Source organism: Chthonobacter rhizosphaerae (genome assembly GCF_013839525.1).
GTDB classification, from domain to species: domain Bacteria; phylum Pseudomonadota; class Alphaproteobacteria; order Rhizobiales; family Pleomorphomonadaceae; genus Chthonobacter; species Chthonobacter rhizosphaerae.
In genome coordinates, this window is the sequence record NZ_JACDIS010000006.1 from 228066 (window position 1) to 342798 (window position 114733).

At 69.2% G+C, this 114733-nt stretch carries 98 protein-coding genes, 1 riboswitch and 1 other annotated feature (2 of these 100 only partly in view); of the genes, 46 read left to right on the forward strand and 52 right to left on the reverse strand.

Features of this window, described 5'->3' with window-relative positions; genetic code table 11:
- Positions 1 to 736: the 3' portion of a GGDEF domain-containing protein gene (locus tag HND91_RS13055; protein ID WP_181707011.1), read on the forward strand. The gene continues 332 nt to the left of window position 1, outside the view; 736 of the gene's 1068 nt are visible here — the last part of the coding sequence; its start codon lies beyond the left edge, outside the window; its stop codon occupies positions 734 to 736.
- Here the strand turns inward: HND91_RS13055 and HND91_RS13060 are convergent.
- The 9 genes from HND91_RS13060 to HND91_RS13100 form a co-directional block, all read right to left on the reverse strand.
- Positions 702 to 1091, reverse strand: a complete 390-nt coding sequence (locus HND91_RS13060) for a TfoX/Sxy family protein (RefSeq protein WP_181707012.1) — start codon at positions 1089 to 1091, stop codon at positions 702 to 704. The two genes, HND91_RS13055 and HND91_RS13060, sit on opposite strands and share 35 nt — an antisense overlap.
- Before the next feature lie 41 nt (positions 1092 to 1132).
- Positions 1133 to 1801 (reverse strand): thiaminase II, encoded by a 669-nt coding sequence (tenA, locus tag HND91_RS13065; RefSeq protein ID WP_181707013.1) that lies wholly within the window; start codon positions 1799 to 1801, stop codon positions 1133 to 1135.
- 457 nt (positions 1802 to 2258) lie between these two features.
- Entirely contained in the window at positions 2259 to 2633 is a 375-nt protein-coding gene (gene sufA / locus HND91_RS13070) for a Fe-S cluster assembly scaffold SufA (protein WP_181707014.1), read from the reverse strand.
- A gap of 58 nt (positions 2634 to 2691) precedes the next feature.
- Complete coding sequence (locus tag HND91_RS13075; RefSeq protein ID WP_181707015.1) at positions 2692 to 3069, reverse strand: SUF system Fe-S cluster assembly protein; 378 nt, start codon at positions 3067 to 3069, stop codon at positions 2692 to 2694.
- A 10-nt stretch (positions 3070 to 3079) separates the two neighbouring features.
- Entirely contained in the window at positions 3080 to 4318 is a 1239-nt protein-coding gene (locus HND91_RS13080) for a cysteine desulfurase (protein WP_181707016.1), read from the reverse strand.
- Positions 4319 to 4663: 345 nt separating this feature from the next.
- Complete coding sequence (gene sufD, locus HND91_RS13085; RefSeq protein ID WP_343057338.1) at positions 4664 to 6013, reverse strand: Fe-S cluster assembly protein SufD; 1350 nt, start codon at positions 6011 to 6013, stop codon at positions 4664 to 4666.
- Positions 6010 to 6759, reverse strand: a complete 750-nt coding sequence (sufC, locus tag HND91_RS13090; protein ID WP_181707017.1) for a Fe-S cluster assembly ATPase SufC — start codon at positions 6757 to 6759, stop codon at positions 6010 to 6012. Before sufC ends, sufD begins: the two co-directional genes overlap by 4 nt.
- Positions 6760 to 6981: 222 nt before the next feature.
- A complete protein-coding gene (gene sufB / locus HND91_RS13095) occupies positions 6982 to 8460 on the reverse strand; it encodes a Fe-S cluster assembly protein SufB (RefSeq protein ID WP_181707018.1) in 1479 nt (492 codons plus the stop codon).
- Between the two features lie 59 nt (positions 8461 to 8519).
- Positions 8520 to 9692: a cysteine desulfurase family protein gene (locus HND91_RS13100; RefSeq protein WP_181707019.1), complete on the reverse strand. Its 1173-nt coding sequence runs from the start codon at positions 9690 to 9692 to the stop codon at positions 8520 to 8522.
- A gap of 376 nt (positions 9693 to 10068) precedes the next feature.
- On the opposite strand from HND91_RS13100, the gene HND91_RS13105 reads away from it, so the two are divergent.
- Positions 10069 to 10722 (forward strand): alpha/beta hydrolase, encoded by a 654-nt coding sequence (locus HND91_RS13105; protein WP_181707021.1) that lies wholly within the window; start codon positions 10069 to 10071, stop codon positions 10720 to 10722.
- Positions 10723 to 11019: 297 nt separating this feature from the next.
- Here the strand turns inward: HND91_RS13105 and HND91_RS13110 are convergent, their stop codons facing one another.
- Complete coding sequence (locus HND91_RS13110) at positions 11020 to 12138, reverse strand: anhydro-N-acetylmuramic acid kinase (RefSeq protein WP_181707022.1); 1119 nt, start codon at positions 12136 to 12138, stop codon at positions 11020 to 11022.
- Positions 12139 to 12235: 97 nt separating this feature from the next.
- On the opposite strand from HND91_RS13110, the gene tyrS reads away from it, so the two are divergent.
- Positions 12236 to 13489, forward strand: a complete 1254-nt coding sequence (tyrS, locus tag HND91_RS13115; RefSeq protein WP_181707023.1) for a tyrosine--tRNA ligase — start codon at positions 12236 to 12238, stop codon at positions 13487 to 13489.
- Positions 13490 to 13566: 77 nt separating this feature from the next.
- Here the strand turns inward: tyrS and HND91_RS13120 are convergent, their stop codons facing one another.
- Positions 13567 to 14034 (reverse strand): TIGR02588 family protein, encoded by a 468-nt coding sequence (locus HND91_RS13120; protein WP_181707024.1) that lies wholly within the window; start codon positions 14032 to 14034, stop codon positions 13567 to 13569.
- Positions 14031 to 14879, reverse strand: a complete 849-nt coding sequence (locus tag HND91_RS13125) for a TIGR02587 family membrane protein (protein ID WP_181707025.1) — start codon at positions 14877 to 14879, stop codon at positions 14031 to 14033. Before HND91_RS13125 ends, HND91_RS13120 begins: the two co-directional genes overlap by 4 nt.
- 230 nt (positions 14880 to 15109) lie before the next feature.
- On the opposite strand from HND91_RS13125, the gene HND91_RS13130 reads away from it, so the two are divergent.
- From HND91_RS13130 to HND91_RS13165, 8 genes are all read left to right on the forward strand, one after another.
- Positions 15110 to 16216, forward strand: coding sequence for an SDR family NAD(P)-dependent oxidoreductase (locus tag HND91_RS13130; RefSeq protein WP_181707026.1), 1107 nt, complete (start codon positions 15110 to 15112; stop codon positions 16214 to 16216).
- On the forward strand, positions 16213 to 17310 hold the full coding sequence (locus HND91_RS13135) for an NAD-dependent epimerase/dehydratase family protein (RefSeq protein ID WP_181707027.1): 1098 nt from the start codon (positions 16213 to 16215) through the stop codon (positions 17308 to 17310). Before HND91_RS13130 ends, HND91_RS13135 begins: the two co-directional genes overlap by 4 nt.
- Positions 17307 to 18602, forward strand: coding sequence for a TIGR04295 family B12-binding domain-containing radical SAM protein (locus tag HND91_RS13140; protein ID WP_181707028.1), 1296 nt, complete (start codon positions 17307 to 17309; stop codon positions 18600 to 18602). The genes HND91_RS13135 and HND91_RS13140 overlap by 4 nt, the downstream gene beginning before the upstream one ends.
- Positions 18584 to 19786: a glycosyltransferase family 4 protein gene (locus HND91_RS13145; protein WP_246329462.1), complete on the forward strand. Its 1203-nt coding sequence runs from the start codon at positions 18584 to 18586 to the stop codon at positions 19784 to 19786. Before HND91_RS13140 ends, HND91_RS13145 begins: the two co-directional genes overlap by 19 nt.
- A gap of 7 nt (positions 19787 to 19793) precedes the next feature.
- The gene (locus HND91_RS13150) at positions 19794 to 20921 is read left to right on the forward strand and encodes a CgeB family protein (RefSeq protein ID WP_181707029.1); all 1128 of its coding nucleotides are present in this window, start codon (positions 19794 to 19796) and stop codon (positions 20919 to 20921) included.
- Positions 20922 to 20933: 12 nt separating this feature from the next.
- Entirely contained in the window at positions 20934 to 22028 is a 1095-nt protein-coding gene (locus tag HND91_RS13155) for a glycosyltransferase family protein (protein WP_181707153.1), read from the forward strand.
- Entirely contained in the window at positions 22025 to 23146 is a 1122-nt protein-coding gene (locus tag HND91_RS13160) for a CgeB family protein (protein WP_181707030.1), read from the forward strand. The genes HND91_RS13155 and HND91_RS13160 overlap by 4 nt, the downstream gene beginning before the upstream one ends.
- A gap of 95 nt (positions 23147 to 23241) precedes the next feature.
- Entirely contained in the window at positions 23242 to 24309 is a 1068-nt protein-coding gene (locus HND91_RS13165) for a UDP-glucuronic acid decarboxylase family protein (RefSeq protein ID WP_181707031.1), read from the forward strand.
- Positions 24310 to 24443: 134 nt separating this feature from the next.
- On the opposite strand, the gene HND91_RS13170 is transcribed toward HND91_RS13165, so the two are convergent.
- Positions 24444 to 27662 carry a hypothetical protein gene (locus HND91_RS13170; protein ID WP_181707032.1) on the reverse strand — a complete coding sequence of 1073 codons (3219 nt, stop codon included), beginning with the start codon at positions 27660 to 27662 and terminating at the stop codon, positions 24444 to 24446.
- A 225-nt stretch (positions 27663 to 27887) separates the two neighbouring features.
- Between HND91_RS13170 and HND91_RS13175 the strand changes: the two genes are divergently transcribed.
- The 4 genes from HND91_RS13175 to HND91_RS13190 all read left to right on the forward strand — a co-directional run bounded on the left by HND91_RS13175 (position 27888) and on the right by HND91_RS13190 (position 32630).
- A complete protein-coding gene (locus HND91_RS13175) occupies positions 27888 to 28361 on the forward strand; it encodes a peroxiredoxin (protein WP_181707033.1) in 474 nt (157 codons plus the stop codon).
- Positions 28362 to 28401: 40 nt separating this feature from the next.
- Entirely contained in the window at positions 28402 to 29283 is an 882-nt protein-coding gene (locus tag HND91_RS13180) for a ferritin-like domain-containing protein (RefSeq protein ID WP_181707034.1), read from the forward strand.
- Between the two features lie 107 nt (positions 29284 to 29390).
- Complete coding sequence (locus HND91_RS13185) at positions 29391 to 30692, forward strand: M23 family metallopeptidase (RefSeq protein WP_181707035.1); 1302 nt, start codon at positions 29391 to 29393, stop codon at positions 30690 to 30692.
- A 120-nt stretch (positions 30693 to 30812) separates the two neighbouring features.
- On the forward strand, positions 30813 to 32630 hold the full coding sequence (locus tag HND91_RS13190) for an EAL domain-containing protein (RefSeq protein ID WP_181707036.1): 1818 nt from the start codon (positions 30813 to 30815) through the stop codon (positions 32628 to 32630).
- Between the two features lie 110 nt (positions 32631 to 32740).
- On the opposite strand, the gene prfB is transcribed toward HND91_RS13190, so the two are convergent.
- A protein-coding gene (prfB, locus tag HND91_RS13195; protein ID WP_181707037.1) for a peptide chain release factor 2 occupies positions 32741 to 33872 on the reverse strand; the annotation gives its coding sequence in 2 pieces (ribosomal slippage) (positions 32741 to 33802 and positions 33804 to 33872; 1131 coding nt in all).
- A gap of 552 nt (positions 33873 to 34424) precedes the next feature.
- Between prfB and HND91_RS13200 the strand changes: the two genes are divergently transcribed.
- Both HND91_RS13200 and HND91_RS13205 read left to right on the forward strand, forming a co-directional pair.
- Positions 34425 to 36848 carry a BON domain-containing protein gene (locus HND91_RS13200; RefSeq protein ID WP_181707038.1) on the forward strand — a complete coding sequence of 808 codons (2424 nt, stop codon included), beginning with the start codon at positions 34425 to 34427 and terminating at the stop codon, positions 36846 to 36848.
- 221 nt (positions 36849 to 37069) lie between these two features.
- Positions 37070 to 37747 carry a hypothetical protein gene (locus tag HND91_RS13205; protein WP_181707039.1) on the forward strand — a complete coding sequence of 226 codons (678 nt, stop codon included), beginning with the start codon at positions 37070 to 37072 and terminating at the stop codon, positions 37745 to 37747.
- Between the two features lie 327 nt (positions 37748 to 38074).
- Here HND91_RS13205 and HND91_RS13210 read toward each other — a convergent pair whose 3' ends face one another.
- Positions 38075 to 40546 (reverse strand): penicillin-binding protein 1A, encoded by a 2472-nt coding sequence (locus tag HND91_RS13210; protein ID WP_181707040.1) that lies wholly within the window; start codon positions 40544 to 40546, stop codon positions 38075 to 38077.
- 257 nt (positions 40547 to 40803) lie between these two features.
- A complete protein-coding gene (locus HND91_RS13215; protein WP_181707041.1) occupies positions 40804 to 42075 on the reverse strand; it encodes an N-acetylmuramoyl-L-alanine amidase in 1272 nt (423 codons plus the stop codon).
- Positions 42076 to 42788: 713 nt separating this feature from the next.
- Between HND91_RS13215 and HND91_RS13220 the strand changes: the two genes are divergently transcribed.
- Entirely contained in the window at positions 42789 to 45566 is a 2778-nt protein-coding gene (locus HND91_RS13220; RefSeq protein ID WP_181707042.1) for an Rne/Rng family ribonuclease, read from the forward strand.
- Between the two features lie 365 nt (positions 45567 to 45931).
- Here the strand turns inward: HND91_RS13220 and HND91_RS13225 are convergent, their stop codons facing one another.
- A complete protein-coding gene (locus HND91_RS13225) occupies positions 45932 to 47080 on the reverse strand; it encodes a pyridoxal phosphate-dependent aminotransferase (protein ID WP_181707043.1) in 1149 nt (382 codons plus the stop codon).
- A 253-nt stretch (positions 47081 to 47333) separates the two neighbouring features.
- On the opposite strand from HND91_RS13225, the gene HND91_RS13230 reads away from it, so the two are divergent.
- The 6 genes from HND91_RS13230 to aat all read left to right on the forward strand — a co-directional run bounded on the left by HND91_RS13230 (position 47334) and on the right by aat (position 52775).
- Positions 47334 to 48707, forward strand: coding sequence for a M48 family metalloprotease (locus tag HND91_RS13230; protein WP_181707044.1), 1374 nt, complete (start codon positions 47334 to 47336; stop codon positions 48705 to 48707).
- Positions 48708 to 48738: 31 nt separating this feature from the next.
- Complete coding sequence (locus HND91_RS13235; RefSeq protein ID WP_181707045.1) at positions 48739 to 49497, forward strand: DsbA family protein; 759 nt, start codon at positions 48739 to 48741, stop codon at positions 49495 to 49497.
- A gap of 149 nt (positions 49498 to 49646) precedes the next feature.
- Positions 49647 to 50087 (forward strand): type II 3-dehydroquinate dehydratase, encoded by a 441-nt coding sequence (aroQ, locus tag HND91_RS13240; protein ID WP_181707046.1) that lies wholly within the window; start codon positions 49647 to 49649, stop codon positions 50085 to 50087.
- 28 nt (positions 50088 to 50115) lie between these two features.
- The gene (gene accB, locus HND91_RS13245; protein WP_181707047.1) at positions 50116 to 50580 is read left to right on the forward strand and encodes an acetyl-CoA carboxylase biotin carboxyl carrier protein; all 465 of its coding nucleotides are present in this window, start codon (positions 50116 to 50118) and stop codon (positions 50578 to 50580) included.
- 14 nt (positions 50581 to 50594) lie between these two features.
- Positions 50595 to 51947: an acetyl-CoA carboxylase biotin carboxylase subunit gene (gene accC, locus HND91_RS13250; RefSeq protein WP_181707048.1), complete on the forward strand. Its 1353-nt coding sequence runs from the start codon at positions 50595 to 50597 to the stop codon at positions 51945 to 51947.
- A gap of 162 nt (positions 51948 to 52109) precedes the next feature.
- A complete protein-coding gene (gene aat / locus HND91_RS13255; protein WP_181707049.1) occupies positions 52110 to 52775 on the forward strand; it encodes a leucyl/phenylalanyl-tRNA--protein transferase in 666 nt (221 codons plus the stop codon).
- 31 nt (positions 52776 to 52806) lie between these two features.
- On the opposite strand, the gene HND91_RS13260 is transcribed toward aat, so the two are convergent.
- The 5 genes from HND91_RS13260 to HND91_RS13280 form a co-directional block, all read right to left on the reverse strand.
- Positions 52807 to 53535, reverse strand: coding sequence for a class I SAM-dependent methyltransferase (locus tag HND91_RS13260; RefSeq protein WP_181707050.1), 729 nt, complete (start codon positions 53533 to 53535; stop codon positions 52807 to 52809).
- Positions 53536 to 53743: 208 nt separating this feature from the next.
- Positions 53744 to 54571, reverse strand: coding sequence for a glycosyltransferase family 2 protein (locus HND91_RS13265; protein WP_181707051.1), 828 nt, complete (start codon positions 54569 to 54571; stop codon positions 53744 to 53746).
- A 362-nt stretch (positions 54572 to 54933) separates the two neighbouring features.
- Positions 54934 to 55518 (reverse strand): DUF2155 domain-containing protein, encoded by a 585-nt coding sequence (locus tag HND91_RS13270; RefSeq protein WP_181707052.1) that lies wholly within the window; start codon positions 55516 to 55518, stop codon positions 54934 to 54936.
- 152 nt (positions 55519 to 55670) lie between these two features.
- Positions 55671 to 56615 (reverse strand): nucleoside hydrolase, encoded by a 945-nt coding sequence (locus tag HND91_RS13275; RefSeq protein WP_181707053.1) that lies wholly within the window; start codon positions 56613 to 56615, stop codon positions 55671 to 55673.
- Between the two features lie 130 nt (positions 56616 to 56745).
- The gene (locus HND91_RS13280) at positions 56746 to 57138 is read right to left on the reverse strand and encodes an NADH:ubiquinone oxidoreductase subunit NDUFA12 (RefSeq protein ID WP_181707054.1); all 393 of its coding nucleotides are present in this window, start codon (positions 57136 to 57138) and stop codon (positions 56746 to 56748) included.
- 485 nt (positions 57139 to 57623) lie between these two features.
- On the opposite strand from HND91_RS13280, the gene HND91_RS13285 reads away from it, so the two are divergent.
- From HND91_RS13285 to HND91_RS13305, 5 genes are all read left to right on the forward strand, one after another.
- The gene (locus tag HND91_RS13285; protein WP_181707055.1) at positions 57624 to 58535 is read left to right on the forward strand and encodes a hypothetical protein; all 912 of its coding nucleotides are present in this window, start codon (positions 57624 to 57626) and stop codon (positions 58533 to 58535) included.
- 6 nt (positions 58536 to 58541) lie between these two features.
- Positions 58542 to 59996, forward strand: a complete 1455-nt coding sequence (locus HND91_RS13290; RefSeq protein ID WP_181707056.1) for an MBOAT family O-acyltransferase — start codon at positions 58542 to 58544, stop codon at positions 59994 to 59996.
- A 134-nt stretch (positions 59997 to 60130) separates the two neighbouring features.
- Entirely contained in the window at positions 60131 to 60307 is a 177-nt protein-coding gene (locus tag HND91_RS13295; RefSeq protein ID WP_181707057.1) for a hypothetical protein, read from the forward strand.
- A 241-nt stretch (positions 60308 to 60548) separates the two neighbouring features.
- Positions 60549 to 60604 (forward strand) — a sequence feature (sul1 is cis-regulatory element that is thought to sense ions involved in sulfur or methionine metabolism; They are found in Alphaproteobacteria).
- 243 nt (positions 60605 to 60847) lie between these two features.
- Positions 60848 to 61810, forward strand: a complete 963-nt coding sequence (locus tag HND91_RS13300) for a hypothetical protein (protein WP_181707058.1) — start codon at positions 60848 to 60850, stop codon at positions 61808 to 61810.
- Positions 61811 to 62082: 272 nt separating this feature from the next.
- Positions 62083 to 63030, forward strand: coding sequence for an aminotransferase class IV (locus tag HND91_RS13305; RefSeq protein WP_181707059.1), 948 nt, complete (start codon positions 62083 to 62085; stop codon positions 63028 to 63030).
- A 14-nt stretch (positions 63031 to 63044) separates the two neighbouring features.
- Here HND91_RS13305 and HND91_RS13310 read toward each other — a convergent pair whose 3' ends face one another.
- Positions 63045 to 63587 carry a hypothetical protein gene (locus tag HND91_RS13310; protein ID WP_181707060.1) on the reverse strand — a complete coding sequence of 181 codons (543 nt, stop codon included), beginning with the start codon at positions 63585 to 63587 and terminating at the stop codon, positions 63045 to 63047.
- A gap of 366 nt (positions 63588 to 63953) precedes the next feature.
- On the opposite strand from HND91_RS13310, the gene HND91_RS13315 reads away from it, so the two are divergent.
- The gene (locus tag HND91_RS13315; protein ID WP_181707061.1) at positions 63954 to 65249 is read left to right on the forward strand and encodes a class I SAM-dependent methyltransferase; all 1296 of its coding nucleotides are present in this window, start codon (positions 63954 to 63956) and stop codon (positions 65247 to 65249) included.
- 57 nt (positions 65250 to 65306) lie between these two features.
- Here the strand turns inward: HND91_RS13315 and HND91_RS13320 are convergent, their stop codons facing one another.
- Positions 65307 to 66011 carry a response regulator gene (locus HND91_RS13320; protein ID WP_181707062.1) on the reverse strand — a complete coding sequence of 235 codons (705 nt, stop codon included), beginning with the start codon at positions 66009 to 66011 and terminating at the stop codon, positions 65307 to 65309.
- A 729-nt stretch (positions 66012 to 66740) separates the two neighbouring features.
- Between HND91_RS13320 and HND91_RS13325 the strand changes: the two genes are divergently transcribed.
- The 3 genes from HND91_RS13325 to HND91_RS13335 all read left to right on the forward strand — a co-directional run bounded on the left by HND91_RS13325 (position 66741) and on the right by HND91_RS13335 (position 71889).
- Positions 66741 to 70481: a vitamin B12-dependent ribonucleotide reductase gene (locus HND91_RS13325; protein ID WP_181707063.1), complete on the forward strand. Its 3741-nt coding sequence runs from the start codon at positions 66741 to 66743 to the stop codon at positions 70479 to 70481.
- A gap of 224 nt (positions 70482 to 70705) precedes the next feature.
- The gene (locus HND91_RS13330; protein ID WP_181707064.1) at positions 70706 to 71221 is read left to right on the forward strand and encodes an MbcA/ParS/Xre antitoxin family protein; all 516 of its coding nucleotides are present in this window, start codon (positions 70706 to 70708) and stop codon (positions 71219 to 71221) included.
- Entirely contained in the window at positions 71218 to 71889 is a 672-nt protein-coding gene (locus HND91_RS13335; protein ID WP_181707065.1) for an RES domain-containing protein, read from the forward strand. The genes HND91_RS13330 and HND91_RS13335 overlap by 4 nt, the downstream gene beginning before the upstream one ends.
- A gap of 85 nt (positions 71890 to 71974) precedes the next feature.
- Here HND91_RS13335 and HND91_RS13340 read toward each other — a convergent pair whose 3' ends face one another.
- Positions 71975 to 72868 carry a dihydrodipicolinate synthase family protein gene (locus HND91_RS13340; protein ID WP_181707066.1) on the reverse strand — a complete coding sequence of 298 codons (894 nt, stop codon included), beginning with the start codon at positions 72866 to 72868 and terminating at the stop codon, positions 71975 to 71977.
- A gap of 481 nt (positions 72869 to 73349) precedes the next feature.
- Here HND91_RS13340 and HND91_RS13345 point away from each other — a divergent pair, with 481 nt between their 5' ends.
- From HND91_RS13345 to HND91_RS13360, 4 genes are all read left to right on the forward strand, one after another.
- Positions 73350 to 74600 carry a VWA domain-containing protein gene (locus tag HND91_RS13345; protein ID WP_181707067.1) on the forward strand — a complete coding sequence of 417 codons (1251 nt, stop codon included), beginning with the start codon at positions 73350 to 73352 and terminating at the stop codon, positions 74598 to 74600.
- A 138-nt stretch (positions 74601 to 74738) separates the two neighbouring features.
- Complete coding sequence (locus HND91_RS13350) at positions 74739 to 75215, forward strand: MarR family winged helix-turn-helix transcriptional regulator (RefSeq protein WP_246329463.1); 477 nt, start codon at positions 74739 to 74741, stop codon at positions 75213 to 75215.
- Between the two features lie 202 nt (positions 75216 to 75417).
- Positions 75418 to 76179 (forward strand): molybdate ABC transporter substrate-binding protein, encoded by a 762-nt coding sequence (modA, locus tag HND91_RS13355; protein WP_181707155.1) that lies wholly within the window; start codon positions 75418 to 75420, stop codon positions 76177 to 76179.
- A gap of 188 nt (positions 76180 to 76367) precedes the next feature.
- Positions 76368 to 77855: a lipopolysaccharide biosynthesis protein gene (locus HND91_RS13360; RefSeq protein WP_181707068.1), complete on the forward strand. Its 1488-nt coding sequence runs from the start codon at positions 76368 to 76370 to the stop codon at positions 77853 to 77855.
- 22 nt (positions 77856 to 77877) lie between these two features.
- On the opposite strand, the gene HND91_RS13365 is transcribed toward HND91_RS13360, so the two are convergent.
- Entirely contained in the window at positions 77878 to 79299 is a 1422-nt protein-coding gene (locus tag HND91_RS13365; protein WP_181707069.1) for an L-serine ammonia-lyase, read from the reverse strand.
- 126 nt (positions 79300 to 79425) lie between these two features.
- Positions 79426 to 79518, reverse strand: a riboswitch (glycine riboswitch).
- A 251-nt stretch (positions 79519 to 79769) separates the two neighbouring features.
- Here HND91_RS13365 and HND91_RS13370 point away from each other — a divergent pair.
- The 4 genes from HND91_RS13370 (at position 79770) to HND91_RS13385 (ending at position 84813) form a co-directional block, all read left to right on the forward strand.
- On the forward strand, positions 79770 to 81212 hold the full coding sequence (locus tag HND91_RS13370; RefSeq protein WP_181707070.1) for a cryptochrome/photolyase family protein: 1443 nt from the start codon (positions 79770 to 79772) through the stop codon (positions 81210 to 81212).
- Between the two features lie 56 nt (positions 81213 to 81268).
- Complete coding sequence (locus tag HND91_RS13375) at positions 81269 to 82570, forward strand: NAD(P)/FAD-dependent oxidoreductase (protein WP_181707071.1); 1302 nt, start codon at positions 81269 to 81271, stop codon at positions 82568 to 82570.
- Positions 82567 to 83430 (forward strand): DUF1365 domain-containing protein, encoded by an 864-nt coding sequence (locus HND91_RS13380; RefSeq protein WP_181707072.1) that lies wholly within the window; start codon positions 82567 to 82569, stop codon positions 83428 to 83430. The genes HND91_RS13375 and HND91_RS13380 overlap by 4 nt, the downstream gene beginning before the upstream one ends.
- A 138-nt stretch (positions 83431 to 83568) precedes the next feature.
- Complete coding sequence (locus HND91_RS13385) at positions 83569 to 84813, forward strand: SAM-dependent methyltransferase (RefSeq protein WP_181707073.1); 1245 nt, start codon at positions 83569 to 83571, stop codon at positions 84811 to 84813.
- Positions 84814 to 84867: 54 nt separating this feature from the next.
- On the opposite strand, the gene HND91_RS13390 is transcribed toward HND91_RS13385, so the two are convergent.
- The 23 genes from HND91_RS13390 to HND91_RS13500 form a co-directional block, all read right to left on the reverse strand.
- Entirely contained in the window at positions 84868 to 85161 is a 294-nt protein-coding gene (locus HND91_RS13390; RefSeq protein WP_246329464.1) for a DUF1467 family protein, read from the reverse strand.
- Entirely contained in the window at positions 85158 to 85985 is an 828-nt protein-coding gene (panB, locus tag HND91_RS13395) for a 3-methyl-2-oxobutanoate hydroxymethyltransferase (protein ID WP_181707074.1), read from the reverse strand. Before panB ends, HND91_RS13390 begins: the two co-directional genes overlap by 4 nt.
- 12 nt (positions 85986 to 85997) lie before the next feature.
- A complete protein-coding gene (panC, locus tag HND91_RS13400) occupies positions 85998 to 86855 on the reverse strand; it encodes a pantoate--beta-alanine ligase (RefSeq protein ID WP_181707075.1) in 858 nt (285 codons plus the stop codon).
- 164 nt (positions 86856 to 87019) lie between these two features.
- A complete protein-coding gene (mce, locus tag HND91_RS13405) occupies positions 87020 to 87424 on the reverse strand; it encodes a methylmalonyl-CoA epimerase (RefSeq protein WP_181707076.1) in 405 nt (134 codons plus the stop codon).
- Between the two features lie 52 nt (positions 87425 to 87476).
- Positions 87477 to 89090: a ribonuclease J gene (locus HND91_RS13410; RefSeq protein ID WP_181707157.1), complete on the reverse strand. Its 1614-nt coding sequence runs from the start codon at positions 89088 to 89090 to the stop codon at positions 87477 to 87479.
- Positions 89091 to 89381: 291 nt separating this feature from the next.
- A complete protein-coding gene (locus HND91_RS13415) occupies positions 89382 to 90008 on the reverse strand; it encodes a pyroglutamyl-peptidase I (protein WP_181707077.1) in 627 nt (208 codons plus the stop codon).
- Between the two features lie 13 nt (positions 90009 to 90021).
- Positions 90022 to 90792: a biotin--[acetyl-CoA-carboxylase] ligase gene (locus tag HND91_RS13420; protein WP_181707078.1), complete on the reverse strand. Its 771-nt coding sequence runs from the start codon at positions 90790 to 90792 to the stop codon at positions 90022 to 90024.
- 10 nt (positions 90793 to 90802) lie between these two features.
- On the reverse strand, positions 90803 to 92236 hold the full coding sequence (gene nuoN / locus HND91_RS13425) for an NADH-quinone oxidoreductase subunit NuoN (protein WP_181707079.1): 1434 nt from the start codon (positions 92234 to 92236) through the stop codon (positions 90803 to 90805).
- A gap of 12 nt (positions 92237 to 92248) precedes the next feature.
- Entirely contained in the window at positions 92249 to 93775 is a 1527-nt protein-coding gene (locus tag HND91_RS13430; RefSeq protein WP_181707080.1) for an NADH-quinone oxidoreductase subunit M, read from the reverse strand.
- On the reverse strand, positions 93775 to 95916 hold the full coding sequence (gene nuoL, locus HND91_RS13435) for an NADH-quinone oxidoreductase subunit L (protein WP_181707081.1): 2142 nt from the start codon (positions 95914 to 95916) through the stop codon (positions 93775 to 93777). Before nuoL ends, HND91_RS13430 begins: the two co-directional genes overlap by 1 nt.
- A gap of 14 nt (positions 95917 to 95930) precedes the next feature.
- The gene (gene nuoK / locus HND91_RS13440; protein ID WP_181707082.1) at positions 95931 to 96239 is read right to left on the reverse strand and encodes an NADH-quinone oxidoreductase subunit NuoK; all 309 of its coding nucleotides are present in this window, start codon (positions 96237 to 96239) and stop codon (positions 95931 to 95933) included.
- 40 nt (positions 96240 to 96279) lie between these two features.
- Positions 96280 to 96891 (reverse strand): NADH-quinone oxidoreductase subunit J, encoded by a 612-nt coding sequence (locus HND91_RS13445; protein ID WP_181707083.1) that lies wholly within the window; start codon positions 96889 to 96891, stop codon positions 96280 to 96282.
- A 295-nt stretch (positions 96892 to 97186) separates the two neighbouring features.
- A complete protein-coding gene (gene nuoI / locus HND91_RS13450) occupies positions 97187 to 97675 on the reverse strand; it encodes an NADH-quinone oxidoreductase subunit NuoI (RefSeq protein WP_181707084.1) in 489 nt (162 codons plus the stop codon).
- A gap of 89 nt (positions 97676 to 97764) precedes the next feature.
- Positions 97765 to 98004, reverse strand: a complete 240-nt coding sequence (locus HND91_RS13455) for a hypothetical protein (protein WP_181707085.1) — start codon at positions 98002 to 98004, stop codon at positions 97765 to 97767.
- A 1-nt stretch (position 98005) separates the two neighbouring features.
- On the reverse strand, positions 98006 to 99055 hold the full coding sequence (gene nuoH / locus HND91_RS13460) for an NADH-quinone oxidoreductase subunit NuoH (protein WP_181707086.1): 1050 nt from the start codon (positions 99053 to 99055) through the stop codon (positions 98006 to 98008).
- Positions 99056 to 99068: 13 nt separating this feature from the next.
- Entirely contained in the window at positions 99069 to 101168 is a 2100-nt protein-coding gene (gene nuoG, locus HND91_RS13465) for an NADH-quinone oxidoreductase subunit NuoG (RefSeq protein WP_181707087.1), read from the reverse strand.
- 65 nt (positions 101169 to 101233) lie between these two features.
- The gene (gene nuoF / locus HND91_RS13470; protein WP_181707088.1) at positions 101234 to 102523 is read right to left on the reverse strand and encodes an NADH-quinone oxidoreductase subunit NuoF; all 1290 of its coding nucleotides are present in this window, start codon (positions 102521 to 102523) and stop codon (positions 101234 to 101236) included.
- 58 nt (positions 102524 to 102581) lie between these two features.
- Positions 102582 to 103259, reverse strand: a complete 678-nt coding sequence (gene nuoE, locus HND91_RS13475) for an NADH-quinone oxidoreductase subunit NuoE (RefSeq protein WP_181707089.1) — start codon at positions 103257 to 103259, stop codon at positions 102582 to 102584.
- Positions 103259 to 104443: an NADH-quinone oxidoreductase subunit D gene (locus HND91_RS13480; RefSeq protein WP_181707090.1), complete on the reverse strand. Its 1185-nt coding sequence runs from the start codon at positions 104441 to 104443 to the stop codon at positions 103259 to 103261. Before HND91_RS13480 ends, nuoE begins: the two co-directional genes overlap by 1 nt.
- A gap of 45 nt (positions 104444 to 104488) precedes the next feature.
- Complete coding sequence (locus tag HND91_RS13485; RefSeq protein ID WP_075214661.1) at positions 104489 to 104881, reverse strand: four helix bundle protein; 393 nt, start codon at positions 104879 to 104881, stop codon at positions 104489 to 104491.
- A gap of 38 nt (positions 104882 to 104919) precedes the next feature.
- Positions 104920 to 105525 carry an NADH-quinone oxidoreductase subunit C gene (locus tag HND91_RS13490; protein WP_181707091.1) on the reverse strand — a complete coding sequence of 202 codons (606 nt, stop codon included), beginning with the start codon at positions 105523 to 105525 and terminating at the stop codon, positions 104920 to 104922.
- A gap of 94 nt (positions 105526 to 105619) precedes the next feature.
- Positions 105620 to 106198 carry a NuoB/complex I 20 kDa subunit family protein gene (locus HND91_RS13495; protein ID WP_425485456.1) on the reverse strand — a complete coding sequence of 193 codons (579 nt, stop codon included), beginning with the start codon at positions 106196 to 106198 and terminating at the stop codon, positions 105620 to 105622.
- Entirely contained in the window at positions 106189 to 106554 is a 366-nt protein-coding gene (locus HND91_RS13500) for an NADH-quinone oxidoreductase subunit A (RefSeq protein ID WP_181707158.1), read from the reverse strand. Before HND91_RS13500 ends, HND91_RS13495 begins: the two co-directional genes overlap by 10 nt.
- Before the next feature lie 439 nt (positions 106555 to 106993).
- Between HND91_RS13500 and HND91_RS13505 the strand changes: the two genes are divergently transcribed.
- The 4 genes from HND91_RS13505 to HND91_RS13520 all read left to right on the forward strand — a co-directional run bounded on the left by HND91_RS13505 (position 106994) and on the right by HND91_RS13520 (position 111139).
- Positions 106994 to 108208, forward strand: a complete 1215-nt coding sequence (locus tag HND91_RS13505; protein WP_181707093.1) for a threonine ammonia-lyase — start codon at positions 106994 to 106996, stop codon at positions 108206 to 108208.
- 92 nt (positions 108209 to 108300) lie between these two features.
- Complete coding sequence (locus HND91_RS13510; protein ID WP_181707094.1) at positions 108301 to 108780, forward strand: RDD family protein; 480 nt, start codon at positions 108301 to 108303, stop codon at positions 108778 to 108780.
- A gap of 97 nt (positions 108781 to 108877) precedes the next feature.
- Positions 108878 to 109624, forward strand: coding sequence for an arginyltransferase (locus tag HND91_RS13515; RefSeq protein WP_181707095.1), 747 nt, complete (start codon positions 108878 to 108880; stop codon positions 109622 to 109624).
- 165 nt (positions 109625 to 109789) lie between these two features.
- Positions 109790 to 111139 (forward strand): MFS transporter, encoded by a 1350-nt coding sequence (locus HND91_RS13520; RefSeq protein WP_181707096.1) that lies wholly within the window; start codon positions 109790 to 109792, stop codon positions 111137 to 111139.
- Here HND91_RS13520 and HND91_RS13525 read toward each other — a convergent pair.
- Together HND91_RS13525 and HND91_RS13530 are read right to left on the reverse strand one after the other, a co-directional pair.
- The gene (locus HND91_RS13525; protein ID WP_181707097.1) at positions 111123 to 111896 is read right to left on the reverse strand and encodes an SDR family NAD(P)-dependent oxidoreductase; all 774 of its coding nucleotides are present in this window, start codon (positions 111894 to 111896) and stop codon (positions 111123 to 111125) included. The genes HND91_RS13520 and HND91_RS13525 overlap by 17 nt on opposite strands.
- A gap of 375 nt (positions 111897 to 112271) precedes the next feature.
- On the reverse strand, positions 112272 to 112922 hold the full coding sequence (locus tag HND91_RS13530) for a ChrR family anti-sigma-E factor (protein WP_181707098.1): 651 nt from the start codon (positions 112920 to 112922) through the stop codon (positions 112272 to 112274).
- A 284-nt stretch (positions 112923 to 113206) separates the two neighbouring features.
- On the opposite strand from HND91_RS13530, the gene HND91_RS13535 reads away from it, so the two are divergent.
- A complete protein-coding gene (locus tag HND91_RS13535) occupies positions 113207 to 114238 on the forward strand; it encodes a cysteine synthase A (protein ID WP_181707099.1) in 1032 nt (343 codons plus the stop codon).
- A 213-nt stretch (positions 114239 to 114451) separates the two neighbouring features.
- On the opposite strand, the gene HND91_RS13540 is transcribed toward HND91_RS13535, so the two are convergent.
- Positions 114452 to 114733, reverse strand: the 3' end of a protein-coding gene (locus tag HND91_RS13540) for a coiled-coil domain-containing protein (RefSeq protein WP_181707100.1). It continues 783 nt past the right edge of the window; only the last 282 of its 1065 coding nucleotides appear in the window; the start codon falls outside the window, past its right edge — the gene reads right to left on this strand; it ends in the stop codon at positions 114452 to 114454.

Genomic DNA, 114733 nt, shown 5'->3' on the forward strand with positions numbered 1-114733 from the left:
TTGCGACAGCCTGAGCGCGTCGACGACCGAGCTCCTTGGCACCACTGACCAGAAGCGCGTCCTCTCCATCGTCCAGGGGCTGATCACCGCCACCCGGTCGTCGGAGGCCACGAACCGCCTCCTGGAAAGCCAGCTGGGGGAAAGCCGCAAGCAGATCGCCGACCTGCAGGAAAGCCTGGACGCGATCCGGTTCGAGAGCCTGACGGACGAGCTCACCACGCTCGCCAACCGCAAGCACTTCGACCAGTCGATCGAGCGCGCGGTGGCGAACGCCCGCGAGAGCAACGAGACCTTCTCGATGCTCATCACCGACATCGACCACTTCAAGACCTTCAACGACACCTACGGCCACCAGACCGGCGACCAGGTGCTGCGGCTCGTGGGCCTCGCCGTGAAGCAGAACGTGAAGGGCCAGGACATCGCCTGCCGCTACGGCGGCGAGGAGTTCGCCATCATCCTGCCGCGCACGGGTCTCGACCACGCGCGCACCGTGGCCGACCACATCCGCATCGCGGTCATGTCGAAGGAGCTGGTCAAGCGCTCCACCGGCGAGAATCTCGGCTACATCACCATCTCGATCGGCGTCTCCACCTGGAAGCCGACCGACTCGGTGGCCTCGGTCATCGAGCGCGCGGATGCCGCCCTCTATCTCGCCAAGCGCAACGGCCGCAACCGCGTCTGCACCGAGCGCGACCTCGCCGTCATGGAGCGTCGGCAGCCCGGCCGCGTCGCCTGACCGGCCGCCCGGATTTCGCCTTCGCGGCCTGCGCCCTCCGGCCCACCTCCACGGCCGCCCGGGCGAACGCCTCGAAGGCGTCCGGCTCGTCGTAGAGCCGCTCCGGCGCCCGCCAGTAGCTCATGATGGTGCGCCGGCCGTCCCTGGTCTCGTAGGCGAACGGCTCGCACCCTTCGGCCTCGAACGCGCCCTTGGTCTCGTCGTCCGCCTTGAAGTAGAGCGTGTCGGACGCCACCAGCGCGACCATCACGCCGTCCCGAAAGATGCCGTGGCCGCCGAACATCCGTCGGCGGCTGATGCCGCCGAGCGGACGGAACAGATCGTCCAGAAGCGCGAGGAAGCCGTCGTCGGCCATGGGTTTCCCCTGATGCTGAAGGCGCCGAGCATGCCGGCCGGTCAGCGGGCCGCGTCAAGTCCCATCTGCCAGAACGCCGCCTCGAGGCGCGACGCCTGGGCGAACAGGTCCGCCAGCCGCTTGAACCGCTCCGGCGAGAGGTCCGAGCCGGCGAGCCTGTCCAGGGTGCGGACGGCACTCTCCGCCACCTCGCGATAGGCCTCGCCCGCGTATTCGGCAATCCAGAAGGCGTAGGGGTTCGTGGCCTCCAGCGCGCCCGGAACGGCTGCGAGTCGTTCGGCGATGACGCCATAGCCGATCACGCACGGGCTCAGCGCCACATGAAGGTCCAGGAGATCGCCCTGCAGCCCGGCGTCGATGACGAAGCGCGTGTAGGCGGTGGTCGGAATGTCCTCCGGCGTCGCCGCCATGGCCTCCCGGGTCAGCCCCCAGCCGGCGCAGGTGCGCACGTGGAGGTCCATCTCCAGGTCCAGGATCGCCTTCAACCCCGCCAGCCCGGCCTGCATCTCCTCGATGGTCCGGCTCTTGAACACGGCGAGTGCGTAGGCTCGGGCGAACTGGATCAGGAACAGGTAGTCCTGCACCAGATAATGCCGAAACGCCGCCTCCGGCAGCGTCCCCGCCGCAAGCCGCTCCACGAACGCATGATGCGTATAGGCCCGCCACTCGTCGGGACGGGCCTCGATCAGACGGGAGAGAAGGGTCGGCATGGCACCTCTGAGAAGGAGACGAGAGAACGCCCCCTCCATACATCACCCGCGGGGCCCGCGCATGCTACCGCCGAAAAATGCCCCCACCCGCCCGCCCCCTCCGCCGTCATGGTCCGCGCAGGCGGACCACCCACGCATTCGGGCACTTGCCCCCTGCTCGGCCGTCATGGTCCGCGAAGGCGGACCACCCACGCATTTCCAGGGGAAGATCACTTCCGCCGATTCACACTCCCCTTAAAAAACGCATGGGTGGTCCGCCTTCGCGGACCATGACGGAGGTGCGTTTGGACCGGGTGGTGCGTCGCTCTCAACAGCCCGACGGCAGCGCTCAACGCCCACCCCCTCCGCCGTCATGGTCCGCGCAGGCGGACCACCCACGCCTTCAAGCGCCGGCAACCCCCTCCGCCATCACGGTCCACGAGCGTATCTCCCGCCACTCGCGGCCATGCCACCGCTCCTAGCCCGCGGCCATCTCGGCGGGCTTCAGGCTCACGCTTTCCCCGCAGCCGCAGGCGGATACCTGGTTGGGGTTGTTGAAGGTGAAGCCGGTCTTCAGGGTCGTGCGCTCGAAGTCCATCTGGGTGCCGAGCAGGAAGAGCACGGCCTTCGGGTCCACGAACACCGTCACGCCGTGGGCGTCCACCCGCTCGTCGCCGGGGCGAACGTCGGTGGCCAGTTCCATGGTGTAGCTCATGCCCGCGCAGCCGCCGTTCTTCACGCCGACGCGGACGCCGATCGCGGACGCGTCGGCGCTCTCGAGGATTTCGCGGACGCGGTCGGCGGCGGCTTCCGTCACCGTCATCACGTCCAGCTTGCGTCTTGCAACAGCCATACTCGGGTCTCCTGAAACGGCTCCGGTTCAAGGCCGGACCGATCTTATCCCAAGATCATCAATACCAGTTGAGCGCGACCTGCGCCTCTTCGCTCATGCGGTCGGGCGTCCACGGCGGATCGAACGTCATGCTCACGGAGACGCCGCTGACGCCCTGCACCGTCGCGACCGCGTTCTCCACCCAGCCCGGCATCTCGCCGGCCACCGGGCAGCCGGGCGCCGTCAGCGTCATGTCGATCTTCACGAACCGGTCGTCGTCGATATCGATCCGGTAGACGAGGCCGAGCTCGTAGATGTCGGCCGGAATCTCCGGATCGTAGACGGTCTTCAGGGCCGCGATGATGTCGTCCGTCAGCCGATCCAGCTCTTCCGGCGGAATCGCCGAGCCGGCGTCGGTGGTCGGCTTGTTCGGCGCTTCGGCCGTGATGTCGCTCATGTGTGTCCACTCACCCGAACAGAGTTTCGGCCTTCCGGAGCGCTTCGACCAGTTTATCCACCTCGCCGAGGGTGTTGTACAGGCCGAAGGATGCACGACAGGTGGAGGTGACCCCATAGCGTTGCAAGAGCGGCATGGCGCAATGGGTTCCCGCCCGCACCGCGACGCCGGACCGGTCGATGATGGTCGCCACGTCGTGGGCGTGCGCGCCCTTCATCTCGAAGGCCACGATCGCGCCCTTCTCCGGCGTGGTGCCGAAGATCCGGATCGAGTTCATCTGCCCGAGCTGGTCCATGGCGTAGTCGCGCAGCGTGGTCTCGTGCGCCAGGATCGCCTCGCGGCCGATGCCGTCCATGTAGCGCAGCGCCGCGCCGAGGCCGATCGCCTGCACGATCGGCGGCGTGCCCGCCTCGAAGCGATGCGGCGGGTCGTTGTAGGTGACGAAGTCCTCCGTCACGTCGCGGATCATCTCGCCGCCGCCCATGAAGGGCGGCATCGCCTCCAGCAGGTGCTTCTTGCCGTAGAGCACGCCGATGCCGGTGGGGCCGTAGACCTTGTGGCCGGTGAAGACGAAGAAGTCCGCGTCCAGCGCCTGCACGTCCACGGGAAGGTGCACGGCGCTCTGGCTGCCGTCCACCATCACCACCGCGCCCGCCGCGTGGGCGATGCGGGTCACCTCGCGGATCGGCACCACGGTGCCGGTCACGTTCGACATGTGGGTGATCGCGACGATCTTCGTCTTCGGCGTCACCAGCTTCTCGAACGCCTCCAGGTCGAAAGTGCCGTCCTCCAGGATCGGCGCCCACTTGATGACGACGCCGTTCCGCTCCCGGTGGAAGTTCCAGGGCACGATGTTGGAGTGGTGCTCCAGGATCGACAGGATCACCTCGTCGCCCGGCTTCAGCACCAGCCCGCCGTAGCTCGCCGCCACCAGGTTGATGGCCTCGGTGGACGAGCGGGTGAAGACGATCTGGTCCACCGACGGGGCGTTCAGGAACCCCCGCACGATCTCCCGCGCCTCCTCGTAGGCCTCCGTCGCGGCGTTCGACAGGTAGTGCAGGCCCCGGTGCACGTTGGCGTATTCCGACGTGTAGGCCTTCATCATCCGGTCCAGCACCGCCTGCGGCTTCTGCGCCGACGCGCCGTTGTCCAGATAGACGAGCGGCTTGCCGTAGACGGTCGTCTGCAGGATCGGAAAATCCCGCCGGACCGCCTCGACGTCATAGGGGGCCTGTAGAGGGGCGTGCATCGATCTGTTCGCCTTCTTGTTGATCAGGGCGGGTGCATGGCGCCCGGAGGTCGAGCCTGCACCCCCCTCTCCCACTCTCCCCCACGAGGGGGGAGAGGGTACGTCGCAGGTGTGGATCGGGTGGTGCGATCCGGCCATGCGGCTCTCGACCGAACCTCCATCAGGCCCTCTCTCCCCTTGAGGGAGAGAGTGGGAGAGAGGGGTGAACCACCGCCACCGCATCCAGTCGGCACCGCCGTCAACGCCGGCAGGCTATCACCCGAACCGCCTCCCGGCCCTCTCTCCCCTTGAGGGAGAGAGTGGGAGAGAGGGGTGCCAACGCCAGACGCCGACAAAACACCCCCCTCACCCCACCCGCTTCTCCAGCCAGTCCTCGATCCGGTGGATCAGCATGTCGCGCACCGCTTCGTTGTGCACCTCGTCGATGGCCTCGCCGAGGTAGGCGATGATCAGCAGCTTCTCCGCCTCGCTCTTCGGAATGCCGCGGGCGAGCATGTAGAACAGCAGATCGTCATCGAGCGCCCCGCAGGTCGCCCCGTGGCCGCACTGGACGTCGTCGGCGAAGATCTCCAGCTCCGGCTTGGCGTAAGCCTCGGCGCCCTCCGACAGGAGGAGCGAGGCCGTCATCATGCGGGCGTCGGTCTTCTGGGCGTGGGCCGGCACGTTGATGCGGCCCTGGAAGACCGACTTCGCCTCGTCGTCGATCACCGCCTTGTAGAGCTCGCGGCTCTCGCAGCCTTCCGCGTCGTGGGTCACCACCAGCGTGGTGTCCGCGTGCCGGCGACCGGACAGGAGCGTCGCCCCCCGGAACGCACCGGTCGACCCGGCGCCGTTGAAGCGGGCATAAACCTGGGCGCGGGCGAGCGCGGCGCCGAGAGCGGCGTTGAACGTCTCGAAGCGCGCCTTCGCGCCGATCTCGACCGTGAGCGTCGTCAGGCTCACCGCCTCGAGCGGATCCAGTTGCAGGCGGATGTGGTCGACCTGCGCCTCGTCACCCAACGTCACGACCGACACGATGTTGGTCTGATGGGCGGCAGCGTAGGTGGCTTCGGTGGTCTCGATGAGGGTTGCCGAAGCGCCGTTGCCGATCAGAAACACGTTGCGGACCGCGGTCGCGGCGGCGGTCTCGCCGTCGATCACGTGGGTGATCTCGATCGGCCGGGCGAGCGCGACATCGTCGGCGACACGCACGACAACGCCGTCCGTCATGAAAGCGGTATTCACCGACAAAGCGATGTTGTCGGCCGCCTCCGGGATCGGCCGGAGGGCCGCCAGCACCTCGGCGTCGGCGTGGGTCAGCGCCTCGGCGAGGCTGCCGATCGTGACGCCCTCCTCCAGGCCGCCGAGGTCCGAAAGCTCGGGAACCAGCCGCCCGTTGGCGACCACCAGCCGGCGGGCGCCATCGCCCGGAACGGCCGGCGGCAGGGCGCGGACGCGCTCGTGGTCGGGCGGCCCGGCGGGCGCCGCGATGGTGCGCAGGTTGGCGCGCAGATCCGTGTACTTCCAGGCCTCGACCCGGCGGTGCGGGAGGCCGGCCTTCTCGAAGGCCGCGAACGCGCCATCGCGGAGGTCCGCGACGGCGGGGGCGCCCGGAAGCGACGCCTTTTCAGCGGGATAGCGCTTCAGGAGCGCCTCCTCGGCGGGGGTGCGGAGAACGGTCGTGGTGCCCATGGTGTCGGTCATCGCCCTGCTCACGCCGCGTCCTGGACGTAGCCGGCGTAGCCGTTCTTCTCCAGGTCGAGCGCCAGTTCCTTGCCGCCGGAGGCCACGATCCGGCCGGCCGAAAGCACGTGCACGAAGTCCGGCACGATGTAGTTGAGGAGCCGCTGGTAGTGGGTGATCACCACGAAGCTCCGGTCCGGCGAGCGCAGCGCGTTGACGCCGTCCGCCACCACCTTGAGGGCGTCGATGTCGAGGCCGGAGTCGGTCTCGTCCAGGATCGCGAACGACGGCTGCAGGAGCGCCATCTGCATGACTTCGTTGCGCTTTTTCTCGCCGCCGGAGAAGCCCACGTTGACCGGGCGCTTCAGCATCTCGGGCGAGATGTTCAGCTTGGCCGCGGTGTCCTTGATGAGGCGCATGAAGTCGGGCGTGGTGATATCGCCCTCGCCGCGCGCCTTGCGGTGCGCGTTCAGCGCCGCGCGCAGGAAGGTCATGGAGGCGACGCCGGGGATCTCGATCGGATACTGGAACGCCAGGAAGAGGCCGGCGGTCGCGCGCTCGTTCGGCTCCATCTCCAGGATGTTGACGCCGTTGAGCAGCACCTCGCCCTCGGTCACCTCATAGTCGTCCTTACCGGCGAGGATGTAGGAGAGCGTCGACTTGCCGGCGCCGTTCGGCCCCATGATGGCGTGCACCTCGCCGGGGTTCACCGTCAGGTCGAGGCCCTTCAGGATCTCGCGGTCGTCGATGCGGGCGTGGAGGTTCTTAATCTCGAGCATATGTGTCCGGTCCTTGCGTATCTGCGCCTCGACGCGCCGGCGGAGGCGGGTGTTCGAAGATCTTCCCGGTCCGGGAAGGTGGCGGCCGGGCTGCCGGGATCATGAGGCTTCAGCAAACCGCGCTCTGCCGCGGGACAAAGGCACTCCCTCCCCCGGCTTCGCCGGACCCTCCCCTGAAGGGAGGGATGAGGGCCGCGCCCGTCCGCGGGCGCGGAGCCTTCGTCAGCCGACCGAGCCTTCCAAGCTGATGCCGATCAGCTTCTGGGTCTCGACCATGAACTCCATCGGCAGCTGCTGCAGCACGTCGCGGACGAAGCCGTTGACGATCAGGGCGATCGCCTCCTCCTCGCCGAGGCCGCGCGACAGGCAGTAGAACATCTGGTCGTCGGAGATCTTCGAGGTGGTCGCCTCGTGCTCCACGACCGCCGACGCGTTCTTGCTCTCGATGTAGGGCACCGTGTGGGCGCCGCACTTGTTGCCGATGAGCAGCGAGTCGCAGTTGGTGAAGTTGCGCGCGCCGGTCGCCTTGCGGCCGATCTGGACGAGACCGCGGTAGGTGTTGTCCGACTTGCCGGCCGCGATGCCCTTGGAGATGATCTTCGACGTGGTGTTCTTGCCGAGGTGGATCATCTTGGTGCCGCTGTCGACCTGCTGCTTCCCGTTGGAAATGGCGATCGAGTAGAACTCGCCGCGGGAATTGTCGCCGCGCAGGATGCAGCTCGGGTACTTCCAGGTGATGGCCGAGCCGGTCTCCACCTGGGTCCAGGAGATCTTCGAGTTGCGGCCGCGGCAGTCGCCGCGCTTGGTCACGAAGTTGTAGATGCCGCCCTTGCCCTCGGCGTCGCCGGGGTACCAGTTCTGGACGGTTGAATACTTGATCTCCGCGTCGTCGAGGGCGACGAGCTCCACCACGGCGGCGTGCAGCTGGTTCTCGTCGCGGCTCGGGGCCGTGCAGCCCTCAAGGTAGGAGACGTAGCTGCCCTCGTCGGCGATGATGAGGGTGCGCTCGAACTGGCCGGTGTTCTTCTCGTTGATCCGGAAATAGGTCGACAGCTCCATCGGGCAGCGGACGCCCTTCGGAATGTAGACGAACGACCCGTCGGAGAAGACCGCGCTGTTCAGCGTGGCGTAGTAGTTGTCGGTGGTCGGCACGACCGAGCCGAGATACTTCTTCACCAGCTCCGGATGCTCGCGCACCGCTTCGGAGATGGAACAGAATATGACACCGTGCTTGGCCAGCTCCTTCTTGAAGGTGGTCACCACGGAGACGCTGTCGAACACCGCGTCCACGGCCACGCGCGGCTGGGCCGCACCCTCGACACCGGCGAGGAGCTCCTGCTCGCGGAGCGGGATGCCGAGCTTCTCGTAGGTGCGCAGCAGCTCAGGATCGACCTCGTCGAGGCTCTTCGGCCCGGGGGTCTTCTTCGGGGCGGCGTAGTAGTGCAGGTCCTGGAAATCGATCGGCGGATAGTCCACGCGCGCCCAGGTCGGCTCGGCCATGGTCTGCCAGCGGCGGAACGCCTCCAGGCGCCACTCGGTCAGCCACTCCGGCTCGTTCTTCTTGGCCGAAATGTAGCGGACGATGTCCTCGTTCAGGCCCTTGGGGGACAGCTCGGACTCGATCTCGGTGAAGAAGCCGTACTTGTACTTGTCGACGTCGATCGCCGACACCTGTTCGATGGTTTCCTGGACTGCAGGCATTTCCAAACTCCATCCGGCGCGGTTTCAAGGACCGTGGGATTTCACTGTCATATAGGGAGTCAAGCGGCTCTCGACCCCTTCCGTTTCGTCAGGTCTGCGTGGACCCTGGTGAAGACCTCCTCGAACCGGGCGACCTCGTCGTCCGTGGTCGAGGGACCGATGCTGATCCGCAGGGCCGAGCGGGCGAGGTCCGCCGGCACGCCCATGGCCAGGAGAACCGTGCTGGCGCTCACCTTGCCGCTCGAGCAGGCCGACCCCGAGGACAGCGCCACGCCGGCGAGGTCGAACGCGATCAGGGCCGTCTCCGCCTGCAGGCCCGGCACGGCGACCGAGAGGGTGTTCGCGATCCGCTCCGCCGCCTCCGAGAACACCACCGCCTCGGGCGACACGCGCCGGATGGCGGCCGCGATCCGGTCGCGACGCGCGGCGATCGCGGGCGCATGCCTCAGATCGTGCGCGGCCTCCTCCGACGCAACCCCGAACCCTTCGATTCCCCAGGCATTTTCGGTTCCGGCGCGCGCGTAGGCCTCCTGCCCGCCGCCGGTGAGGAGCGGCGGAAAGGCCAGGAACTCGCTCGCCCTGATGATGGCGCCGACGCCCTGCGGACCGCCGATCTTGTGGGCCGAAAGGGTGAGCACGTCGGCGCCGAGGGCTGCCATGTCCACCGGGATTCGCCCGGCCGCCTGCACCGCGTCGGTGTGGATCAGGCCGCCGTGGGCGTGTGCGAGTCGGGCCGCCTCGGCCACCGGCTGGATCACGCCCGTCTCGTTGTTGGCGAGCATGATCGACACGAACGCGCGCTGGCCCTCGGCCGCGAGCGCCGCGAGCCGAGCGTCGAGCGCGGAGAGATCCACCACGCCGTCACGGTCGACGGGCACGGTCTCCACCTGGTCGGCCGCGAACCGCCCGCCCCGGGCGACACACGGATGCTCCACCGCCGAGACGAGCAGGCGGTCGAAGTCGAGCGGCTTTCCGTTGAAGGTCCAGCGCGGCGCGAGCACCGTGGCGGCGCCCTCGGTGCCGCCGGACGTGAAGGTGACGCAGCGCGGGCTGGCGCCGACGAGCGCTGCGATGGACCGGCGCGCGGCCTCGATCGCGGCGCGGGCGCGGCGGCCCTCGTCGTGCACCGACGAGGCGTTGCCGACCCGGCCGAAGCTCTCGGCGAGACGCGCGGCGACGCTCGCCCGAAGGGGCGCGCCGGCGTTCCAGTCGAGATAGATGCGCTTCGTCATGCCTCGTCCCGGCCGGTCTCCGGCCGCCACACAAGAGATCCTCTGCCGCAGGGCGAACGCCCGTGCGGGTCACCATGTTCACCCTTGACAGAGTCGCTGCCGCGCACGACCTCACACGTGTCGTGAGCGACCGGTCCGCCCGCTCCGGTCAAGCGATTTTTCTTGACGCCGGAGGGTTTGGCGGTCCAGTGCATTCGCCAGACTGAGAGGCGCCCGATGATCCGCAGTTTCGAACTGTTCTAAAGAGGTTTGTAAGACCGACCCGGGTCTTCGTCAAGGACACGGGTACGCGTTTATCCCTAAACGCAGGACAGAACCGACCCGCGGGGACCGTGCGGACCGCACCCCTACAAGCGAAGAGAGTCCGAAGAGACCGATGCCCGAAGTCATCTTCAACGGCCCTGCCGGCCGCATCGAAGGACGGTTCCAGCCGGCCAAGGGTCGCAACGCCCCGATCGCGATGATCCTGCATCCGCATCCGCAGTTCGGCGGCACCATGAACAACCAGGTGGCCTACCGGCTGTTCTACATGTTCAAGGAACGCGGCTTCGCGGTGCTGCGCTTCAACTTCCGCGGCGTCGGCCGCAGCCAGGGCGCCTTCGACCACGGCGCCGGCGAGCTGTCGGACGCCGCCTCCGCGCTCGACTGGGTGCAGACCGTGCATCCGGACGCGCGCTCCTGCTGGGTGGCGGGCTTCTCGTTCGGCGCCTGGATCGGCATGCAGCTCCTGATGCGCCGGCCGGAGATCGAGGGCTTCATCTCCATCGCGCCGCCGGCCAACCTGCACGACTTCTCCTTCCTGGCGCCCTGCCCGTCGTCGGGCCTGATCGTCCACGGCGACGTGGACAAGGTCGTTCCGCCGAAGGACGTGCAGACGCTGGTGGACAAGCTGAAGATGCAGAAGGGCATCACGATCGAGCAACGCACGATCGAGGGCGCCAACCACTTCTTCGACCAGAAGGTGGACGAGCTGATCGACACCTGCGGCGACTACCTGGACCGCCGCCTGGCGATGGCCGAGGCCGGCTGAGGACAAGAGGACCGGCTGAGGACAAGAGGGCCTTCGTCCTGACGGGGAGAGCGGCGAGCGCTACCGCCCAACCTCGCCCCCTTCCCCGATCGTCACCCCGGCGAAAGCCGGGGCCCAACCGTCCGCACCAGCGACTGCACCGGCGCGGACCCCGCGTCGTCGGCTGGATCCCGACTTCCGTCGGGATGACGGCGTAAGAGGCAGGCGGCGAGGCGTCCTCGGTCGACTGCCCGCCACCCCTCGCCCATCTCCACCATCGTCATGGTCCGGTTCAGCCGGACCACCCCCGCCTTCCTCTCACCCTGTCACCACACCCCCGATCGTCTCCACCGGCACCCCCGTCGTCCCCGGATAGCTCCCCGGCAGCCTCCTCAGCCGGCGCACCGCCAGGAACCCGAACGCCTGGGCCTCCAGGAAGTCGCCCGACAGCCCCACGCTGTCCGCGCTCGCCACCACCGCGCCGGTCCGCGCCGCGAGCATCCCCATCAGCGTCCGATTCCGCGCCCCGCCGCCGGCCACCACCAGCGTCCGCACCGGCTTCGACGCCGCCGTCAGCCCCAGCGCCACCGTGGCGGCGGTCACCGCGGTCAGCGTCGCCACCCGGTCGGCGAAGGAGAGCGCCGCCAGTTCCGCCGCCGCCAGCCCATGAAACGCCATGCGGTCCAGCGATTTCGGCGGTCGCACCTGAAAGAAGGGATGCGCGAGAAACATTCCAACAATCGCTTCGTTCACAACGCCATCGGCGGCAATGCTGCCATCCTGGTCGAAGCGGGCGCCGGTCTCCCGGGCCACGCAGTCGTCGATCAGCGCGTTGCCCGGACCGGTATCGAACGCCAGCATGCCGCCCGCCTCGTCGATCAGCGTGACGTTCGCGACGCCGCCCACGTTGAGGATGGCCGCCGGCCGGTCGAGTCCCGCCCGGGAGGCGAGGGCGCGGTGGTAGACCGGCACCAGCGGCGCCCCCTGCCCGCCCGCCGCCACGTCGGCCGCGCGAAAATCATGCACCACCGGCAGGCCCGCCGCCGACGAAAGCCGCGCCGCGTCTCCGATCTGGACCGTGAGGCCGCGGTCGGGGGCGTGGAAGACGGTCTGGCCGTGGAAGCCCACCACATCGGCCGAAATCCCCTCCCCGGCCGCCTTCGCGAGTAAGTCCGAAACGGCGGCGGCGTGGACGTCGGTGACGATCCGCTCCGCTTCCGCCACGGCGCCCGGCCGCTCGTCGCGCCGCGCGATCGCCGTCGCGTCCCCGAGCGCCGCCCGCAGCACGTCCCGCTCCGCGTCCGTGTAGGGCCGGAACAACGTCGGCCCGAAAGCGTCCACGCTTTCGCCGTCGGTCAGAACCAGCGCGGCATCCACCCCGTCCAGGGAGGTGCCGCTCATCAGGCCCAGAGCCCAGAGGGGGCGCGCGTCGGTCATTCCCGGTCCTTCTTCCTGGTGTCACGGCGGCCAATGTCTGCTAGAGACCTGCGGCGACTGACGGCAGGCTGTCGTCCCGTCCTTAAGGAAAGGTATCATGAGCGGTTTCAAGTCGGACTTCCTGCGCGTTCTCGACGAGCGCGGCTTCATCCACCAGATCTCCGATCCGGCGGGTCTGGACGAGAAGTGCCTGAAGGGTCCGATCACCGCCTATGTGGGCTATGACGCCACGGCCACCAGCCTCCACATCGGCAACCTGATCAGCGTCACCATGCTGCACTGGCTGCAGGAGACCGGCCACCGGCCGATCACCCTGATGGGCGGCGGCACGTCGCTGGTGGGCGACCCGTCGTTCCGCGACGACCAGCGCAAGCTGCTCACGCCGGAGCAGATCGACCGGAACATCGCCGGCATCAAGAGGATCTTCGGCCGAATCCTGCGCTACGGCGACGGGCCGACCGACGCGCTGATGCTGAACAACGCCGACTGGCTGACCAAGCTCAACTACCTGGAATTCCTGCGCGACGTCGGGCGGCACTTCTCGGTCAACCGCATGCTGTCGTTCGACAGCGTGAAGCTCCGGCTGGACCGGGAGCAGTCGCTGTCCTTCCTGGAGTTCAACTACATGGTCCTCCAGGGCTACGACTTCACGGTGCTCAACAAGGAGCACGGCTGCATCCTGCAGATGGGCGGCTCCGACCAGTGGGGCAACATCGTCAACGGCATCGACCTCGGCCACCGGCTCGGCAACGAGCAGATGTTCGCGCTGACGACGCCGCTCCTGACCACCGCGTCCGGCGCCAAGATGGGCAAGTCGGCGAACGGGGCCGTGTGGCTCAACGGCGATCTCTTCAGCCCGTACGATTTCTGGCAGTACTGGCGGAACACCGAGGACGCGGACGTGGTCCGCTTCCTGAAGATCTTCACCCGCCTGCCGCTCGACGAGATCGCCCGGCTCGGCGCGCTCGGCGGCTCGGAGATCAACGAGGCGAAGAAGGTGCTGGCCACCGAGGCGACCGCCGTGGTGCACGGCCGCGAGGCGGCCGAGGCCGCGGCGGAGACCGCGCGCCGCACCTTCGAGGAGGGCGCCCTGCCGGCCAGCCTGCCGACGGTGGAGATCCCCCGCGGCGAGCTCGACGCCGGCGTCGGCGTGCTGACAGCCTTCGTCCGGGCCGGCCTCGCCGCGTCGAACGGCGAGGCGCGCCGGTCCGCCGAGGGCGGCGGCCTCAAGGTCAACGACGAGACCGTCGCCGATCCGAAGCGCACGCTCGGCGCCGGCGACGTGAACGACGCGGGTGTCATCAAGCTCTCGCTCGGCAAGAAGAAGCACGTGCTCCTGAAGCCGGTCTGAGCGGTGGCGCTCCGGGAGGCTCCTGGGCGACCGACAAGCCCCGCGGGTCCGCCGCGGGGCTTTTTGCCGTTCGGGCGTCAGGGATCCACGTAGCCGGTGGCCCGGACGGTGAGCGCATGGTCGGCCGGATTCCGCTCGAAGAAGAAGCCCGCGGGCCGGGCGGACTGCTGGGGCAGGTAGTCGAGGGTCGCGGTCGCGTCCTCCACCAGCGACTCGCCGTCCTTCAGTTCGGCGAGGATGTCCACGGCCGCGGCCGGCGAGTCGCCGTCGTTGCGAACGAGGACCTGGACCAGATGGCCCTCGCCGACCGCCGTCACGGAAACGGTCCGCACGGAGATGTCGGGCGGAGCGCCGGTGCCGGTCAGGCCGTCGTGGACGAGGTAGCCGATCATGGCGGCGAGGAGCGCCCCGCCGAGGCCGGCGACAGCCCATTCCACGGGGGACGTGCCGGTGGCCGGCCGCCGCGCGGCGCCGCCCTCCCCGTCCCGGCCGCGGTCGGAGCCGTCGGGCCGGGATCTCGCGTCGTCCGTATCGGATCGGATCATAGGATCAGTCTCGCCACTGCGGCGCCGATCGCGCCCGGAAAGGAGAGGACGATGGCGGTGGACAGGATCTCTTCCCAGCTGATCCCGTCCGTACGGCCGAACGTCCAGAGCATGTAGAGCGACACGAGGAGGACGGCCGCGTAGCCGGCGATCGTGAACCGGGCGAAGACGCTGAGGAAACCCTCGCCGGGTCCGGGCCGCTCGGTGCCGCCGAACTCCAGGCCGTAGACGAAGCCGTGCATCAGCACCATGGTGAAGCCGGCGAGCATCAACTCCTGGGTGGCCGACAGGCGGTAGGCGATCAGCACGACCTCCTCGGTCGGGGCGACGCTGAAGCTGAGGAAGAGCGCGCCCACGACCATCAGGAAGATCTCGCCGCCATAGCTCGTGTTCGGCCGCCGGCGCGCGCCGTCCTCGCCGCCGAGCTGGTTCTGGGCCAGCATGGCTCCGATGGATGCGGGCACCATCTGGACCGCCACTTTGCCGAACAGCTCGCGCAGGCTCATGCCCGGGCCAAGCTCGCCGAGGAACCAGAGAACCGCCAGCACCGTCACGAAGGCCACCGCCACCGCGACCAGCGCGTCGGCGATGTCGTCGGACAGGGCTGCGGTCTCGCGGAAGCCCTCGAAGCGGGAGAGCCTGACCAGTAGCGGCAGCGTGAGCCCGAGGAGCAGCGCCATCCGGAGCGGCTCCATGATGAAGCCGAGCTGCCACATCTCCATGGTCATCAGCATCGGCAGCGCGAAGATCAGCGCGCCCGCGAAGGCCCGGCCGAGCCCGGTCGCGAACTCCTTGAGCTTCGGCGTCACCACGAGCGCGGCGACGGCGCTCCCCGAATCCGGCATCGAACCCCCGACAGATAGCGATCCGGCCCCCGACAGCCGGCTCAGCCTCTGGAACGCGACGGAGGCCGCATCGGTTTCCTGCAGGAGAGATGCCGCGACGCCGGTCGTTATCGCCAACACGCCTCGCATTTCCACGTTAACGACAGAAGCCTTGGAACAACTCTGCCCGTTTCCGGTTCGGCTGAGGCGGCAGCTTCACAAGATGTTCAGCCGCAACTGGGAGCGACCACGTGGCAAAAGTTCTTATTACGGGTGGGCAGGGCTTCATAGGCCGGTACGTTGCCAAGGAACTTCTCGAACATGGCTATGAAGTGCGCGTGCTCGACTCGCTGGTCGAGCAGGTGCACGGCCGCGGCGGCGCAGCCGCCCCCGACTCGGTGGAGTTCATCGAGGGGGATGTGCGCGACGCAGCCACCGTCCGCCAGGCGATCGACGGGGTGACCGGCGTCATCCATCTCGCCGCGGAAGTGGGCGTCGGTCAATCCATGTATGAGATCGAACGCTACGTGTCGGGCAATGACGTGGGGACGGCCGTCCTCCTGGAAGCACTGATCGACAACCCGGTGCAGAAGATCGTCGTCGCGTCCTCCATGAGCGTCTACGGCGAGGGCCGCTACACCACCGAGGATGGCGGGCTCGTCGATCGGGCCAAGCGGAGCCCCTCCCGGGTCAAGGCGGGCCTCTGGGATCTCGTCACCGAAACGGACCAGCCGCTCATCCCGGTGGCGACCGACGAGATGAAGCCGGTCGACCTCGCCTCCATCTACGCGCTCACCAAGTATGCCCAGGAGCGCATGGTCCTGATCTTCGGCGAGGCCTACGGCGTCGACGCGGTGGCGCTCCGGCTCTTCAACGTGTTCGGCGCCGGCCAGGCGCTCTCCAATCCCTACACGGGCGTCCTCGCCAACTTCGCCTCGCGGCTGATGAACGGCCAGCAGCCGATGATCTTCGAGGACGGCGAGCAGCGGCGCGACTTCGTGCACGTGAAGGACGTGGCGCGCGCCTTCCGGCTCGCCTTCGAGCAGCCGCGGGCGGCCGGGCACGTGATCAACGTCGGCTCCGGCCGGGCCTACAAGGTGGCCTACGTGGCCCAGCTCGTCGCCGAAGCCCTCGGCGTGCCGCACATCAAGCCGGACATTCTCCTGAAGGCCCGCACCGGCGACATCCGCAACTGCTTCGCGGACATCTCCAAGGCGCGCGACCTGCTCGGCTTCGAGCCGCGCTACGTGCTGGAGGAGTCGCTCGGCGAGTTCGCCGCCTGGGTGAAGGCCGAGGAGGCCAAGGATCTCGGCGCCGAGATGCGCTCGCAGCTGGAAGCGCGGGGCCTCGTGTCATGACGGGGGCCTCGGGCATCGACGGTCCCATCGCCATCGTCGGCGGAGCCGGCTTCATCGGCTCCAACCTCGCCGAGAGCTTCCTCCTGGACGGCCGCGAGGTCGTCGTCGTGGACACCCTGTGCCGGCCGGGCGTGGAGGCGAACCTCGCCTGGCTGAAGGCGCGCTTCGGCGACAGGATCCGCCACGCGGCCACCGACGTGCGCGACGCCGACGGGCTCGCGTCGGTGCTGGCGCCGGCGGGCGCGGTGTTCCATCTGGCCGCCCAGGTGGCCGTGACCACCAGCCTGGACAATCCCCGCGCCGACTTCGACGTGAACGCCGCCGGCACGCTCAACGTGCTGGAGGCGGTTCGCCGGGCGGGCGCGCGGGCGCCGGTGATCTTCGCCTCGACCAACAAGGTCTACGGCGGCCTGGAAGACCTCGACATGACGGCTGAGGGCGATCGGCATGTGCCGGCGGACCCGACGCTGCGGGACCGGGGCGTCCCGGAGACCCGGGGCCTCGACTTCTGCACGCCCTACGGCTGCTCCAAGGGGGTGGCCGACCAGTATGTGCTCGACTACGCCAAGTCGTTCGGCCTGAGGACCGCGGTGTTGCGCATGAGCTGCATCTACGGGCCGCGCCAGTTCGGCACCGAGGACCAGGGCTGGGTGGCGCACTTCCTGATCAAGGCCATGAAGGGCGAGCCGATCACCATCTTCGGCGACGGCCGGCAGGTGCGCGACGTGCTCCATGTGCGGGACGCGGTGGCGGCCTACCGGACCCTCCTCGACCGCATCGACGAGGTGTCCGGCACCGCTTTCAACCTCGGCGGCGGTCCGCGCAACGCGGTGAGCCTGAAGGAGGTGCTGGGCGAGATCCGGTCGATCACCGGCCGCGACGTGGCGCTCGGCCACGAGCGCTGGCGCACGGGCGACCAGCTCTGGTTCGTGGCCGACACCGGGCTCCTGGAGAAGACGGTGGGCTGGACCCAGACGATCGGCTGGCGCGAGGGCCTGCGCGATCTCGGCGCTTGGCTCAGGGAGAGCGGCCCGGCGAGCGTTCGGACGGCGCCGAGCGAACCCCAGTCCGAGTTGCGGAGAGTGATGGCATGAAAGTCGCCCTGGTCAATCCCGCCTGGACCTACGAGGGCAGCATCTACTTCGGGTGCCGCCACCCGCACCTGCCCCTGGAGCTCGGCTATTCGAAGGCGCTTCTGGAGAAGGCCGGGCACCAGGTGCTGATGCTCGACGGCCAGCTGCAGGGCCTCGACAACGGCGCCCTCGCCGACGCGGTCGCGACCTTCGCGCCCGACATGACGGTGGTGACGACGGCGCCGACCTACCTGTTCTGGCGCTGCGCACAGCCGGAGCTGCGCGTGCCTGCCGAGTTCCTGAGCCTCCTCGCCGGGCGGGGCGGCCGCACGGTGGCGGTCGGCCCGCACGGCTCGTCCACCCCGGCGCCGACGCTGCGCAAGCTCGGCGCGGACATCGTGGTGCGCGGCGAGTGCGAGGAGATCGTCGCCGCCCTCGCCGATGCGTCCGACTGGACGGCCGTGCCGTCCACCGCCTGGTTCGACGGCGACCGGCTGGTCACGGTCGGGCCGGTGCACGCCAGTTCCTTCATCGAGCACGCGCCGCTGGTCTGGCCGGGCGAATGGATCCGCGCCCACCAGCACCATCATCACCGGTTCGAAGCGGTGCAGACCGGCTTCGGCGCGGAGGTGGAGGCCTCGCGCGGGTGCCCGTACACCTGCACCTTCTGCGCCAAGATCGACTTTCGCGACAAGTATCGCCGCCGGAACGTGGACCACGTGCTCGCCGAGATCGACGGGCTGATCGCCGAAGGCGTCGGCTACGTCTACTTCGTCGACGAGATCTTCCTGCCGCAGAAGCCGCTGCTGGAAGGGCTCGTGGAGCGGAACCTGCAGTTCGGCATCCAGACCCGCATCGACCTCTGGAAGCCGGATCTCCTGGAGCTTCTCGGCCGTGCCGGCTGCGTGTCCATCGAGGCGGGCGTGGAGAGCCTGACGGTGGAGGGGCGCGAGCTTCTCGCCAAGCGCTGCCGCCTGACCACGGAGGAGCTGGCCGACCTTCTGATCGAGGCGCGCCGCCACGTGCCGTTCGTGCAGGCGAACCTGATCGGCATGGAGGAGGACGAGGCGGACCTGGTGAAGGCCTGGCGCGAGCGCCTGATCGACGCCGGCGTCTGGGCCAACGAGCCGGTGCCGCTCTATCCCTATCCGTCGTCGCCGACCTATCGCCAGCTCTGGGGCGAGCCGGACGACGAGGCCTGGGAGCGGGCGCACGCCCACTACCTCAAGGCCTTCAACGCCTTCAGCGACATCCAGGAGGAGCGGCCGCTGCCGCTCCGGGAGCTGGAGGGCGCATGCTGCACGGGGCACTGAGCACAACCGCCCCGGACGGGGCGCAGACGGACGCCCCGCCGCGGCGGGTGCTGATGACGGTGGACGCCGTCGGCGGGGTCTGGCGCTACGCGGTGGACGCGGCGCGCGGCCTCAACGCGCGGGGAATCGCGGTCAGCCTGGTCGGGCTCGGCCCTGCGCCCCTCGACCGGCACAGGGCCGAGGTGGCCGCGCTTGCCGACGCCACGCTCGACTGGCTGGACGCGCCGCTCGACTGGATGGTCAGCGGCGAGCAGTTCCTGGCCCGGCTGCCGAGCCGGATCGGCGACATCGCGGCGCGGACCGGGGCGGACCTCGTCCACCTCAACGTGCCGTCCCAGGCGGCCGACCTCGCCCTGCCCTGCCCGATGGTGACCATCGCCCATTCGTGCGTCGCCACCTGGTGGCGCGCGGTGCGCGGCACGGCCCTGCCCCGCGGCTGGGCCTGGCAGACCGACCGGACCCGGGCCGGTCTCCTCGCGGCCGACGCCGTGATGGCGCCGAGCCAGGCGCACGCGGCGGCGGTGGAAGCCGCCTACGGGCTGGTGCCGAACCTTCACGTGGTGCCGAACGCCGCCATGCCCCACGACGGGCCGACAGCCGGGAAGGAGCCGTTCGTGTTCGCCGCCGGGCGCTGGTGGGACGACGGCAAGAACGCCCGCACCCTGGACGGCGCCGCCGTGATGACGCGCTGGCCGGTGCGCATGGCCGGCGGCCTGGAGGGGCCGAACGGCGAGCGGGCGATGATCCTTCACGCCGAGGCCATGGGCGAACTGCCGGCCGGGGCCGTGCGGTCGCTCATGAGCCGGGCCGCGATCGTGGCGAGCCCGTCGGTCTACGAGCCGTTCGGCCTGTCGGTGCTGGAGGCCGCGCTCTCGGGCGCCGCGCTCGTGCTCTCCGACATCCCGACCTACCGCGAGCTCTGGGACGGGGCGGCCCTGTTCGCGACCGCCGACGACCCGGCCGCGCACGCGGTGGCGATCAACCGGCTGGCCGCCGACGAGCGGCTGCGCGCCGACCTCGGCCGGCGGGCCAAGGCCGTGGCCGGGACCTACACGGTGGACCGCCAGGTGGAGAGCCTCCTCGGCGTCTACCGGGCGGCCGCGCGGACGGCGGCGGACAGACGCGTGACGGGCGACGGGGCGCGGGCGGCGGCGGAGCCGATGCTCGCACCCGCGGCGGAGTGAGAGTCCAATGAATTTCGTATTTTACATCCATTCGCTCGTGTCGGACTGGAACCACGGCAACGCCCATTTCGTCCGCGGCGTCCTGTCGGAGCTCGTTTCGCGCGGCCATCAGGTGGTGGCGCTGGAGCCGGTGGACGGCTGGAGCCGCGAAAACCTCGTCCGCGATCAGGGCGAAGCCGCCGTGTCGGCCTTCTACAGGGACTTCCCGGACCTTCTCTCCGTCTCCTACGGCCCCGACTTCGACCACGAGGCCGTGCTCGCGGACGCGGACGTGGTGGTGGTGCACGAATGGACCGACCCGGCCCTCGTCGCCCGCATCGGACGGGCGCGGGACGAGGGCGGCCGGTTCAGCCTTCTCTTCCATGACACCCACCACAGGGCGGTGTCGGCCGAGACGGACATCGCCGGCATGGAGCTCGCCCACTACGACGGCGTGCTGGCCTTCGGCGAGACCCTGCGCGAGCGCTACCTGAAAGCCGGCTGGGGCCGCACCGTCTACACCTGGCACGAGGCGGCCGACACGCGCCGCTTCCGACCGCTGATGAGCATGGACCGGGACGGCGACCTCGTCTGGATCGGCAACTGGGGCGACGACGAGCGGACCGCCGAGATCCACGCCTTCCTGATCGAGCCGGTGCGCCGGCTCGGCATCCGCGCCCTGGTGCACGGCGTCCGCTACCCGGACGCCGCGCTGACGACCCTGGAGGGCGCCGGAATCCGCTACGGCGGCTGGCTGCCGAACGCCAAAGTGCCGGAGGTCTTCTCCCGGCACGTGCTGACCGTTCACATCCCCCGTCGCCCCTATGTGGAGAGCCTGCCGGGTATCCCGACCATCCGGATGTTCGAGGCGCTCGCCTGCGGCATTCCGCTGATCTCGGCGCCCTGGGACGACGCGGAGGGCCTGTTCCGGCCGGGCGAGGACTTCCTGTTCGCCCGCGACGGCGAGGAGATGGAGCGGCTCATGCGCGAACTCCTCGCCGACACCGACCGGTCCGCCCACATGGCCGCCTCCGGCCTCGCCACCATCGAGGCGCGCCACACCTGCCGCCACCGGGTGGACGAGCTGTTCGCCGTGCTCGCCGACTGCGGCACCACCCACGTGAAATCCCTCGTTGCCGCCAAGGAGGCCGCCTGAATGCCCGCGCCCATCTCCGTCGCCTTCTACGGGTCGAGCCTCCTGTCGTCCTACTGGAACGGTGCGGCCACCTATTATCGCGGGCTGATCAAGGCGCTGGCCGCGCGCGGCTTCCGGGTCGTGTTCTTCGAGCCGGACGTCTACGACCGGCAGAAGAACAAGGACATCGAGCCGCCGGACTGGTGCGAGGTGGTCGTCTACGACGGCACCGCCGAGGCCATGCGCGCCGCGGCCGCCGAGGCCGGCCGGTTCAACGTTGTCGTGAAGGCGAGCGGCGTCGGCTTCATGGACGACGAGCTCCTCGAGGCGGTGATCGCCGCCTCGTCGCCGACGGCCGTACGGATCTTCTGGGACGTGGACGCGCCGGCGACCCTGGCCGAGGTGAACGCGGCCGACGGCCATCCGCTCAAGGCGGCGCTGAAGCACCTGGACATGGTGATGACCTACGGCGGTGGCGATCCGGTGGTGACCGCCTACCGGTCGATCGGCGCGCGCGAATGCATCCCGATCTACAACGCCCTTGACCCCGGCACCCACCACCCGGTGGCGCCGGAGCCGCGGTTTTCCGCCGACCTCACCTTCCTGGGCAACCGACTGCCGGACCGGGAGGCCCGCGTGGAGGCCTTCTTCCTGGAGCCGGCGACGACGCTCTGGCGGCAGAAGTTCCTGCTCGGCGGCGCCGGCTGGGGCGACCGCAGCCTGCCGCCGAACGTGTCCTGGCTCGGTCATGTGGCGACCGCCGACCACAATGCCCTCAACGTGACCGCCAAGGCCGTCCTCAACATCAACCGGGACTCCATGGCGGCGACCGGCTTCTCGCCGCCGACGCGGGTGTTCGAGGCGGCGGGCGCCGCCGCCTGCCTGATCACGGACCACTGGACCGGCATCGAGATGTTCCTCGTCCCCGGCGAGGAGGTGCTGGTGGCCCGCGACGGCAAGGACGTGGCGGACATCCTGGGCGGCCTCTCCCTGGAGCGGGCGCGGGAGATCGGCCGGGCGGCCCTCGCCCGGGTGCTCGCCGACCACACCTACGACCAGCGGGCGGAGACCGTGGACCGCATCCTGCGCGACCGGATCGCCGCCAAGCGCGCCGGGGTGGCGGCATGAGCGAACCCCGCCTCGACATCGTGGTGCTGGGGCTGTCGCTCTCCTCCTCGTGGGGAAACGGCCACGCCACCACCTTCAGGGCCCTGATCAACGGCCTCGACCGGCTGGGCCACCGGGTGCTGTTCCTGGAGCGGGACGTGCCCTGGTACCGGGACAACCGGGACATGCCCGCCCCGCCCTTCTGCCGGCTCGCCTTCTACGACGGCGTGGCGGACCTCGTGGAACGGCACGGCGACGCGATCCGCCGGGCGGACGCGGTGATCGTGGGCTCCTACGTCCCGGAGGGCGTGCCGGTGCTCGACGCGGTGCTCCGCCTCGCCCGCGGCACCGTCGGCTTCTACGACATCGACACGCCGGTGACCCTCGCCAAGCTGAAGCGCGGCGACGAGGAGTATCTGGCGCGGCGGCAGATTCCCGAGCTAGACGTCTATTTCTCCTTCACCGGCGGGCCGACCCTCCGCCGGCTGGAGGCTGAGTTCGGCGCGCGGCGGGCCGAGGCGCTCTACTGCTCCGCCGAGGAGGCCGCCTACCGGCCGACCGGCGAGGCGCCCGTCTGGGATCTCGGCTATCTCGGCACCTACAGCCCGGACCGCCAGCCGACGCTCGAGCGCCTGCTGATCGAGCCGGCGCGCCGGCTGCCCCACCGCCGCTTCGTGGTGGCCGGGCCGCAGTATCCGGCGGACATAGACTGGCCGTCGAACGTGGAGCGGATCGACCACCTGGGCCCGGTCGATCACCCGTCCTTCTACAGCCGCCAGCGCTGGACGCTGAACGTGACCCGCGCCGACATGATCGCGGCCGGCTGGTCGCCGAGCGTGCGCCTGTTCGAGGCGGGCGCCTGCGGGACGCCCATCGTGAGCGACATCTGGCCGGGGCTCACCGACCTTCTGCCGGACGGCGAGGCGATCGTGCTCGCCCGGACGGCGGACGACGTGGTCGCGCTTCTCGAGGAGGGCGACGAGGCCGCGCGCCAGCGCATCGGAGCGGCCGGGCGGGCGCTGGTGCTGGCGGAACACACCGGGACGGCCCGGGCGCGGAGCTTCGCCGCCGTGCTCCGGGATCTGGCGCGGCAGGCCGTGGGCCGGGAGGCGATGCCACTCAGACGGGAGCTCTGCTGAGGATTTCCGACCAAACGATCAAGCGAGGACGCGGCTCGCCGACCGGACGAGGACCGGGCGGGACCACGGACCAGACAAAAAGGGATGAGGAGACGATGACCCCACATTCTGCCAAGGACACGGCCGAGCGGACCGCCCTTGTGGCCGGCGGCGCGGGATTTCTCGGATCGCACCTGACCGAGCTCCTGATCCGCAAGGGCTGGCGCGTGGTCGCGCTCGACAACCTGCAGACCGGGTCGACCGCCAACCTGTCGCGCCTCGCCAAGGAGTCGCGCTTCTCCTTCATCGAACACGACGTGATCGAGCCGCTGCCGTCGAGCCTCAAGGCCGATCGGGTGTTCAACCTCGCCTGCGCCGCCTCGCCGCCGCGCTACCAGGCAGATCCGGTGCACACCATGATGACCAGCGTGCTCGGCACCAAGCACCTCCTCGACGTGGCGGAGCGGAGCGGCGGCGTGTTCGTCCAGGCGTCCACCAGCGAGGTCTACGGCGACCCGGACCAGCACCCGCAGCGCGAGGACTACTGGGGCAACGTCAACACCACCGGGCCGCGCGCCTGCTACGACGAGGGCAAGCGCGCCGCCGAGGCGCTGTGCTTCGACTATCTGCGCCTCGGCAAGGCGGACGTGCGCGTCGCCCGCATCTTCAACACCTATGGGCCGCGGATGCAGCCGGACGACGGCCGAATCGTCAGCAACCTCATCTGCCAGGCGCTGTCGGGCAAGCCGCTCACCATCTACGGCACCGGCGAGCAGACCCGCAGCTTCTGCTACGTGTCCGACCTGGTCGACGGCATGTGGCGCCTGTCGGACGTGGCCGACAACCCGGGCGGGCCGGTCAACCTCGGCAACCCGGGGGAGTTCACCATCAACGAACTCGCCGCCCTGGTTCTGGCGATGACGCGCGGATCCTCGCCGATCGTGCACCAGGCCCTGCCGCAGGACGACCCGCGCCGGCGCCGGCCGGACATCAGCCGCGCCGAGGCGGTGCTCGGCTGGTCGCCGAAGGTGCAGCTCGCCAAGGGCCTGCCGCCGACGATCGCGTGGTTCGACAAGATGATCGCCGCCGCGCGGCCGGTGGTGGAGACACCGCCGAAGCGCGTGCGCGCGGGCGGCCGCGTCCCGGCCCTCGCCGCCGCGCCGGCGGCCGCCCCGAAGGCCTGATCGGCGATGACCGGCGCCCCGGCGGCAAGATCGCCGGGGTCTCGCGGACCGCAGAAGACAGTGTGACGGCCGCGCGTCGTGCGCGGCCGTTTGGCGTTCCAAGGACAGGAGACGCCGGTCGGAGAGCGGCCCTTTCAGAGCTCGAAGATCTTCCGGAAGATGCCCGGCGCGATGATGGAGAGCGGGTTCACGGTCAGCGTCGGCGCGTCGATCGGGCCCGTGAGCCGGAACGTGACGCCGAACAGGCCGGCGCGGCCGCCGGCGAACAGGGTCTGGCCGAGGATGGGGATGCGGCCGATCAAGCTGTCGAGCTCGCTCGCCGGCAGGTAGGAGCCGGACAGGCGCAGGCTGTCGCGCCGGAAGTCCACGTCGCCCTGGATCGAAAGGCCGGCGGTGTCGGCGCGGACGACGCCGTCGTTGATCACGAGGCGGCCGGCGCCGAGTTCCAGGTCGAAGATTAGCCGCTCGATGTCGGCGGTCGAAAAGCCGGCGGTCGGCCCCTTGGTGGCCGCCGTGGAGAGGCGGGCGAGGGCCGGTTCCTCCACGATGCGCCAGCGGCTGCCGTCCACCCGCGCCCGGACCACGCCGGCCCGGTCGATGGTGCCGGCGACCCGCGCCCGGCCGCCGAAGACGCGCGGGTAGAGGTCGAGGAAGCGCAGGAGCCGCCCCACCTCCCCCGCCTCCATGTCGATCCGCCGGATGCCGCCCGCGGGCGTCACCGTGGCGGACGCGGAGCCGCCGCCGGCGGTCTGGGCCGCGAACGAGAGGGCCGAGGTGACGCCTCCCTCCATGCGACTCGCCACGTTGACGCCGGTGAGCGCCTCGTCGCCGAAGCCGGTCACCTGGTCGATGGTCACGTCGATGTCCACCGACTTGGTCTTCGGTTCCCCGCCGTCGGCGTCGGCCTTCAGCTGGCGGCGGATCACGTCGCGGGCGTCGAAGCGCGAGCCGGTCACCGTCACGGCATATCGCCCGTCCTCGCGGGAGACCGAGAGGGCGAGCCGGTCGCTCGACCGCAGGCGGACGCGCGGGAAGTCGCCGGAAACGAGGGCGCCGTCGCGGTCGAGCACGAGGCCGCCTTCGATCCGGGCGCCGCCCATCTCCACGGAGATCTGCTCGATCGCCGTACGGGCGTCCGACTTGCGGATCACGAAGGAGGCCGTGCCGGCGGTGCCCTTGGCCTTGCGGAAGCCGAGCGGCGCGATCACCACCTCGGCCTTGGAGAGATCCGCCGTGGCGCGCTGCACGGTGGTGCCGTCCGCGAGGCTCTCGTCCACCAGCGAGACGGTGACCGGTCCGCGCACCGCGTCGCCGAGGTCGAGGCCGAGCGTCTTGCGGTCCTTGTCGCCGAGGACGAGGCGGACGGCGGACGAACCCTCCCCGCCTCCCGCCAGCGGCCGGGCGATGTTCACCTCGGCGGAGACGCCGTCCACCTTGGCGGTGCCGGTGACCGTGGCGGTGCCGTCGGCGAGCGCGATGGTGAGGTCGGCGTCCTTGATGGTGCGCCCCTCGATCGGACGGGCCGAGCCGAGATCCTCCAGCACGATCTCGCCGCCATAGGCGACCTGCTCGGCCTTCACGTCCTTGACGAGCGGCAGCGCCACCCGGATGGACGCGGTGGCCGTGCCGGTGACGTCGTCCGGGCCGGCGGGAAGCTCCACGCCGCGGGCGAGCGGCAGCATCTGCCAGAGGGCGAGCGCCGCCTTGGCGTCGCCTTTGAGGTCGATCCGGGCCTCGCCGTCGGGGGGATCCTTCGCGATCGTCGGGATGGTGAAGCTCGCCCCCGTCACGTCCAGCGAGCGATCGTCGCCGACGTCCACAAGGCCGCGTTCGAGCGTCACCTCGAACCGGTCGTCGATGAGCCGGCCGGTGCCGAAGCCGCCCCGGATCAGCGGGCCGTCGTCGAACGGGCGGAACACCAGGTCCTCGAAGCGGAAGGCGAGCGCCGCCGAGGCGGCGTCGCCGGTCGTGTGGTCGACGGTGTCGTCGGAAACGGCGATGTCCACGGTGGCGTCGCGGATGGTGCCGGAGAAGACGTGCTCGTGCACCCACGATCGCGCCTCGTGCACCACCACCGGCGGCCAGATCGTCTTCAGCGTGTCCACCGGCATGGCCGGGAACACGCCGGAGAGGGCGCCGATCAGATGGCCGGCGTCGTAGCGCAGGCGCATGGCGGCGGCGAAGGACGTGCCTTCTCCCTCCGCCCGGAAGGTGTCCACCACCAGGTCGTTCGCGCCCGGATCGTACGTGCCGTCGAGTTCGCCGAGCGCGCGGTCCCGGGCCGTCTCCCGATCTTTGGCGACGAGCGACAGGTGGAAGGGCCAGCGCGTCGCGCCGGCGGGCGGCGTGGCGACCGTGCCGGTGACGACCGCGTGGGCGCTCGGCAGCACGATCGGCGAGGGGTCGATGACGACCGACCGATCCTCCGCCCGCCAGCGGACCGCGAGGCGGCTGCGATCGAGCAGGAGCCCGCCGTCGGCGGCGGGGCTGCGCAGCGGGCCGACCGTCAGCTCGCCCTGCCCTTCGGAGATGTCGCCCACCGCCGAGAAGCCGATCCGGCCCGCGAAAGCCACCGGGCCGGTGGCGGCGGCGGACTCGCCGGCGAGCGAGCCGAGATCCTGAAGGTCGAAGCCCTCGGTGCGCAGGTCCACCACCCGGGCCGTGCCGCCCTCCCCCGGCGCGACCGTGGCGGACACGAACCAGGGGCCGTTCACGCCCGCGCCGGCAAGCCGCGCGGAAAGGCTGTCGCCTTCGCGCGTGGCCGTCACGGCGGTCTCGTCCAGCACGGTTCGCTGGACCTCGTCGCCGGACCGGCGCTTCAGCGTGAAGGCGCCCACGTCGAAATAGGCGAGCCCGGCGGCGCGCAGCCCCTCGTCGAGGGACGCGAGGAGTTCCGGCACCGCCGGCATGGCGCCGTCCCCGCCGAGGGTGTCCACGAGCACGTGCTCGGACACCACGCTGGTGATGCGCCTTTCAAGGCCGGCGAGCGTGCCCCAGGTGGTGCCGACCTGGAGCGTGTCGAGCGATCCGATGGCGTCCGGCCGATCGATGCGCACGTCGCGGAGATGGATCACGGGCGAGAAGTCGGCCGCGAGGCCGAGGCCCGCGACGCCCACGGAGGCGGTGGTGCCCGGCCCGGCCGCGGACGCCATGGCGGCGGCGATCCGGTCGGTGCCGATCTCGGTGAAGAGCGGGCCGGCCAGAAGCCGCAGAAACAGCGACACCACGCCGACGAGGACGACGACCAGGAGAAAAGCGGCGAGCCGCCAAGGACGGCGGAACAGGACGAAACGCCGGCGGCGAGCCGGTTCGGAGGCGGTTCTTCCAGCGTGTGGCGTCCGTTCGTCCGTCACCCTCACCTCGACCCTCGGACCGCTCGCGGTCCGTTCCGACGCGTCCCCCTCTCGACGCGTGAACGCCGTCGCTGTTCCCTAGAGCAATCGCCCTAGGGGCGGCAACGTCCTTTCGCCGCGATGGCCGACCACGCGCCGTCCGGGGACGATCCGCGCAGTCCGAGCTTGCGTACTTCGCCGGTCGAATGCCACACCTGTCGCACCGCAAAACGCCGCGAGGATCCGATGACCGTGACGCTTACCGAAGGCAGCCCCGCCCCGGACTTCACCCTGCCGACCGACGGCGGCGAAACCGTCAGCCTGGCGTCCCTGAAGGGCAAGCCGGCGGTCGTCTACTTCTATCCGAAGGACGATACGTCCGGATGCACCAAGGAGGCGATCAGCTTTTCGTGCCTGAAGGCCGATTTCGACGCCATCGGCGTGCCGGTGATCGGCATCTCTCCCGATTCGGTGAAGAGCCACGAGAAGTTCCGGTCCAAGTACGAGCTCGGCATCACGCTCGCCGCCGACGAGGAGAAGAGCGCCATCGAGGCCTTCGGCGTCTGGGTGGAGAAGTCCATGTACGGCAAGGCCTACATGGGCGTGGACCGCTCCACCTTCCTGATCGACGCCGAGGGGCGGATCGCCAAGGCCTGGCGCAAGGTGAAGGTGCCCGGTCACGCGGAAGAGGTTCTGGCGGCCGCCAAGGCGATCGCCTGATCGTCGCGGACCTGTCGTTTGGATTGAAGAGGACGCCTCGATGTCGGATCGCAGCCTCGTTCCCCTCCTGTCCGAGACGGAAGGGGCCGATCTCGACGCCGGCATCGTCGGCGACACGCTCTACGAACGGTCGCGGGCGATCGTCGCCGCGCCCGACCTGTCCCGCAAGGTGACCATCGCCTACCGGACAGCCCGCGACTGGTTCGGCCGCCGCCTCGCCCGAGGCTCCGGCCGGACCAGCGCGCCGATGCCCGCGCGACCCGGGCGTCCGGACCGGCCGCTGCTGGTCGCCCCGCGCGACATGCCCCGGCGGTCGCGCGGCGGCGAGGGATCCGGCAAGATCGCCCTCGTGCACAGCCTCGCCCACATCGAGCTCAACGCCGTCGATCTCACCTGGGACCTGATCGGCCGCTTCATCGACGAGCCGATGCCCCGGTCCTTCTTCGACGACTGGGTCCAGGTGGGCCTGGAGGAGGCCAAGCACTTCGCCCTCCTCGATCGTCGGCTGAAGGAGCTCGGCGCCGCCTACGGCGACCTTCCGGCCCACGACGGCCTCTGGCAGGCGGCAGAGGCGACCGGCCACGATCTCACCGCGCGGCTCGCCGTCATCCCGCTGGTGCTGGAGGCCCGCGGGCTCGACGTCACCCCGTCCATGGGCGAGAAGCTGCGCGAGGCCGGCGACCAGGCCACCGCCGCGATCCTGGACGTGATCTACCGCGACGAGCGCCGCCACGTGGCCTTCGGCGCCAAGTGGTTCCGCTTCCTCTGCGACCGGGAGCGCCGCGCTCCGGAGCCGGCCTTCCACGACCTGGTGCGGACCTATTTCCGCGGCGCGCTGAAGCCCCCGTTCAACGATCGGGCGCGGTCCGAGGCCGGTCTGACGCCAGGGTTCTACAAGCCGCTCGCGAGTCTGACGGGCTGACGCGGGACCGGCCGCCCGCGACGCCGCTAAAGCTCTATTAACCTTAAGGGTTCCTAATACTCCGACACGTTCCCGAACGGGACGTCGCTGGTCGGAGACGCATACCCATGGCGAAGCAGCGAGTCGAAGATCGCTACCGCGCGCAAACCCCCTCCCGCCGCATCGTTGTCGTGAAGGGAAACGATGCCCGTTCCTACACGATCCGCCCGTGGTTGGCGGCGGCGCTGTCCTGCGTCGGGGCGCTGATCGCCGTCGGGTTCATCGGATCCACCGCCTACCTCGCCTTCCGCGACGACCTGATCGGCGCTTCGATCGCCCGCAACGCGGACCTGCAGCAGGCCTACGAGGACCGGATCGCGGCGCTTCGCTCCGAGATCGACAAGATCGCGAGCCGCCAGCTCCTGGAGCAGGTCGCGTTCGACGACAAGGTGGAGCGCCTGCTTTCGGCCCAGCGCGCCCTCGACGACCGTCAGAAGATGGTCTCCGGCCTGATCGAGAAGGCCCGCTCGACCGGGCTCCTCGCCGACGGCGCCGCCGCCCCGAAGGACGATCGGGCGGCCCTGGAGACGGCGCCGGACGCGGCGGCCTACGCGGCCGACACGGGCGCGGCCATCGACCGCCGGTTCGCCGCGCTGACGGAACCCGCCTCCCCCGCGACCGGCGAGGCGGACGACGCTCCGATCGGTCCGGACGGCAAGCCCGACCTGAAGCGCCTCGCCGCCGACATCGCCCGCATGGATGCGGAGCAGACCTCCGCCGTGGAGGCGATCACCGTCGCCGCCCTCAAGCGCGCCGACAAGGTGGAGACCATCGTCAAGCGGCTCGGCGTGACGCTGAAGCTGCCGAAGACGGACGCAGCGGACACGGTCGTCGACGGCGGCGTCGGCGGTCCCTTCGTGCCCATGAACAGCACCGAGGCGCTCAACGCCGCGATGGCGGACGCCGAGGCGGCATTCGGCAAGCTCACCATCCTGAAGACCGCCGTCGACCTCCTCCCCGTCGCCGAGCCGCTCTCCGGGGCGGCGGTGACATCCAACTTCGGCTCCCGGTCCGATCCCTTCCTCGGGTCGTCGGCCTTCCACGCCGGGATCGATTTTCGCGCCCCCACCGGCCGCCCCGTGGCGGCCACCGCCGGCGGCAAGGTCGTCAGCGCCGGCCGGAACGGCGGCTACGGCAACATGGTCGAGGTCGATCACGGCAAGGGCCTCACCACCCGCTACGCCCACCTGTCGCGGATCGACGTCAAGGTCGGCGACGTGGTGAAGCGCGGCGCGGTGATCGGCCGGGTCGGCTCCACCGGTCGCTCTACCGGGCCGCATCTGCACTACGAGACCCGGATCGACGGCACCGCCGTCAACCCGCTGGCCTACATCAAGGCCGGCCGCGAGATCCGCGGCATCTTCCGCTGATTCACCCGATCATGGTCGACGAAACGGCAGGACGGCCCAAAGCCGCCCTGTTATCGTAATTTTTAGCAATGCGAGTTACCGTGTCTTTCAGATAGTTCGTAAGACCAGGATCGGTGCGTCATGCCCCATCACTCGGCCCCCTTCGCGAAGACAGCGGACGATGCCCATACGGCCCGGCGCACCCGCCGGTCCGCGGCGCACGCGGACGGCGCCTTCACGGCCGACCTGCTCGGCGCCTTCCAGACGATCAGGGACGGGATCTCCCTGTTCGGCGCCGACGGCCGGCTGATCATGGCCAATGCGCGCTTCGCCTGCCTTTATGGCCTCGAGCCGACGCTCCTCACTCCGGGCACCTCCTTCGACGCCATCCTCACCGGCATGGCCGGTCCGGGCGAGTTCAAGGCCGTCCACGACATCAGCCAGAAGGTCCGGCAGCGCGCGGCGAAGAGCACGGCGGCGGAAAGCTATGTTCTCGCGTCGACGAAGGGCCGTGTGGTGCAGGTCACCGACCATCCGCTGACCGCCGGGGGATGGCTGACCGTCCACAGCGAGATCTGCGTCGCGGAGGCATGCGAGCCGTCCGTCCCGACCAGCAGCCACGACCCGCTGACCGGACTCCTCGGCCGAGACGTGTTCCGGATCGTGCTCGACCGGTCCGCCCGGCAGTGCACCGTCCCGACCGCCCAGTGCAAGGTGGTGTCCCAGTTCGCGCTCGTGTCCGTGAGCCTCGACACCCTCGGCAGCATCAACGACGTGCACGGATCCGGCACCGGCGACGCCATCATGGTCGCCGCGGCCGGGCGCATCACAGAGATGTTCGGCGACGGAACCGCGACCGCGCGCGTGGACGCGAACGAATTCGCCATCCTGGTCTGGCTCGGTTCGGAGCCGGAGCACGCGCTCGCCCGGATCGACCGGCTGGCGAAGGTACTGGCCACGGCCTACAGCGCCGCCGGCATGGAACTCGCCGGCGCCTTCAGCATCGGCATCGCCCTGGCGCCCATGCACGGCACCGACGCGGAGACGCTGCAGCGCCGGGCGGAGATCGCCCGCCGCTCGGCGCGCGCCGCCAGGCGCACGCAGCCGCAATTCTTCAACGCCCTCCTGGAGGAACAGGCGGCGCAGCGGCGGACCATGGAGCGCGACCTTCGCCAGGCGGTCGCCGACAAGGCGTTCGGGCTCGTGTTCCAGCCGATCGTGGACCTGCGGACGGGCGCGATCAGCTCCGCCGAGGCCTTGTTCCGCTGGACCCATCCCGAGCTCGGGCCGGTCCGGCCGGACGTGGCGATCGCCATCGCGGAGGAGACGGGCCTCATTCAGCAGGTCGGCGAGTTCGTGCTCGAGGCCGCCTGCCGCGCGGCCCGTCAGTGGCCGCAAAGCGTGTCGGTGTGCGTCAACGTCTCGGCGACCCAGCTCGGCAACCCGGACTTCGTCAACACCGTGCTCGGCGTCCTCGCGCGCACCGGCGTCGCGCCCAACCGGCTGATGCTGGAGGTGACCGAGACGGTGCTTCTGGAGAACCAGAACTGCGGGACCGTGATGGAGTCCTTGTCGGCCGCCGGGGTGCGTTTCGCCCTCGACGATTTCGGCACCGGCTACGCGTCCATGCACTACCTGATCGCCTTCGAATTCGACCAGATCAAGATCGACCGCAGCTTCGTCCGCGACCTGCCGAACCGGTCGGACTGCCAAGCCATCATCCAGGCGGTCGTCGGTATGGGGCGGGCGCTCGGCAAGGAGGTGGTGGTGGAAGGCGTCGAGACCGAGGAGGAGCGCCGGGCGCTCTCCGGCCTCGGCACGCTCCTCGCCCAGGGCTTCCTGTTCGCGCCAGGCCTTCCGGGCGACGGGGTCGGGAGCTTCGCGCGCCTGACCCATGCGGTCCGCGATGCGAAGTGGCGGCTGGACGCCGACCGGTCCGCCGTCGCCCAAGCCTCTTGACCGCCCGCACCGCGTCGCCCCTCCCACAGGACAGCGCCGCGTGCGGACCCGCGGCGCTCATCCGAACGGAGTGCAGGACAGGACGGCCGGACAGCCGGCCGGCTCCGGCGTCAGTCCACGTCCGCGATCTGGCCCGGCTGTTTGCCGAACGCCCGCTGCGCCAGCGTGGACTCCATGAAGGCGTCCAGATCGCCGTTGAGGACGCTCGCCGGATCGGTGCTTTCGTGGCCGGTGCGCAGGTCCTTCACCAGCTGGTAGGGCTGCAGCACGTAGGAGCGGATCTGGTGACCCCAGCCGATGTCGGTCTTGCCGGCGGCGTCAGCCATGGCCTTTTCCTCGCGCTTCTTCAGCTCCACCTCGTAGAGGCGGGCGCGCAGCATCTGCCAGGCGGTCGCCCGGTTCTTGTGCTGGGAGCGCTCCGACTGGCAGGCCACCGCGATCCCGGTCGGGATGTGGGTGATGCGTACGGCCGAGTCGGTGGTGTTCACGTGCTGGCCGCCCGAGCCGGAGGCGCGGAAGGTGTCGATGCGCACGTCGCTCTCGCTCACATCCACCTCAATCTTGTCGTCCACCACCGGGTAGACCCAGACCGACGAGAAGGACGTGTGGCGCCGCGCCTGGCTGTCATAGGGCGAGATGCGCACCAGCCGGTGCACGCCTGATTCGGTCTTCAGCCAGCCGTAGGCGTTGTGGCCCTTGACCATGATGGTGGCGCTCTTGATGCCCGCCTCTTCGCCGTCGTGGCTTTCCAGGAGCTCCACCTTGAAGCCGCGCTTCTCCGCCCACCGGGTGTACATGCGCAGGAGCATGTTCGCCCAGTCCTGGCTCTCGGTGCCGCCGGCGCCGGCGTTCACCTCCAGATAGGCGTCGTTGGCGTCGGCCTCGCCGGAGAGCATCGATTCGATCTGCTGGCGGACCACCTCGTCCTTCAGGCCCTTCAGCGTATCCTCGGCGTCGGCGACGACGGTCTGGTCGTCCTCCATCTCGCCGAGTTCGATGAGCTCGACGTTGTCCTTCAGATCGCGTTCGAGCTTCAGATAGCCGTTGATGCGGCTTTCAAGGTCCGTCCGCTCGCGCATGATCTTCTGCGCGCGCTCCGGGTCGTTCCAGAGGGTCGGATCCTCGACGAAGCCGTTCAGCTCGGCCATGCGCTGCTGGGAGGCATCCCAGTCAAAGATGCCTCCTCAGCAGGGCCATACCCTGCTGGATCTCGTCGACGATGGCCTCGATCTCGGCACGCATGGGCGTGATCCTTCGATGGTGAGGTTGGGTTGGGTCCGGCGCGCCGCTCGTCGCGAACCGGCGCGGGCCGCCGCGCACCGCGCGGCCGGCGGACCATAGGGACGATGGTCGGCGATGTAAACGCCCGCGGTTCCGGCGCGCCCCCGGACCAGGAGTCCGTCGTCGCCCGGACCAAGGAAGCCCAACGCTGCGGCGGAAAGACGCTCGTCGCGCCTGGACGTCGCCCGCGAAAGTGGCTGGCTGACAAGATTAATGAACATATTTTCATCATCCACCCGCGATCTCGGCCCATGACTCCTCTATTTGGATGACTTGTCCGACTGAGAACTCGACGATATTTCGTTCTCATATCCCGTTTATAGTATTATAGTGGTACACAAGAGCGATTACGGTTTCATCTAAACGACGCATAAGCCGGTTATGTCACTCATTCTGATGATTTCTCTTTCGCACTGTCTTGTATAACTCGCACCGACGACGAAGAATACAAGCCGAATTTGCGTAATTTCTTCTTCCTATTGGACGATAGACAATCTCAATCGGGGGGCTCGGATGGCGGATCGGAAGAAGGCTTTTCTGGCGGCCGCGGCAGTGGCGCTGGTCATCGCGTTGCCGGCGGCGCTCCTCGCGCCGCGAGGCGTCGAGAGCTCGATCGAGCGCATCGTCGCGGACGCGAGCAATCTGGAGATCACCGGGTGGGCGACCGTCACCGTCGACGGACGGACGGTGCGACTTTCGGGCGTCGCGCCCGACGAGGCCCACTTGAACCTTACGGTCGCGCTGTTCCAAGCGCTGCCGAGCGTCGGGTCGGTGGACTCCAGCGCCGCCACGGTCCTGCCCACGATCTCGCCCTATGGCTTCGTCGTCGAGCGCGATGGCGACACGCTCACCCTCTCCGGGCACGTGCCGTCCGAGGCGGTGCGCGGCGCCATCCTGGAAGCGGCGGCGGCCCTGTCCTCCGTCACCGTGACCGACGCGCTGGAGATCGGTGGCGGCGCGCCGAAGACCGGCTTCGAGGACGCCACCCGCGCGCTCGTCCGCGTGATGGGGCTGATGACCGCCGGTCGGGCCTCGCTCACCGACCAGGCCGCCGATATCGCGGGCGTCGCCGCCAGTTCCAGCGGCTACCAGACGCTCTCCTCCGCCGGCCTCCTGCTGCCCGCCGGCTACACCGTCGGGTCGGCGGTCATCGAGCGGCCGGTCCAGTCCCCCTTCGTGTTCGACGCCAAACGGGAGGGCGATGCGCTGGTGCTGACCGGCTTCGTCCCCTCGATCGCGGCGGAGGAGCGCGTGATGGGGGCTGCCCGCGCGGCGGCCGGCATCGGCTTGCGGGTGGTCAACCATCTGGCCGTCGCCGGTGGTGCGCCGGACGGTTTCGCCGATGTCGCCGCGACGGCGGTGGCCGCCCTCGCAAGGTTCGAGGCGGGCACCGTGCGCCTTTCCGACACCGCCGTGACCGTGGACGGCACGGCGCTGACGCCCAGCGACGCCCGGCAGCTCGCCGCCTTCATCGACGCGTTCAAGCCGGTCGGTTACGAGGTCGAGGCGCTTGTGACCGACCCGGTGGTCCGGCCCTTCGTGCTGACCATCGCGCGCACGGCCGACGCCATGTCCGTCTCCGGCTTCCTGCCGCGGGCCACCGAACAGGCCGCCCTCAGGAAGGCGCTGGCGCCGGACCCGAAGGCAGTGAAAGTTCTGGTGGAAACGAGCGCGGCGTCCGGCGCGCCGGAGGGCTTCGCCGACGCGCTGTCGTTCGCGGCGGCGGCCGCGAGGACGATCGACAGCGGCTCCGTCGCCATCGAGGATGAGGCCATCCTGATCCGCGGGACCACGCCCACGTCCGGGCGCTTCGCCGACCTCGGCCGCCTGCTCGGCCGCCAGCCGGCCGGCTTCACGGTCCGGGCGGAGGTGGCCCCGCCGATGGTGCCCGCCTGGGCCTGGAGCCTGGAGCGCACCGGCAAGACCTTGACGGTGGCCGGCTTCGTCCCGTCGGAACCGGCCCGGGCCGCGGTGGTGGACGTCGTGTCGCACGCGATCCCCGAGGCGACCGTCCAGGACCGGATGGAACTGGCGAGCGGAATGCCGGACGGCTTCGATCCGGTGGACTTCGCCGGCTTCGCGGCCCGGCAGCTGGCCGTGCTCGACAGCGGACTGGTGTCCCTCGACCGGGAGCAGGCCCTGGTGAAGGGCACGACCGCCTCCGCCGACGCCGCGGCCCTGGTGCGTTCGGCCTTCGCGGCCGATCTGCCCCCGGGCCTCGTGGGCGGCGCGGTGGACATATCCAGCCCGCCCCAGACCCGGCTCGTGGTCACGTCGCGGCCGGGCGGTGTCGAGATGACCGGCACGGTCCCGTCCTCCGCCGCCAAGCAGGCGGCGGCGACCGCCGCCGACCTGGCGTTCGGCAGCCTGCCGGTGACCGACCGGCTTCGCGTGACCTCCGGTCTCGACTCCGCCAGCGCCGGCCTCGCCGAACTCGCGGTCCTGGCGGCATCGCGCCTGGAGAACGGGTTGGTGACCGTGGTGGACCGGCGCATCCGGGTGAGCGGATCGACCTTCCACCCGACCGCGACGGCGGCGCTCCGCAGCTTCCTGGAGTCTCGCCTTCCGGCCGGTTACGTCCTCGACGCCGACTTCGGCTACCGCCTAGCCCAGGCGACGGTGACGCCCGAGGTCTGCCAGGCCATGGCGGCGGATACGCTCGCCAACTTCCCGATCCGCTTCACGGAGGGGGGCGCGCTGGATCCGGCCGGGGCCGGCGGCATCGACCGGCTGATCAGCATCGCCTTCCGGTGCCCGCAGGCGAGCATCGCCGTGCTGCCGGCATCGGCTGGCGACCGGCAGGTGGAAGCGGCGCGCGCGGCCTCGCTCCAGGGCGTCCTGGTGGCGGCCGGCATCACCGAGGGCCGGGTGAGAGTGGGGTCGCCGAGGCCGTCCACGACCGCGTCCGCCGAACTGGTGCTGACCTTCGGCGGCTGACGTCGGACGGCGGCGGGCGCCCCCGCCGCCGATCCTCCCGCCCGTCCAGGTTCGCCGACCGCCCCCATCCGCCCGAGGAGCACAGCATGGCCGTTCTGATCGACAACGTCTGGTTCTTCTGCCTGATCGCCTTTGCCGCCGGGTCCTGGATCGGGTGGACCTTCCTGAAGCCGGAATGAACCGGCCTCGGACCGCCCTTCCCCGTCCTGACGGAGTTCTCCATGGCTCAGCTCATCCTGGAAGTCCTGTTCCTCACCACCGCCTCCGTGTTCGTCGGCACGCTGGCGGGCGGTTATGCGGCAAACGGGTACAAGATCTCCGCCCTCGCCGACGCGCTCTCGGCGGCGCCCCGAGGCCGGACCGCGCAGAAAGCGCCTGCGGCGTCCCCGGTCCGCAAGGCGCACAAGGCGTCCCCGACGCCGCTGGTGGTGCCGCCCGTGGCGCCGTTCGCCCTGCCGCCGCCGCTCTCCTGGCTCGGCTCGGCGCCGCCTCGGGACGACGCCGGGCCGCAGGTCCTGCCGCCGCCGCTCTCCTGGCTGGGCACGCCTGCCGCATCGCCGGAGGTCATCAAACTGCCGGCCTTGCCGGCGCTCGAGACGGCGGAACGGGCGACGGCGACCCAGGGCCTGCCGCCGGCCCCTCTGTCCGGTCCGATCGGCGGACGCGCGGACGACCTCAAGCGGATCAAAGGCATAGGGGCGCAGACGGAGAACCGGCTCAACGGTTTCGGCATCTATCACATCGCCCAGATCGCCGATCTCACGCCCGAGAACATCGTCTGGCTGAACAGCCGGTTGGGGGTGATCGGGCGCGCCGAGCGCAGCCTCTGGCCCGCCGCCGCCCAGGCTCTCCTGGCGGAGGGGCAGGCTTCGCCGACGCCGGACGAAGAGGCGTTCTGATGCGATCGGCCCGCCTGCGCCGCGGCCTCCACGGGAGGCCGGATGCGCCGGCCTTCGCTTCGCCGGGCCGACTTGCCTAGCCCAACCCGTTCATTGCCGGCTCTCGCCTCGCCGGCCTTCCCGTTGGAAGGCGGATCCCTCCAATCCGCCTTCTGATCCAACCGGGCCCGTCCCGCCACGGCGGCTTTCCCTAGACCCACGTCGGACCGGTTAACTTGAAGGGCCCGCGCCATCCCGCGGGCCCCTTTTTTTGCTGGATATCATGTCGGCCGTGTCGCCGAACGGGGGGACTCGCTCCCGCCGCCGGATCCGGGGCCGGAACGGCCCTCAGTAGAGACCGCCGGTGCCCGTGACGGCCGCGCGGTCGGCTTCCGGGTTCACGGTGGTCGGGCCGGTGTAGGCTTGGCTGTCGTAGCCGATGACGTCGTAGTTGTCGGCCGGGCCGGTGCCGGGCTTGAACGCCTCGATGATGGTGCCATCGCCGCCGGAGGAGCGCATGCCGGTCTTCCGGTCGATCGGGATCAGCGCCATGCCTTCGGGTACCCGGAACTCCTGCGGGGGCTGCCCCTCGAGGGCGACCTGGAGGAAATCCCGGAACACGGGCGCCGCCATCTGGCCGCCGGTGGAGCCCTGTCCCATGGGACGCGGGGTGTCGTACCCGAGGAAGACGCCGACGGTGAGGTCCGGCGTGAAGCCGACGAACCAGGCGTCCTTCTCGTCGTTGGTAGTGCCGGTCTTGCCGGCGATCGGCCGGTTCAGGGACTTCACGGCCGTGGCCGTGCCGCGCTGGACCACGCCCTCCATCATGGAGGTGATCTGGTAGGCGGTCATCGGGTCGAGCACCTGCTCGCGCTCGTCGACGAGCTCCGGCTCGTCCTGCCCGCGCCATTCGCCGGCGGTGCAGGCGTCGCAGAGACGCTGGTCGTGCTTGTAGACGGTGCGGCCGAACCGGTCCTGGACGCGGTCGATCAGGGTCGGCTGCACCCGGCGGCCGCCGTTGGCGATCATCGAGTAGGCGTTGACCATGCGCAGCACGGTGGTCTCGCCGGCGCCGAGGGAGAAGGACAACATGGGCTTCATGTTGTCGTAGATGCCGAACCGCTTGGCGTACTCGGCCACGAGCGGCATGCCCATGTCCTGGGCGAGGCGGACAGTCATCAGGTTGCGAGACCGCTCGATGCCGGTGCGCAGGGTCGACGGGCCGCCGAAGCCGCCGCCGTAGTTGGACGGCCGCCACATCTCGAGGCCGGGACCCTGGTCCACCTCGATCGGGCCGTCCAGGATGACGGACGCCGGCGTGTAGCCGCTGTCGAGGGCGGCGGAGTAGACGAACGGCTTGAACGCCGAGCCGGGCTGCCGCATGGCCTGGGTGGCGCGGTTGAACTCGCTCTGGGCGAAGGAGAAGCCGCCGACCAGCGCCTTGATGCGGCCGGTGAGCGGGTCCATGGCGACGAGGGCGCCGGAGATCTCGGGCACCTGACGCAGACGGTAGACGTCGCCCTCGCCGGTGCCGGAGGAGACCTTCTCCACGTAGATCACGTCGCCCGGGTTGAGGACGTCGCTGACGGCGGTGAGCTTGGCGCCGCGCTTCGGGCCGGTGGCCCAGCGCGCCCAGGTCATCTCCGACAGGGGCAGGACGGCGCGCTCGCGCTCGGTCACCACCTTGCCGGCCGGGGTCTTGGCGGGCTGCAGGCCGATGATGGCCTCCCGCTCGCCGGCGGAGAGCACGACGGCGAGGCGCCACTCGGGCAGGTCCCAGAAGGCAGGGACGTCGGCGAGCGCGGTGCCCCAGTCGCCGGAGGGCGCGATGGTCTTCACCGGACCGCGCCAGCCGCGCTCCATGTCGAACTTCATGAGCCCCTTGTGGAGAGCGGCGCGGGCCTGGACCTGCATCTGCGGGTCGAGCGTGGTGCGCACGGAGAGGCCGCCCTCGTAGAGGCCGTTCTCGCCGTACATGGCGAGCAGGTTGCGGCGGACCTCCTCGACGAAGTAGTCGGCCGCGAACACGCTGGCGCCGCGGGCCCGGTTGACGACGCGGATCGGCTCCGCCTTAGCGGCCTCGCCCTCCTCGCGGGAGACGTAGCCGTTGGCGACGATCTGGTCGATCACCCAGTTCCGGCGCTCCATGGCGCGCTCGGCGAACCGGAACGGGTTGTAGTTGTTCGGCGCCTTGGGCAGGGCGGCGAGATAGGCGACTTCCGCCAGGGTGAGCTCGGCGACCGACTTGTCGAAATAGGTGAGCGAGGCCGCCGCGACCCCGTAGGCGCCGAGACCGAGGTAGATCTCGTTCAGGTAGAGCTCGAGGATCTGGTCCTTGGAGAAGGCCTGCTCGATGCGCAGCGCCAGGAGCGCCTCCTTGACCTTGCGCTCGATGGACTGCTCGTTGGTGAGAAGGAAGTTCTTCGCCACCTGCTGGGTGATGGTGGACGCGCCGACGGGCCGGCGGCCGCTCATCACCAGGTCCACGTTGCGCACCACGGCCGAGCCGATGCTGACGAGGTCGATGCCCGGGTGGGAATAGAAGTCCTTGTCCTCGGCGGACAGGAAGGCGAACTTCACATTGTCCGGAATCAGCTGGATCGGCAGGAAGAGCCGCTTCTCGCGGGCGTATTCGGCGACCAGCTGGCCGTCCGACGCGTGGATGCGCGTCATCACGGGCGGCTCGTACTTCTTCAGCTGGGTGTAGTCCGGCAGGTCCTCGTTCATGGCCGCCAGATAGACGGCCACGCCCCCGGCGACGAGCAGCAGCATGAAGGCGCCGATCGCGAACAGCCAACCGAAGAACCGAACGAAGATCATGCTGCCTCGGATACTCTTGCAGGTGCGGCGCCGCCGTCCGGCCGCCGGTCGGGGCGGGAGGACGCCGGCCGCACGCCGGACGGGCCTGACGGGCGGGCGCGACGGCAATACGGAAACGGAACGAGCGCGGGATTCGACGATGCCCGCGCAGCCGACACCCTCATCCGCCTTTATGGCGAACGTGGGACCGGCCCGTTGCGGGATTACCACAACGGGCGGCGCGCTTCATCCGCGCGTACAGCCACCTCACGGGTTTTTCATTGTCCGGCGGCGATCTTCGGCCCGAGGAAACGCATCACGGCCGTGCCCACCGCGTCGGCCACCTTGTTGCGCCAGTCCTCCGAGGTGAGGAGCTTCTCGTCCTGGGTGTTCGACAGGTAGCCGATCTCCAGGAGGACGGACGGCACGTCCGGCGCGCGCAGCACCCAGAAGCCGGCCGAGCGGTGCGGGTTGCGGATCATCCGGGTGGTGTTGGACAGCTCGCCGACGAGCGCATTGGCGAAGGAGAGCGAGAAGGTCTGGGTCTCGCGCCGGGTGAGGTCGACCAGGATGTCGGACACCTCGTCCGCCTCCGCCGGCTCCATCTCCAGACCGGCGACCGCGTCGGCGGCGTTCTCCTTGACGGCGAGCGCCTCGGCCGCCCGGTCGGACGCCTTTTCGGACAGGGTGTAGACGGTCGCGCCGCGGACGAAGTCCTCCCGGACCGAGTCGGCGTGGATGGACACGAAGAGATCGGCCGCGCCCTCCCGGGCGAGGCGGACCCGTTCGCGCAAGGGGATGAAGGTGTCGTCCGACCGGGTCATGGCGACGTCCACCTTGCCGGTCTCCTCCAGGCGCTTCTTCAGCTCGAAGGCGAAGGTCAGCACCACGTCCTTCTCCTTGACGCCGCTCGACGCGATGGTGCCGGCGTCGACGCCGCCGTGCCCGGGGTCCAGCATGATCAGCGGCCGGGCTCGGCTCGGACCGGACTGGACGAGGCGGTCGCCCTTGGTGACCGGCACGGCGTTGGACGCCTCGCGGGTCAGGGCCGTCTTCTGCAGCGCCGCCTCGAAGTCCGCCGGCGTCGTCCTGACGAGGTCCACCACCAGCCGGGCGGCCGCGCCGTCACCGCCCTTCAGCACGAAGGCGCCATCGATGCGGACCGGGGCGGCCGCGTCGAGGACGAGGCGGGACCGACCGCGGGCGAACAGGCCGTAGCGCCAGCCGGTGACGAGGCCGCGCCCGGTGAGCCCGGCATCGTCCGGCAGCTTGAAGTCGATCTCCGGCAGGTCCACCACGACCCGCCAGGGATCGGCGAGCGTGAAGGCGCTGATCTCGACGGACGTCGACAGGTCGAGGATGAAGCGGGTGCGCTCGCCGTCGCCGACGACGCGGGCGTCGGACGCGACGGGCAGCTCGCCTCCCTGGGAGACGGGCGGCGGCACGGCCGGGTCCGGCGCGACGGCCTCCACCGCGCCGGCGGCGGTGGCCGCCAGGAGGGCGAGAGCCGCGAGGGCGATTCGGAAGAGAGCGGCAGGCGATGGCGTCACGCGCGATGTCCCCGAGAGATCGTCATCCTATACCCCGCTAGCGCCGGTGAATTAATGGCTTCTTAACGATGTGGGCAATGGGCCCGAGATGGCGCCAACTTCCAGCCGGCGAGCGTGCGTTCCAGCGGTTCCAGACTTGCATTGCACGCCGACGATCCGTAGAACAAGGATCAGGAGCCCGAATCCTCGCCTCGTTTTACTCGAGTGCGGCCAATAGAAGACCCTTCCCTACCGTCCTCGGGCGATCCGCCCGCCGGGGTGGTGTTCGGGGGTCTTCGAAAAACGGGGCTCGCGATGAAGCGCGGACGCCGGTCGGCATTCTGAAGCGAACCCGACCCCACCGTCACGGCAGATCGACCGTCCAACACGGTCCTGTCCCGGTGGCGGCAAGGCCGTGCTCTTCCCTCGGACGATGGCGACACGATCGCGGCTTCGCCGTGCGGCCCGACGGCCGCCGGAGCACACACCATTTCGTTCCGCCTCACCGCAGGCGGCGACCGAAGACACGGGAACGAGCCGCACGTGCCGATGACAAGGCCGATGACAACGACCAGACAGCCGGGGGCGTCGCGTGCGCCCGGCGCGGTCGTGGAGTCGGTCCGGCGGGCGTCGTTCCGAACGAACCCCACCGACACCCCTATCGACGGCCCTGCGCGCGCCGCCCTGCCCCTGAGGCGGGACGGCGATCCGGCGCGGCCGGGAGTATTACCGCAATGCCCAACAAGATGCTTATCGATGCCACCCACCCGGAGGAGACGCGGGTAGTCGTGGTTCGCGGCAGCCGGGTCGAGGAATTCGATTTCGAGTCCGCCGCCAAGAAGCAACTGAGAGGCAACATCTATCTGGCCAAGGTGACGCGCGTGGAGCCCTCGCTCCAGGCGGCCTTCGTGGAGTACGGCGGCAACCGCCACGGCTTCCTGGCCTTCTCGGAGATCCATCCGGACTACTACCAGATCCCGGTCGCCGACCGTCAGGCGCTGATCGAGGCCGAGGAGCGCGAGGAGCGCGAGGAGGCCGAACGGCGCGCCAGGTCGCGCCGGGAGCGTGCCCCCGCCCCCGCCATGGCCGAGGCGTCCGCCGAGGGCGAGAGCGTCAGCGAGGCGGGAGAAGGCTTCGGCGAAGGCAACGGCGAGTCCGGCGGCGACGAGTTCGCCGTCAGCGACGCGCCGCGCGGCGGCAACGGCTCGTCCGAGGACGACGAGGACCACGTGGAGTCCGTCGGCGCCGAGGACGCCCTGGAGGAGGTGCCGGAGCGGCGCAAGCCGCGCATGCGCCAGTACAAGATCCAGGAGGTGATCAAGCGCCGGCAGGTCCTGCTGGTGCAGGTTGTCAAGGAGGAGCGCGGCACCAAGGGTGCGGCGCTGACCACCTATCTATCGCTCGCCGGCCGCTACTCGGTGCTGATGCCCAATTCCGGCCGGGGCGGCGGCATCAGCCGGAAGATCACCAACGTCACCGACCGCAAGCGCCTGAAGGAGATTGCCCACGATCTGGAGGTGCCGGAAGGCATGGGCGTGATCCTGCGCACCGCCGGCGCCTCGCGCACCAAGGCGGAGATCAAGCGCGACTTCGAATACCTGCTCCGCCTGTGGGAGAACGTGCGCGAGCTGACGCTGCGCTCCGCGGCCCCGACCCTCGTCTACGAGGAGGGCTCGCTGGTGAAGCGGTCGATCCGCGACCTCTACAACAAGGACATCGACGAGGTCCTGGTCTCGGGCGAGGACAGCTATCGCGAGGCCAAGGACTTCATGCGCATGCTGATGCCCAGCCATGCCAAGAACGTCCAGCCGTACCGCGACATCGTGCCGATCTTCGCCCGCTTCGGGGTGGAGCCGCAGCTCGACGCCATGTTCTCGCCCCAGGTGACCCTGCGCTCGGGCGGCTACATCGTCATCAATCAGACCGAGGCGCTGGTCTCCATCGACGTGAACTCGGGCCGGTCGACCCGCGAGCACAACATCGAGGACACCGCGCTCGCCACGAACCTGGAGGCCGCCGAGGAGGTGGCCCGCCAGCTGCGCCTGCGCGACCTCGCCGGCCTGATCGTGATCGACTTCATCGACATGGAGGAGTCGAAGAACAACAAGTCCGTGGAGCGCAAGCTCAAGGAATGCCTGAAGAACGACCGCGCCCGCATCCAGGTGGGCCGGATCTCGCACTTCGGCCTGATGGAGATGAGCCGCCAGCGCATCCGCACGGGCGTGCTGGAAGGCTCCACCGAGGTCTGCCCGCACTGCCTGGGCGCCGGCATCGTGCGCTCCACCGAGTCGGTGGCGCTGCATGTGCTGCGCGCGCTCGAGGACCAGCTGCTGAAGGGCGTGACGCATCACCTGACGGTGCGGACCCGGACGGCGGTGGCGCTCTACATCCTCAACCAGAAGCGCAAGCACCTGGCGGACCTGGAGGCGCGCTTCGGCCTGAACCTGTCCGTGTCGGCCGACGAGCACCTGGGCAATCAGCACTTCGCGCTCGAGCGCGGCGAGATCATCCTGAACCCGCTGCCGCCCCCGCCGCCGACCACCCTCACGCCGGAGAGCGTCCAGCCCTTCGACGAGGAGGACCCGGAGATCGAGGAGATCGAGGACGAGGACGAGGAGGAGGAGGAGACCGTCGAGGCGCGGGCCGACCGTCCGCGCGGCGAGCGGTCGGAGCGGAGCGAGCGGTCGGAGCGAGGCGAGCGGTCGGAGCGCGGCGAGGACGACGGCCAGGGCGGCCGGCGCAAGCGCCGCCGCCGCCGTCGCCGCCGGAACGGCGGGGCCGAGGGCGCGCTGGAGGCCGGTCAGGCCGGGCACGCTGAGGACGGCGAGGACATGAGTGACGAAGCCTCCGACGAGGCGGGCGAGGACGAGGCGGTGATCGCCGCCGAGGGCGCGTCCGAGGCGGCGGATCGGGCCGAAGGCGACGAGGGCGCCGGCGAGGGCAAGCGGCGATCGCGCCGCCGGGGCCGTCGCGGCGGCCGTCGGCGGAATGGCGCTCCGGGCTCGGAGGGCGGCGACGAGACGGCCGGCGACGAGATGGCCGGCGACGAGATGGCGGCTGACGCATCGGACGACGGCGTGATGACGGCCGAGGACGGCCGGCAGGCGCTGTCCGAGGCGGCCGCCGCGGCGCTCGGCGACGACGAGGGCGGACCGGACGAGGCCGACGAGGCGCCGACGGCGGACGCGCTCAACGGCGGCTATGGCGCGGCCTCGACCGGGGAGCCGATGCCGACCGACCTCCACGAGGCCGAGACGGGCGAGACCGGGGCGGCGAACGACGACGTGCCCGCCGCCGCGCCGACCTGGACCGATGCGGCTCCGGAACCGGCCGAGGCGGCGCCCGCCGCCGAGGAGACCGCGGCCGAGGAACGCGCGCCCGAGGAGGCGAGCGCCAACGGCCATGCGGCCGAGGAGGCCGCCGCGCCCGCACCGGCCCCCGCGCCGGCGCCGGAGCCGGAGGACGACCGGCCGAAGCGCTCGGGCTGGTGGCAGCGCCGCAGCTTCTTCTGATCGACCGCGATCAGCCGACATCAAGGGAAAGGGCGCCTTCGGGCGCCCTTTTGCCGTTCAGGGGCGGATGGCAGGGCGGGAGAGGTCGGAGGGAGCGACGTCGGCGGGAGGCGGGCGAGACCGCTCTCCCTTCAGGCAACAGCCGACCTGCGCGCCCCTTCGGCCGTGCCGGCCGACCTGCGCTCACGTTCGGCCGGACCGGCCGCCCTGCGCTCCCCTTCGGCCGGACCGGCCGACCTGCGCTCCCCTTCGGCCGGACCGGCCGACCTGCGCTCCCCTTCGGCCGGACCGGCCGACCTGCGCTCACCTTCGGCCGGACCGGCCGCCCTACCCTTCTCAGCGGGGCGAGCGCTCCGGTCCTCTTCTCAGCGGAGCCAGCGCTCCAGGCGGTCGCAGGCTTCGGCCATGGCGTCGGTGGTGCCGGCGAAGGAGAAGCGAATGTAGGCGTGGCCGCGGTCGGTGTCGAAGTCAGGGCCGGGGGTGGCGGCGACTCCGGCCTCGGTGAGCATGCGGCGGGCGAAATCGACGCTGTCGTTGGAGAAGCGGCGGACGCTCGCGTAGACGTAGAAGGCCCCGTCCACGGGTAGGTGGTCGTCGAAGCCGATGGCCGGCAGGCGTTTCAGCAGGAGCGCCCGGTTGGCGGCGTAGCCGGCCTTGACGGTCTCCAGCTCGTCGGTGGCGTCGAAGGCGGCGAGCGCGGCGCGCTGGGACAGTTCCGACGGGGAGATGAAGAGGTTCTGGGCGATCCGCTCCACCGGCCGGACGAGGTCGGGCGGCAGCACCATCCAGCCGATGCGCCAGCCGGTCATGCAGTAGTATTTGGAGAAGGAGTTGATCACCACCACGTCGTCGGACGCCTGGAGCGCGGTGGTCTCCGCGCCGGCGTAGACGAGGCCGTGGTAGATCTCGTCCATGATGAGGGCGATGTCCCGGTCGCGGCAGGCGGCGGCGAGATCGGCGATGCCCTCCGGCGTCATCATGGTGCCGGACGGGTTGGCGGGAGACGCCACGATGAGGCCCTTGAGCGGGCCGTCCTCGGAGGCGGCCTCGATCAGCGCGGGGGTGACCTGCCAGCGGGTCTCGGCGGTGGTGGGGATCTCCACCACCGTGAGGCCGAGGGCGGTGATGATGTTGCGGTAGGCCGGATAGCCGGGCGTCGGCAGGCCGACCCGGTCGCCCACGTCGAAGAGGGCCAGAAAGGCCAGGTTGAAGGCGCCGGAGGAGCCCTGCGTGACCGCGATCCGCTCGGGCGCGACCTCGACGCCATAGCGGTCGCGGTAGTGGTCGGCGATGCGGGCGCGCAGCACCGGCAGGCCGAGCGCCTCGGTATAGCCGACCCGGCCGCGGGCGAGCGCGGCCTCGGCGGCGGCGCGGACGGCCGCCGGCACGGGCGCGCCGGGCTCGCCCACCTCCATGTGGACGATGGACCGCCCTTCCCGCTCCAGCCGGTTGGCCGCGGACATCACGTCCATGGCCAGGAAGGGCGCGACGCCGCTGCGACGGGACGGTTTCATCGGGGCTTGCCTCCACTCGCGACCGGCGCGGCGACGGGGCCGGCCGAAAAACTGCCTGAATCGGACCGCATGGGCAGAACCGGATCAAGTTGACCGGACGGCGCGGCGGCCCTTACCTTCGCGCCTTCCCGGGCGACCCGCGATCGCTATCAGGCGGCCGGCGACGTGACCAGCCCCGGCGTGACCGGCGGCGAACGGGCGCCCGTCGGCCGGACCGGCGACGGGCCGCGGTGGGGATGGAGGAGAGACCTCGATGGTGAAGCGCCTGACGACCCTCGCGCTGGCGGCCGTGACCGCGGGCGCGGTGCTCCTGAACGCGGTGGCGCCCGCCTTCGCGCAGGGGCGGCGCGTGTCGCTGATCCGCGACGCGGAAGCCGAGGCGCTGATCGCCGACTACGCCCGGCCGATCCTGAAGGCGGCGGGCCTCGGCGGCGCGTCGATCGAGATCAAGATCGTCAACGATCCGGCGTTCAACGCCTTCGTGGCGGACAGCCGGCACATCTTCATCAACGCCGGTACGCTGATGCAGTCGGAGACGCCGAACGAGCTGATCGGGGTGATCGCGCACGAGACCGGGCACCTCGCCGGCAACCATCTCGCGCGGCTGCGCGAGGCGGTCCGCAAGGCGCAGATCCTGTCGGCCATCGCGATGCTGGGCGGAGCGGCGGCGGCCGTCGCGGGCGGCAGCGCGGGCGCGCCGGGCGCCGGGCGCGCGGGCGCGGCGGCGGCGGTGGGCGGTGCCCAGATGGGCCAGCGCAGCATCCTCGCCTACCAGCGCTCGGAGGAGACGTCGGCCGACCGGGCGGCGCTCACCTATCTGGAGAAGACCGGCCAGTCGCCGAAGGGCATGCTCGACGTGTTCGAGCGCCTCGCCGACCAGCAGCTCTTCTCGGCCATGTTCAACGATCCCTATGCGCTGAGCCATCCGCTGGCAGCGGAGCGCCTGTCGCAGGTGCGCGAGGTGGCGGAGAAGAGCCGGCACTTCGGCAAGACCGACGACCCTGCGCTCGTGGCCCGGCACGCGCTGGTGCGGGCGAAGTTTGTCGCCTTCACCGGCGACGCCGGCAAGACGGCGCGGGCCTATCCGCCGAGCGACACGTCGCTGCCGGCCCAATACGCCCGGGCGGTGGTGACCTGGCGCTACGGGGACCCGCGCTCGGCCGTGAAGGCCATGGACGCCTTGATCGAGCAGCAGCCGTCCAACCCCTATTTCCATGAGCTGAAGGGCCAGATCCTCCTGGAGGGCGGCCAGCCCCGGCAGGCGGTGGACCCGCTGCGCCGGGCGGTGAAGCTGGCGCCGCGGGCGGGCATGATCCGGGTCATGCTCGGCCACGCCCTGGTGGCGAGCGACGACGCCAAGGCGCTGCCGGAGGCGATCGAGCATCTGACCAAGGGGCTCGGCGACGACCCGGACAACAGCGTCGGCTACCGCCAGCTCGCCATCGCCCATGCGCGCGCCGGGAACATCCCGATGGCGGACCTCGCCACCGCCCAGGGCGCGTTCGCGAGCGGCGACATCAAGGCGGCCAAGCAGTATGCGGTCCGCGCTCAAGCGAAGTTGAAGCGGGGATCGCCCGCCTGGCTTCGCGCGGACGACATCGTCACGTACAATCCGCCGCGCTACTGATTTGCCCCTCGCCCACCGGAGCCCGCCCCTGATGCTGTCCCGTCTTCTCCGCGCCGCCGCGTTCGCCGGCCTGATGGCCCTCGTTCCACCGGCGGCGGCGGCGGAGCCGATGACCCCCGAGCAGAAGGCCGCGATCGAGCAGATCGTGAAGGACTACATCCTGGCCAATCCGGAGGTGATCCAGGAGGCGCTGATCTCGCTGGAGCAGAAGCGCCAGCAGGCGGAGACCGAGGCGCGGGCGAGCGCCGTCGCGTCCATGCGCGACCTGATCTACACGTCCAAGCGGCAGGTGGTGCTCGGCAATCCGGACGCGCCGATCACGCTGGTCGAGTTTTTCGACTACAATTGCGGCTACTGCAAGCGCGCCCTCGACGACACCCTGGCGCTCCTGGAAGAGAAGGACGTGAAGATCGTCCTCAAGGAATTCCCCATCCTCGGCCCGGGCTCGGTGGAGGCGGCGCGGGTGGCCGTGGCGGTGAACCTCGCCATGCCGGAGAAGTACCTGGACTTCCACAAGGCGCTCCTGACCGGGCGCGGCCAGGCGGACGAGAAGCGGGCCTTCCAGGTGATCGACGAGCTCGGCCTCGACGCCGCCGCGATCCGGGCGAAGATGACCGATCCGGAGGTGGCCAACACCCTGGAGGAGGTCTACACGGTTGCGAACCGGCTCGGCCTGTCCGGCACGCCCACCTACGTGATCGGCGACGAGGTGGTGTTCGGCGCCGTGGGGGTCGAGGACCTCAAGACCAAGATCATGGCCATGCGCGAGTGCGGCAAGCCGGTGTGCTGAGCGGGGCGCATCGGCAAAAGAGCGGAGCGACATCCGCGACAACACGCCCGACACGCCCTTTTTTTCGCGGGCCCGAATGCCTATAAGGGTGCGGACCGCTCCGGACCGGTGTTCCGGCGCGATTCCAGATCGACCCTGTCGGAACCCCCGTGGCACGCGACGTCTTCGTCCTCAACGGACCCAACCTCAACCTCCTCGGCACGCGCGAACCCGGCGTCTACGGCGCCGCGACCCTGGCCGACGTGGAGGAGGCGTGCCGGACGAAGGCGGAGAGCCTGGGGCTCGCCATGCAATTCCGTCAGTCGAACCACGAGGGCGACCTCGTGGACTGGATCCACGAAGCCGGGCGGCTGAAGGCCGGCGTCGTGATCAATCCGGGCGCCTACACCCACACGTCGATCGCGCTGCACGACGCCATCAAGGGAACGGGTGTTCCGCTCATCGAAGTCCACCTGTCCAACGTCCATGCGCGGGAAAGCTTCCGGCACCACTCCTATGTCTCGCCGGTGGCGAGCGGGGTGATCGTCGGCCTCGGCCCCCGGGGCTACCTGCTCGCGCTCGACGCCATCGCCGCGATCCTCGCCGACTGACGATCCCGGCCGGAGTTCTGACCGTCCCATGTCCAACAAGACCATCGACTACGACCTCATCCGCCAGCTGGCCGCCATTCTGGACGAGACCGACCTGACCGAGATCGAGGTCGAGCAGGACAAGCTTCGCGTCCGCGTGGCCCGCACCCCGGCCGTCCAGTCGTTCGCGCCGGCCGCCATGGCGGCGCCCGCGCCCGCCGCTCCGGCGGCCGCCGCGGCCCTCTCGCCCACCGGCGGCATCCCGGACCCGGCGACCCATCCGGGCGCGGTCACCTCGCCGATGGTCGGCACCTGCTATCTGGCGGCGGAGCCGGGCGCCCGCTCCTTCGTGGAGGTGGGCGACACGGTTCGCCAGGGCCAGACGGTGCTGATCGTGGAGGCGATGAAGCACATGAACCAGATCGCCGCCCCGCGCGCCGGCAAGGTCACGGCCATCTTCGTGGACAACGGCCAGCCGGTGGAGTTCGGCGAACCGCTCCTCATCATCGAATGAGCGTGCGCCGCCCGATGTTCAACAAGATCCTCATCGCCAACCGTGGCGAGATCGCGCTCCGGGTGCTCCGCGCCTGCAAGGAGCTCGGCATCGAGACGGTCGCGGTCCATTCCACCGCGGACGCCAACGCGATGCACGTGCGGCTCGCCGACGAGTCGGTGTGCATCGGGCCGCCGCCCGCGCGCGACAGCTATCTCAACATCCCGTCCCTGCTGGCGGCCTGCGAGATCACGGGCGCCGACGCGGTGCACCCGGGCTACGGCTTTCTCAGCGAGAACGCCCGGTTCGCCGACATCCTGGCGGCCCACAACGTGACCTTCATCGGCCCGACCGCGGAGCACATCCGCATCATGGGCGACAAGATCGAGGCGAAGGCGACCGCCAAGCGGCTGGGCATCCCGGTGGTGCCGGGCTCCGACGGGGCGGTGACCACGGACGAGGACGCCCACCGGATCGCCGCCGAGATCGGCTATCCGGTGCTCGTGAAGGCGGCCGCCGGCGGCGGCGGGCGCGGCATGCGCGTCGCCCTCAACGAGGAGGAGATGTCGCTCGCGCTCTCGGCCGCCCGCTCGGAGGCCAAGAACGCGTTCGGCGACGACAGCGTCTATATCGAGAAGTATCTGCTGAAGCCGCGCCACATCGAGGTGCAGGTGCTGGGCGACGGCAAGGGCAACGCCATCCACCTGGGCGAGCGCGACTGCTCGCTCCAGCGGCGGCACCAGAAGGTCTGGGAGGAGGCGCTGTCGCCGGCGCTCAACCAGGAGAGCCGGGACAAGATCGGCGGGATCGTGGCGGACGCCATGGCCGAGCTGAAGTACGCCGGCGTCGGCACGATCGAGTTCCTCTACGAGGACGGCGAGTTCTACTTCATCGAGATGAACACCCGCCTGCAGGTGGAGCATCCGGTGACGGAGATGATCACCGGCATCGACCTGGTGAACGAGCAGATCAAGGTGGCCTCCGGCGCCACGCTGCAGATCAGGCAGTCGGACGTGACGTTCAACGGCCACGCCATCGAGTGCCGCATCAACGCGGAAAACCCGGCCACCTTCGCGCCCTCCCCCGGCAAGATCAGCTACTGGCATCCGCCGGGCGGTTTGGGGGTGCGCGTGGATTCGGGCGTCTACCAGGGCTACAACATCCCCCCGCACTACGACAGCCTGATCGGCAAGCTGATCGTGCACGGGCGGACCCGGGTGGAGTGCATGATGCGGCTGCGCCGCTGCCTGGACGAGTTCGTGGTGGACGGCATCCAGTCGACCATCCCGCTGTTCCGGCACCTGGTGGACAATCAGGACATCGCCAACGGCATGTACGACATCCACTGGCTGGAGAAGTGGCTGGCGACGCAGCCGTTCGAGGCCTGAGCGCGCGCCGCCCGCCCGGGCGGCCCGCCCCTTGCGACATCATCGCCGGCGGATGCGTTCGCCGGCTTTCTTTCGCGCCCGTCCCCTGTTTCGTCTGGCATTTTGCAAGGGGCTGCGGATAATGCGGAACCGGGCTGCCGGCCAGTGCGGAGTTCCAGTGTCATGACCGGGCGCGACGATCTCTCGTTTGCCATCACGCCTGAGGTGCTCCTGAAGGCCTATGCCTGCGGCATCTTCCCGATGGCCGAGAGCGCCGACGACCCCACCCTGTTCTGGGTGGAGCCGGACTGGCGCGGAATCCTGCCGCTCGACGGCTTCCACGTGCCGAAACGCCTCGCCCGGACCGTCCGCCAGGACGTGTTCGAGGTGCGCGTGGACACCAGCTTCTCCGGCGTGATCGACGGCTGCGCGGCGCCGGCGCCCGGCCGCACGAAGACCTGGATCAACCGGCGGATCCGCGCGCTCTACGGCGACCTCTTCAAGCTCGGTCACTGCCACACGGTGGAGACCTGGGCGGATGGCGACCTGGTGGGCGGGCTCTACGGGGTGTCGCTCGGCTCCGCCTTCTTCGGGGAGAGCATGTTCTCGTTCCGCACCGACGCCTCCAAGGTGGCGCTGGTGCACCTGGTCGCCCGGCTGCGGGCGGGCGGATACACGCTTCTCGACACGCAGTTCGTCACCGACCACCTGACCCGCTTCGGCGCGCGGGAGATCGCCCGCGAGGTCTACAGCCGCAAGCTGGAGGCGGCCGTGCAGCAGAGCGCCGACTTCTATGCTCTGCCGCGGACGGTGACGGGGGAAGAGGCGCTGCGCTGGGTGGGGGCGTGAGGGGACCGGAAGCGCTTGCGCTTCGACGCGCCTAGAGCGGGCGGCCGATCGACAGAATGCGCGCGGCGACCTGCTGGTGGCTCGGTACGTAGCCGACATACTCGTAGCGGACGTCGTAGGAGGTCACGAACTCCTGGAAGGCCTTGAACTCGTGCTGCTCCCATCCCGGGTAGTTGAAGTACTCGTCGAACACCACGACGGTACCGGGCACAAGTCGCCGCAGGACCTGAGCGAACACCGTCTGGGTGGAGCTGTAGAGATCGCAGTCGACGTGCAGGAGGGAGATCGGTCCAGGGTGCTCGTCGAGGAAGGCCGGCAAGGTACGGTCGAACCAGCCGACCACCAATTCCACGTTGGGCGCGACCTGCGGAAGATCCTGCCGCAAGAAGGTGCCCTTTTCGAAGCCCGGGCGCCAGTCCTGAGGCAATCCCTCGAAGCTGTCGAATCCGTAGACCTTGCCCATGGTCCCGTTGGCGATGCGGTTGATCGTCCGACCCGACCAGACCCCGAATTCAAGACGGAGACCGTCGACAGGCGCAATCGCGCAAGCGAAATCGATCAGTTCGTGGCTGCCGGGAAATCTGCTGGCGGCGTACATCTTCGCATTCACGTATTGCGCGGAACTGATCGATGCCGCCAGACCCGACAGAGAGTCAAGATTCCAGGATTCGCTCGCACGGTCCCAGAAGAATTTCTCGGTACCATGCCCGATCAGATCTATGATATCAGCCAATTGAAGCCGCTGAAGGATCTCATTCACGAGGTTTCTCCCTGATGTGATCGCCGGCGCCCACTCGAAGCTCATCGACGGGACTTCGGCCGCAACACGTCGTGTGTCATGGAAACTTTGATTGCTGCTGGCGCGCTTCGCGATCTGACGCAGCCTTAAGGTGTGGCAACCGCGCCAGATTCGATTTCCTGGACCATTCTGATGTCGACCAACTCTTTCGACCTGGTCGGACGATGATCTAGGCAGCCTTCGCTCGTTCCAAGCTGAGGGACATGGTGTCGTATCGGCTCAGAAGGTTGGTTCTCAGCAAGGCTTCCTCCTGCGTGTAGTAGGCGAAGTGCGCCACGCAGACATCGCCGACCAGCATGGCCAGTTTGCCTTGCTTCAGAGGGAGAACCGCCGAGAGCCATTCCTCATGGTCCACGTTCGGCGGACAGAACTGGCTGCCGATCGCCTGGACGGTGTCGCCGAAGAAGCCGATACAGTTGATGGAGAAGCGGCAGGAGGAGATGATCGCGCTGGGGACCACGAAATCAGATCGGAGGCCAGCTTCCAGCTGTTTGAGAAAATGGGCATGAAGCGCCGCCGCGAACCCGGGGTTTTGCCAGCCGATTCCGCAGCCAGCCTGGGCGCTGACGGGGTTATCGATCGTCACATTGGAAAAATACTTGAGATGGAAGGAACAGATTGCGTTGTTGATGACGAGAGGCGAGACCCAGATGCAAATATCTTTCTGCGCAAGAGCGGCCGCATAGAGACTGCGCGCGAACCCAGGTTCCGTATAGACGATATCGTCATCCATCTTGATGTAGAAGGCAGCCGGATCGTTGCAGAACTGGTAAATCTGGTTGATGTTCTGGGCTTCGCCAGAGCGACCAGCCACCGTCCGCACCGTCACCTTCGGGTTCTGTCGAGCCAGTTCATGTATATACTTCCGGTCGCTGTCCTGCCGACAGTTGTCGAGCAGCATCCAGCCGGCGATCTGATCGTCAGCGAGGATGTAGCGCGCAAGAATCCGGAGATAACGCTCCCGACCCGCCGGCGTGACGATGATGAGCTTGTGCATGGGACGGTTCGCCCTCTCTCAGGAATCCGCAACGAGCGCATTCTCGTGTGCAGGTTCGTCGAGCGAGCTTGTGCCGGGCTTGACCGGGGCCGGCCCGTTCGCATCATCCGGATGCTCGGCACTGACGGATCAGCCCACCAGAGCAGACAGATTGCGCCGGTCCGCGCGCCGGCACATGGGGCCGTCCAGCGATGTGACGGACGCCGAGGCGGCCGGCGCGAACAGGCTAGAGCATTCTCCGATCAGGTTGCACGACTTGATCGCCGAGAGAATGCTCCAGCTTATTGAATCTGGAGCGATTTCTTGTCGACCTGACGAGTCCGTCAGGTCGGAAAGCGCTCTAGCGCGGGCGCGGCTTGGGTTCAGTCCAGGATCTCGCCGGGGGGCGGTTCCTCGCCGTTTCCGTCGGGGAGGTCGAGCTCGGGCTCGCCGATGGACGTGGGCGGGGCGGCGGGCTTGGGGCGGGGGATGGGGATGCCGTCGATCGTTTCGAGGGGCGTCGGCGCGCCGTCCGGATTGGCTTCCGCGGTGCGGGCGTCGTCGGGGGACGACGGCGGGCGGATGTCGCTCTCCTGGCGGCAGTCGTTCAGCCACACGTCGTAGACCGGGTGCTCCACGGCGTTGAGGCCGGGGCTCGCGGCGAACATCCAGCCGGAGAAGATGCGCTTGATCTCGTCGTTGAGGGTGATCTCGTCCACCTCGACGAAGGCGTCGGTGCGCGCGGCCTCGGTGGGCGGGCGGGTGTAGCAGACGCGCGGCGTCACCCTGAGAGCGCCGAACTGAACGGTCTCGTCCACGTAGACGTCGAACGTGATGATGCGCCCGGTGATCTTGTCGAGGCCGGTGAAGACGGCGACCGGGTTGGCGACCTTTTCCGCGCGCGCCGGGCCGGCGGCGACGGAGAGGCCGATCGCGAGAAGGCTGAGGCTGGCACGGAGAAGGCGCATCGAGGTGAGGACCAGTCGGGCTGGTGGAGCGGACGGGCGTCGACCGGGTCCGTATCATCCGGCCGGCGGCTTGGGAAGGTGAAGTCGCCGACGAATGCGGCGCTTCCACGGCCAAGCCGCGGACCGGACCGACGCGGGCGGCGGGCCGCCGCTCAGGGCAGGCGGCGGAAGGCGTCGAGGATGAGGTCGAACACGGCCGGCGAATCGAGCCCGGTGACCCAGGTGGCGTTCTTCGGGCGGTCGGTGACGGCCCAGCGGTCCACCACGGTCTGGCCGAAGCAGAGGCCCGGTGTGGTCTCGACCTCCACGTTGACGCGCTTGCCGGTGAAGAGATGCGGCGCGAGCAGGTGGGCGACCGTCATGGGATCGTGGAGCGGCCCGCCGTCGGTGCCGTACTTCTCGGTGTCGAACCGCTCGTAGAAGGTGAGCAGCCCCTCGAAGGCGACGCCGACCCTGGTGCCGAGGCCCTTGATGGCGGTGAGCCAGTCGTTGGTGATCTGCGCCTGGTGGGTGGCGTCGAGCGACAGCACCACGATGTCCGCGCCGGAGGCGAAAACGCGAGCCGCCGCATGCGGATCCACGAATATGTTGAACTCCGCGGTCGGGGTGATGTTGCCGCCCTCCACGCAGGCGCCGCCCATCAGGATGATGCTCTCCAGCCGTTCGGCGAGGCGCGGCTCCTTGGCGAGGGCGAGCGCCACGTTGGTGAGCGGCCCGAGCGGCAGGAGGGTGACGCTCTTCTCCGGCCGGCTCATGACCGTCTCGACGATCCAGTCCGGGGCGAACTCCGGTCGGATCGGCGTGGTCGGCTCGGGGAAGTCCCAGCCGTCGAGGCCGGTCTTGCCGTGCACGTGCTCGGCGGTGACCAGCGGCACCATGAGCGGCGCGCTCGCGCCGGCGAAGACCGGGATATCGGTGCGGCCGGCGAGCTCCAGGAGCTTCAGGCAGTTCGGCACCGTCAGGTGGAGTGGCACGTTGCCGGCGACCGCCGTGAGGCCGAGAAGCTCCACGGCGTCCGGCCGGCCGAGCGCGAGCATGATGGCGACGGCGTCGTCCTGGCCGGGATCGGTGTCGATGATGATGGAGCGCGGAGCCATGGGATCCTGTCTGGTCGGGCGGACGCAAAACGGGACGGCCTCTGGCCGTCCCGCTGGACGAAGGGGAGCATCAGGGGCCGACGACGCCGCAAGGGGCGCCGGAGCCTCGGGCGGCCGGCGTGCGGGTGGATCAGCCGCCGGGGGTCCAGGCGTCGTAGTCGCCGGTGACGCGCGGGCGGGTCTCGCCGGTGAGGATGGAGCCGTGCGGCCGATAGGCGTTGGCGGTGCCCGTCTGGTTCGGCTGGTGGGGCTTCTCCCAGGCGCGGGCCGCGTAGGCCTCGCGGGGGGGAGGCACGTCGGTGCGGTGGTGCATCCAGCCGTGCCAGCCCGGCGGGATGGCGGACGCTTCCGCGACGCCGTTGTAGATGACCCAGCGACGCTTGCCGCCACGCTCCTGGTAGTAGACGTTGCCGAACTCGTCCTCGCCGACGCGCTCGCCCTTGCGCCACGTGAAGAGGCGCGTGCCGACGGTCTGGCCGTTCCACCAGGTGAAGATTTCCAGAAGGGTGTTCTTTAGGGACATGGAAGCCGCTCGTTCGAACTCGGCCGGACTATGGCGAGCGACTGTGGCGATGTCCAGACAAACAATCGGACGGGCGATCGTACGGCGGACGATGTGCGATCGGGCGGGAAAGGCCGGCACAGGGACGCGCCGGAGGACCGAGCCGACGTGCGCCGCTGTGGCGATGGTGCAACGCGGTGGCGCGGCGTGCCGGACCGTGGAACTCCGGACGCGGCCCGGCATTGGATGGGATAGCCGGGCGGAGACGGAGGAGCGCCGCCGCGGCCCCTGGTCATTGTTTTGGACGAGTTTATGCAGTATCTTTTTATCTAAATTAATTCATCATTCCGGGAATGGTTGTCATTCTTCGTCCGTTTTGAGCCATGCGTGGCTCATTCGCCGTATTTATTGGTCTGATGCGCGTCAGCGCTGGCTTTTCGCCTGCGAGGTTTCCAGTGCCGCCTTTTCGGTATCGCGCGTTTGCTGGCTGGTTCTTCGGGTTCTGCGTGCTTTTTCTCGGCCTCGGCGCGGTGGTCCTCCTCGGTCTCGACCGGATCGACCGGCTTCCGCCGCCGCCGTTCACGGCGACCGACTGCATCGACGAGAAGTTCGCCTTCCTGAGGGACAGGGACCCGACCGAGGCCGACCTGCTGGCGGTCGGTTCCTCGGTGACCTGGCGCAACCTGGACTTCGCCGCCGTGAGCGCGGCCGAAACGGGGGCATCGAAGCCGCTGAACGGAGCGCCCTGCTTCCTGCAGGTGAACCAGACCCGCTTCCTCACCGACTTCTACCTGGACCGCATGCCCAAGGTGAAGACCGTGGTGAGCCTCTTCGCCATGCGGGACTTCGAGACCTGCGGCGGCGACGGCGCCTTCTTCCGGCCCGAGCTGCTCGACCTCTACGTGTTCGAGCGGTGGTCGGGGCTGCCGGTCTACTTCATCAACTTCCGCCCGCGCCCCTTCCTCGCCAGCGTGCGCCACATCAAGGAGATGCGGACGGGCGAGCTGGAGCGCACGCCCCTAGTGATGGACGCCTACGGCTCCGGCCCCCTGGATGTGCCGCCTGAGACGTGGGGCGACGTGAAGATCGACCCGGCCTGCATGGCGCATCTCGCCCGGATGGAGAAGGACCTTTCCGAGCGGGGCGTGCGCTGGATCGTGGTGCTGTTCCCGCCGATGCCGTCGTGGCTGGAACGGCACGATCCGACGGGCGCGCGGGACCTGGCATGGCGCCGGGAGGTGGCGTCCAAGCTTGCCGCGCCGTCGACCGTCGTGGTGGACGGCCGTGACGCCGGTCTGAAGGACGTGAATTTCTTTACAGATCCGGCGCATCTCAATTGGAAGCAGGTGCCCGATTTCACGCGCTGGATCTTCGAGCGTGTCGCCGACCGCACCCCGATCCAGGCAGCGCAGGGATAGAGACCGGTGCTCTTCAATTCGTACACCTTCATCGCGCTCTTCCTGCCTCCGACCCTTCTGGGCTTCCATCTGCTGATCATGGCCGGGCGAGCGCATGCCGCCCTTCTCTGGCTGACGGTCGCGTCGATCGTGTTCTACAGCTGGTGGGAGCCGTCTCACCTGCCGGTCCTGCTCGGAACGGTGGTGGGCAACTACTGGCTGGGCGAGACGCTGAGGGCCGGCAGCGGCACGGGGAAGGCCGGCGGGCGGCTGATGCTCGGCCTCGGCGTCGCGGCCAACCTCGCCGTGCTCGGCCTGTTCAAGTACTCGGCCTTCTTCGTGAACGAGGTGACGTCGCTCGGCGGCATCGACTACACCATGCGGGCGTTCGTGCTGCCGCTCGGCATCTCCTTCTACACCTTCCAGCAAATCGCCTACCTGGTGGACTGCGCCCAGAAGAAGGCGGCGGCGTCCAGCTTCACCGAATACCTGCTGTTCGTGGCCTTCTTCCCGCAGCTCATCGCCGGGCCCATCGTGCACCACGGCGACGTGCTGCCCCAGTTCCGGACCATCCTGGAGGACCGGGTCAACGCGGCCAACTTCGCCCGCGGGCTGAGCTTCTTCGTGATCGGCCTGTTCAAGAAGGTGGTGATCGCCGACGACATGGCCGTGCGGGCGGACCTCCTGTTCGCCGATCCGACCGCCATGGCGGGCGCGGGCTTCCTGGACGCCTGGACGGGCGTGCTCGCCTACACGCTGCAGCTCTACTTCGACTTTTCGGGCTATTCGGACATGGCCATCGGGCTCGCGCTGATGTGCGGGATCCGGATCCCCTACAACTTCGACTCGCCCTACAAGGCGACGAGCATCATCGACTTCTGGCGGCGCTGGCACATGACCCTGTCGCGCTTCCTGCGCGACTACCTCTACATTCCGCTCGGCGGCAACCGGAAAGGGCCGATCCGACGCTATATGAACCTGTTCCTGACCATGCTGCTCGGCGGCTTCTGGCACGGGGCGAACTGGACGTTCCTGATCTGGGGCACCCTTCACGGCACCTACCTGATCATCAACCACGGCTGGATGGCGCTGCGCGAGCGCCTGGGCCTGACCTGGGACGACGACGCCCTGCTGCCGAAGCTGGCGGCGCGCAGCATCACCCTGGTGGCGGTCATGATCGCCTGGGTGTTCTTCCGGGCGACCTCCGTGGGCGACGCCATGGACATCCTCACCGGCATGGCCGGCCTGAACGGGCTCGGCACCCTGCGCGGATCGCTTCTGGTCGGGATCGCCCTCATGGCGGCGGCCTGGGTGCTGCCCAACTCGCAGGAGATCGTGGACGGGGTGGCGAAGGCGAGCGGCCGCCTCTCCTCGCTGCGCTGGCAGCCGTCGCCGGTCTGGGCCGCGGCCCTCGCCGCCTGCTTCCTGCTGGCGGTTTCGCAGATGACCAACGTGAGCGCCTTCATCTACTTCCAGTTCTGAGGCGCGGTCGGGGGCAGAAGAGGCCGGGACCAGCTTAACGGGTCGTTAACACTTTTCGGCGAAGAAACCCCATTGTTGGGACGAGATCGCCCGGCGCGGCAGCCGCTGGTTGATCGGGGTCGATGGGGCTTCACATGAACGCCAAGATGCTGGTGGTGGCGATGGCCGCCGTGCTGTTCGTCTGCGGGTCCTACCTGTCGGAAGCACGGCCCGAGTTCGACAGCACGGGCCGCCTGGCGACCGTGAAGGCGCCGCCGGCGCCTTGCGTCCAGGTCGGCGGGTCCCTGCTTCTCGCCGGCCGGTGCGGCTGACGGTCGCCGAGCGGGCCATACCGCCCGACGTTTTCCCGCGATGCGCCGACGGGCCGATCCGGCGCCGAAAAGCTCGATCCTCGTCTTGAAACGGGCTTGCAAGCCCCCTCCCCGTTCGTTTGCCGACGGCCGGCGCGGACTGGGCGGGACACCTTGTCCTGCGCCTTAACCTCTTCCGACAAAAGATTGATCGGGTCTTCGCATTGCGGCTGAGGCCGCCGTGTGACACACTCAAGCGTCACAAGGATCCCGGGGCCGCCCGGGTGGCTATTCCGGCCGCCGATCCGCCGGACAACCCTCACGACTGACCACTGCACCCTCGCGTTCTCATCACGCCAGGCTCGTCGTCCATCGTTGCGGGACCTTTTCCCATGTATGCCTTTGAACCTGTCCGTCAGGACCGGCAGCCGGATCGCGTGTCGGCTCGCCCGTCGCAGCCGTGGTTCGCTCGTCCATCAGATCGGCACTTCGCTTCAGAGAATTCCGTCGGGTCCGAGCGTCGGCCGACCGGCTGCGATCGCGCGGAAAGGGGCCCGCACCATGCGTGATGTGGGTTACCGCGCGTTCCTGGCACTCTTCGTGGTCTTCTGTGGAGTTTTCCTGTTCATCGGCGCCGCCGGCCTCAAGGGGCTGGAGGCTATCGACCGGCTTCCGCCGCCGCCGTTCACGGTCACCGACTGCATCGACGAGAAGTTCGCCTTCCTGCGGGAGAAGAACCCGAAGGAGGCGGATCTGATCGCCGTCGGCTCGTCGGTGACCTGGCGCAACCTGGACTTCTCCGCCGTCGGCCGCGCCGAGACGGGCGCCACCCATCCGCTGAACGCGGCGCCGTGCTTCCTGCACGTCCACGAGACCCGGTTCCTGACCAACTTCTACCTGGACCACATGCCCAAGGTGAAGACGGTGGTCAGCATCTTCGCCATGCGCGACTTCGAGGCCTGCGCGGGCGATGGCGCCTTCTTCCCGGAGACTCTGGTCCGCCTGTTCCTGTTCGAGAACTGGCCCGGCCTGCCCGTGTACTTCATCAACTTCCGCCCCCGGCCGTTCCTCGGCAGCGTGCGGAAGATCAAGGAGATGCGCAGCGGCGAGTTGGACCGGGCGCCGCTCGTCATGGACGCCTACGGATCCGGCCCGCTGGAAGGTCCGCCGGTGCCCTGGCAAGACGTGCAGGTCGACCAGGCCTGCCTGGACAACCTCGCCCGCATGGAGGCGGAGCTCGCGGCGCGCGGCGTGCGCTGGATCGTGGTGATGTTCCCGCCGATGCCCATGTGGCTGGAGAGCTTCGACCCGGATGGCTCCCGCGATCGGGCCTGGCGGCGGCAGGTGGAGACGACGCTGGTCTCGTCCAACACGGTGCTGATCGACGGGGCCGAGGCGGGGCTGACGGACGTGAACTCCTTCGCCGATCCGGCCCACCTGAACTGGCCGCAGGTGCCGAGGTTCACCCGGTGGATCTTCCAGCAGGCGGACGGCCAGACTCCGGTGCGGGCCGCCCAGGGCTGAGGGCGACACGCCCGGGCGGAGCCTCCGCCCGGGCAAAAGCGACGCCCGCAAAGACAAGGCATTGTTGTTTTTGAGATGTCGCCGCGGCGTCATTTACCACGCCCCAAGACGGTGCGGCCGGTGCGCCAGTTCTGATTTGAAATATATTATTGCATGTCTGAAAGTCTGCTCCAGCAGGACGACAGTCGACGGACGACTGCGGCGGGAGCCGGCCGGCGAGGCCGTCGGCTCCGCGGGAGGGTCCGTCCCTGCTCCTCCACCGGAGAGCCGACGTGAGCACACTTCCGACCCCGCATGCCCTTCAGCGCCCAGCCTACATCTTCTCCAACGGCGCCGTGCGTCCGTGGGACGACGCGGTCGTCCACGTGGCCACGGAGGCCGTCATTCGCGGCATCAACGTCTTCGAGGGCCTGAAGGGGTTCTGGAACGTCCACGGCGGCTTCGGACTGGTGACCCTGAGGCGGCATTACGACCGGCTGCACCGGTCCGCCCGGATCATGCACATCCCGTTCGACATGAGCTTCGAGGCCTATGAGGAGGCCTGCCACGACCTCGTCGGGCACCTGATCACGACCGAACGCAACATGTGGCTGCGGACGACGCTGCTCCTGATCGACGGCCACTGGGGCGAAGGCGACGTGACCGACCTCGTCATCACGGCCTACCATCATCCCAAGGGTCCGGTGGCGCCCATGGACACGGGCGTGACCAGCTGGCGGCGGGCCAACGACAACGCCCTGCCGGCCCGGGTGAAGACCGGGTCCAACTATCTGGTGGCGCGCTTCTCCAAGATCGAGAGCCGGACGCGCGGCTACCGGGAGATGATCCTGCTCAACGACGCGGGCCGGGTGGCGGAGTTCGTCGGGTCGGCGCTGCTGATGGTGCGGGACGGGGCGATCTACACGCCGCCGGCCTCCGAAGGCGCGTTCGAGAGCATCACGGCGGACCTGATCGAGACGCTCGCCCGCGACGTGGGCGTGCCGTTCGTGCGCCGGCCGATCGAGCGGACGGAGCTTCTGGTGGCGGACGAGATCGCCTCGGCCGGGACGTTGAACGACCTGGTGCTCGTCCGCAGCCTGGACGGCCGGGACCTTGGCCCGGCGCCGATCCTGACGCGGCTGCGCGACCGCTACCTGGACGCGGTCACGGGCGTGGAACCGCACCCGGCGATCGACCTGTCGATCCGCGCGCACGAGACGAGCCGCTTGCGGACCGGCTGACCGGCCCGACGGCCTCACTCGATGTCGACCAGGATGACCTCGGCGGTGGAGACCTTCTCGGACCGCCGGAACGTCCGCAGGTATTTGAGGAGGTCGGCCAGGATCTCGCGGTCGCGGATGTTGTCGGCCGGCAGGTCGTCGAGGCCGTCCAAGATCGCGAGTTCGAGGGTGGAGGCGTTCGTCCCGGAGGTCACGACGATGAGGAAGCGGGACGGCAGGATCTGCACCAGATCCAGGCCGGGGATCGACTGCAGGGACGGGCAGTGCGGCACCGTCAGCATGCCGACGCCCGGACCGACCTTGGTGACCCGCACCCCCTCGTCCTGCCCGTTGCCCGTGGAGGCGACGTCCGCCGCGTGGACGATGGCGCGCGCCCGGTCCTCGTTGATGGCGGCGAGCTTCTCCAGCGTCGCCTCCGGCAGCGTGATGGTGACGACGCGGCTCGGCTCGTGGAACTTGCGGGGGCGGCCGCTCGACCGCGCGCGGTTCGGCGTGCCGCTCATGGCGCCCGCCGGGCCCCTGCCCCGGGCCTCGGCGGACACCGTCGAGCCCCGCATTCAAACGTCCGCAGTTCGTACGCCAAAACCATCAACACCCTGGCCCTCTTCCTCACGTGACCGGAACCGGTCGAGCTCACATGACCGGATCGGGTCGAGTCGCCGCTTTTCTATTTAGAAATAGTATCACGCATGCGTCCGGATCGGAAGCGCCCGCCGCGCCCCGGTTTCCGCTCGGTTTCCGCCTCGTCGCAAGGCCGTCCACAGAAAAACGGTGAAGGTCCGACCCGACCGGCCGCGGCGACTGCGCCCTAGCTTGCCATTTACCAGTTTTCTAAATAGCAATATGCATGCAGTGGTATGTTTCTACGATAAAACGTACTCCTTTCAAAGGCGCACATTTCAATCAGGTCTAAGAGGCATGTCATGCGAGACGTGTTTTGCCGGTTCTGCTCGACCAAGCTGGAACATACGCTTGTGGATCTCGGCGCATCACCGCTCGCCAATTCCTACATCAGTCCGGAAGACTCGCTGAAGGCGGAGCCGTTCTTCGAGCTGCACGCCTATGTATGCAGCACTTGCCTCCTGGTACAGATCCCGGCGGTCGAGGCTCCGGAGAACATCTTCAACGCCAGCTACGCCTACTATTCGTCCATGTCGGACTCGGTGCTCGCGCACTCCCGGCGGTATGTGGCGGAGATGATCGACCGGTTCGGGCTCGGGCCGCTGCACCAGGTGATCGAGGTCGCGAGCAACGACGGCTACCTTCTCCAGTATTTTCGCGGCCGGGGCGTACCGGTGCTCGGCATCGAGCCGTCGCGCAACGTGGCCGAAGCGGCGACCGCCGCCGGCATCCCGAGCGTGGTGCGCTTCTTCGGCCAGGAGACGGCGCGCGACCTCGTCCGCGACGAGATGCGGGCGGACCTTCTCATCGGCAACAACGTGCTGGCCCACGTGCCGGACATCAACGACTTCGTCGGCGGCCTGAAAATCCTGCTCGCGCCGGGCGGCGTGATCACGATGGAATTTCCCCACCTCCTGCAGCTGATCCGGCGTCGCTACTACGACACCATCTACCATGAGCACTTCTCCTACCTGTCGCTGCTCGCCGTGGAGCGGATCTTCGCGCACCACGGGCTGAAGCTGTTCGACGTGGAGGAGATCGCGCCGCAGGGCGGCTCGCTGCGGATCTTCGCCTGCCACGCGGAGAACCCGCACCGGGCGGTCTCCCACCGGGTGAAGGACCTGCGGGACCTGGAAATCTCCGAGGGCCTCGCCTCGGTGGAGGAGTACCGCCTGTTCGGCGAGGAGGTGCACCGGACCAAGCGCGAACTGCTGCGCTTCCTCATCACGGCGCGCGACTGTGGAAAGACGGTGGTCGGCTACGGCGCGCCGGCCAAGGGCAACACGCTCCTGAACTTCTGCGGGATCAAGACGGACCTCCTGCCCTACACGGTGGACGTGAGCCCGCACAAGCAGGGCAAGCTGCTGCCGGGCACCCGCGTGCCGATCCACAGCCCGGACAAGATCTTCGAGACCCGTCCGGACTACGTGCTGATCCTGCCGTGGAACATCACCGACGAGGTCGTCTCCAAGATGAGCGGCATCGAGGCCTGGGGAGGACGGTTCGTGGTGCCGCTGCCGGACGTGCGGGTGCTGCCGACCACCGCCGAAGCCGAGGGCGCCGTCACGTCGTTCGCCCCGATGCGCATGCAGGCCTGACGGCGGCCGCGCCACCGCAGGGAGAAGCGGCCGGGCCGCCCTCCCCCATCGCCGGGATCAGCCCGGCCTCACCTTGGCGAAGCCGTCCACCCGCGCCGCGCGGCGATTGCGCGGCGGCGCCGGCTCCAGGTCGCGCAGCCTGGCGAGGACTTTCGGGCCGAGCCGGATCGGCTGGTCGGTCGGGTCCGCCGGCCGGGGAGCGTCGGCTTCCACGCCGCCCGGCCGCTGCGCCTTCTCGTGGAATCGGCGAGCGGTGTTGAGGGCGTCGGAGCGCGCCTGCTGGGCCGCGAGCATCGCCCGCACCCCCTCGATCTCGAACGCGGCCCCGTCGATCGTGACCTCGAACCGGCGGGCGTCCTCGGTGACGTGGACGATCCGCTCGTGCAGGAGCGACGGCGCCACCGGCTTGACCAGGACCATGTGGGCGCCGCGGCGCATGGCGCTTTCCACCACCGCGCGGGTGGCGTTCGCCGTGATGACGATCACCGGCACGAAGCTCAGCGGCTGCATGTGCCGGTCGCGGATCATGCGCATGAACTGCGCGCCCGTCACGGGCCGGCGCATCCAGTCGGTCAGGATCAGGTTGGGCGGCTCGTGCAGCATGGCGTCGAGGGCGCCCTGCGGATGGTCGAAGATGCGCAGCCGGCGCGGCCGCAGGTGCGCCAGCATGGACCGGAGCAGCGCCTGCATGGGTTTCGACTCGTCCACGATCACGATGTCGAGGTCGGTCGGGGCGAGGCCGAAGGCCGAATGGTGGGTCATGCAAATACGGCTCGTGCGGACAAGGCCTGCGGCGGACGCGCGGCGCGCGGCGGAGAGCCGTGGAACAGGTTCGGCCCCGCCGGTGTTGCCGACAATCAACGGCCGTCCACCAATGGGCCCGACCCTAGCAGGCGGCGTTTAAGCGGGCTTGAAGCGGCTCCGTGAGATTCGGCTAAAATTGGGCGGATCTGCGGAGACCAGAGGGCGATTCTGCCAAGAAACACCAGATCTTGTGGCCGCCCTGCCGCTGCACTCTACATCTTGACGCGCCCTTCAGACTCGCCCTAGCCTCTCCTCATGACGCCCGGTCGATGTCTGCCGCCTTTCAGGTGGCAGGCCTCCCCTGGGCGAACGGCTTCGTCGCCCCCGCGGCGGGCCGGCACCGAGGACGCGAATCGCTTCGCCGACGAAAAGTCGGTCAAGAGACTCTCGCGGGTTCGGCCCCGGTCCGACACGGAGTTCCGCCGGGAGCGTGGATAAGCAAAACGAATTGGGGAAAAGGACTCGGGACTTTGAAACGACTCCTTAACCAGACTCGTTGTGCAGTCTAGATGTAGCGGCCTTCCGGACCCGGTAGACACTATATGAGGTGGCGAACCTCATTCGGCCGGTCCGGAGGCAAGGCCTTGCGACAGCGACGGAAGCAGCGTCTTTAACGAACGACGGCCGGTCGGACGCCCTCCATGGGTTTTCCGTCGAGGGCCGGCGCGGCATCAAGGGACTATCGGCATGCGGATCGAGCGGCGTTTCACCAAGGATGGTCAGTCTCCCTATGCGGAGGTCGAGTTCCGCTCGGCGACCAGCGAGATCCGCAACCCGGACGGGTCCGTGGTGTTCCGCGCCGCGGACATCCAGGTCCCGGCGCAATGGAGCCAGGTCGCGTCCGACATCCTGGCGCAGAAGTACTTCCGCAAGGCGGGCGTGCCGAAGGCGCTGAAGTCGGTGGAGGAGAACGACGTCCCGTCCTTCCTGTGGCGCAAGGCGCCGGACGACGCCGCCCTCGCCAAGCTGCCCGAGGGCGAGCGCTACGGCGGCGAGACCGACGCCCGGCAGGTGTTCGACCGGCTGGCCGGCACCTGGACCTACTGGGGCTGGAAGGGCGGCTATTTCGACGACGAGGCGGCGGCGCAGGCCTTCTTCGACGAGATCCGCTTCATGCTGGCCACCCAGAAGGTGGCGCCGAACTCGCCGCAGTGGTTCAACACCGGCCTGCACTGGGCCTACGGCATCGACGGCCCGAGCCAGGGCCACTATTACGTGGACCCGAACACGGGCGAACTGGTGCGCTCGGCGTCCGCCTACGAGCACCCGCAGCCGCACGCCTGCTTCATCCAGTCGGTCGAGGACGACCTCGTCAACGACAACGGCATCATGGATCTCTGGGTGCGCGAGGCGCGCCTCTTCAAGTACGGCTCCGGCACCGGCTCCAACTTCTCCAAGCTGCGCGGCGAGGGCGAGAAGCTGTCGGGCGGCGGCAAGTCGTCGGGCCTGATGAGCTTCCTCAAGATCGGCGACCGAGCGGCGGGCGCCATCAAGTCGGGCGGCACCACCCGGCGCGCGGCCAAGATGGTGGTGGTGGACATCGACCATCCGGACATCGAGCAGTACATCAACTGGAAGGTGAAGGAGGAGCAGAAGGTCGCCGCGCTGGTGACCGGGTCGAAGACCTGCTCCAAGCACCTGACCGCCATCATGCAGGCGATCTCCGGCGCTGCCGAACTGGCGGCCGACGACCGGCTGGACCCCTTGAAGAACCCCGGCCTGAAGCGCGAGATCCGCGCCGCCAAGAAGGCGATGGTGCCGGAGAACTACATCCGCCGGGTGATCCAGTTCGCCCGCCAGGGCTATACCTCCATCGAGTTCCCGGTGTTCGACACCGACTGGGATTCGGAGGCCTACCTCACCGTCTCGGGCCAGAACTCCAACAATTCCGTGCGCGTGACGGACGATTTCCTGCGCGCCGTGGAGACCGACGGCACCTGGAACCTGACCGCCCGCAAAGACGGCAAGGTGGTGAAGAGCCTGAAGGCCCGCGACCTCTGGGAGCAGATTGGCCACGCCGCCTGGGCGTCCGCCGACCCGGGTATCCAGTACCACACCACCATCAACGACTGGCACACCTGCCCGGCCTCCGGCGAGATCCGGGCGAGCAATCCGTGCTCGGAATACATGTTCCTGGACGACACGGCCTGCAACCTGGCATCGCTGAACCTTCTCCAGTTCCGCCGGCCCGACAAGTCGTTCGACATCGAGGCGTTCGAGCACGGCTGCCGCCTGTGGACGGTGGTGCTCGAGATCTCGGTGCTGATGGCGCAGTTCCCGTCGAAGGAGATCGCGCGGCTCTCCTACGAGTTCCGCACCCTCGGCCTCGGCTACGCCAACATCGGCGGCCTCTTGATGTCGTCGGGCATTCCCTACGACAGCGCGGAAGGCCGGTCCATCTGCGGCGCCATCACGGCGATCATGACGGGCGTCGCCTACGAGACCTCGGCCGAGATGGCGAAGGAACTCGGCCCCTTCCCGGGCTATGAGGCCAACGCCGACCATATGCTGCGGGTGATCCGCAACCACCGCCGGGCGGCCCATGGCCTGAAGGACGGCTACGAGAAGCTGCGCACCCCGCCGGTGCCGCTGGACCACGTGGCCGCAAAGGACAAGCGCCTGGTGGAGGCCGCCAAGGCCGCCTGGGACCGGGCCCTCGCGCTCGGCGAGGCCCACGGCTACCGCAACGCGCAGGTTTCGGTGATCGCCCCGACGGGCACCATCGGCCTCGTGATGGACTGCGACACCACCGGCATCGAGCCCGACTTCGCACTCGTCAAGTTCAAGAAGCTGGCCGGCGGCGGCTACTTCAAGATCATCAACCGGGCCGTGCCGGAGGCGCTGCGCGCCCTCGGCTACAAGGAGAGCCAGATCGCCGAGATCGAGGCCTATGCGGTGGGCCACGGCTCCATCGCCCAGGCCCCGCACGTGAACCCGGGCGCCCTGCGCGCCAAGGGCCTGTCGGACGCTGCGATCGAGAAGCTGGCCGGCGCCGTGAAGTCGGCGTTCGACATCAAGTTCGTGTTCAACCGCTGGACCCTCGGCGACGAGGAGATGAAGGCCCTCGGCGTGAGCGACGCCCAGATGGCCGACCCGGCGTTCGAGCTCCTCGCCCACCTCGGCTATTCCAAGGCCGAGATCGAGGCGGCGAACACCCACGTGTGCGGCGCCATGACCCTGGAGGGCGCGCCCTTCCTGAAGACCGAGCACTATGCGGTGTTCGACTGCGCCAACCCGTGCGGCCGCACGGGCAAGCGCTACCTCAGCGTGGAGAGCCACATCCACATGATGGCGGCGGCGCAGCCCTTCATCTCGGGCGCCATCTCCAAGACCATCAACATGCCGAACGACGCCTCGGTGGACGACTGCAAGGAAGCCTACATGCTCTCCTGGCGGCTCGCCCTGAAGGCGAACGCCCTCTACCGCGACGGCTCCAAGCTGAGCCAGCCGCTCAACAGCCAGCTCCTCGCCGATGACGAGGACGAGGCGGAGGACGCCGTGGAGGCGATCGTCGCCGAGAAGGCGGTGGCCTCCCGCGCCGCGGCGGCGGCCGAGCGGATCGTGGAGCGGATCGTGGAGCGGCACGTCCGCGCCCGCGAGAAGATGCCCGACCGGCGCAAGGGCTATACCCAGAAGGCCATCGTCGGCGGCCACAAGGTGTACATCCGCACCGGCGAGTACAACGACGGGCGCCTCGGCGAGATCTTCATCGACATGCACAAGGAAGGCGCCGCCTTCCGGGCCATGATGAACAACTTCGCCATCGCGATCTCGCTGGGCCTGCAGTACGGCGTGCCGCTGGAGGAATACGTGGAGGCCTTCACCTTCACGCGGTTCGAGCCGGCCGGCATGGTGCAGGGCAACGACGCCATCAAGAACGCCACCTCCATCCTGGACTACGTGTTCCGCGAGCTCGCCGTCAGCTATCTCGGCCGGCACGACCTCGCCCACGTGGTGCCCCAGGACGCCGGCAACACCGGCCTCGGCGGCGGCATCAAGGAGGAGAAGGCGGCCGAGGGCATCGTCAGCCACGGCCTCGTCCGCGGCCGTCCGACCCAGCTGAAGGTGTTCTCCGGCACGCCGGAGCCGAAGGGCTCGGCCGGCGGCGGGGCGACCGCCTCCGCGGCGGCGACGGGGGGCTCCGTCTTCGCGACGGCCCGCGCCGGCAGCGGCGTCACCGCCTTCGCGGCCGGCGGCGCGGCCACCGCCTTCAAGCGCGACCTCGACAGCGAACCCGCCGTCACCGCCTCGGTGGCCGTGGGCGTGACCCAGGCGCCCCCGCAGAAGGACTATGCCGCCAAGGTCCAGGAGGCCCGCATGAAGGGCTACGAGGGCGAGGCCTGCTCGGAGTGCGGCAACTTCACCATGGTGCGCAACGGCACCTGCCTGAAGTGCGACACGTGTGGCGGCACGAGCGGCTGCAGCTGAGCGTACGGGAGGTGGCGAGCCGCACCGATCCTTGCTTGATCGTGGTGGGATGTCGCCGATGAATAACGGTGCCCGGCGGAGATCACCGGGCACCGGATAGGGCGGGGAAGCACTGGTGGGCGCCCGAGTGGGCGGGTGCGTAGCGCCGGCTTCGACGAATGCACCCCTACCGGGTTGCCGATTGTCCAGATCCGGACTATATCCGGTTCCAGACGGAGCCGCCTATGTCAACCAGACCTGCCACCGAGACCGACACCCCGCCTCCCCTCGGACCCGAGCGGTTCTCGGCCGCCAATCGGCGGCGGCTGAGCGGGCCGGGGTTGCGGGCGTTTCTGGCGATCGCGGACCTCTGGGGTCTTTCCGAGGATGAGCGGCTGCTCACCCTCGGGATGCCGTCGCGGTCGACCTATCACGGCTGGGCGAAAGCGGTCCGCGAGCACCGGGACATCACGCTGGACGTGGACATGCTGACCCGCATCTCGATCGTGCTCGGCATCCACAAGAGCCTCGGCATCCTCCATGCGACGGAGCGCGACGGGGTGGAGTGGCTGAGGACGCCGCACGCGGCGCCGCTCTTCGGCGGCAGGCCGCCCATGGCGCTGGTGACGAGCGGGACGCAGGATGGCCTCATGAGCGTCCGGCGGTTTCTCGACGCGGCGCGCGGCGGGCTCTTCATGCCGCCGAACGAGATCGACCGGGCCTTCCGGCCGTACACGGACGCGGACGTCGTCTTCACGTGAGCGATCCGCACGCTCCGGCGCCGGACCCGGCGTTCCGCCTGATCCCCTCGCGCTTTCCGCCGATCGGCCTCTTCGACACGGTGGCGACGGCCGCCGACCTGGAGGCCGTGATGGAGCTGGAAGGGTGGACGAACGACCGGCTCGTCGCCGAGCGCGTCGCCCGGCTGCCACGGCACGAGTGGGTCTTCGGCCGACCGAACTCCAGCGTCGTCATGGCGGCCTTCCTGCACGTGGCGCCCGGCGGGATGCGCTTCAACGGACCTGACCTCGGCGCCTGGTACGCGGCGGCTTCGCTGACGACGGCGGTCGTCGAGGTCGGGCATCACATGCGGCGCGAGGCGGTCGCGACCGCACGGGCGTCCCTGTCCCGGCAGTATCGCGCCTACACGGCGCGGCTGCTCGGCGACTATGTGGACATCCGGGGACAGCGGGGGGCGAGGGCGGACCTCTACGACTCGTCCAGCTACATCGCCTCCCAGGCGTTCGGCGAGGCGGTCCGGGCCTCCGGCGGCGCGGGCATCCTGTTCGACAGCGTTCGCCATGCGGGCGGCGTGAACGTGGTCGCGCACCGGCCCGGAAACGTCACGGACGTCACGCAGGCGGACCACTTCGAGATCACCGTCGAGGCGGGCTCCACGAGGATCGCGGCCAAGCGGCTGACGGGCTGAGAAGAGCCTGCAAGCGCGCCTGCGCCGGGCTCGGTCCGGGGCGGCGCGCCCGGGTGCCGCGGATGGCGCGCCGAAGGGCGGATGTCTAGGCTTCCAGGTCCCGGATCGCGTCGAACGCGGCGAGCACGCGGTCGAGGTCCGCGCCCTGGAGCGGCAGGATCGGCTTCGGCGGACGCGCGTCGGACAGGCCGAGCCGCTCGTTGACGGCATACATGACCCGAAGGCTGCCGTACGCCTTGAACGTGTCCCAGAGCGGGCGGAGGCGCTGGTCGAGGCGGCGGACTTCGTCGCGGTCGCCCGCCTGGGCGGCGCGCGTGAGCGCCAGGGCGGTGCGGGGCATGAGGCCGCCGACCACGCTGTACCAGGCGTCGGCCCCGGCAAGGAGCGCGTCCGCCGCGCCCCAGTCGCCGCTATAGCCGACCGCCAGGGCGGTCCTTCCGCGGAGCGCCGACAGTTCGCCGGCGAAATCCCCGTCCGCCGGAAGCGGCATCTTCACGGCCCGGATCGTCTCGATGCGGGACAGTCGCTCCAGGAGACCCCGCCCGAAGGTGAAATGGGTCGTGCTCGGGTTGTTGTAGATGCAGACAGGCAGGGGCGTCGCCGCCGCGATGGCGCGGAAATGCTCGAACGCTTCGGTCTCGGTGAGCGGCGTGTACGAGACCGGCGCGACGAGGAGAGCGTCGGCGCCGGCCTCGGCGGCATCCCGGGCGAGGTCGCAGGCCGCATCGGTGCGCAGGGCCCCGGCGCCCACGATCAGGGGCGCGCGCCCGGCGACCACGCGGACGGCGGCCTCCACGGCCCGCCGCCGTTCGTCGCGCGTCAGGTACATGTAGATGCCCGTGCTGCCGAGGAGACCGATGGAGTCCACCCCGGCGACGCAGAGCCGCTCGAGGAGACGACCGAGGGCGTCCACGTCGACGCGGCCCCGGTCGTCGGCGGGTGTTAGGGGAAAGGCCGAAAGGCCAAGGAACGGGGTCACTCGTCATCTCCCTGTCAGCCACGGGCCGCGGCGCCCGCGAGGCGGGCCGGCGCGACAATAGCGGCCGACCGGCGGCCGAGGAAGTCCCGCGCGCATGCCGGCGGACACGGAGGGCGCGGGCGCGACCGGCCCGATGGGACCGGCGCCCGACCGGCGGGGCGCCCCCCTTTCCTCTCCGCCGATGTGCCCCGGAACGATGCGGCGGGGGCGTGCCGTTTCGGGACGGCGGCCGTGGCGGACCGGCGGCGTTCGGCCGGTTTTCGTCGCGTTTCCGCCCCGCCAAGGTAAACGAGCGGTGAAGGGAAATGCTTAAGGCCCGATCGGCGCTAACTCTCTCATATGTTTAAGATATTCTAAATCAAACATCTAGCTTCCAACCGATCGGCGACTTGGCGCGAACGGGGGGATTCGGCACGAGGCCTGCGGATGAACCGGCACGAACCCGCCGGCGGCACGGCGGGACCCCGCGCCGGAGGCCACCATGCGCACCGCCCTCGCTTCGCTGACATCCGCCCTCGCTTCGCTCAAGTCCGACACCCGGGGCTCGATGGTCTCGCTCTTCGCCATCGCGAGCGCCGGCGTGTTCCTCTCCATCGGCGCGAGCGTCGACTACGGGCGCTCGCTCTCGGTGCGGAGCGCCATGGCGGGCGCGGTGGACGCCGCGTCGCTGGCCGCCGCGAAGCTGGTGGCGGCCGGGGTGACCGACAAGGCCCGGATCGAAAAGGTCGCGCGCACCGCCTATGACGCCAACTTCCCGGCCGAGACCGCCAGCGGCTTCGCGACCGCCGACTTCGCCGCGACGGCCGATTTCGCCGCCAATTCGGTGACGGTGACCGCCGGCGGCGTGTTGCCGACCACCTTCATGGGGCTTGCGGGCGTCAAGGCGCTGCCGGTGGCGATCTCGTCCACCTCCACGATCGACGGGGACGCCCTGGAGATCGCCATGATGCTCGACCTCACCGGCTCCATGGCGGAGCTCACGGCCGACCGCACCGGGCGCAAGATCGCCGTGCTGGAGAAGGCCGCCAAGAGCCTCGTCGACACGCTGATGCCGGCGACCGGCACCACCAACGAGGTGCGGATCGGCCTCGCGCCCTTCGACGCGGCGGTGAACGCGGGCGGCCTCGCCGGGAAGGTGTCAGGCGGCAAGAGCACGAAGTGCGTGCTGGAGCGCGTCTCCGGCAGCATCGCGACGGACGTGTCACCGCTCGCGGTGCCGTTCGCCGCCGGCGGCTCCTGCCCGTCGCGCGCAGTGCTGCCGCTGACGGCGGAGCGCGCCACCCTGCTCTCGCGGCTCGACAAGCTGCCGACCGGCTCCAGCACCGCCGGACACCTGGGCACCGCCTGGGCGTTCGGCCTCCTCTCGCCGGCCTGGAGCGACGTGCTCGGCACGGCGGCGCCCAAGTCCTACGGCGCCTCGGGGGTGAAGAAGATCGCCATCCTGATGACCGACGGCCTCTACAACACCTGGGGCGGCAAGTTGAGCGGCGCCAACGTCGCCAAGTCGCAGGCCGAGGCGGTCGCCACCTGCTCGGCCATGAAGGCGGCGGGCATCACGGTCTATACCGTCGGTTTCGAGCTCAACAACGCGGACGCCAAGAAGACGCTGAAGGCCTGCGCGACGGTGGAGGGCGGGTCGGCGCTCTTCTTCGACGCCAAGAACGGCGCCGAACTGCTGGCCGCCTACAAGGCGATCGCCAACCGGATCCAGCAGCTCCGCCTCTCGGTCTGAGATCGGGTCCGCCTCGGAACCGTTGCCGGCGCGCCGCTTGTGTCGGACTATGGGCGGCGCACCCGCCCGCTCCGCCGCCGGGTGCCGGGCCCCCGCCCGGGGCCGGTTCCTCAAAGCGCGACACGGAAGCAGGGTGCCTTGGCGTCACCGACCGCGACCCTCAAGCTCGACGAGTTCATGCCCTATCTCGTCAACGTACTGGCGGCGCGGCTCTCCGCCGACCTCGCCGCCATCTACGAGACACGCTTCGGAATCACCATTCCGGAATGGCGGGTGATCGCCCACCTCGCCGGGAACCAGCGGGTGTCGATCCGCGAGATCTACGCCCGCGTCGGGATGGACAAGGTGAAGGTGAGCCGGGCCGCCGGGTCGCTGGAGGCGGCGGGCCTCGTGAGCAAGACCGTCAACCCGGCCGACCGCCGGCTCGTCTCTCTGGAGCTCACCGTGAAGGGACAGAGCGTCTACGCGGCCATCGTGCCGCTGGCGCTGGAGTTCCAGACCGCCAGCCTGTCCGCCCTCACGGCGGACGAACGGGCCGAGTTCCAGCGTCTCGTCCACAAGCTGCTGGCGAGCATGGGCGAACGGACCGCGCCCGAAGCGGACGCGACCGCATAGGAGCAAGGACCCTCGCGTAGGCGCGATCGTCGACGTCGGCCGCAGGCGGTCACCGCGCCCCGAGCCGCACCTTCGGATTCGCGGTGCGCGGCCTTGCCATCCGAGCCGCCTGCAAGGATGATGCGCTATATCCAGCTGGATATAGCACTTCGCGAGGACGCCCATGATCCCGACCCGCTTCTCCCTCCCCTCGAGGCTGCCGATGCTGGCGCTTGCCGCCGGGCTTGCGATGGTCGCCGGGCACGCGCCGGCCCGCGCCGAGACGGTGACCGTGTTCGCCGCCGCCAGCCTGAAGACGGTGCTCGACGATCTGGCGACGGTGTTCCAGGACAAGACGGGCACCGAAGTGACCGCGTCCTACGCGGCGAGTTCCGCGCTCGCCAAGCAGATCGAGCAGGGCGCTCCGGCGGACGTGTTCATCTCGGCCGATCTCGCCTGGATGGACTACCTGACCGAACGGTCGCTGATCCGGACGGAGACCCGGTCCAACCTCATCGGCAACAGCCTCGTGCTGGTCACCGCCAAGGACAGCCCCGTCACGCTGACGATCGAGGACGGGTTCGACCTCTCGGGCGCGCTCGCGGGCGGGCGCCTTGCGGTCGGCGAGGTGACGGCGGTGCCGGCGGGCAAGTACGCCAAGGCGGCGCTGGAGGCGCTCGGCGCCTGGGACGCGGTGTCCGGCAGCCTGGCGGAGGCGGAGAACGTGCGCGTGGCGTTGCTGCTGGTGTCGCGCGGAGAGGCGGCGCTCGGGATCGTCTATGCGACGGACGCCGCAGCCGACCCGGGCGTGATGGTGGTCGACACCTTCCCGGCGGACAGCCATCCGCCGATCGTCTATCCGGTCGCGGTCACGGCCGAGGCCGACAGCCCGGCGGCGGCGGCCTATGTGGACTTCCTGGCCGGGCCGGAGGCGCAGGCGGCGTTCGAGGCCGCCGGGTTCTCCGTGCTCCAGGCCGGCAACTGACCGGCGGACGACCGGGACGGACGCCGCCGCGGCCCGTCGCGCGGAGGGAGCACGCAGAGGATGGCGCATCGAGCAGCCGGGCGGCCGTTCATGATGTTTTAACGTGCTACGGATGCGAGATATACAATATATCGTTCATCCAGTATCCGAAGGCATGGGGTGGCCGGGCGGCTCAGACGGGAAGCTGGATGATGGAAGCGGGTGAGTTCGATCCCCAACAGAAGACGACGCGGTCGCACGCGACCACAAGTGTTCTGATCACAGGGGCATCGCAAGCCGTCCGGCTGGCCGTCGGCTTCATCTCCGGCATAGTCCTGGCCCGCCTGCTGACGCCCTCCGACTTCGGCCTGATCGGCATGGTGGCGCCGGCGGCGGCGCTGGTGGCCATGACCCAGGACCTCGGCGTCGGCCAGGCGATCGTCCAGCGCAAGACGGTGACGAGCGCCCAGATCAGCGCGCTCTTCTTCCTCACGCTCGGCGCCAGCATGGTGCTGGCGGCGCTTCTCGCCCTCGCGGCCCCGCTCCTGGCCGACTTCTACGGCGACGACCGGATCGTGGCGGTCACGCTCGGCTTCTCGACGCTCCTGGTGCTCTGGATGCTGCAGTCGCAGCCGTCGGCCATCTTGGCGCGGCGCATGCAGTTCGTCTCGATCGCCAGCATCGAGATCTCGTCCACGCTGATCGGCTTCTTCGCGGCGGTCTACATCGCCTACGTCTACCAGACCTACTGGGCCATCTTCATCCAGATGCTGGTGACGGCGGTCGTCAACGTGGCCGGCATCTGGATCGCGGCCCGCTGGGTTCCGACGCGCCCGTCGTTCCAGGGGGCGTTCAAGGAGATCATGGGCCTCGGCGCGGGCATCTCGGGCAGCGCCTTCCTGAACTACCTCGCCCAGAACATCGACAAGGTCCTGATCGGCAAGTTCTACGGCCAGGAGACGCTCGGCCTCTACGACCGGTCGTACAAGCTCCTCCTGATGCCGATCACCCAAGTGGCCTCCCCGCTCGGCCGGGTGTTCGTGCCGATCCTGTCGCGGCTCGCCGGAGACGGCCCGCGCTACCGGCAGGTCTACACGGAGGCCGTCACCCTCATGCTGTCGGTCACGCACCCGGCCGTGCTGGTGGTGCTGATCTTCGCCGAAGACGTGTTCCGCACCCTCCTCGGCGAGCACTGGGTGCCGGCCGCGCCGATCTTCCAGTGGCTGGGCCTCTGCGCCCTCCATCAGGTGATGCTGCCGACCGCCGGATGGCTGCTGTTCAGCCAGGGGCGGGGCGGTGACATCTTCCGCGTCGGCGTGATCGACTCGGTCGTCGTGGTGACCGCCATCCTGGTCGGCCTCTCCTGGGGGGCGGTCGGCGTGGCGATCGCGCTGGTGATCGGCGACTATCTGGTGCGCATCCCGGCGGTCTGGTCGGTGGTCGGCAAGGAGGGTCCGGTGCGAGTGCGCGACATGGTCAACATGGCGGTGCCGCATGTGGCGGGCTGCGTCGCCGCGAGCGCCGCGCTGATCGTGACCGGCCGCAGCCTGGACGACCTGACGGTCGTGCACTTCGCCGGCCTGTTCGTGCTCAGCTACCTCGTCTACGGGGCGGTGCTGGTGATGTGGGCGGACAAGCGAATGGTGTTCGAGAAGAACGTCTCGTCCATCCTGGCGACTGCGCGGCGGGTGTTCTGATCCCGGCCTCCAGCGGCGGCCGTCAGCACGCGGTGACGTTCACCGCGAGGCCGCCGAGGCTGGTCTCCTTGTACTTGGACTGCATGTCGAGGCCGGTCTGACGCATGGTCTCGATGACGGTGTCGAGGGAGACGATGTGCTCCCCGTCGCCGTGGAGGGCGAGCGACGCCGCGTTGATGGCCTTGATGGCGCCGAAGGCGTTGCGCTCGATGCAGGGGATCTGGACGAGGCCGCCGACCGGGTCGCAGGTCATGCCGAGGTGGTGCTCGATGGCGATCTCGGCGGCGTTCTCCACCTGGGCATTGGTGCCGCCGAGGGCGGCGCAGAGCCCGGCGGCGGCCATGGCGGCGGCGGAGCCCACCTCCCCCTGGCAGCCGACCTCGGCGCCCGAGATGGAGGCGTTGCGCTTGATCAGGCCGCCGATGGCGGCGGCGGCGAGGAAGAAGGTGCGGATTCCGTTCCGGTCCGCGCCGGGGCAGAAGTCGCGGTAGTAGCGCAACACCGCCGGCACCACGCCGGCCGCGCCGTTGGTCGGCGCCGTGACCACCCGGCCGCCGGCGGCGTTCTCCTCGTTCACGGCGATGGCGAAGACGGAGACATAGTCCATGGCGGCGTGCGGAGCGCGGTCGTTGGTGTTCCGCCGCTCCTCCAGCCGCTCGAAGATGCGCTTGGCGCGCCGCTTCACCCGGAGGCCGCCGCTGAGTTCGCCCTCCTGCTGCAGGCCCCGGTCGATGCAGGCGAACATGGTTTCGGCGATGCGGTCGATGTCGGCGATCACCGCGTCCCGCGGCCGACGCGCCGCCTCGTTCTCGAGCGTCAGGTCGGCGATCGAAAGGCCGGCGGCCTCGGCGACGGACAGGAGTTCGTCCGCCACCTGGTAGGGATGCGGCACCTGGACGAGGTCGCACTCCCCGGTCTCGTCGCCCTCGCGGATCACGAAGCCGCCGCCGACGGAGAACCAGACTTCCGAGGCGAGCACGCGGCCGTCGGTGTCCAGCGCCTGGAAGCGCATGGCGTTCGGGTGGCGGTCGAACACCTGCTGGCGGTCGAACACGACGTCCTCGGCCGGATCGAACCGGATGGCGCGCCCGTCGGGTAGCGGCAGCACCTTGCCGGCGCGGATCTCGGCCAGGCGGCTCTCGGCCTCGTCCGGGTCCAGGCTGTCGGGCCGGAGCCCGGCGAGACCGAGGATCATGGCCTTGTCCGTGGCGTGTCCCGAGCCGGTCCAGGCGAGCGAGCCGAAGGCGGTGGCCGTCAGCCGGGCGACATCGGCCAGCCGATCGCCGAGGCCGGTCACGAAGGTGTTGGCGGCCCGCATGGGTCCGATGGTGTGCGAGGACGAGGGGCCGATGCCGATCTTGAACAGATCGGTCACGGCGACCGGCGCGTCGGCGGCCGGCAGCAGAGCGGCGGCGGGGCGGAACGGCTGGGCGGCGGCATTCATCGACAGGGCTTCTCCAGACGCGAAAGCGATCGGACCATATGGTGTTGCCCCATCTGTCCCTTGCGCCTGAGGCCGCTAGCCCTTCGGCGGAGCGCCCGCCGGGGCGCCCAACTCTCCAGATGCTTCGATCCCCGCGCGGTGCCTGTGCCTGAGAGTTTCCGGGGCGGTTGCTCCTACGGCGCCGGCCCGCGAACGGCCGGTCTCTCCCGCGAGGGATGGTTCGCCGCACTATGGTGTCGCCGACCGGCAGCCACAAGCCCCCAGGGGCGACCGATCGACGGTGGAAAGGCGACGTGAGCCCTACGGCCGCGCTTCGCGTCACGCTTGCATCACGAACACGCCATCGTCGCCGATCGTCGTCGCGAGCCTGATCCGGTGCGGCCAAGTGACCGTAATGGGTGGACAATCGGGCGTGGGCGTGGGCGATCGGGTCCGCGCGGATGCGAGGCGCGGGTCGAGGGCGGTCGGGCATGGGCGGACGGCAGGACAGGGATGGAACACCGGTTGTCGTGTGGTTCCGCGACGATCTGCGCCTTGCCGACAATCCGGCCCTTTCGGCCGCCGCCGCCCTGAAGCGCCCGATCGTCGCCCTCCACGTGCTGGACGAGACGCCGGGCCGGCGCCCGATCGGCGGCGCGTCGCGCTGGTGGCTGCACCACAGCCTCGACCGGCTCGGGGCCGACCTCGCCGCGCGGGGCGTGCGGCTGGTGCTCGCCCGCGGGCCGGAGGCGGACGTGGTGCCCGGCGTGGTGGCGGAGGCGAGGGCTTCGGCGATCCACTGGAACCGCCGCTACGGCGCCGAGGAACGGGCGACTGACGCGGCCCTGAAGGAACGCCTCCGCACCGACGGCGTGACGGTGGAGAGCCACAGCGGCAACCTCCTCGTGGAGCCCTGGGATGTCGCGCCCCGGTCCGGCGGGTCGTTCAAGGTGTTCACGCCCTACTGGAAGGCCGCGCGGGCGGCGATCGGCGAAGCGGCTCCCCTCCCCGTCCCCGACCTGACGCCGAGCCCGGCGGAGGGCCCGGACGGCGTGCCGCTCGCGGCGCTCAGGCTGCTGCCGAGGGCACCGGACTGGGCGGGCGGGCTCCGCGACACGTGGCAGCCGGGCGAGGCCGGGGCCGCTGCGCGGCTGCGCCGGTTCCTGGAAAAGGGCCTGCCCCGCTACGCGGCCCGGCGGGACGAACCGGCGGCTGACGCGGTCTCCATGCTGTCGCCCCACCTGCGGCACGGGGAGATCAGCGTCCGTACCGTGCGTCAGGCCGTACTCCTCGCCGGGGAGACGAAGGCGGTCGCGCCGCTGAACGCGGCCAAGTTCGACACGGAGCTCGGTTGGCGGGAGTTCTCCTACCACCTCCTGTTCCACCACCCCGATCTTCCGACGCGCAACTTCCAGAGCCGGTTCGACGGTTTCGGCTGGCGGCCGGACACGGAGGCGGACCTGAAGGCCTGGCAGGCCGGCCGGACCGGCTATCCGATCGTCGACGCCGGGATGCGGCAGCTCTGGGCCACCGGGTTCATGCACAACCGAGTGCGGATGATTACGGCCAGCTTCCTGATCAAGCATCTCCTCATCGACTGGCGCATCGGCGAGGACTGGTTCTTCGACACGCTGGTGGACGCGGACCCGGCGAGCAACGCCGCGGGCTGGCAATGGGTGGCGGGCTCCGGAGCGGACGCGGCCCCCTTCTTCCGCGTGTTCAACCCGATGCTCCAGGGCGAGAAGTTCGATCCGGACGGCGCCTACGTGCGGCGTTGGGTGCCCGAACTCGCCGGTCTCAGCCGCAACGCCATCCACCGGCCTTGGACCGTTCCGGGCGACCATCGCGCCCTCTATCCCGACCCCATCGTCGACCACGCCCATGCCAGGGATCGTGCTCTTACGGCTTTCGGCCGGCTGAGAGCCGCGGCATAGCTTGGGACAAGGCACCAGAACAACAATAACCACCGACGTCTCCAGAGGACATCTTCATGCGTATCGCCGTCATCGGCTCGGGAATATCGGGCAACGCCTGCGCCTTCGCCCTTTCGGCGACCCATGACGTGACCCTCTACGAGAAGCGCCCCCGGGCCGGGGGCCATTCGGCGACCGTGGACGTGGACTATGACGGCACGCCCATCGCGGTGGACACGGGCTTCATCGTCTACAACGAGTTGAACTACCCCAACCTCGTCGCGCTCTTCCGCTACCTGGAGGTGGATACCGAGGCGAGCAACATGAGCTTCGGCGTCTCCATCGACAACGGCCGGCTGGAGTGGGCGGGCTCGTCGCTGGCGACGATCTTCGCCCAGAAGCGGAACCTCGCCCGCCCGCAGTTCCTGTGGATGCTGCGCGAGATCGTCCGGTTCAACCGGTCCTGCGCCAACGACCTCAAGACCGGCCGGATGGAGGGCCTCTCGCTCGGGGCCTACCTCGATCGGGCCAAGTTCGGCCGGACCTTCGTGCGCGACTACCTGGTGCCCATGGGGGCGGCGATCTGGTCGACGCCGGACGCGGAGCTGCTCGACTTTCCGGCCGCGAGCTTCGCGCGCTTCTTCATCAACCACCGCCTGATCAACATCGACCGGCCGATCTGGCGCACGGTGCGCGGCGGCAGCCGCACCTACGTCAGCCGGCTGCTCGCGCCCCTGAAGGCCACCGGCCGCGTGCGGCTCGGCGACCCGGTCGTGGCGGTGGAGCGCTTCGCCGACTGGGTCAGCGTCCGGACCGCCTCCGGCATCGTGGACCACTTCGACCAGGTGGTCTTCGCGTCCCATACGGACCAGACCCTCGCCATGCTGGCCAACCCGACGGCGGAGGAGCGGTCCATCCTGACGGACGTGCGCTACCTGCCGAACCAGGTCTATCTCCACCGCGACCTGGCCCTGATGCCGCGGCGGCGGTCGGTGTGGTCGTCCTGGAACTACCTCCGGCAGGACGGCTACGACGCCAAGGGGCCGGTCGCGGTCTCCTACTGGATGAACCAGTTGCAGAACATCGACCGGTCGAAGCCGCTGTTCGTGACGCTCAACCCCACCGTGGCGCCGAAGGACGAGCTGGTGTTCGGCACGTACGAGTACGATCATCCGCAGTTCGACGCGGCGGCGATCGCCGCCCAGAAGCGGCTGCCGTCGGTGCAGGGGCGCAATCGCACCTGGTTCTGCGGCGCCTGGACCGGCTACGGCTTCCACGAGGACGGGCTCGCCTCGGGCCTTGCCGTGGCCGAGGCGCTCGGCGGCGTGGTGCCGTGGCGCACGCAGCCGGCCGTGCCCATGCTGGAGGCCGCCGAATGACGACGGGCGCCCTGCCGACCACGACCGACGGCAACGGCCCGGCGCCGGTGGATCCGGCCGTCCTCTATGTGGGGTCGGTGATGCACGCGCGGCTGCGGCCGCTGTCGCACCGCTTCACCTACCGGGTGGCGAACCTCCTGGTGGACCTCGACCGGCTCGCCGAGGCGGACCGCCTGTCGCCGGCCTTCTCGGTCGGCCGGTTCAACCTCTTCTCGTTCCGAGAGGCGGACCACGGCCCGCGCGACGGCACGCCGCTCAGGGCCTACGTGGACCGGCTCGTCGCCAGGGCGGGCGCGCCGCGGCCGGCGCGGGTGCTGCTCCTCTGCTATCCGCGGGTGCTCGGCTTCGTGTTCAACCCGATCTCGGTCTACTTCTGCCTCGACGAGGCCGGCCGGACCACGACGCTGATCTACGAGGTGCGCAACACCTTCGGCGAGAGCCACACCTATGTGGCGGCCGTGGAGGACGGCGAGGCGAGCGCGGCGGGCATTCGCCAGGAGCGGGACAAGCTGTTCTACGTCTCGCCCTTCATGCCCATGGACCAGCGCTACCACTTCCGCGTGCTGCCGCCCGGCGATGGCGTCCGGCTGCGCATCCTGGAGACGGACCGGCACGGCCCGACGCTGGCGGCGACCTTCGCCGGCGAGCGGCGCGCGCTGACCGCGCGGGCGCTGGCGCGGACCTTCGCCGCCATGCCGCTCCATACGCTGAAGGTGGTCGCCGGCATTCATTACGAGGCGGCGGTCCTGTGGCTGAAGGGGGCGCCCTATTTCAGCCGCGGCGCGCCGCCGCCACCCGTGAGCTACCGAGATCCGAGCGAGGCGGGCCCGGTGTCCGGCGCTCTCGACCGCGCGGCCTGATCCCGTCTTCGGGCTTTCCCGCCGAACGACCTGTTGTCATGATGACCGGTAGCATACGCCGACCGGGAGATGTGGTGCGCGCGCCGGCGCCGGGACCGACCCGGACGCCGGTCGACGTTGGAACGATGGACCGTCACGATGACCAGCCAGAGCAGCTACCATCCCGTTGAACTGACCGAAGCCAACGAGGACAGCGTCTTGCGCGGGCTGCCGGCGCTCGTCCGTCGGAGCCTGCACATGGTGCGGGCGCTCCGCTACGGCAGCCTGGACGTCACGCTGCCGGACGGCCGCACCATCCGGATCCCCGGCCGCGAACCCGGGCCGCACGGCCAGATCGTCATCCACGACTACCGCGCCATCCGCCGGGTGCTGTCGTCCGCCGACATGGGGGTGGCGGAAGGCTACATGGCGGGCGAGTGGTCGAGCCCGGACGTGACCAGCTTCCTGGAGGTGTTCTGCCACAACCACCACGTGGTGGAGGAGAAGCTGTCCCACAGCCCGGCGGTCCGCCTGTTCCTGAAGGTGCGCCACTGGCTGAACGAGAACACGCCGCGCCGGGCCAAGAAGAACATCTCCGCCCACTACGACCTCGGCAACAGCTTCTACGCCCAGTGGCTCGACACCACGATGACCTACTCGTCCGGCCTGTTCCCGTCGGGCGACGAGGACCTGCCGGCGGCGCAGAACGAGAAGTACCGGCACCTCGCCCGCACCACGGGCGTGGAGACGGGCCACCACGTGCTGGAGATCGGCTGCGGCTGGGGCGGGTTCGCCGAGTTCGCCGCCAAGGAGATCGGCTGCCAGGTGACGGCGCTGACCATCTCGCGCGAGCAGTACGACTTCGCCCGGCGGCGCATCTTCGAGGCGGGGCTCGCCGACAAGGTGGCGATCCGCTTCCAGGACTATCGCGACGAGGCCGGCCTCTACGACCGGATCGCGTCGATCGAGATGTTCGAGGCCGTGGGCGAGAAATACTGGCCCACCTATTTCCGCACGCTGCACCAGCGGCTGAAACCGGGCGGCGCCGCGGGCCTGCAGGTGATCACCATCCAGGACCGGCTGTTCGACCAGTACCGGGCGACCCCGGACTTCATCCAGCGCTACGTGTTCCCGGGCGGCATGCTGCCCTGCCCGGCCGCGCTCGACCGGGTGTCCACGGCAGAAGGCATGACCAAGGTGGCCGAACTGGTGTTCGGCCGCGACTACGCCCGCACGCTCGCCCTCTGGCGCGACCGCTTCTGGGCCTCCTGGCCGGCCCTGGAACCGCTCGGCTTCGACACCCGCTTCAAGCGGCTGTGGGAATACTACCTCCACTACTGCGAGGCGGGATTCCGGTCGGGCATGATCGACGTCCGGCAGATCGTGTACGCGCGGGGGGCGTGACCTCCGCGCGACAGCCGCGCCCGGACACACACCCGGACACCCGGAACTGAAGCCTCAGTTCACCGCATGGCCCGGCTTGGGGCCGGGGAGCATGTCGAGGGTGAGGCCGGAGTTGATCACGGCCAGGAAGACGGCGAAGCAGACGACCGCGACTGCGGTGGTCCAGAGGAGCTTGCGGGCCATCAGCGACTGGGCCGGCGCGCCGGGGTCGGAGCCGTGGACGGTGGCGCCCTCCTCCAGTTGGGAGCGGACGCCGAACGGCAGGACCACGAACAGCACGGTCCACCAGATGATGAAGAAGATCGCGATCGCGCTGCCGCTGCCCACGCCGCCGATGGTCATTGTCATCCCCCACGCTTGGGCTGGAAAGTGTTCTCCAGCGCCGGAAAGATCCGCGCCTTGACCTCCTCCGCGTAGGACGCGGCGGCGTCGCCGATCGTGGCGCCAAGATTCGCATAGCGCTTCACGTGGCGCGGGATGAACTCGTTGAAAAGACCCAGCATGTCGTCGGACACGAGAATCTGACCGTCGCAGTGCGGCGAGGCGCCGATTCCGATCACCGGCACCGGCGAGGCGTCCGTGATCTCGCGGGCGAGCGGCTCCAGGGTGCCTTCCAGGACGAAGGCGAACGCGCCCGCCTGGGCCACCGCCGTGGCGTCGGCCTTGATCTTCTGGGCCTCGGCCTGGTTGCGGCCCTGGGTGCGGTAGCCGCCGAAGCTGTTGACGAGCTGCGGCGTGAGGCCCACGTGGGCGAGCACCGGCACGCCGCGCTCCACGAGGAAGCGGATGGTGTCCGCCATCTCCTCGCCGCCCTCCAGCTTCACGCCCTGGGCGCCGGTCTCGGCGATGATGCGGGCCGCCGTCCGGAAGGCCTGTTCGGGGCTTTCCTGATAGGAGCCGAACGGCAGGTCCACGATGACGAGCGACGTCCGGGAGCCGCGCACCACGGCGGCGCCGTGGGCGATCATCATGTCCACGGTGACCGGCAGGGTGGTCTCCAGGCCGTAGATGACCATGCCGAGGGAGTCGCCGACGAGCAGGAAGTCCACGTGCGGGTCGAGGAGCTGAGCCATCGGCGCCGTATAGGCGGTGAGCGACACGATCGGCCGCACGCCCTTGAGGGCGCGGATGTCTGAGACCGAGGTGCGCTTGGACCGGACGGGAGCACTCATGCGGCGGATCCTTCAGGACGACCGAGGCAGCGGGATCACCCGCTGGTCGAGGAGGCGCGTGCGGCCGAACCGGACGGCGAGGAGGACGACCACCGCCTCGGACTCGGCGCGCGCCTCGTTGAGGGTGGCGGCGTCGCGGATCTCCACGAGATCCGGGTCGGCGAGCGGCTCGCGGACGAGGAACGCCTCCAGGTGGGCGCGCAGGCGGATGAAGTCGCGCTGGCCCTTGGCGATGCGCTCCTCCGCCTCGGCGAGGGCGCGCGACAGAACCGGCGCGGCGGCGCGCTCCTCGGGCGAAAGATAGACGTTGCGGGACGAGCAGGCCACGCCGTCGCTCTCGCGGACGGTCGGCACGCCGACCACGTCGACCGGGACGGACAGGTCCCGCACCATGCGGCGGATGACGGCGAGCTGCTGGTAGTCCTTCTCGCCGAAATAGGCGCGGGTGGGCTGGGCGATGTTGAAGAGCTTCGTCACCACGGTGGCGACGCCGCGGAAATGGCCCGGACGGCGCTCGCCCTCCAGCATGGAGCCGAGGTGCTGGAGATCGACGGCGGTGTCGAGCGGCGCCGGATACATCTCCTCCACGGGCGGGGCGAACAGGATGTCGACGCCGGCGTCGCGCAGCATGGCCTGGTCGCGGTCCATGTCGCGGGGATAGCGGGCGAAGTCCTCGTTGGGGCCGAACTGGAGCGGGTTCACGAAGATGGTCGCGACCACCATGTCGTTCGCCTCGCGGGCCCGGCGAACGAGCTCCATGTGGCCGACGTGGAGGAAGCCCATGGTCGGCACGAGGCCGATGGTGCGGCCGGACCGGCGGTGCGGCTCGAGCCGACGGCGCACGTCGGCGATGGTGGTGAGGACTTCCATCGATCCTTGCGAAGCCTCCGCTCCCTGGCGCCCCCGATGGGCCGTCTTCTACTGCGGGCGGGCTTCGAAAGCCATCACCGAATATGCGGGTGGGCCCGACCTTGAACGAAAGCGGCGGCTCGCAGGCCGCCGCGTCGGTGGGCTCGATGGGCGGGCGGCGGCGCTCAGGCCTGCTCCAGCTCCACCAGGGTGCCGTTGAAGTCCTTCGGGTGCAGGAAGAGCACCGGCTTGCCGTGGGCGCCGATCTTCGGCTCGCCGGTGCCGAGGACGCGGGCGCCCGTGGACTTCAGGTGATCGCGGGCGGCGATGATGTCGTCCACCTCGTAGCAGACGTGGTGGATGCCGCCCGACGGGTTCTTCTCCAGGAAGGCCTTGATGGGCGAGGCGTCGCCCAGCGGCTCCAGGAGCTCGATCTTGGTGTTGGGCAGCTCGATGAAGACCACGGTCACGCCGTGGTCGGGCTCCGCCTGGGGCGGTTTCACGTCGGCGCCGAGCACCGAGCGATAGGTGGCGGCCGCCGCTTCCAGGTCGGGCACAGCGATCGCCACATGGTTGAGCCGTCCGATCATCGTCACTCCCTCCCCCTTGTTGGGCCGGAGGGCGGGGTGCCGCTCCGGCTCGTCAGACCCTCAGGACCGTCACGTCGCAGAGCGGCTTCTTGCCCCAGCGTTCGTTGACGACCGACCGCACCGACCGGCGGATCGCCTCCGCGACCAGCTCGTCGTCCCGGCGCCGCTGGCGCGGGATCGACTCCACGGTGCCTTCCACGACGCCCGCGACCACGTCGCGGAACGGCGTGTCGCGGTCGTCGAGATGCGGCAGCCCGAACAGGGACACCGCATAGTCGCCGACGAGCTCGCCGCGGTCGTCCATGACCACGGTGACGGCCACGGCGCCGGCGAAGGAGATCTTCCGCCGCTCCACGACGCCGGAGACCTCCGGTTCGCGGATGAGCGTGCCGTCCTTCACCTGGATGCCGACCGGCGTGTGCTCGATCACCTCGGGCGCGTCACCCGGCAGAAGGCGCATCATCGCGCCGTTCTTCGGGATGGCGACCTTCGGCACGCCGACCGAGCGGGCCAGCTCCGCGTGCGCCGCAAGATGGACCGCCTCGCCGTGGACGGGAATTGCGACTTTGGGATTGATCAGCCGATAGAGCTCGGCCATTTCGTCGCGCCGGGGGTGGCCGGAGGTGTGCACCATGGCGTCCCGGTCGGTGATGATCCTGACGCCCCGGGTGACGAGCGCGTTCTGGATGGCGCCCACCGCCTTCTCGTTGCCCGGAATGGTGCGGGACGAGAAGATGACGGTGTCGCCGGCCGACAGGGCCACGTTGCGGTGCTCGTCGAAGGCGATCTTGGCGAGCGCGGCGCGCGGCTCGCCCTGGCTGCCGGTGATGAGCGCGACCACCTTGTCCGGCGGCAGGTAGCCGTAGGCCTCCTCGTCGCGGAAGGGCGGCAGGCCGTCGAGCATGCCGAGTTCGGTCGCCACGTCGACGACGCGCTTGATGGCGCGGCCGAGGATGACGACTTCCCGGTCGTTGGCCCGGGCCGCCTCGGCCACCGACTTGATGCGCGCCACGTTGGACGCGAAGATGGTGACGGCGACGCGCTTTTTGGCCTTGGCGATCACCTCGGCCATGCCCTTGGCGACGTCCGCCTCCGACGGGCTGCGGCCTTCGCGCGGGGCGTTGGTCGAATCGCAGATCATGGCGTCGATGCCCTCGCGGGCGATCTCGCCGAGGCGCGTCATGTCGATCGGCTTGCCGATGCCGGGCTCCGGATCGATCTTCCAGTCGCCGGTGTGGAGCACGTTGCCGAACGGCGTGCGGAAGAGCACCGCGTTCGGCTCCGGCAGGGAGTGCGACACGGCGATCAGCTCGATGTCGAACGGCCCGATGGAGCGGCGCTCGCCCTGCTGCAGAACGGTGGTGGGAATGCGCGGCGCGCCCGGCTCCATCTCGCGCTTGGCGGCATGGAGGGCCGCCGCGAAGGGCGTCATGTAGACGGGCACCTCCAGGCGCGGCCACAGGTCGTAGAGCGCGCCGTAATGGTCCTCGTGGGCGTGGGTGATGAGGATGCCGACGAGGTTCTTGCGCACCGACTCCACGAAGCGGATGTCCGGCAGGATCAGGTCGACGCCCGGCAGGTCGGGGCCGGCGAAGGACACGCCGCAGTCCACCATCAGCCATTTGCGGCTGTCTTCAGGACCGATGCCATAGAGCGCGAGGTTCATCCCGATTTCGCCGACGCCGCCGAGGGGTAGAAACACGAAATCCTCGATGCGGTCGGCCTTGGGCTTCTTCAATGCAAAAACTCCTGAACTCTGGATCGATCACGACGAGGCGGCGCCATGGAACCGTCCAGGGCGTCACGACCGATCGTCATGATGCGGATAGGGCCGCGTGATGCGGCGATGGTGAGGCGGACCTCGTTCATTTGGCCGTGAACCTAGCGCAAACCGTAGGCGGGTTCCACCGCGACGGGGCGGAACCGGCGAATTCTCCGGTTCGAAGCGCCGGCGCGGTCAGCTGGTTCCGGCGGCGGGCGAGAGTTGATCGACGAGCGCGCCGATCACCGCCCGCGCCGCCCGCTCGTGGGCGTCGAGCGGCGTCTCGTCGAAGTCGGCGGCGGCGACCGGCGGATGGGCCCACGGCACGTGGACGAAGAGGACCGGCGTGGCGTGGCCGCGGGCCGTGACGCCGTGGAGCATGCGGGCGTAGAGGTCATTGCAGACGTAGCCGCCGGCGTCCTCCGACACGTCCACCGCCGGCAGGGCGGCGGCGAGCCGGGCCTTCAGCGCATGGACGTCCACCATGGTCTCGAACAGCGGTGGGCCGTCCGCCACGATCGTCTGGCCGGTATAGACGGCGCCGGCGTTGTCCGGCGCGGTGGCCGTCACCGTGTTCCGGCCGAACCGCTCCAGCCGGATGCCGGCGGAGCGGCCGGCGAGGCCGAAGAGCACGACGGCGTCGGGTCTCGTTTCGTCGAGGGCCGCGAGCGCGACCTCGGCCGCCCTGCCATACTCGACCGGCAGGATCAGTCCGTGGAAGTCGGCCACCGGCGGGCGGGCGATCAGGCGATGCACGATCGCCTCGGCCGGGTTGAACCGGTCGCCGCCGAAAGCCTCGAACCCGGTCGCGAGCAGGCGCATGGGTCGTCTCCGATCAGGACGCCGGTCCGAAGAAGACGTCTCCTGCCGAGATGGTGCGCAGGCCGCCGGTCTCGAGCCGGAGCAGGAGCCGCCCGCTGTCGTCCAGCGCCTCGAACCGGCCGGCGAGCGTCTCGTTCGGCAGCCGGACCCGGATCGGCTCGCCGACGCCCCTGGCGCGCGCCAGCCAGGCGGACCGGATCGCCGCGAAGCCGCCGCCCTGCCATTCGGCGAACCGTGCCGCCATGCGGGCCGCGAGGCGCTCGAACAGCGCGGGCGGGTCGGTGGGGAAGCCGAGGGCGGTCAGGTCCGTGGTCGCGTAGGCGGCCTCGGGCGGATGGTGCCGGCAGTTGATGCCGATCCCGACCACGACCACCTGGCCCTCCCGGTGGACGGCGCCCTCAACCAGGATGCCGCAGATCTTGGCGCCGCCGTAGAGCACGTCGTTCGGCCACTTGATCTGCAGCGGCGCGCGGGCGGGCGGCGGCAGCACGTCTGCCACCGCATCGTGGACGGCGACCGCGACGACAAGCGGCAGTTCGCCCAGGTGCGCCGGCCGGGCGGGATCGCGCAGGAGCAGCGACGAGTAGAGGTTGCCCGGTTCGGACGTCCAGGCCCGGCCCTGGCGGCCGCGCCCGGCGACCTGGCGCCGGGCGACGACCCACAGGCCGGCCGGCTCGCCGCCCTCCGCCCGCTCCAGGGCGACGGCGTTGGTGGAGCCGACCTCGTCGAGGCGGAGGACGCGGTATCCGGGCGGCAGCGCCGGCGCCGCGTCCGTCCTGGTCATGGCGTCACCGTCAGAACAGCGTCTTCGCCGCCGCGGCGGCGGCCGAGCTGATCGGGCCCGCGACGACGACGAAGAAGACGGTGAAGAGGCCGGTGGCCCAGAGCACGACGCTCAGCTCCACGGGGGTCTTCTCGAAGGCCGGGGCCGGCTCGTCGAAGTACATGACCTTGATGATGCGCAGGTAGTAGTAGGCGCCGACCACGCTCGTCAGCACGCCGATCACCGCGAGGGCCACGAGGCCCTGCTCGATGGCCGCCACGAAGACGAAGTACTTGGCGAAGAAGCCGGCGAACGGCGGGATGCCGGCGAGCGAGAACATGATCATGGCGAGGAAGAAGGCCATGGTCTTGTTGGTGCGCGACAGGCCGGCGAGGTCGTCGATCGTCTCGGTCATCACCCCGTTCCGCCGCATCGCCAGGATGCAGGCGAAGCCGCCGGCGGTCATGGCCACGTAGGTGGCGAGGTAGATGAGGACACCCTGGACGCCCGTCTCGGAGCCGGCCGCGAGGCCGACCAGCGCGAAGCCCATGTGGCCGATCGACGAGTAGGCCATCAGGCGCTTGATGTTGCGCTGGCCGATGGCGGCGAACGAGCCGAGCGCCATGGAGGCGATCGCCATGAAGGAGACGATCTGCTGCCAGTCGGTGCCGACCGGCGCGAAGGCGTCGATCACCACGCGCACGAAGACCGCCATGGCGGCGACCTTCGGGGCGGCGGCGAAGAAGGCCGTCACCGGCGTGGGCGAGCCCTCGTAGACGTCCGGCGTCCACATGTGGAAGGGCACGGCCGAGACCTTGAAGGCGATGCCGGCGAGGAGGAACACGAGGCCGAACACGAGGCCGACGGAGGATCCGCCGGCCGCGCTGATCGAGGCCGCGATGGCGCCGAACTCGGTGTGGCCGGTGAAGCCGTAGACCAGCGACGCGCCGTAGAGCAGCATGCCCGACGAGAGCGCGCCGAGGACGAAATACTTCATGCCCGCCTCGGACGACTTGGCGTCGTCGCGGTGGATCGCCGCCACCACGTAGGAGGCGAGCGAGGTGAGCTCCAGGCCGAGGTAGACCGAGATGAGGTCGTTGGCCGAGATCATCATCATCATGCCGAGGGTGGAGATGACGATGAGGACCGGGAACTCGAACCGCTCGAAGCGCTCCTTCCTGACGTAGCCGACCGCCATCAGGATGGCGAGGGCGGAGGCCACGAGGGCGAGCACCTTCAGGAAGCGGGCGAAGCCGTCGACGATGAACGCGCCGCCGAAGGTGATGCCCTCCGCGTCCATGCTCATGACCACGATGGCCGTGAGGGCGAGGAGCGCCACCGACAGGCTGGTGACGATCCGGGTGGACTGCTCGCCCAGGAAGACGCCGATCATCAGCAGCGCCATCGAGCCGACGGCCAGAATGATCTCGGGCAGGGCCAGGGAGAAGATGTGGGGTTCGACCATGGTGTTCCTGCCTCAGTGGGCGAGCGCCGACGGGGCGAGCGCCGCCGTCTGGGACGCCGCCTCGATGGCGGCCTGGTAGTTGCGGACGAGGGCTTCCACCGACGCCGCGCAGGCGTCGAGGATCGGCACCGGGTAGACGCCGAAGTAGATCGTCAGGATCACGAGCGGGGCCAGGATGGCGATCTCGCGCCGGTCCACGTCCATGATGCCCTGGAGCGACGCCTTGGAGAGCGTGCCCCACACCACCCGGCGGAACAGCCAGAGGGCGTAGGCGGCCGACAGGATCACGCCCGTGGTGGCGAAGAAGGCCACCCACGTGTTCACCTGGAAGGCGCCGAGGAGCGTCAGGAACTCGCCGACGAAGCCGGACGTGCCGGGCAGGCCCACGTTCGCCATGGTGAAGACCAGGAAGGCGAAGGCGTAGACCGGCATGCGGTTGACGAGGCCGCCGTAGGCGTCGATGTCGCGCGTGTGCATGCGGTCGTAGACGACGCCGACGCAGAGGAAGAGTGCGCCGGAGACGAAGCCGTGGGAGATCATCTGGAAGATGGCGCCCTGGATGCCCTGCACGTTCATCGTGAAGATGCCCATGGTCACGTAGCCCATGTGGGCGACCGACGAGTAGGCGATCAGCTTCTTGATGTCCTCCTGCATCAGCGCCACCAGCGACGTGTAGACGATGGCGACGGCCGAGAGGGTGAAGACGAGCGGCGCGAAGTCGGCGCTCGCCAGCGGGAACATCGGGACCGAGAAGCGCAGGAAGCCGTAGCCGCCCATCTTCAGGAGGATGCCGGCGAGGATGACCGAGCCGGCGGTGGGCGCCTCCACGTGGGCGTCCGGCAGCCAGGTGTGGACCGGCCACATGGGCATCTTCACCGCGAACGAGGCGAAGAAGGCGAGCCACAGCCACGTCTGCATGCCGGCCGGGAAGTCGGTCTCCAGGAGGCGGACGATGTCGGTGGTGCCTGCATGCCAGTACATGGCCATCATGGCCAGCAGCATCAGCACCGAGCCGAGCAGGGTGTAGAGGAAGAACTTGTAGGAGGCGTAGACGCGCCGCTTGCCGCCCCAGACGCCGATGATGAGGAACATCGGGATCAGGCCGCCTTCGAAGAAGACGTAGAAGAGCACGAGGTCGAGGGCGCAGAAGACGCCGATCATGAGCGTCTCGAGCACCAGGAAGGCGATCATGTACTCCTTCACCCGGTGCTCCACCGCGTGCCAGCTCGCCAGGATGCAGAAGGGCATCAGGAAGGTGGTGAGGAGGACGAAGAGCACCGAGATGCCGTCCACGCCCATGCGATAGGCGAAGAAGCCGCCCATCCAGGCGCTCTCCTCCACCAGCTGGAAGCCGGGGTTGGACGGGTCGTAGACGCCGAGGATGAAGAGCGACAGGACGAAGGTGAACAGCGTTGTGATCAGCGCGACGCGCCGGATGTTCATCACCGCGGCCTCGTCCTGCGCCCTCACCAACAGGATGAAGAGGACGCCGGCGAGCGGCAGGAAGGTGACGAGAGAGAGAAGCGGCAGTCCGCCCATCAGTTGATCCCCCCGGCGAACATGGCCCACGTGATGAGGGCGGCGACGCCGATCAGCATGGCGAAAGCGTAGTGGTAGACGTAGCCGGTCTGGAGCCGGACGACCCGGGCCGAGACGTCCTGGACGCGGGCGGCGACGCCGTTCGGGCCGAGGCCGTCGATGACCATGCCGTCGCCGGCCTTCCAGAAGAAGCGGCCGAGGGCCTTGGCCGAGCGCACGAACAGGATGTCGTAGAGCTCGTCGAAGTACCACTTGTTGAGCAGGAACTGGTAGAGCGCGTCATGCCGGGCGGCGAGCCGCTTGGGCTGCTCCGGATCGGCGATGTAGAACCAGTAGGCGACGCCGAGGCCGAGGAGCATGGCGAAGAAGGGCGACGCCTTCACCCAGGCCGGCACCTCGTGCATGTCGTGCAGGATGTGGTTCTCAGGGCCGTAGAAGAGCGAGCCCTTCCAGAACTCCGCCTGCGCCTCGCCGACGAAGGCCTCGTAGAACACCATGCCGGCGAGCACCGCGCCGACCGACAGGAGGGCGAGCGGGATCAGCATCACCCGCGGGCTTTCGTGGGCGTGCTCGAAGGTGTGGCGGTCGGCCCGGCTCGTGCCGAAGAAGGTGAGGAAGATCAGCCGCCAGGAGTAGAAGGACGTCATGGCGGCCGCGATCAGCGTCAGCATGAAGGCGTAGCCGGCGAAGCCGTTATGGCCGGCGTAGGCGCTCTCGATGATGGCGTCCTTCGAGAGGAAGCCGGCGAAGCCGATGTGGGTGAGCGGGATGCCGACGCCCGTGATGGCGAGCGTGCCGATCACCATGGTCCAGTAGGTGAGCGGGATCTTGGAGCGCAGGCCGCCCATCATCCGCATGTCCTGCTCGTGGTGCATGGCGTGGATGACCGAGCCGGCGCCGAGGAAGAGCAGGGCCTTGAAGAAGGCGTGGGTGAACAGGTGGAACACACCCGCCCCGTAGGCCCCGACGCCCAGCGCCACGAACATGTAGCCGAGCTGCGAGCAGGTGGAGTAGGCGATCACCCGCTTGATGTCGTTCTGGACGAGGCCGACCGTGGCGGCGAAGAAGGCCGTGGTGGCGCCGATGAAGGTGATGAAGGTCAGCGTGCCGTGGGCCTGCTCGAACAGCGGCGACAGGCGCGCCACCATGAACACGCCGGCCGTCACCATGGTGGCGGCGTGGATGAGCGCCGACACGGGGGTCGGGCCTTCCATGGCGTCCGGCAGCCAGGTGTGCAGCAGGAACTGCGCCGACTTGCCCATGGCGCCGATGAACAGCAGGAAGGTGACGATCTCCAGGGCGTGCCACTCGGCGCCGAGGAAGGTCATGGTCCGCTCGGCCACCGCCTCCGTGTTGGCGAAGATGGCGTCGAGGCCGACCGAGCCGAACAGGTAGAAGACGCCGAAGATGCCGAGCGCGAAGCCGAAGTCGCCGACGCGGTTGACCACGAACGCCTTGATGGCGGCGGCCGAGGCGGACGGCTTCTTGTACCAGAAGCCGATCAGCAGGTAGGACGCCAGACCGACGCCCTCCCAGCCGAAGAACATCTGGACGAGGTTGTCGCTCGTCACCAGCATCAGCATGGCGAAGGTGAACAGCGACAGGTAGGCGAAGAAGCGCGGCCGGGCCGGATCCTCGTGCATGTAGCCGATGGAGTAGACGTGGACGAGCGACGACACGGTCGTCACCACGATCAGCATCATCACGGTCAGCGTGTCGATGCGGAAGGACCAGTCCACCACCAGCGAGCCGGAGGTCATCCACTCGGCGACCGGCACCCGGAAGGCCTCGGTCTCGCCGAAGCCGACGGTCAGGAAGGCCACCCAGGAGAGAAGGCACGAGACGATCAGGAGGCCCGTGGTGATGAGCTCCGCCGGGCGCGACGCGGGAGCCGCCGGCTCGACCGCGTGATGGTCGTCATGGCCGCCGTGGGCGTGGTCATCGTGGGCGTGGTCGTCATGGGCGTGGCTGGCATGGGCATGCTCGTCATGCGCCGCGTGGGCGTGGACGGCGTGATCGTGGCCGTGATGACCGTGCGCGCCGCCGGCCGGCGCCGGAATGGTGGTCCGGGCGCCCCAGAGGGAGATGGCGCCCGCGATCAGGAAGCCGACGAGCGGCAGGAAGACGATGAGGGAATACATCGGATCGGGTCTCCTCAGCCCTTCATCATGTTGATGTCTTCCACCGCGATCGTGCCGCGGTTGCGGAAGAAGACCACCAGGATGGCAAGGCCGATGGCGGCTTCGGCGGCGGCGACCGTGAGCACGAAGAGCGCGAAGATCTGGCCGACCAGGTCGTTGAGCTGGGCCGAGAAGGCCACGAAGTTGAGGTTCACCGCGAGGAGGATCAGCTCGATCGACATCAGGATGACGATCACGTTCTTCCGGTTGAGGAAGATGCCGAGGATCCCGAGCGTGAACAGGATCGCCGCGACCGAGAGGTAGTGGGAGAGACCGATGACCATGGGCGGTGCCTTGTGGTTGATCGTGTTCGGGCGGGGCGGATCAGAGACCGCGGCCCGGCTCGACCTTCTTGATTTCCATGGAGGTGGCGCGGTTGCGGGCGACCTGGACGTTGATGTCCTGGCGCTTGACGTTCGCCTTGTGCCGCAGCGTCAGCACGATGGCGCCGACCATCGCGACCAGCAACACCATGGCCGCCGCCTGGAAGAAGTAGACGTAGCGGGTGTAGAGGAGCCGGCCGATCGCCTCGATGTTCGAGACCTCGTTCATGTCCGGGATCGGCGCCGCCGTGCCGCCGGCCACGTGCGGGGCGATCACCCAGGCGCCGACCACGAACAGCAGTTCGGCGAGGAAGATCACGCCGACCAGCATGCCGACGGGCAGGTACTGGAGGAAGCCCTGCCGGAGTTCGGCGAAGTCCACGTCGAGCATCATCACGACGAAGAGGAAGAGCACCGCCACCGCGCCCACGTAGACCACGATCAGGATAAGGGCGAGGAACTCCGCCCCCGCCAGCATGAACAGGCCCGCCGCGTTGACGAAGGCGAGGATCAGGAACAGCACGGAATGCACCGGGTTCCTGGCCGAGATGACCATCACGGCGGACGCGATCGTGATCGCGGCGAAGAGGTAGAAGAAGAAAGCTTCGATCATCGTCTCGTCCCGGCCCCCGTGGCGGCGATGGCTCCGCCGCCTGGTGTTCGTTTTGTACGGCAAGGGGAATGCGAACCTTCGACGAAGGCCGCGGTGGCACCCCCCACCCCAACCCTCCCCCTCAAGGGGGGAGGGAGCCGCCCCATTCTGAAAGGACGGCAACTTAATCAGCGGCTTAGCCGCACATAGGATCCCGACGGCCCTTGCCGTTGGCCTCCTCCCTCCCCCCTTGAGGGGGAGGGTTGGGGTGGGGGGGTGCACCGCGACCTCAGCCGCCCGTCCGCCCCCTCCCCCCTCAGCGGTACGGCGCGTCCTCGCGGATGTTGCGGGCGATTTCGCGTTCCCAGCGGTCGCCGTTGGCGAGCAGCCGCTCCTTGTTGAAGTAGAGCTCCTCGCGGGTCTCCGTGGCGAACTCGAAGTTCGGGCCCTCCACGATGGCGTCCACCGGGCAGGCCTCCTGGCAGAAGCCGCAGTAGATGCACTTCACCATGTCGATGTCGTAACGCGTCGTGCGGCGGGTGCCGTCGTTGCGGCGCGGGCCGGCCTCGATGGTGATGGCCTGGGCGGGGCAGACGGCCTCGCACAGCTTGCAGGCGATGCAGCGCTCCTCGCCGTTGGGATAGCGGCGCAGCGCGTGCTCGCCGCGGAACCGCGGCGAGGTGGGGTTCTTCTCGAACGGGTAGTTGATGGTCGGCTTCGGCTTGAAGAAGTAGCGCATGGCCAGGAAGAACCCGGACACGAACTCCTTCAGGAGCAGAGAGCGCGCAACGGCGTCGATGGCCATCGTCGGTTGGTCCTCGTCTTGTCCTTCGGTCGCCGCGATCGGCGCCCGCGTGTCGTCTCGTCGTCGTTCTGTCGTCGGTCGTCTACGCGTCAGGGCCCGGCGGCGCCGAGCCCCGACACCGACACGCCCACCCACCAGCCGAGGCCGGCGAACACCAGGGCGTTCACCACGAAGAGGCCTCGCATCACCAGATCCATTCGCTTCGGATCCGGCGTCGCGTTCATCCGGCCGAGGGTCCGGCGGACGAGCGCGGCGATGACCGCGAAGTCGAGGATGCCGACCCCGAGACCGACGGCGGCGCCGATGACCCCGGAGAGCGGCAGGTCCATGTCAGCTCCCCGCCCAGCCGGTGAGCTGCAGCACGCCGGCGACGATCACGACCATCGCGAGCGAGATCGGCAGGAAGACCTTCCAGCCGAGCCGCATGAGCTGATCGTAGCGGTAGCGGGGGACCATGGCCTTCGCCATGGCGATGAAGAAGAACACCAGGCACGTCTTGGCGGTGAACCAGATGACGCCCGGGATCCAGTTGAAGGGCGGGATGTCCAGCGGCGGCAGCCAGCCACCCATGAACAGGATGGCGGTGAGGGCGCACATGGTCACGATGGCCACGTACTCGCCGAGCATGAACATCATATAGGGCGTCGAGCCGTACTCCACCATGAAGCCCGCGACCAGTTCCGATTCCGCCTCGACCAGGTCGAACGGCGGGCGGTTCGTCTCGGCCAGCGCCGAGATGAAGAAGATCACGAACATCGGGAAGAGCGGCAGCCAGTACCAGTTCAGGAATTCCAGGAACGGCAGGCCGATCATGTCGGCGAGGCCGGTGTCCTGGCTGCGGACGATCTCGGTCATGTTGAGCGAGCCGGCGCAGAGCAGCACCGTGATGATCACGAAGCCGATCGAGACCTCGTAGGACACCATCTGGGCCGCCGAGCGGAGCGCCGACAGGAAGGGGTACTTCGAGTTGGACGCCCAGCCGCCGATGATGATGCCGTAGACCATCAGCGACGAGATCGCGAAGATGAACAGGATGCCGATGTTGATGTCGGCCACCACCCAGCCGTCCGCCACCGGCACCACCGCCCAGGCGAGGAGCGCCAGCGTGCAGGTGACGAGCGGGGCGAGCAGGAACAGGCTCTTCGACGCGCCGGACGGAATGACCGGTTCCTTGAGGACGAACTTCAGAAGGTCCGCGAAGGACTGGAACAGGCCGAAGGGCCCGACCACGTTGGGGCCGCGCCGGATCTGCACCGCCGCCCAGACCTTGCGGTCCGCGTAGAGCAGGTAGGCCACGAGCACCAGGAGCACCACCAGCAGAAGCACGCTCTGCGCGGCGATGACGAGCACGGGCCAGAGAATGTCGGACCAGACGTTCATCGTGTTTTCGTCCTCACTCCGCCGCTGCGGCCTCGAGCGACCCCTTGGCGAGCACCGAGCACTCGGCCATGACGGCCGACGCGCGGGCGATCGGGTTAGTCAGGTAGAAGTCCTTGATGGTGGACGTGAAGGGCGCCCGGTCCAAGGCGCCGCCGATCGCCGCGAGGCTGGCGACGTCGCCGGGGTTGCCCGGCTGGATCTCGTCCACGGCGGCGAGGTGCGGCACCTCGGCATAGAGTTTCGCACGCAGTTGCGACAGGCTGTCGAACGGCAGGCGCTTTCCGAGCACGTCCGAGAGGGCGCGCAGAATGGCCCAGTCCTCGCGGGCCTCGCCCGGCGGGAAGGTGGCGCGCGCGGTCATCTGCACGCGGCCTTCCGTGTTCACGTAGGTGCCCGACTTTTCCGTGTAGGCGGCGCCCGGCAGGATCACGTCCGCCCGGTGGGCGCCGGCGTCGCCGTGGCTGCCGATGTAGACCACGAAGGCGTTGCCGAGGGCGGCCGTGTCGATCTCGTCCGCGCCAAGCAGGAAGACCACGTCGAGCGCGCCCTCCCCGGCTGCCGCCACGATGCCGGCGGTGTCGCGGCCGCCCGGACCCGGCACGAAGCCGACGTCGAGGGCGCCCACGCGGGACGCCGCCGTGTGCAGCACGGCGAAGCCGTTCCAGGCGTCGGTGACGGCCCCGATCTCCACCGCCAGCTTGGCGGCGGCGGACAGCACCGCGAGGCCGTCCGGCCGCGCGATCGCGCCCTGGCCGACCAGCACCAGCGGACGCTCGGCCCCGTTGAGGGCCTCCAGCGCGTGGCTGTGCAGGCCGGCGAGTTCGGAGAGGGTCTCCGGACCGGCGCCGAGATAGGTGTACGGATAGGTGAGGTTCAGCGGCTCGCCGATGACGAAGATCGGCAGCTTGCCCATGCGCCAGCGCTTGCGGATGCGGGCATTGAGCACCGCCGCCTCGTGGCGCGGGTCGGAGCCGATGATGATGATCGCGTCCGCCGCCTCGATCCCCTCGATGGTGGGGTTGAAGAGGTAGGTGGCGCGGCCGAGCGCCGGATCGAGCCGGGTGCCGTCCTGGCGGGCGTCCGTGTGCGGCGAGCCGAGAGCCGTCATCAGCGACTTGAGGGCGTAGAGCTCCTCCACCGAGGCCAGATCGCCGCCGAGCGCCGCGATCCGGTCGGCGGACGTGGCGGACACCTTCGCCTTGACGGCCTGGAAGGCCTCGCCCCAGGAGGCCGGCTTCAGGCGGCCGCCGGTCTTCACATAGGGCCGGTCCAGGCGCTGGGTCTTCAAGCCGTCCCAGACGAAGCGGGTCTTGTCGGAGATCCACTCCTCGTTCACCGCCTCGTTGAGGCGCGGCATGATGCGCATGACCTCGCGGCCGCGCGCGTCCACCCGGATGGCGGAGCCGACCGCGTCCATCACGTCGACGGACTCGGTCTTCGATAGCTCCCACGGCCGGGCCTGGTAGGCGTAGGGCTTGGAGGTGAGCGCGCCCACGGGGCAGAGGTCGATCACGTTGCCCTGGAGCTCGGACGACATCGCCTGCTCCAGATAGGTGGTGATCTCGGCGTCCTCGCCGCGGCCGATCAAGCCGAGGTCGGTGACGCCGGCGACTTCCGTGGTGAAGCGGACGCAGCGGGTGCAGTGGATGCACCGGGTCATGATCGTCTTGACCAGGGGGCCGATGTACTTGTCTTCCACCGCGCGCTTGTTCTCGGCGAAGCGGGACGAGTCCACGCCATAGGCCATGGCCTGGTCCTGCAGGTCGCATTCGCCGCCCTGGTCGCAGATCGGGCAGTCGAGCGGATGGTTGATCAGCAGGAACTCCATCACGCCCTCGCGGGCCTTCTTCACCATCGGCGACTTGGTGAGCACCACCGGGGGCTCGCCGTTCGGGCCGGGGCGGAGGTCCTTGACCTGCATGGCGCAAGAGGCGGTCGGCTTCGGCGGACCGCCCTTCACCTCCACGAGGCACATGCGGCAGTTGCCGGCGATGGACAGCCGTTCGTGGAAGCAGAAGCGCGGCACCTCGGCGCCGGCCTCTTCGCAGGCCTGCAGCAGGGTCGCTTCCGGAGCGACTTCGATTTCAACGCCGTCGACGATGAGCTTGGCCATCTCGGTCTTCCAAACCTTCAGCTGCGTCGAGACGCCCGTTCAGGGCTGCCCGCGCCGAATTCGAATTACTCCGCCGCCACCCGCTGCGCGCTCGCGTAGGACGCGATGCGCTGTTCGATGACGGGACGGAAGTTCTTGATGAGGCCCTGGATCGGCCACGCGGCGGCGTCGCCGAGGGCGCAGATCGTGTGGCCTTCCACCTGCTTGGTCACCTGGAAGAGCATGTCGATCTCCTCCGGGCGGGCCTGCCCCTTCACGAGGCGCTCCATCACGCGCCACATCCAGCCCGTGCCCTCGCGGCAGGGGGTGCACTGGCCGCAGCTCTCGTGCTTGTAGAAGTAGGAGAGCCGGGCGATCGCCTTGATGATGTCGGTGGACTTGTCCATGACGATCACCGCCGCGGTGCCGAGGCCGGAGCCGAGGTTGCGCAGGCTGTCGAAGTCCATCGGCACGTCGATGATGTTCTCCGCCGTCACGCAGGGCACCGACGAGCCGCCGGGGATCACGGCGAGCAGGTTGTCCCAGCCGCCGCGGATGCCGCCGCAGTGCTTGTCGATCATCTCGCGGAACGGGATGCCGAGCTCCTCCTCGAAGGTCGCCGGCTTGTTCACGTGGCCGGAGACGCAGAAGAGCTTGGTGCCCGTGTTGTTCGGCCGGCCGAGACCCGCGAACCACGCGCCGCTGCGGCGCAGGATCGTGGGCGCCACTGCGATCGATTCCACGTTGTTGACCGTGGTCGGGCAGCCATAAAGGCCGACGTTCGCCGGGAACGGCGGCTTCAGGCGCGGCTGGCCCTTCTTGCCCTCGAGCGACTCGAGCAGGGCCGTCTCCTCGCCGCAGATGTAGGCGCCGGCGCCGTGGTGGACGTAGAGGTCGAAATCCCAGCCCGAGCCGCAGGCGTTCTTGCCGATCAGCCCCGCGTCATAGGCCTGGTCGATCGCAGCCTGCAGGTGCTCGCGCTCGCGGATGAACTCGCCGCGCACGTAGATGTAGCCGGCGTGCGCGCCCATCGCGAAGCCGGCGATCAGGCAGCCCTCCACCAGGTGGTGCGGGTCGTGGCGCAGGATCTCGCGATCCTTGCAGGTGCCCGGCTCGGACTCGTCGGCGTTCACCACCAGGTAGTGCGGACGGCCGTCCGACTGCTTGGGCATGAACGACCACTTGAGGCCGGTGGGGAAGCCGGCGCCGCCGCGGCCACGCAGGCCCGATGCCTTCATCTCGTTGATGATCCAGTCGCGGCCCTTGGCGAGGATGTCCTTGGTGCCGTCCCACTGGCCGCGTTTCAACGCCCCCTGCAGCCCCCAGTCATGGCGGCCGTAGATGTTCGTGAAGATGCGGTCCTTGTCCTGAAGCATGGTCACCTGCTCCTCGCGGCGCGAAAACCCGTACCAGTTCCCGTCACGCGAAATCCGTTCACGCCGGCTTGTCGCCGCCCTCGGCGGGGGCGTCGGCCGGAACCTTGTACTTGCCGACGACCGAACCGTCGTAGAGCGACGGGTCGGTCAGGGTCGTCTCGCCGCCCTCGGCGGCGGAATACTGCCGGCCGTTCTGCGGCCCGGGCGCGGGCGGGTTGCCGCTCGCGAAGCCGTCGATGAGCGCGTTCAGGCTGTCCGGCGTCAGGTCCTCGTAGGTGTCCTTCAAGACCTGCACCATGGGGGCGTTCACGCACGCGCCCAGGCATTCCACCTCCTCCCAGGAGAAGGCGCCGTCGGGCGACATTTCGAACGGATGGGCGGCGATGCGGCTCTTGCAGACCTTGATCAGGTCCTCCGCCCCGCGCAGCTGGCAGGGCGTGGTGCCGCACACCTGGATATGCGCCTTCTTCCCCACCGGCTGCAGCAGGAACATGGTGTAGAAGGTCGCCACCTCAAGAACCCGGATGTAGGCCATGCCGAGCTGTTCCGCAATGAACTCGATGGCCGGTTTGGTGACCCAGCCCTCCTGTTCCTGCGCCCGCCACAGCAGCGGGATCACGGCCGAGGCCTGCCGGCCCGGCGGGTAGCGCTTGATCACCACCTCGGCCCAGGCCGCGTTCTCGGCGGTCCAGGCAAAGGACGGCGGCTGTTCATGGTGCAGACGACGAACGGCCATCAGCGGTCGACCTCTCCGAACACGATGTCCAGCGATCCGAGCACCGCCGAAACGTCGGCGAGCTGGTGACCGCGGCACAGGTAATCCATGGCCTGCAGATGCGCGAACCCGGGGGCGCGGATCTTGCAGCGGTAGGGCTTGTTGGTGCCGTCCGAGACCAGGTAGACGCCGAACTCGCCCTTCGGGGCCTCGACGGCGGCATAGATGTCGCCTTCAGGCACGTGGAAGCCCTCGGTGTAGAGCTTGAAGTGGTGGATGAGCGCCTCCATGGAGCGCTTCATCTCGGACCGGCGCGGCGGCGCGATCTTGCCGTCGGTGGAGACGACGTGGCCCTTCTCCACCCGCAGGCGCTCGATGCACTGCTTCATGATCCGCACCGACTGCCGCATCTCTTCCATGCGGATGTGGTAGCGATCGTAGCAGTCGCCATTCTTGCCGATCGGAATGTCGAAATCCATCTCGGCGTAGCAGTCGTAGGGCTGGCTCTTGCGCAGATCCCAGGCGGCGCCGGAGCCGCGGACCATCACGCCGGAGAAGCCCCAGGCCCAGCAGTCGTCGAGCGAGATGACGCCGATGTCCACGTTGCGCTGCTTGAAGATGCGGTTCTCGGTCAGCAGCGCGTCCAGGTCGTCGAGGGTCTGCAGGAACGGGTCGCACCAGTCCCAGATGTCCTCGATCAGCTGCGGCGGCAGATCCTGGTGAACGCCGCCCGGCCGGAAGTAGGCCGCGTGCATGCGGCTGCCGGACGCGCGCTCGTAGAAGACCATCAGCTTCTCGCGCTCCTCGAAGCCCCACAGCGGCGGCGTGAGCGCGCCCACGTCCATCGCCTGCGTGGTGACGTTGAGGAGATGCGACAGGATGCGGCTGATCTCCGCGTAGAGCACGCGAATAAGCTGGCCGCGGCGCGGAACCTCGATGCCCGTCATCCGTTCGACCGCGAGACAGAACGCGTGCTCCTGGCACATGGGCGCCACGTAGTCGAGACGATCGAAGTAGGGGATCGCCTGGAGATAGGTCTTCACCTCGATCAGCTTCTCGGTGCCCCGGTGCAGGAGCCCGATATGCGGGTCGACCCGCTCGACCACCTCGCCATCGAGCTCGAGGACGAGGCGGAGCACCCCGTGCGCAGCCGGATGTTGGGGGCCGAAGTTGATGTTGAAGTTGCGGACTTCAGCTTCTGGCATGGGAGTGGCCTTCAGGCAGTAGGCAGTAGGCAGTAGGCAGTAGGATCATCGCCGCGGCTCCGTCGACTTCGACTGGACCGACCGGATCAACGATCGGAGCATGCGCCCGATCTGATCGGCGTTGTTCAACATGCGTTCCACCGTTTCCGTGCCCAGCAGGCCGACACGGCCTGCGAGAATGATGTGAGTTTCGAGTTCCTTCAGCGACCCCTGCGCGATCCTCAGATGATTGACGTAGCTGCCGGCGCTGTCGCGTCCGTAGCCTTCGGCAACGTTGGCGGGAACGGACGAGGAGGCACGACGGATCTGCGACACGAGCCCGAACAGCTCATCGCGGGGAAACAGCTTTGTCGCCTTGTGGCAATCGACGGCCAAATCCATAGCTGCGTTCCAAACCTTCAGATCCCGGTAGGACTGGATGCTCTCGTCGCCGGACATCCGCGGGTCCTACTGCCTACTGCCTATTCCCTACTGCCTCAGTTCGTCTTCGCCTTCTCATCCCCCGGCAGCACGTACTCCGTCCCTTCCCACGGGGACAGGAAGTCGAAGTTGCGGAATTCCTGGGTCAGGCGGACGGGTTCGTAGACCACGCGCTTCTGCTCGTCGTCGTAGCGGACCTCCACGAAGCCGGTGAGCGGGAAGTCCTTGCGCAGCGGGTAGCCGTCGAAGCCGTAGTCGGTGAGGATGCGCCGCAGCTCCGGATGGTCGGAGAATAGGATGCCGTAGAGGTCGTAGGCCTCCCGCTCGAACCAGTCGGCGCCGATGAACACCGAGCAGGCGCTCGGCACGGGGGTCGACTCGTCCGTCTGGACCTTCAGGCGGATCCGGGTGTTCAGGCGCGGCGACAGGAGGTGGTAGACCACGTCGAACCGCTTCTCGCGGGACGGGTAGTCCACACCGCAGATGTCGATGAAGCTGATGAAGGCCAGCTTCGGATCGTCGCGCAGCACCTTCAGGACGGCGATGATGTCCTCGGCCTGAACATGGACGGTGAGGTCGCCGAAGGCGATCTCATGGTCCAGCGTCGTGCCGGGCAGCGCCGACTTCAGGTGTTCCGCGATCTCCTGCAAGGCTACGGTCATCGTGTCGATGCCTCGGTTGTCCGGCGGGCGCGCCGGACCTTAGGTGTCTCAAGGCGGAAGGGCGACGGATCGCCCTCCCCTCGTCTTGTCGAACTCAGCGCTCGATCGTGCCGGTGCGCCGGATCTTCTTCTGGAGGAGCAGCACGCCGTAGAGCAGCGCCTCCGCCGTCGGCGGGCAGCCGGGGACGTAGATGTCCACCGGAACCACGCGGTCGCAGCCGCGCACCACCGAGTAGCTGTAGTGGTAGTAGCCGCCGCCGTTGGCGCACGAGCCCATCGAGATGACGTAGCGCGGGTTCGGCATCTGGTCGTAGACCTTGCGCAGCGCCGGAGCCATCTTGTTGGTCAGCGTGCCCGCGACGATCATCACGTCGGACTGCCGCGGCGAGGCGCGCGGCGCGAAGCCGAAGCGCTCGGCGTCGTAGCGCGGCATGGACATCTGCATCATCTCGACCGCGCAGCAGGCGAGGCCGAACGTCATCCACATCAGCGAGCCCGTGCGCGCCCAGGTGATCAGGTCGTCGGTCGCCGTGACGAGGAAGCCCTTGTCGGCGAGTTCGGCGTTGATCTCCTGGAAGAACGGGTCGTTCTCACCAGCCGGGCGGCCGGTGTTCGGATCGATGATACCCTTCGGAGCGGGGGCGACGAGCGGCTCTTGACCGATCAATCCCATTCCAAGGCTCCCTTCTTCCATTCGTAAATGAAGCCGATCGTGAGCACGCCCAGGAACACGATCATCGACCAGAAGCCGAACACCCCGACGTCGTTGAAGGCGACGGCCCAGGGGAACAGGAAAGCGACTTCAAGGTCGAAGATGATGAAGAGGATCGACACCAGATAGAACCGGACGTCGAACTTCATTCGGGCGTCGTCGAACGCGTTGAACCCGCATTCGTAGGCCGAGAGCTTTTCCGGGTCGGGACTCTTGAACGCCAGGAGGAATGGCGAAACCAGAAGCGCGAGGCCTATGGCGAGCGACACCCCGAGGAATATGATGATGGGGAGGTAGTCTCTCAAGAGCTCTTGCATGATGACCCCATTCGTCGGACCGGGAAGTCCACCGGGGGTCGCCACCGTCTCGCCCGATTTTCCGACCTTCATGTCCGACCGTCGAGATAGCGGACGAAGGTAAAGGATCAACGGACGACGTGCGGCCCTCGTATCCCGTCATCGCAACGTCATGCGCTGATGAAGCGCAGTGACGAGCGTCGGGACTCGTGCATTCCGGTCACGGAACCAGGGGCACGGTTAGCCCACCCGGCCGGCTTTCGCAAGTGCGTTCGGTACCGGAGTTCGACATTCGGAACGCGCCGCCGGACCGGGATTTTGTCCGGCTTTCGCCGGTCTTTCGTTTCAATCGATTAGCTGGCGAATCCTCACCCGTTTCGGGCGTCGGAAGGATGGTTTTCCGGCTCGTGCATCCGAGGGCGGCCGGTGCTATGGCATGGGCAGTCCGACGGAGATTGCCATGCCCCGCCCACGCCTGCCCGACGTGCTTGACGCCGCGTCCGTCCTGAAGTCGCACGTGATGCGCACGCCGTTCCTGCCGGCGCCCCGCCTGTCGGTGCTCACCGGGGCTGACGTCAAGGTCAAGTACGAGAACCTGCAGGTCACCGCGGCCTTCAAGGAGCGCGGCGCGCTCGTGAAGCTTTCCACCCTGTCGGACGCCGAGAAGGCGCGCGGCGTCATCGCCATGTCGGCCGGCAACCACGCCCAGGCGGTGGCCTATCACGCCACCCGGCTCGGGATCGCGTCCACCATCGTGATGCCGGTGACGACGCCCCACGTGAAGGTGCGCGCCACCGAGACGTTCGGCGCGACCGTGATCCTGGAGGGCGAGACGGTGGCCGAGGCCCAGGAGGCGGCCGAGCGGCTGTCCGTGGAGAAGGGCTTCGTCTGGGTCCACCCCTTCGACGACCACGACGTGATCCGCGGCCAGGGCACGATCGCGGTGGAGATGCTGGAGGACGATCCGGGCCTCGAGGTTCTGGTCGTGCCCATCGGCGGGGGCGGCCTCATCTCCGGCATGGCGATCGCCGCCAAGGAAATGAAGCCGGACATCGAGATCTACGGCGTGGAGGCGCGGCTCTATCCGTCCATGTGGGCGGCGCTTCGCGGCGAGCCCGCGGTTTGCGGCGGCGCGACCCTCGCCGAGGGCATCGCCGTGAAGAGCGCCGGGCGGCTGACCCTGCCGATCGTCCGGGACCTCGTGAAGGACATCGTCCTCGTCGACGAGGAGCATCTGGAGCGGGCCGTGAACGCCTATGCGACGCTGCAGAAGACCATGGCGGAGGGGGCGGGCGCCGCCGGCCTCGCCGCCATGCTGGCCGAACCCGCCCCCTTCCGCGGCAGGCGGGTGGGCCTCGTCCTCTGCGGCGGCAACATCGACCCGCGCATCCTGGCGTCGATCATGATGCGCGAGCTCGCGCGCGAGCAGCGCATCGTGGCGATCCGCCTCGCCATTCCGGACCGGCCCGGAACGCTCGGCGACATCTCCACCCTGATCGGCGACTTCGGCGGCAACATCCTGGAGGTGTCGCACAAGCGGACCGTGCTCGACATCCCGGCCAAGGGCGCGACCCTCGACATCACCCTGGAAGCCCGGGATGCGGACCACGCGGACCAGATCTGCGCGGGCCTCCGCGCCCGCGGCTATGGGGTGGAACGGCGCGCTCCGGAGTAGGTCCCGCGATCGATTTCACCGCGAAGCTCAAGATCAGCATTGTTCGCACCAGCTACGGCGATTAAATCAAGGTCATCTTAGGGAGACCGACCATGACCGAAGAGGTGGTGACCGACAATGGCGTCAGGCCGGACGCGCTGACCGACGCTCGTCTCTACGAGAGCGTGCGGACGAAACGCGTGCTCGCCTTCCTGTTCGACGCGGTGTTCATCGCGATCCTGACCGTGTCTGCCGGCTTCATGGTGCTGGTGCTCGGTATCTTCACCCTCGGGCTCGGCTGGCTGCTGTTCCCGCTGCTGTGGCCCTTCCTGGCGCTGATCTACTGCGCCTTCACGCTCGGCGGGCCGGCGTCGGCGACGCCGGGGATGCGGGCGGTCGGCCTGGAGATGCGGCAGTTGAACGGAGAGCCGATGACGGCCGTGCTCGCGGCGGTCCACGTCATCCTCTACTACGCGTCGGTGTCGCTGCTCTCGCCCCTCGTGGTGCTCTTCTCCCTGATCACCGACCGCAAGCGGCTGCTCCACGACATCGTGCTCGGCACCGTCGTCATCAATCGGACGGTCGAAAACTGACAACGGACGGAACGGCCGGCGCGCTTCGGCCGTTCCGTCTCGCCTCGGGCGATGATCCGTGCGAGGATCGAGGTCCGATAACATCGCACGACGCGACATGACGCATCATCCGACTGACGCGCCACAGTTCTTCCTGACGGCGCCTTCGCCCTGCCCCTACCTTGCCGGCCGATTCGAGCGGAAGGTTTTCACGCATCTGGTGGGCGACCGGGCTCCGGCTCTCAACGACATCCTCAGCCAGGGCGGCTTCCGCCGCAGCCAGAACATCGCCTACCGGCCCGCGTGCGAAACTTGCCGGTCGTGCGTGTCCGTCCGGATCTGCGTGGACGGCTTCTCGCCCAACAAGAGCTTCAAACGCACCTTGAAGGCGAACGAGGACGTGGTCGGCGCCGAACTGCCCGCCTCCCCCACCTCCGAGCAGTATTCCCTGTTCCGCCACTATCTGGACAGCCGCCACGCGGACGGCGGCATGGTCGACATGACCATGCTCGACTACGCCATGATGGTGGAGGACACCCACGTGGAGACCATGCTGGTGGAATACCGCCGGCGTGGCCCGGACAGCTTCATCACCGGGCGTGGCGCCGGCCCGCTGCTGGCGGTGGCGCTGACCGACGTGCTCGCGGACGGCCTGTCCATGGTCTACTCCTTCTACAATCCGGAGGAGTCCTGGCGCGGGCTCGGGACGCTGATGATCCTGGACCACATCCGGCGCGCGCGGGCGCGCGGACTGCCCTACGTCTATCTCGGCTACTGGGTGAAGGGCTCGCCGAAGATGGACTACAAGATCCGCTTCAAGCCCCAGGAACACCTGATGCCGAAAGGCTGGGAACGGGTGGACTGACGCCCGCGAGGCGAAGCCGCGCGGCCGCCCGGACCGTCGCGAGCACCCGAGCCCGCCTGCATGCCGGGCCGCGAGACGCCCGGCGGCAAGGCGCCGGGCGCTCCCATCAAGCAAGCGTGTGACGGTCCCCGTGATCCCGCGGCCGTGCCTGGCCGTAAGCGGATCATGCTCGCCACCTCCCCTGCCCCGCTGCCGTTCTGGCGCCTTCTCGCCTACGCCGCCCCGGCCCTGCCGCTGGCCGTCCTGACGCTGCCGTTCGCGATCGTGGTGCCGAACCACTATGCGGCGACGCTCGGGCTGTCGCTGGCGAGCGTCGGGCAGGTGCTGCTCCTCGTCCGCCTGTTCGACGCGATCTCCGACCCTGTCGTCGGCGTCCTGGCCGACCGGATCCGACCGGTGTTCGGCCGGCGGCGGACGTGGTTCGCGGCGTCGGTCCCGATCACGGTGGCGGCCACCTGGCTCGTCTTCGTGCCGCCGCCGGACGCGGGCGTCCTCTGGCTCCTCGTGTTCGGGACCCTGCTCACCCTCGGCATGACGCTGAGCCTCATCCCCTACTGGGCCTGGGGAGCGGAACTCGCCACCGGCTATGCCGACCGCAACCGGATCAGCGCCGTCCGGGAGGCGGTGGTGGTGGTCGGGACCCTGGCGGCCACGTCGACCCCGGCGCTCGTCCAGGCGACGGGCTGGGGCGGCCCCGGGGATGCCCTCCTCGCCCTCGCCGTCCTGGTCGCGGTCGCCCTGCCGATCACGGCCCTGGCGGCGCTCCGGCTCGTGCCCGAGCCGGTGGACTATTCCCGCGACAGGCTGGACCTCAAGGCCAGCTGGGCGCACCTCAGGGCCAACCGGCCCTTCCTCATCCTGCTCAGCGCCTTCGTGCTCAACGGCTTCGCCAACGGCCTGCCGGCTACGCTCTTCCTGTTCTTCGTCGGGCAGGTGCTCGCGGTGCCGGACCAGGCCGGGCTCGTGCTGTTCGTCTACTTCCTGTCAGGCGTCGCCGGCGTTCCGCTCTGGCTCGCTTTGTCGCGCCGCTTCGGCAAGCACCGCACCTGGTGCGTCGCCATGATCGGCGCGTCGGCCGTGTTCGCGACCGTTCCGCTGCTCGGCCCGGGCGACCTGACGCCCTTCCTGGTGGTCTGCGTGCTCACCGGCCTCGCCCTCGGGGCCGACCTGGTGCTGCCGCCCTCGATCCAGGCCGACGTGATCGACCTCGACACCGCCAAGAGCGGCGAGCAGCGCACCGGCACCTACGTGGCGGCCTGGGGGCTGGCCACCAAGGTCGCCCTGGCGCTCGCCGTCGGCGTCTCCTTCCCGCTGCTCGACTGGGCGGGGTTCGACGCCACGGGCGCGACGACGAGCGAGGGCGGCCTCCTGATGCTCACCGTCCTCTATGCCGCCGTGCCCGTCGCCATGAAGCTCGCCGCCATCCGGCTCATGTGGTCCTTCCCGCTCGACGCCGCCGAACAGGCGCGGCTGAGGGCCGCCATCGAGGCGGCGGCGGTCACGTCCAACCGGTGAACCGCTTCACGATCGGAAAATAGAGCGAATAGGGCAGCAGCCGGAGCGCCTTCAGCCCATAGGTGAAGCGGCGCGGAAAGGTGATCTCGAACGCGCGCCGCCCGAGGCCGCGCACGATCCGCTCGCCCGCCGTCTCCACGCTGATCAGGAACGGCATCGGGAAGGGGTTCGTCTTGGTGGCGGGCGTGTCCACGAACCCCGGGCTGACCACTTGCAGGAGGATTCCAAGGCGATCGAGGTCGAACTTCAAGCTCTCGCAGAGGTTGAACAGGGCCGCCTTCGTGGCCCCGTAGGCGGCCGAGGTCGGCAGGCCCGAGTAGCCGGCCACCGACGAGACGACGGCGATCTGGCCCTTCCGGCGGGTCTTCATGGCGTCGATCAGCGGCACCAGGACGTCGACCGTGCCGGTGAGGTTCACCGCCACCGACCGGGTGAACGGCTCCAGCGTCAGCGCGTCGCCCTTCACCGGCAGGTAGATGCCGGCGTTCAGCACCGCGAGGGCGATCGGCCCGACCTCCGCCTCGATGCGGGCGACCGCGGTCGCGGCGGCGGCCCGGTCCTCGGCGTCGAGCCGGAACGGCACGATGCGCCCGGGATGCTCCGCGGCGAGCGCGGCCAGCGCCGCCTCGCTCCGGGCGGAGACGACCACGCGCCAGCCACCCTTGGCGAGCCGCGCCGCCACCTCGCGGCCGATGCCGCTCGACGCGCCGGTCACCCAGGCGACGCCATCCGCGGGAGTTTGGGGCAGCGGGGCCATGAGGTCTCCTTGCCGGAAAGCCGGCGTGCGTCGGGATCGGACCGATTACGGCACGGCGGGCCCGGTGGTTCTGCGGACGGGCCTTGCGCCCGATCACTTCGGCGTGGGCTTGGCCGGAACGAGACGCACGCAAAGCCCGGCGCCCATCGCCGAAGACGACCGGCGGCGGAGACGACCGTCGAAGTGAGCGCTGGATCACTGGAGCGCCCTGCGGCCATCGCGCCTGCCGGCCACAGCGCACGATGGCAACGGGGCGGGCAGCGTAGAACCACCGCCCATGCGCACGGATGCCCAGGCGCACGGTCCCACCGCCGTGGCGGATCAGGACGCCGAACGGAGGATCGGAGACGGGAGACCGGACCGGCGCGCCGCCGGTCAGACCCTCAGGAAGGGGTTGAACAGGCGGCCGATGCGGCCGGTCAGGCGCAGCGGGGCATCCGTGACCGCGAAGCCGATGCAGTCGCCGTCGTCGTCGGCCACCGGCTTGTGGTCCACGGTGGAGTCGGTGATCGAGATGTCGCCGACGCCATAGGACCCGAGGATGTCCGAGAAGCCGCCCTCCAGCACGAGCGTGGCCTCGCCGCCCTCATGGGTGTGGGCCGGCATGGCGGTTCCGGCGCGGATCCAGAACAGGCTCGGCTTCAGGCCGTCGAACTCGCCGAGCTTCACCTCCTTCACGCCGGGCAGGATCGTCCGCCACGGCAGGGTGTCGGCGTCGCCACCGGCGAAGCGGCGGATGGATGCCGGCAGGCGGGCGCGATCCGGCTTCGGCGGAACTATTGACGCGGCGAAGACGGGACCCATGTTGAAGATGGCCGCGAGCCGGGCGTCCCGGTTCGACACCATCATGGGTTCGATCGTCTCCAGGCCCTGCCCGGACAGCGCTTCCATGTCGGCCACGAAGCGACGGTTGATCGGCGACAGCTCGAGGTGCGCCTCGACCATCACGCTCAGCGGCGCCGGAAGGGCGCCGGCGGCGTAGCCTGCCAGCAGAGCGTTGATTTCCTGGTCGAGATTGGGCGCCATAGAGGCTGTCGTCCTGTGGAGGCCTGTGTGGTCACGGAGATCGCGCTGCCGCATTTGATCATCGATACGGCCGTTCGGCAATGTCGGATCACTGGCCGGTGATCGTCTTTGGAAAACGAAATTCCAAAGACCTGCGCGAACGAGGTGTTCCCTTGCTTGATCGGGCCGGTCGCGCCTCCTAGCCTCCGGCCCCAGCACGCCGGCGCACGGTCGACGGCATTTCCCGACGCGCGAACGGCCCGCCCCTGGCGTGGCGGCGTTCCCGTCCACCCTTCGGAGTCACCATGGCCGGCAGCGTACTCGATCTCATCGGCAACACCCCTCTCATCCGGTTGAAGCGGGCGTCCGAAGCCACCGGCTGCGAGATCCTCGGCAAGGCGGAATTCCTCAATCCCGGCCAGTCGGTGAAGGACCGCGCCGCCCTCTTCATCCTCAAGGACGCTCTCGACCGCAAGCTCATCGAGCCGGGCGGCGTCGTGGTGGAGGGCACCGCCGGCAACACCGGCATCGGTCTCGCCATGGTGGGCAGCGTCCTCGGCCTGAAGACCGTGATCGTCATCCCCGAGACCCAGTCGCAGGAGAAGAAGGACGCCCTCCGGCTTCTCGGCGCCGAGCTCGTGGAAGTGCCGGCCGTCCCGTACAAGAACCCGAACAACTATGTGAAGCTGTCGGGCCGCCTGGCCGAACGGCTCGCCGCCACGTCCGAGCATGGGGCCATCTGGGCCAACCAGTTCGACAACGTGGCCAACCGGCGGGCCCACGTGGAGACCACCGCGCGGGAGATCTTCGAGCAGACCGGCGGCAAGGTGGACGGGTTCGTCTGCGCGGTCGGGTCCGGCGGCACGCTCGCGGGCGTCGGCCTCGGACTGAAGGCGCTGAAGCCCGGCGTGAAGATCGGCCTCGCCGATCCGCACGGCGCGGCGCTCTATTCCTACTACACCAGCGGCGAACTCAAGGCCGAGGGCTCCTCGATCACCGAGGGAATCGGACAGGGCCGCATCACCGCCAACCTGGAGGGCGCGCCGGTGGATTTCGCCGTGCGCGTCGGCGACGAGGAGGCCGTGTCCATCGTGTTCGACCTCCTGGAGCACGAGGGCCTCTGCCTCGGCGGCTCCTCGGGCGTGAACGTGGCCGGCGCCATGGCGCTCGCCCGCGAGCTCGGCCCGGGGCATACGATCGTGACCATCCTCTGCGACTACGGCACGCGCTACGCCAGCAAGCTCTTCAACCCGGAGTTCCTGCGCTCCAAGGACCTGCCCGTCCCGGCCTTCCTGGAGCGGGCGAGCACCATCGAGCCGCCGTTCGAGCCGGTCTGACCAGCCGGTTCGACGATCCGGCCCGACGATCCTGGGAGGTGATCCGGCGAGCCGGAGCCCGGCCCAGGACGTGCTCGCGGACGGGCTCGCGCGCTGCCGGCCCGACGACCGATCCGCCGGCGCGACATCACCCCGACGCGTGCGTCGCCCCGACGCGCGAGACCGGCCGGGCGCGGCGCCCGGCCGGTCTCGTCCGCGTTTCCGAACCGGGCCTCAATTCTCCAGCATGGCGGCCTGGACCGTGTCGGCGCCGAGCACCTGATCGACGGCGGCCAGATGTCCGGCGACCGCGCGGGCCGCGTCGGCGAGCCGGGTCAGCCGGGTCTCGGCCGTGGCAAGCCGGTCTTCCAGCTCCTGGTTAGCGACCGTGAGGGCCGCGTGCTCCGTCTCGGACGCGGCAACGCGCTTGGACAGGTCCACCAGCTGCTTCTCGCGGGCGGTCGCGGCCGCCAGCGCCGGGACGAGGCGGTTGTTTGCCTCGATGATCGCCTGGTT

What these genes read in the sequence shown, in the direction of transcription:
- HND91_RS13060 (WP_181707012.1), bottom strand. Translation starts at nt 1,091, where the DNA reads ATGGCCGACGACGGCTTCCTCGCGCTTCTGGACGATCTGTTCCGTCCG.
- tenA (WP_181707013.1), bottom strand. Translation starts at nt 1,801, where the DNA reads ATGCCGACCCTTCTCTCCCGTCTGATCGAGGCCCGTCCCGACGAGTGG.
- sufA (WP_181707014.1), bottom strand. Translation starts at nt 2,633, where the DNA reads ATGGCTGTTGCAAGACGCAAGCTGGACGTGATGACGGTGACGGAAGCC.
- HND91_RS13075 (WP_181707015.1), bottom strand. Translation starts at nt 3,069, where the DNA reads ATGAGCGACATCACGGCCGAAGCGCCGAACAAGCCGACCACCGACGCC.
- HND91_RS13080 (WP_181707016.1), bottom strand. Translation starts at nt 4,318, where the DNA reads ATGCACGCCCCTCTACAGGCCCCCTATGACGTCGAGGCGGTCCGGCGG.
- sufC (WP_181707017.1), bottom strand. Translation starts at nt 6,759, where the DNA reads ATGCTCGAGATTAAGAACCTCCACGCCCGCATCGACGACCGCGAGATC.
- sufB (WP_181707018.1), bottom strand. Translation starts at nt 8,460, where the DNA reads ATGCCTGCAGTCCAGGAAACCATCGAACAGGTGTCGGCGATCGACGTC.
- HND91_RS13100 (WP_181707019.1), bottom strand. Translation starts at nt 9,692, where the DNA reads ATGACGAAGCGCATCTATCTCGACTGGAACGCCGGCGCGCCCCTTCGG.
- HND91_RS13105 (WP_181707021.1), top strand. Translation starts at nt 10,069, where the DNA reads ATGCCCGAAGTCATCTTCAACGGCCCTGCCGGCCGCATCGAAGGACGG.
- HND91_RS13110 (WP_181707022.1), bottom strand. Translation starts at nt 12,138, where the DNA reads ATGACCGACGCGCGCCCCCTCTGGGCTCTGGGCCTGATGAGCGGCACC.
- tyrS (WP_181707023.1), top strand. Translation starts at nt 12,236, where the DNA reads ATGAGCGGTTTCAAGTCGGACTTCCTGCGCGTTCTCGACGAGCGCGGC.
- HND91_RS13120 (WP_181707024.1), bottom strand. Translation starts at nt 14,034, where the DNA reads ATGATCCGATCCGATACGGACGACGCGAGATCCCGGCCCGACGGCTCC.
- HND91_RS13125 (WP_181707025.1), bottom strand. Translation starts at nt 14,879, where the DNA reads ATGCCGGATTCGGGGAGCGCCGTCGCCGCGCTCGTGGTGACGCCGAAG.
- HND91_RS13135 (WP_181707027.1), top strand. Translation starts at nt 16,213, where the DNA reads ATGACGGGGGCCTCGGGCATCGACGGTCCCATCGCCATCGTCGGCGGA.
- HND91_RS13140 (WP_181707028.1), top strand. Translation starts at nt 17,307, where the DNA reads ATGAAAGTCGCCCTGGTCAATCCCGCCTGGACCTACGAGGGCAGCATC.
- HND91_RS13145 (WP_246329462.1), top strand. Translation starts at nt 18,584, where the DNA reads ATGCTGCACGGGGCACTGAGCACAACCGCCCCGGACGGGGCGCAGACG.
- HND91_RS13150 (WP_181707029.1), top strand. Translation starts at nt 19,794, where the DNA reads ATGAATTTCGTATTTTACATCCATTCGCTCGTGTCGGACTGGAACCAC.
- HND91_RS13160 (WP_181707030.1), top strand. Translation starts at nt 22,025, where the DNA reads ATGAGCGAACCCCGCCTCGACATCGTGGTGCTGGGGCTGTCGCTCTCC.
- HND91_RS13165 (WP_181707031.1), top strand. Translation starts at nt 23,242, where the DNA reads ATGACCCCACATTCTGCCAAGGACACGGCCGAGCGGACCGCCCTTGTG.
- HND91_RS13175 (WP_181707033.1), top strand. Translation starts at nt 27,888, where the DNA reads ATGACCGTGACGCTTACCGAAGGCAGCCCCGCCCCGGACTTCACCCTG.
- HND91_RS13180 (WP_181707034.1), top strand. Translation starts at nt 28,402, where the DNA reads ATGTCGGATCGCAGCCTCGTTCCCCTCCTGTCCGAGACGGAAGGGGCC.
- HND91_RS13185 (WP_181707035.1), top strand. Translation starts at nt 29,391, where the DNA reads ATGGCGAAGCAGCGAGTCGAAGATCGCTACCGCGCGCAAACCCCCTCC.
- HND91_RS13190 (WP_181707036.1), top strand. Translation starts at nt 30,813, where the DNA reads ATGCCCCATCACTCGGCCCCCTTCGCGAAGACAGCGGACGATGCCCAT.
- HND91_RS13200 (WP_181707038.1), top strand. Translation starts at nt 34,425, where the DNA reads ATGGCGGATCGGAAGAAGGCTTTTCTGGCGGCCGCGGCAGTGGCGCTG.
- HND91_RS13205 (WP_181707039.1), top strand. Translation starts at nt 37,070, where the DNA reads ATGGCTCAGCTCATCCTGGAAGTCCTGTTCCTCACCACCGCCTCCGTG.
- HND91_RS13210 (WP_181707040.1), bottom strand. Translation starts at nt 40,546, where the DNA reads ATGATCTTCGTTCGGTTCTTCGGTTGGCTGTTCGCGATCGGCGCCTTC.
- HND91_RS13220 (WP_181707042.1), top strand. Translation starts at nt 42,789, where the DNA reads ATGCCCAACAAGATGCTTATCGATGCCACCCACCCGGAGGAGACGCGG.
- HND91_RS13225 (WP_181707043.1), bottom strand. Translation starts at nt 47,080, where the DNA reads ATGAAACCGTCCCGTCGCAGCGGCGTCGCGCCCTTCCTGGCCATGGAC.
- HND91_RS13230 (WP_181707044.1), top strand. Translation starts at nt 47,334, where the DNA reads ATGGTGAAGCGCCTGACGACCCTCGCGCTGGCGGCCGTGACCGCGGGC.
- HND91_RS13235 (WP_181707045.1), top strand. Translation starts at nt 48,739, where the DNA reads ATGCTGTCCCGTCTTCTCCGCGCCGCCGCGTTCGCCGGCCTGATGGCC.
- accB (WP_181707047.1), top strand. Translation starts at nt 50,116, where the DNA reads ATGTCCAACAAGACCATCGACTACGACCTCATCCGCCAGCTGGCCGCC.
- accC (WP_181707048.1), top strand. Translation starts at nt 50,595, where the DNA reads ATGTTCAACAAGATCCTCATCGCCAACCGTGGCGAGATCGCGCTCCGG.
- aat (WP_181707049.1), top strand. Translation starts at nt 52,110, where the DNA reads ATGACCGGGCGCGACGATCTCTCGTTTGCCATCACGCCTGAGGTGCTC.
- HND91_RS13265 (WP_181707051.1), bottom strand. Translation starts at nt 54,571, where the DNA reads ATGCACAAGCTCATCATCGTCACGCCGGCGGGTCGGGAGCGTTATCTC.
- HND91_RS13270 (WP_181707052.1), bottom strand. Translation starts at nt 55,518, where the DNA reads ATGCGCCTTCTCCGTGCCAGCCTCAGCCTTCTCGCGATCGGCCTCTCC.
- HND91_RS13275 (WP_181707053.1), bottom strand. Translation starts at nt 56,615, where the DNA reads ATGGCTCCGCGCTCCATCATCATCGACACCGATCCCGGCCAGGACGAC.
- HND91_RS13280 (WP_181707054.1), bottom strand. Translation starts at nt 57,138, where the DNA reads ATGTCCCTAAAGAACACCCTTCTGGAAATCTTCACCTGGTGGAACGGC.
- HND91_RS13295 (WP_181707057.1), top strand. Translation starts at nt 60,131, where the DNA reads ATGAACGCCAAGATGCTGGTGGTGGCGATGGCCGCCGTGCTGTTCGTC.
- HND91_RS13300 (WP_181707058.1), top strand. Translation starts at nt 60,848, where the DNA reads ATGCGTGATGTGGGTTACCGCGCGTTCCTGGCACTCTTCGTGGTCTTC.
- HND91_RS13310 (WP_181707060.1), bottom strand. Translation starts at nt 63,587, where the DNA reads ATGCGGGGCTCGACGGTGTCCGCCGAGGCCCGGGGCAGGGGCCCGGCG.
- HND91_RS13315 (WP_181707061.1), top strand. Translation starts at nt 63,954, where the DNA reads ATGCGAGACGTGTTTTGCCGGTTCTGCTCGACCAAGCTGGAACATACG.
- HND91_RS13320 (WP_181707062.1), bottom strand. Translation starts at nt 66,011, where the DNA reads ATGACCCACCATTCGGCCTTCGGCCTCGCCCCGACCGACCTCGACATC.
- HND91_RS13325 (WP_181707063.1), top strand. Translation starts at nt 66,741, where the DNA reads ATGCGGATCGAGCGGCGTTTCACCAAGGATGGTCAGTCTCCCTATGCG.
- HND91_RS13330 (WP_181707064.1), top strand. Translation starts at nt 70,706, where the DNA reads ATGTCAACCAGACCTGCCACCGAGACCGACACCCCGCCTCCCCTCGGA.
- HND91_RS13345 (WP_181707067.1), top strand. Translation starts at nt 73,350, where the DNA reads ATGCGCACCGCCCTCGCTTCGCTGACATCCGCCCTCGCTTCGCTCAAG.
- modA (WP_181707155.1), top strand. Translation starts at nt 75,418, where the DNA reads ATGCTGGCGCTTGCCGCCGGGCTTGCGATGGTCGCCGGGCACGCGCCG.
- HND91_RS13360 (WP_181707068.1), top strand. Translation starts at nt 76,368, where the DNA reads ATGATGGAAGCGGGTGAGTTCGATCCCCAACAGAAGACGACGCGGTCG.
- HND91_RS13365 (WP_181707069.1), bottom strand. Translation starts at nt 79,299, where the DNA reads ATGAATGCCGCCGCCCAGCCGTTCCGCCCCGCCGCCGCTCTGCTGCCG.
- HND91_RS13370 (WP_181707070.1), top strand. Translation starts at nt 79,770, where the DNA reads ATGGGCGGACGGCAGGACAGGGATGGAACACCGGTTGTCGTGTGGTTC.
- HND91_RS13375 (WP_181707071.1), top strand. Translation starts at nt 81,269, where the DNA reads ATGCGTATCGCCGTCATCGGCTCGGGAATATCGGGCAACGCCTGCGCC.
- HND91_RS13380 (WP_181707072.1), top strand. Translation starts at nt 82,567, where the DNA reads ATGACGACGGGCGCCCTGCCGACCACGACCGACGGCAACGGCCCGGCG.
- HND91_RS13385 (WP_181707073.1), top strand. Translation starts at nt 83,569, where the DNA reads ATGACCAGCCAGAGCAGCTACCATCCCGTTGAACTGACCGAAGCCAAC.
- HND91_RS13390 (WP_246329464.1), bottom strand. Translation starts at nt 85,161, where the DNA reads ATGACAATGACCATCGGCGGCGTGGGCAGCGGCAGCGCGATCGCGATC.
- panB (WP_181707074.1), bottom strand. Translation starts at nt 85,985, where the DNA reads ATGAGTGCTCCCGTCCGGTCCAAGCGCACCTCGGTCTCAGACATCCGC.
- panC (WP_181707075.1), bottom strand. Translation starts at nt 86,855, where the DNA reads ATGGAAGTCCTCACCACCATCGCCGACGTGCGCCGTCGGCTCGAGCCG.
- mce (WP_181707076.1), bottom strand. Translation starts at nt 87,424, where the DNA reads ATGATCGGACGGCTCAACCATGTGGCGATCGCTGTGCCCGACCTGGAA.
- HND91_RS13410 (WP_181707157.1), bottom strand. Translation starts at nt 89,090, where the DNA reads ATGAACCTCGCGCTCTATGGCATCGGTCCTGAAGACAGCCGCAAATGG.
- HND91_RS13415 (WP_181707077.1), bottom strand. Translation starts at nt 90,008, where the DNA reads ATGCGCCTGCTCGCGACCGGGTTCGAGGCTTTCGGCGGCGACCGGTTC.
- HND91_RS13420 (WP_181707078.1), bottom strand. Translation starts at nt 90,792, where the DNA reads ATGACCAGGACGGACGCGGCGCCGGCGCTGCCGCCCGGATACCGCGTC.
- nuoN (WP_181707079.1), bottom strand. Translation starts at nt 92,236, where the DNA reads ATGGTCGAACCCCACATCTTCTCCCTGGCCCTGCCCGAGATCATTCTG.
- HND91_RS13430 (WP_181707080.1), bottom strand. Translation starts at nt 93,775, where the DNA reads ATGGGCGGACTGCCGCTTCTCTCTCTCGTCACCTTCCTGCCGCTCGCC.
- nuoL (WP_181707081.1), bottom strand. Translation starts at nt 95,916, where the DNA reads ATGTATTCCCTCATCGTCTTCCTGCCGCTCGTCGGCTTCCTGATCGCG.
- nuoK (WP_181707082.1), bottom strand. Translation starts at nt 96,239, where the DNA reads ATGGTCATCGGTCTCTCCCACTACCTCTCGGTCGCGGCGATCCTGTTC.
- HND91_RS13445 (WP_181707083.1), bottom strand. Translation starts at nt 96,891, where the DNA reads ATGATCGAAGCTTTCTTCTTCTACCTCTTCGCCGCGATCACGATCGCG.
- nuoI (WP_181707084.1), bottom strand. Translation starts at nt 97,675, where the DNA reads ATGGCCATCGACGCCGTTGCGCGCTCTCTGCTCCTGAAGGAGTTCGTG.
- HND91_RS13455 (WP_181707085.1), bottom strand. Translation starts at nt 98,004, where the DNA reads ATGGACCTGCCGCTCTCCGGGGTCATCGGCGCCGCCGTCGGTCTCGGG.
- nuoH (WP_181707086.1), bottom strand. Translation starts at nt 99,055, where the DNA reads ATGAACGTCTGGTCCGACATTCTCTGGCCCGTGCTCGTCATCGCCGCG.
- nuoG (WP_181707087.1), bottom strand. Translation starts at nt 101,168, where the DNA reads ATGGCCAAGCTCATCGTCGACGGCGTTGAAATCGAAGTCGCTCCGGAA.
- nuoF (WP_181707088.1), bottom strand. Translation starts at nt 102,523, where the DNA reads ATGCTTCAGGACAAGGACCGCATCTTCACGAACATCTACGGCCGCCAT.
- nuoE (WP_181707089.1), bottom strand. Translation starts at nt 103,259, where the DNA reads ATGGCCGTTCGTCGTCTGCACCATGAACAGCCGCCGTCCTTTGCCTGG.
- HND91_RS13480 (WP_181707090.1), bottom strand. Translation starts at nt 104,443, where the DNA reads ATGCCAGAAGCTGAAGTCCGCAACTTCAACATCAACTTCGGCCCCCAA.
- HND91_RS13485 (WP_075214661.1), bottom strand. Translation starts at nt 104,881, where the DNA reads ATGTCCGGCGACGAGAGCATCCAGTCCTACCGGGATCTGAAGGTTTGG.
- HND91_RS13490 (WP_181707091.1), bottom strand. Translation starts at nt 105,525, where the DNA reads ATGACCGTAGCCTTGCAGGAGATCGCGGAACACCTGAAGTCGGCGCTG.
- HND91_RS13495 (WP_425485456.1), bottom strand. Translation starts at nt 106,198, where the DNA reads ATGGGATTGATCGGTCAAGAGCCGCTCGTCGCCCCCGCTCCGAAGGGT.
- HND91_RS13500 (WP_181707158.1), bottom strand. Translation starts at nt 106,554, where the DNA reads ATGCAAGAGCTCTTGAGAGACTACCTCCCCATCATCATATTCCTCGGG.
- HND91_RS13505 (WP_181707093.1), top strand. Translation starts at nt 106,994, where the DNA reads ATGCCCCGCCCACGCCTGCCCGACGTGCTTGACGCCGCGTCCGTCCTG.
- HND91_RS13510 (WP_181707094.1), top strand. Translation starts at nt 108,301, where the DNA reads ATGACCGAAGAGGTGGTGACCGACAATGGCGTCAGGCCGGACGCGCTG.
- HND91_RS13515 (WP_181707095.1), top strand. Translation starts at nt 108,878, where the DNA reads ATGACGCATCATCCGACTGACGCGCCACAGTTCTTCCTGACGGCGCCT.
- HND91_RS13520 (WP_181707096.1), top strand. Translation starts at nt 109,790, where the DNA reads ATGCTCGCCACCTCCCCTGCCCCGCTGCCGTTCTGGCGCCTTCTCGCC.
- HND91_RS13525 (WP_181707097.1), bottom strand. Translation starts at nt 111,896, where the DNA reads ATGGCCCCGCTGCCCCAAACTCCCGCGGATGGCGTCGCCTGGGTGACC.
- HND91_RS13530 (WP_181707098.1), bottom strand. Translation starts at nt 112,922, where the DNA reads ATGGCGCCCAATCTCGACCAGGAAATCAACGCTCTGCTGGCAGGCTAC.
- HND91_RS13535 (WP_181707099.1), top strand. Translation starts at nt 113,207, where the DNA reads ATGGCCGGCAGCGTACTCGATCTCATCGGCAACACCCCTCTCATCCGG.